The sequence below is a fragment of the Streptococcus infantis genome, from assembly GCF_019929665.1.
Taxonomy (GTDB): Bacteria; Bacillota; Bacilli; order Lactobacillales; family Streptococcaceae; genus Streptococcus; species Streptococcus infantis_H.
In genome coordinates this window covers 1-115,343 of sequence record NZ_JAHZPZ010000004.1, presented here as the reverse complement: position 1 = coordinate 115,343, position 115,343 = coordinate 1, and the positions used below count along the sequence as shown (strand labels likewise).

General features: G+C 38.5%; 121 protein-coding genes, 3 tRNA genes and 1 pseudogene (1 of these 125 running past the window's edge). 32 read left to right on the top strand and 93 right to left on the bottom strand.

Going from position 1 to position 115,343, the window contains the following annotated elements; genetic code table 11:
- The 40 genes from K1I61_RS07615 to mnmA form a co-directional block, all read right to left on the bottom strand.
- Window positions 1-1,303, bottom strand: partial view of a PFL family protein gene (locus K1I61_RS07615; protein ID WP_036756204.1) — the 5' portion only. The gene continues 35 nt to the left of window position 1, outside the view; 1,303 of the gene's 1,338 nt are visible here — the first part of the coding sequence; it begins with the start codon at window positions 1,301-1,303; its stop codon lies off the left edge, out of view.
- Between the two features lie 9 nt (window positions 1,304-1,312).
- A complete protein-coding gene (locus K1I61_RS07610) occupies window positions 1,313-1,579 on the bottom strand; it encodes an ACT domain-containing protein (protein WP_006149010.1) in 267 nt (88 codons plus the stop codon).
- A gap of 263 nt (window positions 1,580-1,842) precedes the next feature.
- Window positions 1,843-2,229, bottom strand: coding sequence for a 50S ribosomal protein L17 (rplQ, locus tag K1I61_RS07605; RefSeq protein WP_004251124.1), 387 nt, complete (start codon window positions 2,227-2,229; stop codon window positions 1,843-1,845).
- 11 nt (window positions 2,230-2,240) lie between these two features.
- Window positions 2,241-3,176: a DNA-directed RNA polymerase subunit alpha gene (locus K1I61_RS07600; protein ID WP_004251121.1), complete on the bottom strand. Its 936-nt coding sequence runs from the start codon at window positions 3,174-3,176 to the stop codon at window positions 2,241-2,243.
- Window positions 3,177-3,219: 43 nt separating this feature from the next.
- Window positions 3,220-3,603, bottom strand: a complete 384-nt coding sequence (gene rpsK / locus K1I61_RS07595; protein ID WP_001118385.1) for a 30S ribosomal protein S11 — start codon at window positions 3,601-3,603, stop codon at window positions 3,220-3,222.
- 17 nt (window positions 3,604-3,620) lie between these two features.
- Window positions 3,621-3,986: a 30S ribosomal protein S13 gene (rpsM, locus tag K1I61_RS07590; protein ID WP_004251117.1), complete on the bottom strand. Its 366-nt coding sequence runs from the start codon at window positions 3,984-3,986 to the stop codon at window positions 3,621-3,623.
- A gap of 17 nt (window positions 3,987-4,003) precedes the next feature.
- On the bottom strand, window positions 4,004-4,120 hold the full coding sequence (gene rpmJ, locus K1I61_RS07585) for a 50S ribosomal protein L36 (RefSeq protein ID WP_001808836.1): 117 nt from the start codon (window positions 4,118-4,120) through the stop codon (window positions 4,004-4,006).
- A gap of 24 nt (window positions 4,121-4,144) precedes the next feature.
- Window positions 4,145-4,363 (bottom strand): translation initiation factor IF-1, encoded by a 219-nt coding sequence (infA, locus tag K1I61_RS07580; RefSeq protein WP_001029883.1) that lies wholly within the window; start codon window positions 4,361-4,363, stop codon window positions 4,145-4,147.
- A 117-nt stretch (window positions 4,364-4,480) separates the two neighbouring features.
- Window positions 4,481-5,119, bottom strand: a complete 639-nt coding sequence (locus tag K1I61_RS07575) for an adenylate kinase (RefSeq protein WP_223334478.1) — start codon at window positions 5,117-5,119, stop codon at window positions 4,481-4,483.
- A 155-nt stretch (window positions 5,120-5,274) separates the two neighbouring features.
- The gene (gene secY, locus K1I61_RS07570; protein WP_223334476.1) at window positions 5,275-6,585 is read right to left on the bottom strand and encodes a preprotein translocase subunit SecY; all 1,311 of its coding nucleotides are present in this window, start codon (window positions 6,583-6,585) and stop codon (window positions 5,275-5,277) included.
- A 12-nt stretch (window positions 6,586-6,597) separates the two neighbouring features.
- Complete coding sequence (gene rplO / locus K1I61_RS07565) at window positions 6,598-7,038, bottom strand: 50S ribosomal protein L15 (RefSeq protein ID WP_004251104.1); 441 nt, start codon at window positions 7,036-7,038, stop codon at window positions 6,598-6,600.
- Between the two features lie 145 nt (window positions 7,039-7,183).
- Window positions 7,184-7,366: a 50S ribosomal protein L30 gene (rpmD, locus tag K1I61_RS07560; RefSeq protein WP_000057241.1), complete on the bottom strand. Its 183-nt coding sequence runs from the start codon at window positions 7,364-7,366 to the stop codon at window positions 7,184-7,186.
- Between the two features lie 13 nt (window positions 7,367-7,379).
- Entirely contained in the window at window positions 7,380-7,874 is a 495-nt protein-coding gene (rpsE, locus tag K1I61_RS07555; protein ID WP_004251100.1) for a 30S ribosomal protein S5, read from the bottom strand.
- Window positions 7,875-7,891: 17 nt separating this feature from the next.
- Window positions 7,892-8,248 carry a 50S ribosomal protein L18 gene (rplR, locus tag K1I61_RS07550; protein ID WP_004251098.1) on the bottom strand — a complete coding sequence of 119 codons (357 nt, stop codon included), beginning with the start codon at window positions 8,246-8,248 and terminating at the stop codon, window positions 7,892-7,894.
- A gap of 83 nt (window positions 8,249-8,331) precedes the next feature.
- Window positions 8,332-8,868: a 50S ribosomal protein L6 gene (rplF, locus tag K1I61_RS07545; RefSeq protein ID WP_016466460.1), complete on the bottom strand. Its 537-nt coding sequence runs from the start codon at window positions 8,866-8,868 to the stop codon at window positions 8,332-8,334.
- A gap of 225 nt (window positions 8,869-9,093) precedes the next feature.
- Entirely contained in the window at window positions 9,094-9,492 is a 399-nt protein-coding gene (gene rpsH / locus K1I61_RS07540; protein ID WP_004251095.1) for a 30S ribosomal protein S8, read from the bottom strand.
- Window positions 9,493-9,704: 212 nt separating this feature from the next.
- A complete protein-coding gene (locus K1I61_RS07535; protein ID WP_001085699.1) occupies window positions 9,705-9,890 on the bottom strand; it encodes a type Z 30S ribosomal protein S14 in 186 nt (61 codons plus the stop codon).
- Between the two features lie 17 nt (window positions 9,891-9,907).
- Entirely contained in the window at window positions 9,908-10,450 is a 543-nt protein-coding gene (gene rplE, locus K1I61_RS07530) for a 50S ribosomal protein L5 (protein ID WP_000013542.1), read from the bottom strand.
- A 23-nt stretch (window positions 10,451-10,473) separates the two neighbouring features.
- Window positions 10,474-10,779 (bottom strand): 50S ribosomal protein L24, encoded by a 306-nt coding sequence (rplX, locus tag K1I61_RS07525; RefSeq protein WP_000497691.1) that lies wholly within the window; start codon window positions 10,777-10,779, stop codon window positions 10,474-10,476.
- 72 nt (window positions 10,780-10,851) lie between these two features.
- The gene (gene rplN / locus K1I61_RS07520) at window positions 10,852-11,220 is read right to left on the bottom strand and encodes a 50S ribosomal protein L14 (protein WP_002928796.1); all 369 of its coding nucleotides are present in this window, start codon (window positions 11,218-11,220) and stop codon (window positions 10,852-10,854) included.
- Between the two features lie 25 nt (window positions 11,221-11,245).
- Window positions 11,246-11,506, bottom strand: coding sequence for a 30S ribosomal protein S17 (rpsQ, locus tag K1I61_RS07515; protein WP_000440801.1), 261 nt, complete (start codon window positions 11,504-11,506; stop codon window positions 11,246-11,248).
- Window positions 11,507-11,530: 24 nt separating this feature from the next.
- Entirely contained in the window at window positions 11,531-11,737 is a 207-nt protein-coding gene (gene rpmC / locus K1I61_RS07510) for a 50S ribosomal protein L29 (RefSeq protein ID WP_000772918.1), read from the bottom strand.
- A 9-nt stretch (window positions 11,738-11,746) separates the two neighbouring features.
- Window positions 11,747-12,160 (bottom strand): 50S ribosomal protein L16, encoded by a 414-nt coding sequence (gene rplP / locus K1I61_RS07505; RefSeq protein WP_002928793.1) that lies wholly within the window; start codon window positions 12,158-12,160, stop codon window positions 11,747-11,749.
- 3 nt (window positions 12,161-12,163) lie between these two features.
- Window positions 12,164-12,817 (bottom strand): 30S ribosomal protein S3, encoded by a 654-nt coding sequence (gene rpsC / locus K1I61_RS07500; protein WP_000529936.1) that lies wholly within the window; start codon window positions 12,815-12,817, stop codon window positions 12,164-12,166.
- A 12-nt stretch (window positions 12,818-12,829) separates the two neighbouring features.
- Window positions 12,830-13,174 carry a 50S ribosomal protein L22 gene (gene rplV, locus K1I61_RS07495; protein WP_000818137.1) on the bottom strand — a complete coding sequence of 115 codons (345 nt, stop codon included), beginning with the start codon at window positions 13,172-13,174 and terminating at the stop codon, window positions 12,830-12,832.
- An 11-nt stretch (window positions 13,175-13,185) separates the two neighbouring features.
- Window positions 13,186-13,467, bottom strand: a complete 282-nt coding sequence (rpsS, locus tag K1I61_RS07490; protein WP_000533766.1) for a 30S ribosomal protein S19 — start codon at window positions 13,465-13,467, stop codon at window positions 13,186-13,188.
- 102 nt (window positions 13,468-13,569) lie between these two features.
- On the bottom strand, window positions 13,570-14,403 hold the full coding sequence (gene rplB, locus K1I61_RS07485) for a 50S ribosomal protein L2 (RefSeq protein ID WP_000512910.1): 834 nt from the start codon (window positions 14,401-14,403) through the stop codon (window positions 13,570-13,572).
- A 17-nt stretch (window positions 14,404-14,420) separates the two neighbouring features.
- Complete coding sequence (locus K1I61_RS07480; RefSeq protein WP_001055347.1) at window positions 14,421-14,717, bottom strand: 50S ribosomal protein L23; 297 nt, start codon at window positions 14,715-14,717, stop codon at window positions 14,421-14,423.
- The gene (rplD, locus tag K1I61_RS07475; RefSeq protein ID WP_000024549.1) at window positions 14,717-15,340 is read right to left on the bottom strand and encodes a 50S ribosomal protein L4; all 624 of its coding nucleotides are present in this window, start codon (window positions 15,338-15,340) and stop codon (window positions 14,717-14,719) included. The genes K1I61_RS07480 and rplD overlap by 1 nt, the downstream gene beginning before the upstream one ends.
- Before the next feature lie 24 nt (window positions 15,341-15,364).
- A complete protein-coding gene (rplC, locus tag K1I61_RS07470) occupies window positions 15,365-15,991 on the bottom strand; it encodes a 50S ribosomal protein L3 (RefSeq protein ID WP_004251088.1) in 627 nt (208 codons plus the stop codon).
- 82 nt (window positions 15,992-16,073) lie between these two features.
- Entirely contained in the window at window positions 16,074-16,382 is a 309-nt protein-coding gene (rpsJ, locus tag K1I61_RS07465) for a 30S ribosomal protein S10 (RefSeq protein ID WP_001284511.1), read from the bottom strand.
- A gap of 302 nt (window positions 16,383-16,684) precedes the next feature.
- Window positions 16,685-17,278 (bottom strand): anaerobic ribonucleoside-triphosphate reductase activating protein, encoded by a 594-nt coding sequence (nrdG, locus tag K1I61_RS07460; protein WP_006153407.1) that lies wholly within the window; start codon window positions 17,276-17,278, stop codon window positions 16,685-16,687.
- A gap of 5 nt (window positions 17,279-17,283) precedes the next feature.
- The gene (locus tag K1I61_RS07455; RefSeq protein ID WP_223334474.1) at window positions 17,284-17,784 is read right to left on the bottom strand and encodes a GNAT family N-acetyltransferase; all 501 of its coding nucleotides are present in this window, start codon (window positions 17,782-17,784) and stop codon (window positions 17,284-17,286) included.
- 38 nt (window positions 17,785-17,822) lie between these two features.
- Complete coding sequence (locus K1I61_RS07450) at window positions 17,823-17,963, bottom strand: hypothetical protein (protein WP_101770863.1); 141 nt, start codon at window positions 17,961-17,963, stop codon at window positions 17,823-17,825.
- A gap of 11 nt (window positions 17,964-17,974) precedes the next feature.
- A complete protein-coding gene (gene nrdD / locus K1I61_RS07445; protein ID WP_223334500.1) occupies window positions 17,975-20,182 on the bottom strand; it encodes an anaerobic ribonucleoside-triphosphate reductase in 2,208 nt (735 codons plus the stop codon).
- A gap of 125 nt (window positions 20,183-20,307) precedes the next feature.
- On the bottom strand, window positions 20,308-21,861 hold the full coding sequence (locus K1I61_RS07440; RefSeq protein ID WP_223334472.1) for a damage-inducible protein CinA: 1,554 nt from the start codon (window positions 21,859-21,861) through the stop codon (window positions 20,308-20,310).
- Between the two features lie 44 nt (window positions 21,862-21,905).
- The gene (locus tag K1I61_RS08995) at window positions 21,906-22,040 is read right to left on the bottom strand and encodes a hypothetical protein (RefSeq protein ID WP_024054483.1); all 135 of its coding nucleotides are present in this window, start codon (window positions 22,038-22,040) and stop codon (window positions 21,906-21,908) included.
- Between the two features lie 86 nt (window positions 22,041-22,126).
- Window positions 22,127-24,043, bottom strand: a complete 1,917-nt coding sequence (gene mnmG, locus K1I61_RS07435; RefSeq protein ID WP_223334470.1) for a tRNA uridine-5-carboxymethylaminomethyl(34) synthesis enzyme MnmG — start codon at window positions 24,041-24,043, stop codon at window positions 22,127-22,129.
- A gap of 8 nt (window positions 24,044-24,051) precedes the next feature.
- Complete coding sequence (locus tag K1I61_RS07430; protein ID WP_223334468.1) at window positions 24,052-24,507, bottom strand: NUDIX hydrolase; 456 nt, start codon at window positions 24,505-24,507, stop codon at window positions 24,052-24,054.
- Window positions 24,508-24,647: 140 nt separating this feature from the next.
- On the bottom strand, window positions 24,648-25,769 hold the full coding sequence (gene mnmA, locus K1I61_RS07425) for a tRNA 2-thiouridine(34) synthase MnmA (RefSeq protein ID WP_223334466.1): 1,122 nt from the start codon (window positions 25,767-25,769) through the stop codon (window positions 24,648-24,650).
- A 303-nt stretch (window positions 25,770-26,072) separates the two neighbouring features.
- Between mnmA and K1I61_RS07420 the strand changes: the two genes are divergently transcribed.
- Complete coding sequence (locus tag K1I61_RS07420) at window positions 26,073-26,876, top strand: hypothetical protein (protein ID WP_006149033.1); 804 nt, start codon at window positions 26,073-26,075, stop codon at window positions 26,874-26,876.
- A gap of 177 nt (window positions 26,877-27,053) precedes the next feature.
- On the opposite strand, the pseudogene K1I61_RS09050 reads toward K1I61_RS07420, so the two are convergent.
- Together K1I61_RS09050 and apf are read right to left on the bottom strand one after the other, a co-directional pair.
- Window positions 27,054-27,238: pseudogene (locus K1I61_RS09050) on the bottom strand (hypothetical protein).
- A 276-nt stretch (window positions 27,239-27,514) separates the two neighbouring features.
- Window positions 27,515-28,153: an aggregation-promoting factor gene (gene apf, locus K1I61_RS07415; protein ID WP_223334464.1), complete on the bottom strand. Its 639-nt coding sequence runs from the start codon at window positions 28,151-28,153 to the stop codon at window positions 27,515-27,517.
- 240 nt (window positions 28,154-28,393) lie between these two features.
- On the opposite strand from apf, the gene sdaAB reads away from it, so the two are divergent.
- Genes sdaAB through K1I61_RS07400 form a run of 3 tightly spaced genes read left to right on the top strand, consistent with a single transcriptional unit; the run spans window position 28,394 to window position 30,599 of the window.
- Window positions 28,394-29,065, top strand: a complete 672-nt coding sequence (gene sdaAB / locus K1I61_RS07410) for an L-serine ammonia-lyase, iron-sulfur-dependent subunit beta (protein ID WP_004251057.1) — start codon at window positions 28,394-28,396, stop codon at window positions 29,063-29,065.
- 8 nt (window positions 29,066-29,073) lie between these two features.
- Window positions 29,074-29,946, top strand: a complete 873-nt coding sequence (gene sdaAA / locus K1I61_RS07405) for an L-serine ammonia-lyase, iron-sulfur-dependent, subunit alpha (protein ID WP_223334462.1) — start codon at window positions 29,074-29,076, stop codon at window positions 29,944-29,946.
- Between the two features lie 23 nt (window positions 29,947-29,969).
- Window positions 29,970-30,599 carry an HAD hydrolase-like protein gene (locus K1I61_RS07400; RefSeq protein WP_223334460.1) on the top strand — a complete coding sequence of 210 codons (630 nt, stop codon included), beginning with the start codon at window positions 29,970-29,972 and terminating at the stop codon, window positions 30,597-30,599.
- 76 nt (window positions 30,600-30,675) lie between these two features.
- Here K1I61_RS07400 and K1I61_RS07395 read toward each other — a convergent pair whose 3' ends face one another.
- The 5 genes from K1I61_RS07395 to K1I61_RS07375 form a co-directional block, all read right to left on the bottom strand.
- Window positions 30,676-31,035: a DUF805 domain-containing protein gene (locus tag K1I61_RS07395; protein ID WP_223334458.1), complete on the bottom strand. Its 360-nt coding sequence runs from the start codon at window positions 31,033-31,035 to the stop codon at window positions 30,676-30,678.
- A gap of 73 nt (window positions 31,036-31,108) precedes the next feature.
- Window positions 31,109-31,573, bottom strand: a complete 465-nt coding sequence (locus K1I61_RS07390) for a DUF805 domain-containing protein (RefSeq protein WP_223334456.1) — start codon at window positions 31,571-31,573, stop codon at window positions 31,109-31,111.
- A 151-nt stretch (window positions 31,574-31,724) separates the two neighbouring features.
- Window positions 31,725-32,084, bottom strand: a complete 360-nt coding sequence (locus K1I61_RS07385) for a DUF805 domain-containing protein (RefSeq protein WP_223334454.1) — start codon at window positions 32,082-32,084, stop codon at window positions 31,725-31,727.
- 157 nt (window positions 32,085-32,241) lie between these two features.
- Window positions 32,242-34,092, bottom strand: a complete 1,851-nt coding sequence (locus K1I61_RS07380; protein ID WP_223334452.1) for a polysaccharide biosynthesis protein — start codon at window positions 34,090-34,092, stop codon at window positions 32,242-32,244.
- 57 nt (window positions 34,093-34,149) lie between these two features.
- A complete protein-coding gene (locus K1I61_RS07375; RefSeq protein ID WP_223334450.1) occupies window positions 34,150-35,184 on the bottom strand; it encodes a glycosyltransferase family 2 protein in 1,035 nt (344 codons plus the stop codon).
- A 214-nt stretch (window positions 35,185-35,398) separates the two neighbouring features.
- Here K1I61_RS07375 and K1I61_RS07370 point away from each other — a divergent pair, with 214 nt between their 5' ends.
- From K1I61_RS07370 to K1I61_RS07350, 5 genes are all read left to right on the top strand, one after another.
- Complete coding sequence (locus K1I61_RS07370) at window positions 35,399-36,565, top strand: CynX/NimT family MFS transporter (protein WP_223334448.1); 1,167 nt, start codon at window positions 35,399-35,401, stop codon at window positions 36,563-36,565.
- Window positions 36,566-36,703: 138 nt separating this feature from the next.
- Entirely contained in the window at window positions 36,704-37,030 is a 327-nt protein-coding gene (locus tag K1I61_RS07365) for a PadR family transcriptional regulator (RefSeq protein ID WP_006149048.1), read from the top strand.
- On the top strand, window positions 37,017-37,610 hold the full coding sequence (locus K1I61_RS07360) for a DUF1700 domain-containing protein (RefSeq protein WP_223334446.1): 594 nt from the start codon (window positions 37,017-37,019) through the stop codon (window positions 37,608-37,610). The genes K1I61_RS07365 and K1I61_RS07360 overlap by 14 nt, the downstream gene beginning before the upstream one ends.
- Window positions 37,603-38,553 carry a DUF4097 family beta strand repeat-containing protein gene (locus tag K1I61_RS07355; RefSeq protein WP_223334445.1) on the top strand — a complete coding sequence of 317 codons (951 nt, stop codon included), beginning with the start codon at window positions 37,603-37,605 and terminating at the stop codon, window positions 38,551-38,553. The genes K1I61_RS07360 and K1I61_RS07355 overlap by 8 nt, the downstream gene beginning before the upstream one ends.
- Window positions 38,554-38,605: 52 nt before the next feature.
- The gene (locus K1I61_RS07350) at window positions 38,606-39,619 is read left to right on the top strand and encodes a DUF6574 domain-containing protein (protein WP_223334443.1); all 1,014 of its coding nucleotides are present in this window, start codon (window positions 38,606-38,608) and stop codon (window positions 39,617-39,619) included.
- Window positions 39,620-39,789: 170 nt separating this feature from the next.
- Here the strand turns inward: K1I61_RS07350 and K1I61_RS07345 are convergent, their stop codons facing one another.
- The 15 genes from K1I61_RS07345 to K1I61_RS07270 all read right to left on the bottom strand — a co-directional run bounded on the left by K1I61_RS07345 (window position 39,790) and on the right by K1I61_RS07270 (window position 57,772).
- A complete protein-coding gene (locus tag K1I61_RS07345; RefSeq protein ID WP_223334442.1) occupies window positions 39,790-40,368 on the bottom strand; it encodes a hypothetical protein in 579 nt (192 codons plus the stop codon).
- Between the two features lie 11 nt (window positions 40,369-40,379).
- The gene (locus K1I61_RS07340; RefSeq protein WP_223334440.1) at window positions 40,380-41,072 is read right to left on the bottom strand and encodes an ABC transporter permease; all 693 of its coding nucleotides are present in this window, start codon (window positions 41,070-41,072) and stop codon (window positions 40,380-40,382) included.
- 23 nt (window positions 41,073-41,095) lie between these two features.
- Window positions 41,096-41,959, bottom strand: coding sequence for an ATP-binding cassette domain-containing protein (locus K1I61_RS07335; protein ID WP_223334438.1), 864 nt, complete (start codon window positions 41,957-41,959; stop codon window positions 41,096-41,098).
- A 30-nt stretch (window positions 41,960-41,989) separates the two neighbouring features.
- Window positions 41,990-42,211 carry a hypothetical protein gene (locus K1I61_RS07330; RefSeq protein ID WP_038804710.1) on the bottom strand — a complete coding sequence of 74 codons (222 nt, stop codon included), beginning with the start codon at window positions 42,209-42,211 and terminating at the stop codon, window positions 41,990-41,992.
- A gap of 93 nt (window positions 42,212-42,304) precedes the next feature.
- Window positions 42,305-43,228: a helix-turn-helix domain-containing protein gene (locus tag K1I61_RS07325; RefSeq protein ID WP_223334436.1), complete on the bottom strand. Its 924-nt coding sequence runs from the start codon at window positions 43,226-43,228 to the stop codon at window positions 42,305-42,307.
- Between the two features lie 184 nt (window positions 43,229-43,412).
- Complete coding sequence (locus tag K1I61_RS07320) at window positions 43,413-44,276, bottom strand: DUF4299 family protein (RefSeq protein WP_223334434.1); 864 nt, start codon at window positions 44,274-44,276, stop codon at window positions 43,413-43,415.
- Window positions 44,277-44,399: 123 nt separating this feature from the next.
- Window positions 44,400-45,386 carry an oxygen-dependent tRNA uridine(34) hydroxylase TrhO gene (gene trhO / locus K1I61_RS07315; protein WP_223334432.1) on the bottom strand — a complete coding sequence of 329 codons (987 nt, stop codon included), beginning with the start codon at window positions 45,384-45,386 and terminating at the stop codon, window positions 44,400-44,402.
- A 443-nt stretch (window positions 45,387-45,829) separates the two neighbouring features.
- Window positions 45,830-47,314 carry an ABC transporter substrate-binding protein gene (locus K1I61_RS07305; protein WP_223334430.1) on the bottom strand — a complete coding sequence of 495 codons (1,485 nt, stop codon included), beginning with the start codon at window positions 47,312-47,314 and terminating at the stop codon, window positions 45,830-45,832.
- 107 nt (window positions 47,315-47,421) lie between these two features.
- Window positions 47,422-48,342 (bottom strand): carbohydrate ABC transporter permease, encoded by a 921-nt coding sequence (locus K1I61_RS07300; RefSeq protein ID WP_223334429.1) that lies wholly within the window; start codon window positions 48,340-48,342, stop codon window positions 47,422-47,424.
- A gap of 13 nt (window positions 48,343-48,355) precedes the next feature.
- Window positions 48,356-49,285: an ABC transporter permease gene (locus K1I61_RS07295; protein WP_223334427.1), complete on the bottom strand. Its 930-nt coding sequence runs from the start codon at window positions 49,283-49,285 to the stop codon at window positions 48,356-48,358.
- Between the two features lie 212 nt (window positions 49,286-49,497).
- Entirely contained in the window at window positions 49,498-50,613 is a 1,116-nt protein-coding gene (locus K1I61_RS07290; RefSeq protein ID WP_223334425.1) for a DUF4767 domain-containing protein, read from the bottom strand.
- A gap of 218 nt (window positions 50,614-50,831) precedes the next feature.
- Window positions 50,832-52,712: a beta-N-acetylhexosaminidase gene (locus K1I61_RS07285; protein WP_223334423.1), complete on the bottom strand. Its 1,881-nt coding sequence runs from the start codon at window positions 52,710-52,712 to the stop codon at window positions 50,832-50,834.
- Entirely contained in the window at window positions 52,706-53,575 is an 870-nt protein-coding gene (locus K1I61_RS07280; RefSeq protein ID WP_223334421.1) for an ROK family protein, read from the bottom strand. The genes K1I61_RS07285 and K1I61_RS07280 overlap by 7 nt, the downstream gene beginning before the upstream one ends.
- A gap of 84 nt (window positions 53,576-53,659) precedes the next feature.
- Entirely contained in the window at window positions 53,660-56,305 is a 2,646-nt protein-coding gene (locus tag K1I61_RS07275) for an alpha-mannosidase (RefSeq protein WP_223334419.1), read from the bottom strand.
- 186 nt (window positions 56,306-56,491) lie between these two features.
- On the bottom strand, window positions 56,492-57,772 hold the full coding sequence (locus K1I61_RS07270) for a glycoside hydrolase family 125 protein (RefSeq protein WP_223334417.1): 1,281 nt from the start codon (window positions 57,770-57,772) through the stop codon (window positions 56,492-56,494).
- Window positions 57,773-57,944: 172 nt separating this feature from the next.
- Here K1I61_RS07270 and K1I61_RS07265 point away from each other — a divergent pair, with 172 nt between their 5' ends.
- Together K1I61_RS07265 and K1I61_RS07260 are read left to right on the top strand one after the other, a co-directional pair.
- Window positions 57,945-60,029: a GH92 family glycosyl hydrolase gene (locus tag K1I61_RS07265; protein WP_223334416.1), complete on the top strand. Its 2,085-nt coding sequence runs from the start codon at window positions 57,945-57,947 to the stop codon at window positions 60,027-60,029.
- A gap of 429 nt (window positions 60,030-60,458) precedes the next feature.
- A complete protein-coding gene (locus K1I61_RS07260) occupies window positions 60,459-61,907 on the top strand; it encodes an APC family permease (RefSeq protein WP_223334414.1) in 1,449 nt (482 codons plus the stop codon).
- A gap of 104 nt (window positions 61,908-62,011) precedes the next feature.
- On the opposite strand, the gene polA is transcribed toward K1I61_RS07260, so the two are convergent.
- From polA to K1I61_RS07215, 9 genes are all read right to left on the bottom strand, one after another.
- Window positions 62,012-64,645: a DNA polymerase I gene (polA, locus tag K1I61_RS07255; RefSeq protein ID WP_223334411.1), complete on the bottom strand. Its 2,634-nt coding sequence runs from the start codon at window positions 64,643-64,645 to the stop codon at window positions 62,012-62,014.
- A gap of 64 nt (window positions 64,646-64,709) precedes the next feature.
- Window positions 64,710-65,831 (bottom strand): SH3 domain-containing protein, encoded by a 1,122-nt coding sequence (locus K1I61_RS07250; RefSeq protein ID WP_223334409.1) that lies wholly within the window; start codon window positions 65,829-65,831, stop codon window positions 64,710-64,712.
- 94 nt (window positions 65,832-65,925) lie between these two features.
- Window positions 65,926-66,192, bottom strand: a complete 267-nt coding sequence (locus K1I61_RS07245) for a Veg family protein (protein ID WP_223334407.1) — start codon at window positions 66,190-66,192, stop codon at window positions 65,926-65,928.
- The gene (gene dnaB, locus K1I61_RS07240; protein WP_223334405.1) at window positions 66,189-67,547 is read right to left on the bottom strand and encodes a replicative DNA helicase; all 1,359 of its coding nucleotides are present in this window, start codon (window positions 67,545-67,547) and stop codon (window positions 66,189-66,191) included. The genes K1I61_RS07245 and dnaB overlap by 4 nt, the downstream gene beginning before the upstream one ends.
- Before the next feature lie 42 nt (window positions 67,548-67,589).
- Window positions 67,590-68,042 carry a 50S ribosomal protein L9 gene (gene rplI / locus K1I61_RS07235; RefSeq protein WP_004250991.1) on the bottom strand — a complete coding sequence of 151 codons (453 nt, stop codon included), beginning with the start codon at window positions 68,040-68,042 and terminating at the stop codon, window positions 67,590-67,592.
- Window positions 68,039-70,012: a GGDEF domain-containing protein gene (locus K1I61_RS07230; RefSeq protein WP_223334403.1), complete on the bottom strand. Its 1,974-nt coding sequence runs from the start codon at window positions 70,010-70,012 to the stop codon at window positions 68,039-68,041. Before K1I61_RS07230 ends, rplI begins: the two co-directional genes overlap by 4 nt.
- A 152-nt stretch (window positions 70,013-70,164) precedes the next feature.
- Window positions 70,165-70,713: a ribosome hibernation-promoting factor, HPF/YfiA family gene (gene hpf / locus K1I61_RS07225; protein ID WP_004250989.1), complete on the bottom strand. Its 549-nt coding sequence runs from the start codon at window positions 70,711-70,713 to the stop codon at window positions 70,165-70,167.
- A gap of 79 nt (window positions 70,714-70,792) precedes the next feature.
- Window positions 70,793-71,455 (bottom strand): ComF family protein, encoded by a 663-nt coding sequence (locus tag K1I61_RS07220; protein ID WP_223334401.1) that lies wholly within the window; start codon window positions 71,453-71,455, stop codon window positions 70,793-70,795.
- On the bottom strand, window positions 71,452-72,750 hold the full coding sequence (locus K1I61_RS07215) for an ATP-dependent helicase ComFA (RefSeq protein WP_223334399.1): 1,299 nt from the start codon (window positions 72,748-72,750) through the stop codon (window positions 71,452-71,454). The genes K1I61_RS07220 and K1I61_RS07215 overlap by 4 nt, the downstream gene beginning before the upstream one ends.
- A 55-nt stretch (window positions 72,751-72,805) precedes the next feature.
- On the opposite strand from K1I61_RS07215, the gene K1I61_RS07210 reads away from it, so the two are divergent.
- Together K1I61_RS07210 and cysK are read left to right on the top strand one after the other, a co-directional pair.
- The gene (locus K1I61_RS07210; RefSeq protein WP_223334397.1) at window positions 72,806-73,441 is read left to right on the top strand and encodes a YigZ family protein; all 636 of its coding nucleotides are present in this window, start codon (window positions 72,806-72,808) and stop codon (window positions 73,439-73,441) included.
- Window positions 73,442-73,596: 155 nt separating this feature from the next.
- Window positions 73,597-74,523, top strand: a complete 927-nt coding sequence (gene cysK, locus K1I61_RS07205; RefSeq protein WP_006149073.1) for a cysteine synthase A — start codon at window positions 73,597-73,599, stop codon at window positions 74,521-74,523.
- A gap of 88 nt (window positions 74,524-74,611) precedes the next feature.
- Here cysK and tsf read toward each other — a convergent pair whose 3' ends face one another.
- The 12 genes from tsf to yfmF form a co-directional block, all read right to left on the bottom strand.
- Complete coding sequence (gene tsf, locus K1I61_RS07200; protein ID WP_223334395.1) at window positions 74,612-75,652, bottom strand: translation elongation factor Ts; 1,041 nt, start codon at window positions 75,650-75,652, stop codon at window positions 74,612-74,614.
- Between the two features lie 77 nt (window positions 75,653-75,729).
- The gene (gene rpsB, locus K1I61_RS07195; protein WP_045613298.1) at window positions 75,730-76,512 is read right to left on the bottom strand and encodes a 30S ribosomal protein S2; all 783 of its coding nucleotides are present in this window, start codon (window positions 76,510-76,512) and stop codon (window positions 75,730-75,732) included.
- A gap of 224 nt (window positions 76,513-76,736) precedes the next feature.
- The gene (pcsB, locus tag K1I61_RS07190) at window positions 76,737-77,945 is read right to left on the bottom strand and encodes a peptidoglycan hydrolase PcsB (RefSeq protein WP_223334394.1); all 1,209 of its coding nucleotides are present in this window, start codon (window positions 77,943-77,945) and stop codon (window positions 76,737-76,739) included.
- Between the two features lie 93 nt (window positions 77,946-78,038).
- Window positions 78,039-78,533: a rod shape-determining protein MreD gene (mreD, locus tag K1I61_RS07185; RefSeq protein WP_223334392.1), complete on the bottom strand. Its 495-nt coding sequence runs from the start codon at window positions 78,531-78,533 to the stop codon at window positions 78,039-78,041.
- Window positions 78,530-79,351 carry a rod shape-determining protein MreC gene (mreC, locus tag K1I61_RS07180; RefSeq protein WP_223334390.1) on the bottom strand — a complete coding sequence of 274 codons (822 nt, stop codon included), beginning with the start codon at window positions 79,349-79,351 and terminating at the stop codon, window positions 78,530-78,532. Before mreC ends, mreD begins: the two co-directional genes overlap by 4 nt.
- A 31-nt stretch (window positions 79,352-79,382) precedes the next feature.
- Entirely contained in the window at window positions 79,383-80,177 is a 795-nt protein-coding gene (locus K1I61_RS07175; RefSeq protein WP_006149079.1) for an energy-coupling factor transporter transmembrane component T family protein, read from the bottom strand.
- Window positions 80,170-81,009: an energy-coupling factor transporter ATPase gene (locus K1I61_RS07170; RefSeq protein WP_223334388.1), complete on the bottom strand. Its 840-nt coding sequence runs from the start codon at window positions 81,007-81,009 to the stop codon at window positions 80,170-80,172. The genes K1I61_RS07175 and K1I61_RS07170 overlap by 8 nt, the downstream gene beginning before the upstream one ends.
- The gene (locus tag K1I61_RS07165) at window positions 80,994-81,821 is read right to left on the bottom strand and encodes an energy-coupling factor ABC transporter ATP-binding protein (RefSeq protein ID WP_223334386.1); all 828 of its coding nucleotides are present in this window, start codon (window positions 81,819-81,821) and stop codon (window positions 80,994-80,996) included. The genes K1I61_RS07170 and K1I61_RS07165 overlap by 16 nt, the downstream gene beginning before the upstream one ends.
- Window positions 81,822-81,823: 2 nt before the next feature.
- A complete protein-coding gene (gene pgsA, locus K1I61_RS07160; protein WP_004250966.1) occupies window positions 81,824-82,363 on the bottom strand; it encodes a CDP-diacylglycerol--glycerol-3-phosphate 3-phosphatidyltransferase in 540 nt (179 codons plus the stop codon).
- Between the two features lie 11 nt (window positions 82,364-82,374).
- Window positions 82,375-83,199 carry a cytoskeleton protein RodZ gene (gene rodZ, locus K1I61_RS07155; RefSeq protein ID WP_223334383.1) on the bottom strand — a complete coding sequence of 275 codons (825 nt, stop codon included), beginning with the start codon at window positions 83,197-83,199 and terminating at the stop codon, window positions 82,375-82,377.
- Between the two features lie 42 nt (window positions 83,200-83,241).
- A complete protein-coding gene (gene yfmH, locus K1I61_RS07150) occupies window positions 83,242-84,522 on the bottom strand; it encodes an EF-P 5-aminopentanol modification-associated protein YfmH (protein ID WP_223334381.1) in 1,281 nt (426 codons plus the stop codon).
- The gene (gene yfmF / locus K1I61_RS07145; protein WP_223334380.1) at window positions 84,519-85,769 is read right to left on the bottom strand and encodes an EF-P 5-aminopentanol modification-associated protein YfmF; all 1,251 of its coding nucleotides are present in this window, start codon (window positions 85,767-85,769) and stop codon (window positions 84,519-84,521) included. The genes yfmH and yfmF overlap by 4 nt, the downstream gene beginning before the upstream one ends.
- Before the next feature lie 159 nt (window positions 85,770-85,928).
- Between yfmF and yaaA the strand changes: the two genes are divergently transcribed.
- Both yaaA and recF read left to right on the top strand, forming a co-directional pair.
- Entirely contained in the window at window positions 85,929-86,297 is a 369-nt protein-coding gene (yaaA, locus tag K1I61_RS07140) for a S4 domain-containing protein YaaA (protein ID WP_223334377.1), read from the top strand.
- Window positions 86,298-86,299: 2 nt separating this feature from the next.
- A complete protein-coding gene (gene recF / locus K1I61_RS07135) occupies window positions 86,300-87,391 on the top strand; it encodes a DNA replication/repair protein RecF (RefSeq protein ID WP_223334375.1) in 1,092 nt (363 codons plus the stop codon).
- A 54-nt stretch (window positions 87,392-87,445) separates the two neighbouring features.
- Here recF and guaB read toward each other — a convergent pair whose 3' ends face one another.
- Entirely contained in the window at window positions 87,446-88,924 is a 1,479-nt protein-coding gene (gene guaB, locus K1I61_RS07130; protein WP_223334373.1) for an IMP dehydrogenase, read from the bottom strand.
- 162 nt (window positions 88,925-89,086) lie between these two features.
- Window positions 89,087-90,112, bottom strand: coding sequence for a tryptophan--tRNA ligase (gene trpS / locus K1I61_RS07125; protein ID WP_004250956.1), 1,026 nt, complete (start codon window positions 90,110-90,112; stop codon window positions 89,087-89,089).
- A gap of 207 nt (window positions 90,113-90,319) precedes the next feature.
- On the opposite strand from trpS, the gene K1I61_RS07120 reads away from it, so the two are divergent.
- Window positions 90,320-91,942 carry an ATP-binding cassette domain-containing protein gene (locus K1I61_RS07120; RefSeq protein ID WP_006152836.1) on the top strand — a complete coding sequence of 541 codons (1,623 nt, stop codon included), beginning with the start codon at window positions 90,320-90,322 and terminating at the stop codon, window positions 91,940-91,942.
- A gap of 149 nt (window positions 91,943-92,091) precedes the next feature.
- On the opposite strand, the gene K1I61_RS07115 is transcribed toward K1I61_RS07120, so the two are convergent.
- Window positions 92,092-94,746, bottom strand: a complete 2,655-nt coding sequence (locus K1I61_RS07115; protein ID WP_223334371.1) for a YhgE/Pip domain-containing protein — start codon at window positions 94,744-94,746, stop codon at window positions 92,092-92,094.
- Between the two features lie 128 nt (window positions 94,747-94,874).
- Here K1I61_RS07115 and K1I61_RS07110 point away from each other — a divergent pair, with 128 nt between their 5' ends.
- Entirely contained in the window at window positions 94,875-95,417 is a 543-nt protein-coding gene (locus K1I61_RS07110; protein ID WP_223334369.1) for a TetR/AcrR family transcriptional regulator, read from the top strand.
- 39 nt (window positions 95,418-95,456) lie between these two features.
- On the opposite strand, the gene K1I61_RS07105 is transcribed toward K1I61_RS07110, so the two are convergent.
- From K1I61_RS07105 to rlmH, 7 genes are all read right to left on the bottom strand, one after another.
- A tRNA-Asn gene (locus tag K1I61_RS07105) sits at window positions 95,457-95,530 on the bottom strand.
- Between the two features lie 5 nt (window positions 95,531-95,535).
- Window positions 95,536-95,607: transfer RNA gene (locus K1I61_RS07100), tRNA-Glu, on the bottom strand.
- A 51-nt stretch (window positions 95,608-95,658) separates the two neighbouring features.
- Window positions 95,659-96,411, bottom strand: a complete 753-nt coding sequence (comE, locus tag K1I61_RS07095; protein WP_075565225.1) for a competence system response regulator transcription factor ComE — start codon at window positions 96,409-96,411, stop codon at window positions 95,659-95,661.
- Window positions 96,408-97,727, bottom strand: coding sequence for a GHKL domain-containing protein (locus K1I61_RS07090; RefSeq protein WP_223334367.1), 1,320 nt, complete (start codon window positions 97,725-97,727; stop codon window positions 96,408-96,410). Before K1I61_RS07090 ends, comE begins: the two co-directional genes overlap by 4 nt.
- Window positions 97,728-97,744: 17 nt before the next feature.
- Complete coding sequence (gene comC / locus K1I61_RS07085) at window positions 97,745-97,870, bottom strand: competence-stimulating peptide ComC (RefSeq protein WP_223334365.1); 126 nt, start codon at window positions 97,868-97,870, stop codon at window positions 97,745-97,747.
- A gap of 164 nt (window positions 97,871-98,034) precedes the next feature.
- Window positions 98,035-98,108 (bottom strand) — tRNA-Arg (locus K1I61_RS07080).
- Between the two features lie 41 nt (window positions 98,109-98,149).
- Window positions 98,150-98,629: a 23S rRNA (pseudouridine(1915)-N(3))-methyltransferase RlmH gene (rlmH, locus tag K1I61_RS07075; RefSeq protein WP_223334363.1), complete on the bottom strand. Its 480-nt coding sequence runs from the start codon at window positions 98,627-98,629 to the stop codon at window positions 98,150-98,152.
- Window positions 98,630-98,813: 184 nt separating this feature from the next.
- On the opposite strand from rlmH, the gene htrA reads away from it, so the two are divergent.
- From htrA to ftsH, 15 genes are all read left to right on the top strand, one after another.
- The gene (htrA, locus tag K1I61_RS07070; protein WP_223334361.1) at window positions 98,814-99,998 is read left to right on the top strand and encodes a serine protease HtrA; all 1,185 of its coding nucleotides are present in this window, start codon (window positions 98,814-98,816) and stop codon (window positions 99,996-99,998) included.
- A 56-nt stretch (window positions 99,999-100,054) separates the two neighbouring features.
- A complete protein-coding gene (locus tag K1I61_RS07065; protein WP_223334359.1) occupies window positions 100,055-100,816 on the top strand; it encodes a ParB/RepB/Spo0J family partition protein in 762 nt (253 codons plus the stop codon).
- A 212-nt stretch (window positions 100,817-101,028) separates the two neighbouring features.
- Window positions 101,029-102,387 carry a chromosomal replication initiator protein DnaA gene (gene dnaA, locus K1I61_RS07060; RefSeq protein WP_223334358.1) on the top strand — a complete coding sequence of 453 codons (1,359 nt, stop codon included), beginning with the start codon at window positions 101,029-101,031 and terminating at the stop codon, window positions 102,385-102,387.
- 158 nt (window positions 102,388-102,545) lie between these two features.
- Complete coding sequence (gene dnaN, locus K1I61_RS07055; RefSeq protein WP_223334356.1) at window positions 102,546-103,682, top strand: DNA polymerase III subunit beta; 1,137 nt, start codon at window positions 102,546-102,548, stop codon at window positions 103,680-103,682.
- 66 nt (window positions 103,683-103,748) lie between these two features.
- Window positions 103,749-103,943 carry a DUF951 domain-containing protein gene (locus K1I61_RS07050; protein WP_004250933.1) on the top strand — a complete coding sequence of 65 codons (195 nt, stop codon included), beginning with the start codon at window positions 103,749-103,751 and terminating at the stop codon, window positions 103,941-103,943.
- An 84-nt stretch (window positions 103,944-104,027) separates the two neighbouring features.
- Window positions 104,028-105,143, top strand: a complete 1,116-nt coding sequence (ychF, locus tag K1I61_RS07045; protein WP_223334354.1) for a redox-regulated ATPase YchF — start codon at window positions 104,028-104,030, stop codon at window positions 105,141-105,143.
- Window positions 105,144-105,215: 72 nt separating this feature from the next.
- On the top strand, window positions 105,216-105,785 hold the full coding sequence (gene pth / locus K1I61_RS07040) for an aminoacyl-tRNA hydrolase (protein WP_223334352.1): 570 nt from the start codon (window positions 105,216-105,218) through the stop codon (window positions 105,783-105,785).
- On the top strand, window positions 105,778-109,281 hold the full coding sequence (gene mfd, locus K1I61_RS07035; protein WP_223334498.1) for a transcription-repair coupling factor: 3,504 nt from the start codon (window positions 105,778-105,780) through the stop codon (window positions 109,279-109,281). The genes pth and mfd overlap by 8 nt, the downstream gene beginning before the upstream one ends.
- Before the next feature lie 65 nt (window positions 109,282-109,346).
- The gene (locus K1I61_RS07030; protein WP_223334350.1) at window positions 109,347-109,613 is read left to right on the top strand and encodes an RNA-binding S4 domain-containing protein; all 267 of its coding nucleotides are present in this window, start codon (window positions 109,347-109,349) and stop codon (window positions 109,611-109,613) included.
- Window positions 109,606-109,974, top strand: a complete 369-nt coding sequence (locus tag K1I61_RS07025; RefSeq protein WP_004250925.1) for a septum formation initiator family protein — start codon at window positions 109,606-109,608, stop codon at window positions 109,972-109,974. The genes K1I61_RS07030 and K1I61_RS07025 overlap by 8 nt, the downstream gene beginning before the upstream one ends.
- Window positions 109,975-109,980: 6 nt before the next feature.
- The gene (locus tag K1I61_RS08990; RefSeq protein WP_004250924.1) at window positions 109,981-110,103 is read left to right on the top strand and encodes an SP_0009 family protein; all 123 of its coding nucleotides are present in this window, start codon (window positions 109,981-109,983) and stop codon (window positions 110,101-110,103) included.
- Window positions 110,096-111,364 carry a serine hydrolase gene (locus tag K1I61_RS07020; protein ID WP_223334348.1) on the top strand — a complete coding sequence of 423 codons (1,269 nt, stop codon included), beginning with the start codon at window positions 110,096-110,098 and terminating at the stop codon, window positions 111,362-111,364. Before K1I61_RS08990 ends, K1I61_RS07020 begins: the two co-directional genes overlap by 8 nt.
- Entirely contained in the window at window positions 111,361-112,638 is a 1,278-nt protein-coding gene (gene tilS / locus K1I61_RS07015) for a tRNA lysidine(34) synthetase TilS (RefSeq protein ID WP_223334346.1), read from the top strand. Before K1I61_RS07020 ends, tilS begins: the two co-directional genes overlap by 4 nt.
- 4 nt (window positions 112,639-112,642) lie before the next feature.
- Window positions 112,643-113,185 carry a hypoxanthine phosphoribosyltransferase gene (hpt, locus tag K1I61_RS07010; protein ID WP_006149113.1) on the top strand — a complete coding sequence of 181 codons (543 nt, stop codon included), beginning with the start codon at window positions 112,643-112,645 and terminating at the stop codon, window positions 113,183-113,185.
- A 16-nt stretch (window positions 113,186-113,201) separates the two neighbouring features.
- Window positions 113,202-115,160: an ATP-dependent zinc metalloprotease FtsH gene (ftsH, locus tag K1I61_RS07005; protein ID WP_178894387.1), complete on the top strand. Its 1,959-nt coding sequence runs from the start codon at window positions 113,202-113,204 to the stop codon at window positions 115,158-115,160.
- Window positions 115,161-115,343 lie beyond the last annotated feature (183 nt).

The window sequence follows — 115,343 nt, the reverse complement described above, 5'->3', positions numbered from 1 at the left end:
GTCCTCCACGAGCAATGAAATCAGCCGAAGAAGCTCCATTGACTTTCATAACTGGGGCAGTTCCTAGCAAGCCACCAAACTCAATCATATCGCCTTCTTTACCCTTTGGAATGATACGAACAGCTGTGGTTTTCATATTGATAACACCAATTGCTGCCTCATCCGCAATCATAGCCGCAATCGTTTCTGCCGGAGTATCTTCAGGGATAGCAATCATATCCAATCCAACTGAACAGATAGCAGTCATGGCTTCTAATTTCTCAAGATTTAGGGAACCATTTTGCACTGCTGCTATCATACCCTCATCTTCTGAAACTGGGATGAAAGCACCTGACAGACCACCGACTTGGTTGCAAGCCATTACTCCGCCTTTTTTTACTTGGTCATTTAAAAGAGCTAAAGCGGCAGTCGTCCCATGAGTCCCAACTGTTTCCAGTCCCATTTCTTCCAGAACCCGAGCTACAGAATCCCCCACTGCAGGAGTAGGTGCTAAACTCAAATCAACAATCCCAAAATCAACACCTAGTCTTTCACTAGCCATCTGGCCAACTAATTGACCAATCCGAGTAATCTTGAAGGCTGTCTTTTTAACAGTTTCAGCAACTACATCAAAGCTTTGCCCACGAACTTTTTCTAAAGCACGTTTGACAACACCAGGCCCTGACACACCGACATTTATAATAACATCAGCTTCACCAACACCATGAAAGGCTCCGGCCATAAAAGGATTGTCCTCAACTGCATTGGCAAAAACGACAAGTTTTGCAGCCCCCATATCTGAAAGCTCAGCTGTCTCCTTGATAATTCGACCCATATCAGCTACAGCAGTCATGTTGATTCCTGATTTTGTTGAACCAATATTTACTGAAGAGCAAACTTTATCAGTTTCAGCTAAAGCACGTGGAATCGAGTTGATGAGTATTTCATCTCCTTTTTGGTAGCCTTTTTGAACTAAAGCAGAAAAGCCACCAATAAAATCGACGCCAATTTCTTTTGCTGCTCTATCTAAAGCTTTGGCTAACGGTACATAGTCCCTTGCATTTGTAGCAGCACCAATTAGAGAAATCGGTGTTACTGATACACGTTTATTGACAATAGGTATACCTAACTCAGCGGCGATTTCATCACCGACAGCCACTAAATTCGCCGCCTTAGTTGTAACTTTTTCATATATTTTATCTGCAGCCTTATCAATATCTGGATCAATACAATCAAGAAGAGAAATTCCCATGGTAATGGTACGAATATCAAAATTCTGCTCTTCAATCATTGCAATAGTTTCGGTAACTTGTCTAATATCCATAAGTACCTCCTAGATATTGTACATAGCATCGAAAATAGCCGCACTTTGAATATTGATTTTGACATTCAAGGTCTGGCCAAAGGCTTCAAACTCATTTCTTAGTTGAGTAAAATCATGTTTTTCATCACTGGATACTACAGCCATCATGGTGAAGAACTCATCCAAGACAGTTTGTGAAATATCATCAATATTTAATCCTAATTCAGCAATCTTAGTCGCAACACCTGCAACAATACCACCCTTATCTTTTCCAACAACAGTTATAATAGCTTTCATATTGGTCCTCCATCTTTGAAATCATAGAAAAATAACCATATCTATATTTTTCTTTTTTCTCAGTATAGCACATTTACTTCAAAAAAACTAAAAAACGCCTGCTTACGAAATTGTTCTTAAAAGAAAAACAATTTCGTAAACAAGCGTCTACCCTACCATCTTATGATGAGTGTTCCCGCTAGGACAAAAGTCCTAGCGGTAGACCAGAGCTAGACTAAGAGCACAGGGCTCCATCATCATAACACTCAACAAAATTGATGATTCTATACTAATTCGATGATCGCCATTGGCGCTGCATCACCACGACGTGGTTCAGTTTTAAGGATACGAGTGTATCCACCGTTACGGTCTGCATAACGAGGTGCGATTTCTGAGAACAATTTTTGAAGTGCTGTAGTAGAAGTGTACTTATCAGTTGCTTCATCATAGTTTTCAGATGCGATTTCATTACGTACGAAAGCAGCAGCTTGACGACGTGCATGCAAATCACCACGTTTACCTAGAGTAATCATTTTTTCAACAGTTTTACGGATTTCTTTAGCACGAGCTTCAGTTGTCACGATTGATTCGTTGATCAAAAGGTCAGTTGTCAAATCGCGAAGCATTGCTTTACGTTGTGAGCTAGTGCGTCCTAGTTTACGGTAAGCCATGTATTCCTCCTTTATTTATCTTTTAATCCAAGACCCAAATCAATGAGTTTGAGTTTCACTTCTTCCAAACTCTTGCGTCCAAGATTTCTTACTTTCATCATCTCTGCTTCAGATTTTTCTGTCAAATCATGCACAGTATTGATACCAGCACGTTTCAAACAGTTATATGAGCGTACAGACAAGTCAAGTTCCTCAATCGTACGTTCCAAAATACGGTCGTCCGATTCAGTATCAGCTTCTTTCATCACTTCTGCAGATTTAGCAATCTCTGTAAGATTTGTAAACAAATCAAGATGTTCTGTCAAAATACGTGCTGAAAGCCCTAAAGCATCTTCTGGAATAATAGTTCCATTTGTCAAGATTTCAAGGGTTAATTTGTCGAAACCATCATTGCTTCCTACACGAGCAGGTTCAACTTGATAGTTAACTTTTGTAACTGGTGTATAAATAGAATCTACAGCAAGTGTTCCAACTGGGGCATTATCTTTTTTATTTTCATCTGCAGGTACATAACCACGACCAGTGTTTACAGTCATAGTTGCTTTAAATGAAGCACCTTCTCCGATTGTGAAAAGATAATGATCTGGATTTACGATTTCAATATCACTATCAGTTAAAATATCTCCGGCTGTCACTTCAGCAGGACCTTCAACATCAAGTTCAATAGTCTTTTCGTCTTTTACATATGATTTAACTGCAATACCTTTAATGTTCAGAATGATTTGCATCACGTCTTCGCGAACACCAGGAATTGTATCAAATTCATGTAATACTCCATCGATATCGATAGATGTAACAGCTGCTCCTGGAAGAGAAGCAAGAAGTACACGACGAAGAGAGTTACCAAGAGTTGTACCGTATCCACGTTCTAGTGGTTCGATTACAAACTTGCCATAATCTTTATTTTCATCAATTTTTGTTATATTTGGTTTTTCAAACTCGATCATTTAGTTACTCCCTCTTAAACGAAAAGCAGTGTAAAGGTAATGATTATACACGGCGACGTTTTGGAGGACGAGCACCATTGTGTGGCACTGGAGTCACATCACGAATTGCTGTTACTTCAAGACCAGCGGCAGCAAGAGCACGAATAGCTGACTCACGACCAGAACCTGGACCTTTTACAGTAACTTCAACTGATTTAAGACCGTGTTCTTGTGCAGATTTAGCAGCAGCTTCTGAAGCCATTTGAGCAGCAAATGGTGTAGATTTACGAGAACCTTTGAAACCAAGAGCACCAGCTGATGACCAAGCGATTGCATTACCATGCACATCAGTAATCATAACAATAGTGTTATTAAATGTAGCGTGAATATGAGCAATACCAGATTCGATATTCTTTTTCACACGACGTTTACGTGTTGGTTTAGCCAAGACTTTTACCTCCTATATTATTTTTTCTTACCAGCAATCGCAACAGCTTTACCTTTACGAGTGCGAGCGTTGTTTTTAGTGTTTTGTCCACGGACAGGAAGTCCACGACGGTGACGGATACCACGGTATGAACCGATTTCCATCAAACGTTTGATGTTCAAGTTCACTTCACGACGAAGGTCACCTTCAACTTTAATTGCATCCACTTCACGACGGATAGCATCTTCTTGATCTGATGTAAGGTCACGAACACGAATATCTTCTGAAACTCCAGCAGCTGCCAAAATCTTTTGAGATGTTGCAAGTCCGATACCATAGACATAAGTCAATGAGATAACTACGCGTTTGTCATTTGGAATATCAACTCCAGCAATACGAGCCATGTTTTCTCCTTTCTATCTTATCCTTGACGTTGTTTGTGTTTTGGATTTGCTGGGCAAATTACCATAACACGACCATTACGACGAATTACTTTACAGTATTCGCAAATTGGTTTGACCGATGGTCTTACTTTCATTTCTTATCCCTCCAAGTTTTTCGATTATTTAAAGCGGTAAGTGATACGTCCACGTGTCAAGTCATATGGACTCATTTCAACAGTAACACGATCTCCCGCTAAAATACGAATATAGTTTTTACGAATTTTACCAGAAACTGTTGCTAAAATCTGATGTCCATTTTCAAGTTCAACCGTAAACATTGCATTCGGCATCGTATCGACTACTTTGCCTTCAACTTCAATCACATCGTCTTTTGCCACGCAAAAGTACCTCCCTAAATTTCGATTTGATGCCTCTAGACACAGAGACAACAATTATAAGTCAGACTAACTCAGTATAACATTTGTCAAGACATTTTGCAAGCCTGAAAAACGCTTTTATTTCAAATTTGTCAATACCTTTTCGATATCTTTAAAGACATCATTGATATCTTGGTTCCCTTCGATATCATGTACTAGACCTTTAGCACGATAGTGAGCGATGATTGGTTCACCTTGAGCAATATTGACATCCAAACGACGTTTTACTGTCTCAGGTTTATCATCTTCACGTTGGTAGTAATCTTCCTCTTTGTAATCAACTGGTGGGTTGAATACTTTATGGAAAGTTTCGCCAGTTTCACGGTGAATGATACGACCACTCAAACGTTCAAGTAGGCAAGATGGATCTACTTCGATGTTGATAACACCTTCAAGTTTAATTCCAAGTTCAGCCAATGTTTTATCTAAGGCATGAGCTTGCTCAATTGTACGTGGGTATCCATCCAACAAGAAACCAGTTTCTTTAATATCATTTTGAGAAAGACGTTCTTTAACAATTCCATTTGTAACTTCATCTGGAACCAATTCGCCTTTATCGATATAAGACTTAGCTAATACACCCATTTCAGTTTGGTTAGCCATTGCTGAACGGAACATGTCACCTGTTGAGATGTGGGCAACGTGAAACTGTTCAACAATTTTCGCTGCTTGTGTCCCTTTACCTGCACCAGGTAAACCCATAATCAAAAGATTCATGATTCAAACTCCTTTTTTGTATTTAAATAGAAGCAAAAATTCATTTCAACTCCTATTTAAAAACAAAATAGAAGAGAGGAGATAAAAATCTGACAATGTCTTTGATTTTTACACTCCACTCTCTGAGCAATAGTGAATTTTATTTTCTATTACAATTATTCTGTTGTATCTAAGAAACCAACATACTTACGTTTCAATAGATAACCTTCCAATTGTTTAATTCCTTCGATACCTGTAGAGATAATGATTAGCAAACTTGTTCCCCCAAAAGCGACAACTTCTGAAAGACCAAATAAATCTTTAGCTACAATAGGTAGAATAGAAATCACACCTAGGAAGATTGATCCGACTGTTGCGAGACGACGAAGAAGTTTTGACATATATTCTTCTGTCCCTTTACCAGGACGGACACCATGGATATAAGCTCCACTCTTTTGTAAATTTTCTGCTGCTTTCTCTGGATTGATCTGTACAAATGTATAGAAGAATGTAAAGAGAATAATCAACAGAGCATACAAAGCAACACCTGTTGGGGTTGAAGTAGATACCAACTCTTGAGCTGTTTTTACCCATTCCCAATTAAGGCCAGACGCACTTACAAATTGTAAAATTGCTGCCGGTGCTGCTGTAATAGAGCTAGCAAAGATAACTGGGATAACCCCAGCAGGGTTAATCTTCAATGGAAGATAGGAGCTTGACGGCGCACCTTGAGCTACCTTTGTATACTGAATTGGAATCTTGTATTTAGCTTGTTCAACATAAGTTGTAAAGTATACAATTAACAAAACAGCAATGATTAAGATGGCAACGAAAATGAGAGACGATGTCAATCGACTACTTGGTACATTGACAAAGTAGTCCACGTAGATCCCCTTAACCATATCAGGAATTGAAGCAACAATCCCTGCAAAGATAATCATTGAAACACCATTACCATATCCCTTATCTGTGATTTGCTCTCCCAGCCAGGTTACAATCATGCTACCTGCTGTTAAGATTCCTCCAATCACAAGGAAAACTTGTGGTGTAAGTGGTACAGTCAAAAGTTTAGCTCCAGACAGAGCGTTAAAACCAGCAGTAATACCGACTGATTGAACAAATGCTAGCACTAGTGCAATGTATCGAGTCGCTTGGTTTAACTTTCTACGACCAACTTCCCCTTGTTTGCCCCACTCCACAAACTTTGGTAATAAATCCATTTGCAAGAGTTGGACGACGATTGATGCTGTAATGTAAGGGCTAACTCCAAGAGCAAAAACTGAAAAGTTTTTCATAGCATTCCCTGACACCAAGCTCAACATATTCAAGAAGGATAGACCACTCAAAGCGTCCAAGCTGTTTGCATTTACCCACGGAACAGGGATACTAGTACCAATACGAAAAACAAACACGATAAAAATTGTAAATAAGATTTTTGATCGAACTTGCTTAACTTTGAGTGCTTCTCTCAATAATTTAAAAAACATAGGTCACCTCACTTAGATGACTTCAACTGAACCACCTTTAGCAGTGATAGCTTCTTCAGCTGATTTAGAGAACTTAGCAGCTTTAACAGTCAACTTCTTAGTCAACTCACCGTTACCAAGAATCTTGATACCTGATTTTTCAGATTTAACAATTCCTGATTCTACAAGTACCACTGGAGTTACTTCAGCACCGTCATCAAAGGCGTTCAATTGGTCAAGGTTAACAATCGCATACTCTTTAGCGTTGATGTTAGTAAATCCACGTTTTGGAAGACGACGGAACAATGGAGTTTGTCCACCTTCAAAACCAAGGCGTACTCCGCCACCGCTACGAGCTTTTTGACCTTTTTGACCACGACCAGATGTTTTACCGTTACCTGATGAAGTACCACGACCAACACGGTTACGAGTTTTACGAGAACCTTCTGCAGGTTTCAATTCATGAAGTTTCATTATATATTTTCTCCTCTTTTGTAAAATGCTAGCGCCGATAAGAGAGAAAAGGTTGTCTCTCCTATCAACTCGCCTATACTGAGTCATCTAAGATGACTATATCTAGTTTTAGGGGATGGTCTTATGCACATCCCCTAAAACTTTATTAGTTTACTTCTTCAACTGTTACCAAGTGAGATACTGCAGTGATCATACCACGGATAGCAGCGTTATCTTCTTTAATAACAGAGCTGTTCAATTTGCCAAGTCCAAGTGCTACAACAGTTTTACGTTGTGATGGAATGCGTCCGATTGGAGACTTAGTCAAAGTAATTTTAATTTGAGCCATTTTATCCCCTTTCTTATGCCAAATCAGAAACTGAAATACCACGAAGGGCAGCAACTTCTTCAGCGCGTTTCAATTGTTTCAAACCTTCAACAGTTGCACGAACAATGTTGATTGGAGTGTTAGAGCCAAGTGATTTAGATGTAATATCTGCCACACCTGCCAATTCCACAACGGCACGAACTGCACCACCTGCGGCAACTCCAGAACCTTCTACAGCTGGTTTCAACAATACTTTAGCTCCACCGAATTCTGAAAGAACTTCATGTGGGATTGTTGTTCCAACCATAGGAACTTCGATCAAGTTTTTCTTAGCATCTTCTACTGCTTTGCGGATTGCTTCTGGAACTTCTTGAGCTTTACCAGTACCAAATCCTACACGACCATTGCGGTCACCAACAACTACAAGAGCTGCGAAACGAAGACGACGTCCACCTTTAACAACTTTTGTAACACGGTTAACAGCAACTACGCGTTCTTCAAGTTCTACTGCATTGTCTTTAAATGCCATTTTCTAGTGTCCTCCTATTAGAATTTCAATCCGTTTTCACGAGCTGCATCAGCCAAAGCTTTCACACGTCCGTGATATAGATATCCACCGCGGTCGAACACCACTTCTGAAATACCTTTAGCACTTGCACGTTCTGCAACGAGTTTACCGACAGCAACGGCTTGTTCAGTTTTAGTTCCTTTTGAAACTTCTTTGTCAAGAGTTGAAGCACTTGCGAGCGTTACACCCGCTACGTCATCAATCACTTGAGCGTAGATGCCTGTATTAGAACGGAATACGTTCAAACGTGGGCGATCAGCAGTTCCAGAGAGTTTTCCGCGAACGCGACGGTGGCGTTTTTGGCGGAGTTTGTTTTTATCTGGTTTAGAAATCACAGTTTTCACCTCTTTAATTTTAAATCGTGTGCTATGCACAAAGTTGGCAATGAGGTTGGTGGTTGAAAATCAACCACTCAACATTATTTACCAGTTTTACCTTCTTTAAGACGAACATATTCGCCAACGTAACGGATACCTTTACCTTTGTATGGTTCTGGTGAACGAAGGCTACGTACGTAAGCAGCTGTTTGACCAACTTTTTCTTTTGAAATTCCGCTGATAACGATAGTCGTTGGGTTTGGAAGTTCAAAAGTAATTCCTTCTGGAGCTTCAACTTCGTCTGGATGTGATTTACCAACAGCCAAAACAAGTTTGTTTCCTTGAAGTTGTGCACGGTAACCAACCCCACGCATTTCAAGTTCTTTCTTGAATCCTTCTGAAACACCAATAACCATGTTGTTCAAAAGTGCACGAGTAGTTCCGTGGATAGTTTTCATTTCTTTTGAATCGTTTGGACGGTGAAGAGTTACTTCAGTACCTTCCACACGGATTTCAATATCTTTTGAGAACTCACGAGTAAGTTCTCCTTTAGGTCCTTTTACAGTTACAACGTTGTCATTGTTAGTGAGTTCAACACCAGCAGGCAACACGATAACTTTATTACCAATACGTGACATGTTTTTATTCTCCTGTTAAATTGTCAGGCCATAAAGGCCAGTTTTCACGGGGTTTAAGATACTTGTTTAGTTCAAGAGCTGAACTGAACACGCTCTAAGAACTGTGTATCTTGATTTGAGTTCGAGCTAAGAATTTGGTGAAAAAGATAAGTTTGTCTTGGAGCATCGCTCCTGCTACAAACTTCCTATTTTCACTGCATTCTTTTAACGCTCTCACATCATCAATTACCAAACGTAAGCGATAACCTCACCACCAACATTCTTTTGGCGAGCTTCTTTATCAGTAAGCAAACCTTCAGAAGTTGAAAGGATAGCAATTCCAAGTCCGTTAAGAACTTTTGGAAGATCTTCACGTTTTTTGTAGACACGAAGTCCTGGTTTAGAAACGCGTTTCAAGTTAGTGATAACTCGTTCACCGTTTGCTCCGTATTTAAGGAATACACGGATGATGCCTTGTTTGTCATCTTCGATGATTTCTACGTTCTTAACAAAACCTTCGCGTTTAAGGATTTCAGCAATCCCTTTTTTGATGTTTGATGCAGGTACTTCAAGTACTTCGTGTTTTGCTTGGTTAGCGTTACGAATACGAGTTAGGAAGTCTGCGATTGGGTCAGTCATAACCATTTTATTTTTCTCCTCTTACTAGTAGTTTGCAAGTTGCACTTGCTAGTTAATGATTGAGCTGGGCTCAGATAGTATTGACACATTCAAACAAGATAATCTCTTTTGAACACGAGCTACAACCTGGGCAAAAAAGATAGATTTGTCTTGGAGCACCGCTCCTGCACCAAATCTCCTATTTTTGCTGCAGTTGTTACGCTCTTTGTATCATGATATTACCAAGATGCTTTTGTTACACCAGGGATTTGACCTTTATATGCCAATTCACGGAAGCAAACACGGCAAAGTTTAAACTTGCGGTAAACTGAGTGTGGACGTCCACAACGTTCACAGCGAGTGTATGCTTGAGTAGAGAACTTCGCTGGGCGTTTGTTCTTAGCAATCATAGATTTTTTAGCCATTAGTTATACCTCCTATATTATTTTGCAAAAGGCATTCCAAGGCCTGTAAGCAATGCACGTGACTCTTCGTCAGTGTTAGCAGTGGTAACGATAACGATGTCAAGACCACGAGTTTTGTCAACGTCATCAAAGTTGATTTCTGGGAAAATCAATTGCTCTTTCACACCAAGTGTGTAGTTTCCGCGTCCGTCAAATGATTTTGTTGGAACACCGTGGAAGTCACGTACACGTGGCAGTGATACTGAAACCAATTTATCCAAGAATTCGTACATACGTTCACCACGAAGGGTAACTTTTGCACCGATCGCAACACCTTCACGAAGACGGAAGCCGGCGATAGATTTTTTAGCTTTAGTGATAAGTGGTTTTTGACCTGAGATAAGCGCCAATTCTTCAGCAGCTTTTTCAAGGCTTTTAGCGTTTGATACTGCTTCACCAACACCCATGTTCAAAACGATCTTATCCACTTTAGGAACAGCCATCACTGATGAGTAGTTAAATTGTTCTGTCAAAGCAGGAACTACTTCATTAAGATATTTTTCTTTTAAACGATTTGCCATTATACTTCTCCTTTCCTTCGTGATTAATCAAGCACTTCGCCTGATTTTTTGTTGTAGCGAACTTTTTTACCGTCTACAAATTTGTAACCAACACGACCAGCTACACCATTTTTGTCCAAAACTTGAACGTTTGATACGTGGATAGCTGCTTCCTTCTCGATGATACCACCTTGAGGAAGTTCGTTAGTTGGACGTTGGTGTTTCTTAACGATGTTAACACCTTCAACGATAACTTTGTTTACTTTTGGAAGGGCAGTAAGGACAACAGCTTCTGTTCCCTTATCTTTACCAGCGATTACGCGAACTTTGTCGCCTTTTTTTACAAACATTTTTTTCTCCTTTTATTCTTACGCCCAATGGGCACCCTGGCTAAGCCAGGGGACTGTGTTTGTTTTTATTGATTAAAGTACTTCTGGAGCAAGTGACACGATCTTCATGAAGCCACCTTCACGCAATTCACGTGCAACTGGGCCAAAGATACGTGTTCCGCGAGGAGTTTTGTCGTCACGGATGATAACTGCTGCGTTTTCGTCAAATTTGATGTATGAACCATCAGCACGACGAGCACCTGATTTAGTACGAACGATAACTGCTTTAACAACGTCACCTTTTTTAACCGCACCACCAGGAGTAGCTTGTTTTACAGATGCCACAATAACATCACCGATGTTTGCAAATTTACGTCCTGAACCACCAAGAACTTTGATAGTCAAGATTTCGCGAGCACCGCTGTTGTCTGCGACTTTCAAACGAGTTTCTGTTTGAATCATTTCAGTTTTCTCCTTTCAGGTTTGATTAGATGATGACCGCTTCTTCAACAACTTCTACAAGACGGAAACGTTTTGTAGCTGAAAGCGGGCGAGTTTCCATGATACGTACGATATCGCCTTCTTTGGCAACATTGTTTTCATCATGTGCTTTGTATTTTTTAGAGTAGTTAATACGTTTACCATAGACTGGGTGGTTACGTTTTGTTTCAACTACAACTGTGATTGTCTTGTCCATTTTGTCAGATACAACACGTCCAACAAGAACTTTACGATTATTGCGTTCCATTGAAATTTCTCCTTCCCTAGTCTATTATTTCGCTTCAGATTGAACTGTTTTGATACGAGCGATTTGTTTTTTAACTTCTTTCAAGCGAGCTGTTTGTTCTAATTGACCAGTAGCAGCTTGGAAACGAAGTTCGAACAATTCTTTTTTCAATTCGTTTTCGCGCTTCGCGAGTTCTTCTTGAGAAAGACCACGAAGTTCTTTAACAAATTCTTTTACTTCATTAAGTTTCATGCCTTCTCCTTATTCTGCTTCACGTTTTACGAATTTACATTTAACTGGCAATTTGTGGCTTGCAAGACGAAGTGCTTCGCGAGCAACTTCTTCAGATACACCAGCAACTTCAAACATTACTTTACCACGTTTAACTGGTGCTACCCAACCTTCAGGCGCCCCTTTACCAGATCCCATACGAACCCCGATAGCTTTAGCTGTGTAAGATTTGTGTGGGAAGATTTTAATCCAAACTTTACCACCACGTTTCATGTAACGAGTCATGGCGATACGAGCAGCTTCGATTTGGCGGTTAGTGATCCAGTGGCTAGTTGTAGCTTGAAGACCGTATTCACCGAATGCCACTTCTTTTCCACCTTTAGCTTCACCGCGCATTTTACCACGGAATTCACGACGGTGTTTAACACGTTTAGGTACTAACATTGGTTATTTACCTCCTTTAGTGTTTTTACGAGCTGGAAGAACTTCACCACGGTAGATCCATACTTTAACACCAAGTTTACCGTATGTAGTATCTGCTTCTTCCCAAGCATAATCGATATCTGCGCGAAGTGTGTGAAGTGGAACTGTTCCTTCAGAGTATCCTTCAGCACGGGCGATATCTGCACCGTTCAAACGACCTGATACTTGAGTTTTGATTCCTTTAGCTCCAGCACGCATTGCACGTTGGATTGCTTGTTTTTGTGCACGACGGAAAGCAACACGTTGCTCCAATTGACGAGCAATTCCTTCACCAACAAGGTGAGCATCCAAATCAGGTTGTTTGATTTCGATGATGTTGATGTGTACTTGTTTTCCAGTCAATTTGTTAAGTTTTGCACGGAGTGCATCAACGTTAGCACCACCTTTACCGATAACCATACCTGGTTTAGCAGTGTGAAGCGAAACGTTAACTTTGTTTACTGCGCGTTCGATTTCAATAGTTGAAACTGCTGCGTCAGCAAGTTCTTTTTGAACGAATTTACGGATTGCAAGATCTTCATGAAGGTAATCCGCGTATTCTTTTTCAGCATACCATTTGGCATCCCAATCACGGATGATGCCGACACGCATACCAATTGGATGTACTTTTTGACCCACGATTTTACCTCCTTATTTTTCTGCAACAGCTACAGTGATGTGAGCTGTACGTTTGTTGATTGGTGAAGCTGAACCTTTCGCACGTGGACGGAAACGTTTCATAGTTGGTCCTTCGTTTGCGAATGCTTCAGATACTACCAAGTTAGCTTTATCCAAACCAAAGTTGTTTTCAGCGTTAGCTACAGCTGAGTTCAAAACTTTCAAGATGATTTCAGCAGCTTTGTTTGGAGTGAATGTCAAAATTGCGATTGCATCGGCTACGCTTTTACCACGGATGTTGTCAAGAACAAGACGTGATTTACGAGGTGAAACACGTACTGTGCGAGCCATTGCTTTAGCTGAAGTAATTTCTGCCATTTATGTTCTCCTTATTTTCTACGTGTTTTCTTGTCGTCTGCGGCGTGACCTTTGTAAGTACGAGTTGGCGCAAATTCACCAAGCTTGTGACCTACCATGTCTTCTTGGATGTAAACAGGTACGTGTTTACGTCCATCATAAACTGCGATAGTGTAACCAATGAAACTTGGGAAGATCGTTGAACGACGTGACCAAGTTTTGATAACTTTTTTCTTTTCGTCGTTAGCTTGAGCTTCAACTTTTTTCATCAAATGCTCATCGACGAAAGGTCCTTTTTTAAGACTGCGTCCCATTTTATTATTTTCTCCTTTAAATATAGTACCACAGCGGCTTGCGCTCTCAAGGAACGCTACCGAGCTGGCGGATTATCTAGCGCTTAAGCGACTAATTTTAAATTATTTCTCGTTGCGACGACGAACGATAAGTTTGTCAGATTTCGCTTTCTTGTTACGAGTTTTAAGACCAAGAGCAGGTTTGCCCCATGGAGTTGATGGTGCTTTACGACCAACTGGTGCTTTACCTTCACCACCACCGTGTGGGTGATCGTTAGGGTTCATTACAGAACCACGAACTGTTGGGCGGATACCTTTCCAACGGCTACGTCCTGCTTTACCAAGGTTTACAAGTCCATGTTGTTCGTTTCCGACAACACCAACTGTAGCACGACAAGTTCCAAGGATCATACGAACTTCACCAGATTGAAGACGAACAAGAACGTATTTACCTTCTTGACCCAATACTTGAGCAGAAGCTCCAGCAGCACGTACCAATTCTCCACCACGACCTGGTTTCAATTCGATGTTGTGGATCAAAGTACCAACTGGGATGTTAGCAAGTGGAAGAGCGTTTCCGACTTTGATATCTGCTTCTGGACCTGAAACGATACGTTGACCTACTTCAAGACCTTTTGGAGCGATGATGTATGCTTTCACTCCGTCAGTGTAGTGTACAAGAGCGATGTTTGCAGAACGGTTTGGATCGTACTCGATAGTTTTAACAACTGCTTCAACATTGTCTTTGTTACGTTTGAAGTCAACCAAACGGTAGAAACGTTTGTGTCCACCACCTTGGTGACGAACTGTGATACGACCGTTGTTGTTACGACCAGCCTTGCTCTTCAATGCAACAAGCAATGATTTTTCAGGAGTGCTTGTTGTGATTTCAGCGAAATCCAAAGAAGTCATATTACGGCGACCGTTTGTTGTTGGTTTATAAACACGAATTCCCACGATATTTCCTCCTTAGATTATTCAGCTTCAGCTGCAAACAACTCGATTGCTTTTGAATCAGCTGTAAGAGTGATGATAGCTTTTTTAGTTTTGTTAGTAAAACCAGTGTAACGTCCAACACGTTTAGCTTTAGGTTTTACGTTGATTGTGTTAACATTTGCAACTTTAACACCTTCGAAAGCAGCTTCAACAGCTTGCTTGATCAAAAGTTTGTGTGCACGAGTGTCAACTTCAAATACATATTTCCCTGCTTCAAGTTGAGCCATTGAGCTTTCAGTGATAACAGGTTTTTTGATAACATCATACAAATTCATTATGCAAGAACCTCCTCGATTTTAGAGATAGCTGCTTGAGTAACAAGAAGTTTGTCACTATTTGCGATGTCAAGAACACTTGCAGTTGTAGCAGTCGCAACTTTCACGTTTGGAAGGTTACGAGCTGAGAGAGCTGCGAATTCGTTTCCTTCTTCAAGAATAACAAGGACTTTAGAATCGATGCTCAAAGCTGCAAGAACTTTTGCAAATTCAGCAGTTTTTGGAGCTGTAAATTCAAGAGAATCAACGGCTACAAATTTGTTTTCAGCAACTTTTTCTGAGTAAACAGATTTAAGCGCAAGGCGACGAACTTTTTGAGGAAGTTTGTACGCATAGCTACGTGGAGTTGGTCCGAAGACGATTCCACCACCACGCCATTGTGGAGAGCGGATAGAACCTTGACGAGCACGTCCAGTTCCTTTTTGACGCCATGGTTTGCGTCCACCACCTGAAACAGCTGAGCGGTTTTTAACTGCGTGAGTTCCTTGACGAAGGCTAGCACGTTGGCTGATGATCACATCAAACACAACAGATTGGTTTGGTTCGATACCAAAGATTGCATCGTTAAGAACAACTTCGCCCGCTTGTTTACCAGTTTGGTCGAATAATGTTACATTTGCCATTTTGACTGTATTCCCCTTTCCTTATTATTTACCAGCTTTAACTGCTGACTTGATAGTGATAAGAGATTTCTTAGCACCTGGTACGTTACCTTTGATAAGGATAACGTTCTTTTCTGGAACAACTTGTACAACTTCAAGGTTTTGAATTGTTACACGGTCGCCACCCATACGTCCTGCAAGGTTTTTACCTTTGAATACGCGGTTAGGTGCAACAGGTCCCATAGAACCTGGACGACGGTGGTAACGAGAACCGTGAGCCATAGGTCCACGTGATTGTCCGTGGCGTTTGATAACACCTTGGAAACCTTTACCTTTAGATGTACCAGTTACATCAACAATGTCTCCAGCTGCGAAAGTTTCAACTGTGATTTCAGCACCAACTTCCAAGCCTTCAACGTTTTTGAATTCACGAATGAAGCGCTTAGGAGCCGTGTTAGCTTTTGCTACATGTCCTTTAGCAGGTTTGTTGCTCAATACTTCGCGTTTGTCATCGAAACCAACTTGGATAGCGTTGTAACCATCTGTTTCAACAGTTTTAACTTGAAGAACAACGTTTGGAGTTGCTTCGATAACTGTTACAGGGATCAATTCGCCAGCTTCAGTGAAGATTTGAGTCATTCCCACTTTTTTCCCTAAGATTCCTTTTGTCATGAGAAAATAGTTCCTTTTCTATATTTTTTATTCAAAAAGTTTTTAACGAGCGTTTTTTATGCTCAAGGTTTCAAACTTTAGATTAAAGTTTGATTTCTACGTTTACACCACTTGGAAGATCCAATTTCATCAAAGCGTCAACTGTTTTTTGAGTTGGGTTGATGATATCGATCAAACGTTTGTGTGTACGCATTTCGAATTGTTCGCGAGAGTCTTTATATTTGTGAGTCGCACGAATAATTGTGTAGAGGCTACGTTCAGTTGGAAGTGGGATTGGACCTGCAACTTCTGCACCTGTGCGAGTAGCTGATTCTACGATTTTAGCAGCCGCTGTGTCAAGCGTACGGTGTTCGTAAGCTTTCAAACGGATACGGATTTTTTTGTTTGCCATCTTTTTCTCCTTTTCGTCTATTTAAGATAATAGGCTAGCTCCACAAGAAAACCGACGCGCGTTGCGTGGCAATGCAACCGAGCGTGTCGCAACCTCTCGCATCAAAGCTAAGGCTGTAATTTACAGCACCATAATAGAATAACACAAAGCCCCTGCGATTGCAAGGGATTTGACAGGATTTTTTTAATTTTTCGAATGAAACTGTTTTCTTATCGCTCCTTAGCTCAAAAAAGCATAAATGAAGAGCAAATTTTTATTTTTTCTTCTATATAATAGATACAGTTTCTGCAATTGTTTTTTTATTATCTCTTCACCTGTTCATAGCTTTCTTTTCCGTCATTAAGCTTGTCCCAAATCATCACTTGCCCACTTTTGAAGGATTTTTGCACATCGATAATTCGTTGATTGGAAGAGCCACGGAATTGAAGCATGAGATTACGCTTGCTTTTATCGTACCTTCCATCAACCAAGATATCAATCAGTGACAAGAGCTCCAGTTTATCAGGTGTCTCCAACATCATCTCTTCCCATGTGTATCCTGTCCAAGACCAAATATCTTTTTCTGGCAATTCTTTACGTATACGTTTCACGAGAGGCAAGAGGATTCCTGTATTTAGGAAGGGTTCTCCTCCTAATAAAGTCAAGCCTTGAACATAGGGTTGGGCTAGGTCTGCCATGATTTGCTCTTCCAACTCTGAGGTATAAGGTATGCCTGCGTTAAAGGACCAGGTCGCTACGTTGTAACAGCCCTCACAGTGAAACATGCAGCCGGCCACATAAAGGGAGTTGCGCACTCCCTCTCCATCGACAAAGTTAAAAGCCTTATAGTCAATGATGCGCCCCTGACTGAGTTCTTCACTCTTCCAATCGCCTGGTTTTGGTGTATTCCATGTCATGCTTTTTACTCCAAGTCTATCCAATAGCGCTCCGTTCCGTTTCGAACATCCTCCAACTCCCCACCATTAGCTAAGATAACAGCTCGACTTGCTGGGTTTTCTGTGCTACAAGTCACCAAAGCTCGTTTAATATTCTTTCCCTTAGCAACTTGTAGACCTTGTCGGAGGGATTCTTTGGCGTAGCCCTTGCCTCTTTCAGATGGACGAATGGAGTAGCCAATGTGGCCACCTACCTCCAGCAAATAGTCACTAAGACGCAATCTCAGATTGAGGAACCCTACGGCTTGTCCATCTTTTGCAAAAGCGACTAATTGAATAGCAGGCACCCACCCTTCAGGCAGATCAATCCCCATTTCCTGATCCTGATTACTTTCTAACCACTCTTCATAAACAAAATTCTCAGCATCCCAGAATCCGCCATCGTGGGCTGATTGGCTCTTTTCAAACTCTGCCATCATCTCTAAAACTGTTTCTTTATCTGCCAATGTCGGTCTGCGTAGTTCCATATTCCCCTCCCCGCTAAGAGAAAAGCGAGAGGGAACTCTCACTTTTTCTTATTCTTATTTAAAAATTGTTCTCTAAGGCTAGCTACTCGGTCTTTTTTATTGACTCCACCCTTTGAATGTTTCTCGTGGAATCGTTGAACCTGGGCCTTGCCCTTATCGTCTAATTGGTATTTTCCCATGCTATCTCTTTCTAATTTCTTACTTCATGTCCTGCTATTTTGATAGTAGAACCGTTCATATGTTTGACACGCGCAGCAATTTCCTTGTGGCGTCCATTAACCATCGGACGTGCTTGAGGATTCCCTAAATAACCACAAGTTCGTTTAACAACATCTACTGTTTTAGGATCATTATTTCCACAGTTAGGACAAGCAAAGCCTCTCTCAGTAGGTTCAAAATCTCCTTCAAAATCACACTTGTAGCAACGGTCGATCGGAGTATTGGTTCCTAGATAACCTACACGGTCGTAAGCATAATCCCAAACAGCTTCCAAAGCCTTTGGATTTTGTTGGAGAACTGGGTACTCGCAGTAGTGGATAAAGCCACCAGATGCACCCGCTTCTGGGTAGACTTTCTCAAAGTCCAATTTTTCAAAAGGTGTTGGATTTTTGCGGACATCATAATGGAAGGAATTTGTGTAGTATTCTTTATCTGTAATATCTGGAATAGAGCCAAATTTCTCCGTATCCAAGCGACAGAAGCGGTCTGTCAAACTTTCAGACGGCGTTGAATAGATAGAGAAATGGTAACCATATTGGTCAGACCATTCTTCTACTCGACGTTTCATATCGCGAATAATATCAAGGGTGAACTCTTTGGCTTCTGGATTATTTTCCCAATGATTACCAAAGAAGACTGTCGCTACTTCGTACAAGCCAATATAGCCTAGAGAGATAGTCGCACGACGATTCTTAAAGAGTTGATCAACACTTTCTTCTTTTCCAAGACGTCGACCGAAGGCACCGTATTGATAAAGAATTGGTGCATTAGCTGGAGTGGCTTCCTTGGTTCTTTCCACACGGTAAACCAAGGCATCTTCCGCGATATTCATACGCTCATTGAAGATTTCCCAGAACTTGTTCATGTCGCCTTCGGATTCAAGAGCGATACGAGGAAGGTTGACTGTCACGACCCCTAGGTTCATACGGCCCGAATTGACTTCTACTCCATTTTCATCCTTCCATCCTTGAAGGAATGAACGGCATCCCATCGGAACCTTGAAAGAACCAGTCAACTCGACAATCTTATCATAAGACAAGACATCCGGGTACATACGCTTAGTTGCACACTCAAGAGCCAACTGCTTAATATCGTAGTTAGGCGAACCTTCCTCCAAGTTAAGTCCTCTTTTAAGAGTAAAGATGAGCTTAGGGAAGATTGCTGTACGATGTTCTGAACCCAGCCCCTTGATACGAATGTTCAGAATTGCCTTTTGAATTTCACGTTCAAAACGACTGGTTCCTAGACCGAAACCAAGAGAGGTAAATGGCGTTTGCCCATTTGATGTAAAGAGGGTATTAATCTCGTACTCTAGAGATTGCATGGCATCGTAGATGTCTTTTTGGGTTTTCTTCCAGGCATATTCTTGGCGCTTGTCAGGCAGAACCCATTCCTCCGCATCCTTGAGGTGCTTTTGGTAATTTTTCTCTGCATAAGGAGCCAATACTTCATCGATACGGTCAGCTGAACAGCCCCCGTACTGGCTAGAAGCAACGTTGGCGATGATTTGTGAAATCTGTGCTGTCGCAGTTTGGATAGACTTGGGACTCTCTACCTCAGCATTCCCAATCTTAAAACCATTTTCCAGCATTCCCTTGAAATCAATCAAACAGCAGTTGGTCATAGGGGTATAGGGACTGTAGTCCAAATCATGATAGTGGATATCCCCTTTTTGATGGGCATTAGCCACATGTTTAGGCAGCATTTGAAGTCCGATGGATTTCCCAACAATCCCTGCCGTCAAATCACGCTGGGTATTAAAAACATCACTATCCTTATTGGCATTTTCATTGACAACTGCCTGATCTTTATTGAGAAGTTTATGAATACTAAAGTTGATATCTGTCGCTTTTGAGCGCTCAAAATCCCTTTGAGTCCGATAGGTGATATACTCCTCGGCCAAGGCGTATTCTTTAGCTTCCAACAATTCGTGTTCTACGATATTTTGGATTTCATAGATTTTTACACCTTGTGGGAAACGGCTATGAATTTCTTCAACGATACGTTCAACTAGGGTACTAAGTCGTTTTTCGACTAAAGGGGTTACATCCATAACCTTTTCAGCAGCCTTATGAAGCGCTTTGTCAATCTTGTCTACATCAAAAATTACACGTCTGCCGTCACGTTTTTCGACGAATAAAGTCGGATCAGGGACAGCCTTCTCTTCCAATACAATCATATCCATACCCTTTTCTTAAATATAATATTGATTCTAAAAAGTATTATATCACTAAAAAAATAAAAATCAATATCTTGTGTTAAAAAATAAATTTTTTTTAAAATTACACAAGATATTGATAGTTTTTATTTTAATTTATAGAGTTTAAAATCTTTGAATTCACTTTGAACCGCTTGATAATTTTCAGCTAAGAGCTGCTCAACTTCTGTCCATAGACTTGTTTTTGTATTCACTACAATCATCTTTGGTTGATTATCTCTCAGATCATTAACAAGTTTGGTACGATTTGCATCAAGTCCTGTATGCAATCTAGGTGAAAGCAACTGACTCGCAGCTAAACGTTCACTAGCCTTATAACTACTTGTCAGATTATCCCAAACATAGATACGATCTGTAGCTTGAGTTTCCCCTTTGACCTTAGTTTCGATGGCTGTACGTTCTTGATATAGTTCTGCATGAAGTAAATATCGTGATACTACAGGTGCTAAGAATAGGTAAGCAAGAGCTAAGATTGGTAGATAGACATTTCCTTTTACAAAAGCTCCCCATACCGAAGTTTCTTCTCTAGATCGTCTACGGCGATTCTCTCCTTCTGGCTTCTCTGTAGGAATTCGTGTCAGCAAAAGAAGCGATAAGAAAGGAAGGAACTCAATCATACGACTACCATTGATAAGATCTGTAGAAAAAATCTCTAAAATTAATACCAAAATGACAGCTATTGAAGCAGAGATTGATAAGACTGACTGTTTCAATGGTTTAGATTGGAAGAGACCTGTAAATGCTAGCGTCAATGCTCCAAGAGCAATTGCCAACAATCCATAGAAAAGAAGATTGTCTAACAAACTTGGATTAGATGCAAAACTCAAACTATCTACTGGGTAGAGGATTTGACTAATGGCATTTCCAAAGCTGCCTTTATAAGCTGTGTAGTATCCAATTGGATAAAAGAAGATTGAAAAACCAAGGCCCGCTGCAAAAAATTGATAGAGACCATGATTCAAGTTATTGCGACCAACATTAAAAGCTGTTAGAGCAAAAAACAAAACAAATCCATACAAAACTGTGACCAAGGGCGCAAAGAAAAATGCTAGAGCCAAGCTAGTTCCAATCCGGATAAATCCTTTGTCATGACTTGGTTCTGCCAAATAAGCTGTTACTAAACTCAAGGCATAGAACAAGAATGGGAGGGCTAGAATAGTTGCATATCCTCCACCAAAACTAAGAGCACTAGCCAGGACATAAAAGACCGTCAACACTTGTTGCGATTGCTTGTTTTGTTCCGTCAGATTGTAAGCCGAACGGAAAAGAAAGAATCCCGCGCCTACTAAGGCCAACCAATTAAAAACAGCAAACAAAATACTGCCCTGGGTTAAATACTGTAAAAAGTAATAGAGGAGACCACTAGTTCCAAAATAATCTGTGTAGATATCTCCGTTCTGATGCATAGCCCATCCAATATAAAAATCCTGAGACTGCTCCGGACTTATTAACCCTAAGAAGAAGGGTAAAATTACGGACACAAGGACTACTAGAGTACTCAAAAAGAGGATATTCAAAAATGGTAAGCGGGCAGGCTGACGAGTTTCAACCTCGAGTTGCTCCTCATTTTCTACTGGAGCATCCTGACTTCCCATCCAAGTTGGAGTTGGTTCGTCTTCTAATCTGCCATATACGTTCATTCGCTCTCTCCTATATTTTAATTTGTTCTAGTATATCAAAAAGTCTAGTTCTTGTCAGCCTTTGGCGGACGTTCGCTCAACTTTTCAGACAAGGTAACAAAGCGCTCAATCTCATAAAAACGATGATATGAAACTCTTTTATAGCGGTCTAAAAAATTTTTTTCTTCCACTGTTAGCATAGTCATTTCTCCTTTTCTCTTAATTCGAAAAATGAAGAAAAAACTAAAAAGCTGAATTCTCAAAATGAGAATTTAGCTTTTTATTTTTAGTCAGCTTTCTTTTCTAAGTTTTTAGAAATGCTTCGATTTTTACCTTCTAAATACACCATAAGAATGGAAATATCTGCTGGGTTTACACCTGAAATACGGCTAGCTTGGCCGATGGTTTCTGGATTGATGAGCTTGAACTTCTGACGAGCTTCAGTCGCGATAGAGTCAATATCATCCCAGTCAATATTCGCTGGAATTCGTTTTTCTTCCATGCGTTTCATCTTGGCAACCTGATCCATGGCTTTTGAGATATAGCCTTCGTACTTGATTTCTGTTTCAATCAATTCGATAATCTTGTCATCTAACTCTTCAGCAGCAGGTCCGATGAAAGCCACCACATCTTGGTAAGAGACTTCTGGACGACGAAGAAATTCCTTGGCTGTCACCGCATCTGTCAAGGGCTTGAAGCCCATCTCCTCAACCTTAGCATTTGTTTCCTTGACTGGCTTGAGTTTGATGCTGTCTAAACGCTTCATTTCATTTTCAAATTGATTTTTCTTGATTTCAAAACGAGCCCAACGTTCATCGTCAACAAGCCCAATCTCGCGCCCCATCTCAGTCAAACGCATATCGGCATTGTCATGACGGAGAATGAGGCGGTATTCTGCACGACTAGTTAACAGACGGTAAGGTTCAATGGTCCCCTTAGTTACCAAGTCATCAATCATCACTCCGATATAACCGTCACTGCGCTTCAAAATTAACTCAGGCTTGCCTTGGATTTTCAGAGCTGCGTTGATACCCGCGATAATCCCTTGGCCTGCTGCCTCTTCGTAACCAGATGTACCATTTGTCTGACCAGCTGTGAAAAGTCCTGAGATTTTCTTGGTTTCAAGCGTTGCACGCAACTGATGAGGCAAGACCATGTCGTACTCGATAGCATAACCTGTACGCATCATCTCTGCATTTTCCAAACCTTTGATAGAATGAACCAAGTCACGTTGGACATCCTCAGGAAGACTGGTTGAGAGACCTTGCACATAAACTTCTTCTGTGTTTCGTCCTTCTGGCTCAAGGAAAAGCTGGTGGCGTTCCTTGTCTGCAAAACGCACAATCTTGTCCTCAATCGACGGACAGTAACGAGGTCCCACTCCCTTAACCACACCTGTAAACATAGGCGCACGATGGAGGTTGTTTTGGATAATCTCATGGCTGGTACCATTGGTATATGTCAACCAGCACGGCACTTGATCTTTGACATAATCTTCATCACGTGAAGTGTAAGAGAAGTGATTTGGTGCTTCATCTCCTGGCTGAATCTCTGTCACATCGTAGTTGATAGAGGAAGCCTTGACACGTGGAGGCGTTCCTGTCTTGAAACGACCGATTTCAAGTCCAAGTTCCTTGAGATTATCAGCTAGGTTAATAGAAGCTAGGCTGTGGTTTGGCCCTGATGAGTACTTGAGATCTCCGATGATGATTTCCCCACGAAGGGCTGTCCCTGTGGTTACGATAACAGCCTTGGCAGCATACTCTTGATGGGTAGCTGTACGAACACCGACAACCTTGCCATCTTCCACCAAAATCTCATCAATCATGGTTTGACGAAGGGTGAGGTTGTCTTGGTTTTCAACCGTCTTGCGCATTTCCTTAGAGTAAAGTTCCTTATCAGCTTGTGCACGAAGGGCACGGACAGCTGGCCCCTTCCCAGTGTTGAGCATCTTCATCTGGATGTAGCTCTTGTCAATGGTTTTCGCCATTTCACCACCAAGGGCATCTACCTCACGCACGACAATCCCTTTAGCGGAACCACCAATAGACGGATTACATGGCATGAAAGCCAACATTTCAATGTTGATGGTCGCAAGCAAGACCTTACAACCCATACGGCTGGCTGCTAGTGAAGCTTCGACCCCCGCATGTCCCGCACCGATTACAATAATATCGTATTCTTCCGTAAAATTATAAGTCATTTTCTCTCCTATTCCTCAAAATGAATGTGTCTTAGTTGGCCCTCCCAAGCTGGTAGAGCTGTTTTTAAAAAGGCTGGAACTAGTTGGAAATCCTCAAGCTTGTCCAAGTCAATCCACTCACAAGGTTGCCTTTTCTCATCTTCCTGCATGGTCAATGGGGCATCCTCAAGTAAATCCACCAGATAATGAAACTCGATGTTGTGAAAATAGACACCATCTTCTTCAAAACGATTTTCAACCACGAAAGCTAGCTGCCCAGCTTGAGCTTTGACACCCAATTCTTCCCTCACTTCACGGACTAGGGCGTCTTCCGTGCTTTCATTTACTTGGATCGCACCGCCGATAGTGTAATACTTGCCCTTATCTTTGGTGACTAGGAGCTTGCGGTTTTGAAGAATCAAAGCTGTCGCTCGAACGCCAAAAACCGTATTCCCCACTTTTGTCCGAAAGTCTTGCTGAGTCATTCTTGTCCTTTCCCTTAAACGACACAAAAACAGTCAAAACTCGTAAGAAGTGCAGGACAAAAAAGCCTGCAACATCCATGAGCTTTGACCATCATTTCTATTGCTGTTATTATTGTAGCAAATTGAGAACATTTGTCAATCTAAATGTACTGACAAACCTTGCCATCACGGTAAGCATTATCAATCAAACCACCACCGAGACATTCTTCACCGTCGTAAAAGACAACTGCCTGTCCTGGTGTAATGGCGCGCTGTGGCTCCGCAAAGATGACCTCTGCCTTATCCCCTTTGACATGTACAGTCACTTTAGAGTCAGGCTGACGATAGCGGAATTTAGCCGTGCATTCTAGCGTAAATTCCTCTGGCATATTACGAGTAAAGTGGACCTGACTGGCTTCTAAGCTAGTTGACATAAGCGAGTCATGGTAGAATCCTTGGCCTACATAGAGAATATTCTGACTCAGGTCTTTCCCAACAACAAACCAAGGGGCATTATCACCGCCGTGTTGCCCACCGATACCGAGTCCACCACGCTGACCGATCGTATAGTACATTAGACCAGCATGCTCGCCCATATCGCGTCCATCCACAGTCATCATACGCCCAGGTTGAGCTGGTAAGTAGTTGCTGAGAAATTCTTTAAAGTTCTTTTCTCCGATAAAGCAAATTCCTGTTGAATCTTTCTTCTTAGCAGTCGCAAGGCCTGCTTCTTCTGCTAGTCTTCGAACTTCAGGCTTTTCCAAATGTCCCAATGGGAACATAGTCTTTTGTAATTGTTCTTGTGAAAGTTGGCTGAGGAAATAGGTCTGGTCTTTGCCATTGTCCACGCCACGAAGCATGTGAACGATACCATCCTCATCACGCGACACACGGGCATAGTGCCCAGTCGCTACATAGTCTGCTCCCAAGGTCATAGCATAGTCCAAAAAGGCCTTAAACTTGATTTCCTTGTTACACATAACGTCTGGATTTGGCGTGCGTCCTGCACGGTATTCCGCTAGAAAGTACTCAAAAACGCGGTCCCAGTACTCTTTTTCAAAGTTGACAGAGTAGTAAGGGATGCCAAGTTGGTCTGCTACCGCAGCCACATCCTTGTAATCTTCGGTCGCCGTACAGACGCCGTTTTCATCTGTGTCGTCCCAGTTCTTCATGAAGATGCCAATTACATCGTAGCCCTGCTCCTTGAGCAAAAGAGCCGTCACCGACGAATCAACACCACCACTCATCCCCACGACAACACGTGTTTTAGAGTTATCACTCATGGTAGTTCTCCCATCTATTCGTTTATTCACGATTGAAGGTCGTGTTTGCTATCACGATTGAAGGTCGTTTGAGCAGTTTTCATTATAACATGCTTAGATAGAGAAGACAAGAAAGATGCTGACAAACTATCAACCTCTTCTGTCAATACATGAAGATAGGATACAAAAAATTCAATCCATTCCTAAATCTCTATTCTCTTTAAAAACTTATTTTTAAAATCAACTAAAAATGATATACTTTAATAAGGAGGAATGCGCACATGATTCCATATATACACCATCATCCATGTGCGTAGAACTAATGTGAACAACTACAAAGATATTCTAAAATCAAAAAATACTATTTTTATTATTACACTTATTGCAGGTATTGGACTTTTGACAGGCTTAGTCCTCCATCAAGAAAAAATCCAAGCAGAGAGAGGGAATGTTGCTCTCATCAAACAACAAAAAAATCAACAAGATGTCGAACAAGTAAAAAACGCCATTAAAGACTTCAATATTGATTCTGAAACCATTATAGAAGATTGGAAAAAAATTCAAGAATTAAAACCAACTACTGATGAAGGCAAAAAGACATTAGCAGACTTTCTCGCTTCTACTGCCGATAAAGTCACAAATCATTATAGTGAAAAAGCTTTGAAATTAGATATAAAGGATTCTGATAGCCAGTTTCAAGATAAACAAACACTTGAGACAGCCATCACTTCCTTGCAAAAAATAATAGACATCATTAAAAACATTAATTCTGCCAGCGACCAAGTTGCTCTTGAAGAAAAGATAAAACCAATTCAAGAACTAATCTCTAAATTCCAAAAACAAGTTGAAGTCTTGACCAAAAAAGAAGAAGAAAAAACTACCCAAACAGAAACGACTACTAGAGATGCCGGAATAGAAGCCAGCCGTTCAGAAGATAGTAGCTATATTCAAAGCTATCCAGAAACAAATGGAAGCATATCTAATTCCCAAGCACCTGCAGCTGAGCAGTCTTCATCTGGTAGTACAAGTAGTGGAGGAGATAATAGCGCTAATACAGGAGGTCAAACTGCTGATTCTTCAGGTTCTCAATCAGAGTCTAATAGCGTTACAACCAGTTCGTCTAACTAATAATCTAGATGGCGAAATCCCATAAACTTGTAAGCCCTCAACACCAATGTTTATAATGATCTCTCATCAAATGCAAACACACAAAAAGAGCCTAAACGGCTCTTTTTTAGGGCTCTATGATATTGGTAGCAGGTAAATTCCCTATAGATATTATGGAGCCAATTATTGATAAAAACTTTAGTCATCTTCGTCTCTATAAAGATATTTTCTATACATATCAAAATTAATGCCCATATCGTACTAAGAGCTATAATAATAGAATTTATTGGATTTATTTCATGTCCAATCACTAGTCCAATTATTGGACTAGTAGACATGCTTAGATATAATAAAAATGACAAAAAATGATGTTGCTGTTGAATCTCTCAACTCTTTATCTTTACAATGGTGATAAGTTACTTTGCAAACAGCTTTGCTACACTCTCTTGTAGGAAGCAAAAATAAGCAAACAGTATGACACACTTGCGTTTTCCTATATTCGTATAGGCATTTGTACTAATGATGTTCAGTTGATACAAAATGGACTCTCCTTAGCTAAGCTAGTAGAAGATGAACACTTACTAACAGAACTAGAGCGAGAAGTTGATATCTTTGTAAACAAAAAAGAAAGTCATTGAGACTTTCTTTTCTATATCTTCTTAGTACCAACCGTTGTTAAGCCAGAAGTTCTTAGCAGCTGTCCATGAACCATAACGTCCTGCAACATAAGCGTCTGCTACACGTTCTTGATTTTCAGCTGAGTAGTCGCCGTTCAAGTAAGAATCTGTCAATTGGTAACGTCCGATGTAACGTCCGTTTGTCGCTGTGTAGCTACCGCCTGATTCTTTTTGAGCGATCCATTCTTTCGCTTCTGCTTCAGATCCGCTTACAGTTGCAGCTGGAGCTGGAGCTGGAGCTGAGTAGCTTTCTGCTGCTGCAGGTGCTGAAGCTGGAGCTTCGTAAGTTTCTTCATATGTAGTTTCTTCTACAACAGTTTCAGCAACTGCTGGAGTTTCTTCAACTTCTGCTACAGGAGCTTCTGTTGTTGTAGTTTCAGCAACTGGAGCTGCCCCATCAATAACCAATACTTGGTCAATAAAGATAAGGTCAACATTTTTAATGTTGTTCAATTTAGCTAATTTTTCAACTGTTGTATTGTAGGTCTCAGCAATTTCTGAAAGAGTATCTCCAGGTTTAACTGTATAAGTTTTTGTTTCTTGTGCAAAAGTAAGTGATGGTGCAAGGAAAGCAAGTACAACTGCAAATCCTGCAAGTTTAGTCTTAATGTTTAATTTCATTTAAAAAAGTTCTCCTTCTTTCTTATACTACCATGATACCTTTCTAATGTTACTATTTGTTAACGAATTTGTGTAGAAATATTACAAAACTGTGATTTATTTACTTAAAAAAGCCACTTTTTGTTACAAAACCCTTGTTATAAAAGCTTTTTAATCTTTTTATATATTTCAGAAAGTAATTAAGCACTTACATCTAATCTTTGCTATAATAGAAGTAAGAATCTTTTTAAGGGGAAACAGATGCAATCACTTCGTTTTCAATCTGTCTTTGATATCATTGGACCAGTCATGATTGGGCCATCTAGTAGTCACACGGCAGGAGCTGTTCGTATCGGTAAAATCGTTTCATCTATCTTTGATGATACTCCTACCGAGGTTGAATTCCAGCTTTTTAACTCTTTTGCAAAAACCTATCGTGGACACGGGACAGACCTTGCCCTTGTAGCTGGTATTTTGGGAATGGATACGGATGATCCTGAAATTCCAAATAGTTTAGAAATTGCCCACAAGCGTGGCATTAAAATCGTGTGGACCATCCAAAAGGACAGTAATGCTCCCCACCCAAATACTACGAAAATCACTGTTAAGAACGATCGTAAGACTATCAGCGTAACAGGAATTTCAATCGGCGGTGGAAATATCCAGGTGACAGAATTAAATGGTTTTGCCGTATCTCTCAACATGAACACCCCTACCATCATCATCGTTCATCAAGATGTTCCAGGTATGATTGCTCATGTGACAGAAGCACTTTCTCGCTTTGGCATCAACATCGCCCAAATGAATGTAACTCGAGAAAAAGCTGGCGAGAAAGCCATCATGATTATCGAAGTTGATAGTCGTAACTGCGAAGAATCTATCGAAGAGATTCGGAAAATTCCTCATTTGCACAATGTCAACTTCTTTCAATAGGAGAAAATATGTTTTACTCTATCAAAGAATTAGTCGAACAAGCCGAACTTGACTTCCAAGGAAATGTTGCTGAGCTCATGATTAGGACTGAGTATGAGCTAACTGGTCGTGAGCGTGAGGAAGTTCTCCTCCTCATGGAGCGTAACCTTGAAGTCATGAAAGCTTCCGTCGAGCTTGGTCTCAGCGAAAAGAAATCTCGTAGTGGTCTAACAGGTGGTGATGCAGCTAAACTCGACCACTACATCAAAAAAGGAAAGACCTTATCAGACTTCACTGTCTTGTCTGCCGCTCGTAACGCCATTGCCGTTAATGAGCACAATGCCAAGATGGGCCTTGTCTGTGCAACACCGACTGCAGGTAGTGCAGGTTGTCTTCCTGCAGTTCTCACATCTGCTATTCAAAAGTTAAATTTAACGCATGAACAACAACTAGATTTTCTCTTTGCTGCTGGTGCTTTTGGGCTCGTCCTTGCTAATAACGCTTCTATCTCGGGAGCTGAAGGAGGCTGTCAAGCCGAAGTTGGATCTGCCTCTGCCATGAGCGCTGCTGCCCTAACTCTAGCTGCAGGTGGAACTCCTTATCAAGCGAGTCAGGCTATTGCCTTCGTTATTAAAAATATGCTGGGTCTTATCTGCGATCCCGTTGCAGGTTTGGTTGAAGTCCCATGTGTTAAGCGTAATGCCATGGGAGCAAGCTTCGCCTTCATCGCAGCTGATATGGCTTTAGCTGGTATTGAATCAAAAATCCCAGTTGACGAAGTCATTGATGCCATGTACCAAGTAGGCTCTAGCCTCCCAACTGCCTTTCGTGAAACTGCCGAAGGTGGTCTTGCAGCCACACCGACAGGCCGTCGCCTGCAAAAAGAAATCTTCGGCGAATAATTTCAAGATTACTAGGAGAATCAATGTCATCCCTATCAGCCATCTTTTTCGACTTAGATGGAACCCTTGTGGACAGCTCGATCGGTATTCACAATGGCTTCACCTATACTTTTGAACAACTGGGAGTCCCTAGTCCAGATGCAAAAACCATCCGTGGTTTTATGGGACCTCCTTTGGAAACTAGTTTCGCTAGTTGCTTACCAACTGAGCAGATTGAGCTAGCTATCCAGCTTTATCGTTCTTACTATAAGGAAAAAGGAGTTTACGAAGCCCAACTATTTCCACGAATCAAGGAACTACTCACTGAACTAGCCCAACAGTATCCTCTCTATATCACGACAACAAAAAATACTCCGACAGCAGTCCATATGACAGCTAATTTTGAAATCGATCACTTCTTTGACGGCATCTATGGTTCAAGTCCTCAAGCGGTGCATAAGGCAGATGTCATTCGTCAAGCTTTGGCAACTCATAAATTGGACCCAGAAAAAGTGGTCCTTATCGGAGATACTAAGTTTGATATGATTAGTGCCCAAGAAACTGGCATTAAAAAACTAGCGGTTACTTGGGGATTTGGTGACGAGAAGGACCTCATGACCTATCAACCTGACTGGGTCGCACATCAACCAGCAGACATTTTACGTCAACTATAATTGAAACCCTAAACAAAAAACACTCCAATTTAATTGGGGTGTTTTTTAATTTGTTCTTGCTTTGATCTGTCATTTATTAGCTAGTTACTTCCTTAGTTGGCATTGCAAGCAGGACTAAAAGAATAAATCCTCCCATTGGAGCGAAAGCGAGAAAAATGAAGGCCCAGTGAAAGCCTGCATCACGTAAACGTCGAACTCTTAGAGCGATACTCGGTATGAATATCACTAGATAAAAAATGATATAAAAACTCAGAATTCCCACACTTGCGATAGGGTCTGCTACTTCTTCTTCAGTGAAGACAGTCTGAAAATAGGTAATATAAAGAGGAATGGACAAAATAGTGTTCATTATCCAAACCCACCAAAAATCCGGACGCGTTGAACGTCCTGAAAAGTCTGCAAACCCTCTAAAGAAATTTTTATAGGCTTCAATCATAAGATACTCCTAATTATATGTTAAACAGGCATGAGAACTACCAGACAAGGTTCAACCGTAAAGCAAGAATCTCTTAGTTCTTATCTGATTCTTCGAACGGTGTATCTTCGATGCCTTCTTCATTTTTGACTGCTTGCGATTCACTATAGTTTACCACTTCAGTTTCTTTTGTCGGCATAGCGAAAAGAATCAAAAGAGCTATCCCTCCCATTGGAACAAAGCGAAGGAAGATAAAGGCCCAGTGAAAACTAGCATCACGCAAACGGCGAACTGATAAAGCTAAAGTCGGTACTAAGATTGCTAGGTAGAAAATTGCATAAATAATGACAACTAAACCAAAAATCATGAAAGTAGCTTCGCTGGCTGAATCGCTCACTGAATCCATCACGGTACTAAGAAATACAGTGTAGAAATAGATAATCCAGAAAGGAATAGAAAGGATGAGGTTTCCTAACCAAACCCACCAGTAATCTGGACGCGTCGAACGCCCAGTGAACTCTGCAAAATTCTTAAAAAAATTCTTATACGCGTTAATCATATGATACTCCCAACTTTTATTTTATCAGTAGATACTAAACTGTACAGTTATAGAACACTCCCAAATCTAGTAAAAGACCTGGGAGTGTTAGCAAATTATTCGACAAGACTGAAACTTCTTCGTCCTTGTAGCATTCTTCAAATAGTTAATCTTATAGTGTTTCCTTTGTCGGCATAGCTAGAAGTACCAAAAGAGCGATACCTCCAACCATTGGAATAAAGGCAACGAAGATGAGTGCCCAATGGAAACCAGCGTCACGTAGACGACGAACTGTCAATGCAAGTCCAGGCAATAAAACCGCTAGCCCAAAAATGAGATAAATAAATACGAAAAGACCCAAAGTCATAATAGCAGCTTCGCTATCCGGATTTGCCATTGCAGCACCGTATACCATGTAGAAAGGAATAGAAAGGATGAGGTTTGCCAACCAAATCCACCAGTAATCTGCGCGTGTTGAACGTCCTGAAAAATCCACATAACCTTTAAAGAAATTTTTAATTGCGTTAATCATAAGTTACTCCCTAATTTTTTATTTACTATAGTTTACCATATCTGTTCAATAATAACAAGTTTGTTCAAAAAACTCTGAAAGTCTCTCGAAATCTAGAAAAAAGATACTATCCGCTCTTTCTCATAAACAGAAGTTGCAGATAATATCTCATCTATTTTTAGTCAGCATGTGTTGTTTCATTAGCAAAAGCTATGATTGCTCTCTTCAATTCAGAACCTTGCAAGGTACGGAACTCTTCAATCTTCTGATTGATCATCTCAAGAGGCATTACATTTACTTTACCAACAAAGATTTTGTCCATTACTTGATTGTCAACTAGCTCAGTTGATACAAGCAACTCTTCGTATAGTTTTTCACCTGGGCGAATACCTACTTCTACGATTGGAATTTCATTTTCAGTATGGCCACTGAGTAGAACCATTTTCTTAGCCAAATCGTAAATGCGTACTGGTTTGCCCATATCAAGGATAAAGACTTCTCCATCCTTTGCATAAGCACCCGCATGGATCACCAAGCGACTAGCTTCTGGAATGGTCATAAAGTAACGAGTCATTCGGAAGTCTGTCACCGTTACAGGCCCACCTTCAGCGATCTGACGTTCAAAAACAGGAATTACACTACCACGGCTACCGAGTACGTTACCGAAACGAACCGCACAGTAGGTAGATTGGCTACGTTGATTAAATCCAGTGACAATCAACTCAGCCACACGTTTAGTTGCTCCCATTACGTTTGGTGGATTAACGGCCTTATCTGTCGAAATCATGACCATTTTTGGAACTCGTGCGGTGTCAACTGCCTTAGCAACATTATAAGTCCCAAGGATATTATTCTTAAAGGCTTCTTTTGGATTGCGCTCCATCATCGGAACATGTTTATGGGCTGCAGCATGGTAAACAATCGCTGGTTCGTACTGTTCAAAAACTTGAAGCAAACGATCGTAATCTTGAATATCAGCAATGACAGGAACAAAGTCAATTTCCTGGAACTTGCGAATCAATTCATGGTAAATCAGATAAATAGAGTTTTCTCCATGACCGAGCAAAATGACACGTTCGGGATTGAATCGACTAACTTGACGGCAGATTTCTGAACCAATCGAACCTCCGGCTCCAGTCACCAAGATTGTTTTGCCAGTGATTTCAGAACCCAGACGTGATTCATTGAGCTGAATCTCTTTACGTCCTAACAGGTCCGTGATATCAATTTTCTGGAAACCGCCTGCTTGAGGCTGGATACCTTGCACAACTGACTCAATCATCGGCATTTTGAAGCATTTGACACCGATACCGTTACACATTTGCAGGATTCGTTCATATTCAGATGGATCTAGAGACGGAATCGCAACGATAACTTTTTCAACTCTGTAGCGTTTAGCCAATTCTGGTAGATCATCATAAGACCCCAAAACTGGGATTTTCCCAAGTTTTTGTCCTTTTTTCTTTTCATCATTATCCAAAATCCCAACTAGTTCAAGGTCGCTAGTAGGATGTTGGTAGCTGTTCATAAAGAGCGCGCCACCGTCACCAGCACCAATCAAGAAGGTACGACGGTGTTCTCCATCTCCGTTTCCCTTTTTACGTCTTGAGTAAATCAACTGCCAAGTGATACGAGGAAGTAGAATCAAGAAAGTTGTTAATAGGATAAAGAGTACGATAAAGCGGATAGAAAAGAGCGGCAAGAAAGCATAGCAGATCACATAAGATAAGATACTACTGATAGTTACTCCGAAGAAAATCTTCATGAAATCTGTTATTTTGCTATATCGACTAATACTAGCATTGAGCCCCCAGAATCCAATTATCAGTTGGTAGAAAAGGAAGGTTAGACCTGTGTAAATGACATAGTCTACCGGGGCTGGATTAATCAAGCCATAAAATAGAATATAGGAAACAATAATTGATAAGACCATACTGGCAATATCAAAAAATCCCCAAAATATTTGTTTCTGTTGTTTATTTAATACTTCAACCAGATCAATTACGTAATCTGTTATTTTTTTATTCATGTGAATGGTATCCTCCTATACAGAGAAAATGTTTAATTGAGCATGAGATAAGGAGTCTTAATTTAAATACTGAATTTCAGATTTATAACTTTTTCTCCATTTAAAACCTTTAATCAACCCAACTATTGTACCTATGCCGTAGGCAAAATGGATTGAAAATAGCATAAATGGCATTAAGAGCAATGCTACATTCTTATGTTTCAATAAGGTAAGTATAGTCAATGAAATTACAAATAGGCTATAAACTACTACTAGAAACATTAAAAACAATGGAGAAAAAGGTATTAGCATAGTACTTACAAAAATGCTTAACACAAACGCAAAGGGAACATAATGAAAAATAGATAGACATTTTGGTTTAACATGAGTTGTCAATCCAATCCATAGCCCGTTTGAATACTTTTGGTGGAGCATCTTTTTAAATGTTGGTCGAATATATTGATAAGATAAAACATTGGGACTAAATCTTATTTTATATCCGTGATTTCTGATACGATAATGAAGTTCATTGTCTTCTGTTCTTCCAAGTTGTTCATCGACTAAACCAGCTTTCTCAAAAACTTCTCGACGGTACATACCATGAAAAATTGAAGAAACATATCTGTCTTGAGAACTATTTCGATAATCTGCGATGCTACTTCCAAACATATTCTCTTCAACGATATGTAAAGCTTCTGACCACTTCCCTTCGCCTTCAACAATCGTCGGTCTAGGGCCACCACAGATATATTCTCCCTGATTGATTAGCTCAACATTATTCCTCACAAAATTCTCTGTGACTTTGGAGTGCGCATCAATCTTCAAAATAAGGTCTCCATTAGAATTCTTAATCCCTAAATTAAAGCCACTTGCTTGATTCTTTTTAGGGTTATCATACAATCTAATTGACCTAAATTCAGTATCCTCAGAGATAAATCGCTGAATAATATCGGTTGTCTTATCTGTGGACATTGCATTAATAAATAGAATTTCAATATCTTCTTTATTATATGTCTGTCTTTTTAAATCTTCAATTAAGCCCGGTAAATATTTTTCTTCATTATAAGCACTAATCACAATAGAGACGATTAAATTATCGATTTGTTGAATCACTTACAGTCTCCTAATTATTTTCTTTCACTATTTTATCACAATTTTTCAGACTTTCCTATTTTTATTTGAATCCCAGAAAAAAACTAGTAAATATATTGTCCTTCTTTACTATGATTTCTATCGGCTACGTAGCGAATCACATCAGGTCAACTTGACATCTATAGGAAAAAAACTTAAAATAAGCTGTTATCAAAATCAGCTTATTGAGGTTCACATGAAAAAACAATCTCTAGTTTTTGTCCTTGGAATTATCCTAGTTGGAGCGGTCTTAAGAGCTCCTTTTACAGCTTTACCGACTATTTTAGGTGACATTGCTCAAGGTTTGGGAGTAGAAGTCAGTTCCCTTGGGGTTTTGACTAGCCTTCCTCTCTTGATGTTTGCCATCTTCTCCTCTTTTGCGACTCGTTTGGCTCAAAAAATTGGACTCGAGCATCTTTTTACATATAGCCTGATACTCTTGACTCTCGGGTCAGTCATTCGTATCTTTAATCTTCCTCTACTCTATCTAGGGACTTTACTTATCGGAGCAAGTATTGCGATCTTTAACGTGCTCCTTCCTAGCGCCATTCAGGCCAATCACCCACAAAAGATTGGCTTTCTGACAACCATCTATGTGACCTCTATGGGGATTACAACGGCTCTTGCTTCCTATCTCTCTGTACCCATTACTCAGGCGACATCTTGGAAAGGCTTGATCCTCTGTTTATCCTTGGCCTGCCTACTAACTTTAGTTGTCTGGTTCCCCAATCACCGTCACAATCATTTTCTAAAAGGAAGTGAGAAAAAACAAAAGAAAGAGAATATCTTAAAAAACAAGGAAGTTTGGGCTATTATTGTATTCGGTGGACTTCAGTCCTTGCTCTTCTATACCAGTATGACCTGGTTACCTACCATGGCAATCAGTGCTGGCTTATCTCACACAGATGCCGGTCTTTTAGCTTCTATCTTTTCTCTGACTAGTATCCCCTTCTCGATGACTATTCCAAGTTTAACGACTCGTTTGTCCAATCATCACCGTCAAATCATGCTGACAGTCATCTCTATCGCTGGATTGCTTGGAATTGCCATGCTCTTATACCCGAGCAAGAGTTTCCTCTACTGGTTAGTAGCGCATCTCTTGATTGGTACTGCCTGTAGCGCTCTTTTCCCTTATCTCATGGTTTGCTTCTCCATCAAAACTAGCTCCCCTGAAAAGACAGCCCAATTGTCTGGGCTTGCCCAGACCGGCGGCTACATTTTGGCAGCTGTCGGCCCAGCCCTCTTTGGTTACAGCTTTGACATGTTCCATTCCTGGGTCCCAGCTGTTATTACCCTCCTAGTCATTGATATCATCATGACGATCTCACTCTTTATGGTGGATAGATCGGATAAAATTCTCTAATCTTCTAGTTTTTGCTAGAAGATTTTTTATATGTAAAATTTTTATACATATTTCTTGACAGCGTTTCCATTTAGATGTATGATGTATGTGTAGAATAATTATATATAAAATTTTTATATACTAAAAAGGAGGTGCCCCATGTATTTTCCGACATCAGCGGCTTTGATTGAATTTCTCATCTTGGCCATTCTAGAACAAGGGGATTCCTATGGTTATGAAATTAGTCAAACCATTAAACTCATTGCCAAAATCAAGGAATCTACCCTCTACCCCATCTTGAAAAAACTGGATACCAACCGCTACCTGACTACATACTCTCGCGAATACCAAGGTCGGATGCGGAAATACTACTCCCTAACAGAGATTGGGGAGGAGCAACTATTTGTACTCAGAGAAGAGTGGACACTCTATACTGACACTATCAACGGCATCATAGAAGGGAGCATTCGCCATGACAAGAACTGAATATTTGAATCAGCTTGAAGCCTATCTGATGAAGCTTCCTCAATCTGATCGTATCGAAGCTATGGACTACTTCAAAGAACTCTTTGATGATGCTGGTCCAGAAGGTGAGGAAGAACTCATAGCTAGCCTCGGTAGTCCAAAAGAGGCTGCCCATGACATCCTGACTACACTTCTTGATAAAAAAATCAACGAAGAAAATTCCAATAAGAACAACCGTCAGGTTTTACAAATCGCAATCCTCGCACTTCTGGCTGCACCTATTGGGATTCCAGTCGGGATTGCTCTTCTCATGGCTATCATCGGGATTTTTATCGCAGCGATCAGTGTACTGTTGGCCTTCTTTGCTGTATCAGCAGCTGGAATGGTGCTCGGAGCTGTCCTCCTATTTGAAAGCTTCTACGTTCTGGCTGAATCTACATCTGCCTTTATGCTGATTTTTGGTGGAGGTTTACTGGCAATCGGAGCTTCGTCCCTAGTTTTGCTAGCAACTTCCTATGTGACCCGTTTCTTTGGAATACTAATCCTTCGACTCATTCAGTGGATTCTTAATAGAGGAAAGAGAGGTGAAAGTCATGCGTAAATTAACAAAAGGATTTCTTATCTTTGGTGTTGTTACTAGTATCATCGGTTTTACCATGATGATCATCGGCATCCAAACCAATGGTGTCAGAAGCCTCCTTGCAATGTCTCAAAATCCAGTCTTTGAGAGCCGAATGGAAGAGCTCACATTTGATCAAGATATCGAAAATCTTAACATCTCACTAACACAACATTCTCTAGTTATTACGGAGTCAAACGATGATAAGATCCACATCCAGTATCATCCAACTGTCTCTGAAAAAGAGAATCTTCAACATTCTAGCAAAGAAAAAACTCTTGAGATTTCCGACACCAAGCCAACTACACGTCGTTCTGTAGGTTCTAGTATTGAGGGAATCCTATTTATCGCAAGCGGAGTCTCTAGACGTAATGATGAAGTCGTTCTATCACTACCGAAAGGAAGAGAGTTAAAAAATCTAACAGCCCAGGTCGACCATGGTGTCCTTTCGATTGCTAAAGCAAAACTCAGCAATGCCAAAATCCAGTCAAATGGCTATCTTCTTCGGATCACTAATAGCGAAATAAAAAATAGCCAACTGACCACAACTGGAATTGTCAATGTATTTGGAACAAGTCTAACAGATAGCCGTATCCAAGCAGAACATGAACATATCTCTGCTGACGACATCCAAGTGCACGGTAAGGTAGAATTCGAGGCAGAAAATGACATCATACTCATGTTGTCCCGAAAAGAGCTTGAACGAATCAATCTCAATCTCTCATCAGAATACGGGGCTATCTATCATCGAACTCGAGAAGGAGTGAATCCTGTCCGGGGAAATGATGTAAATAGGGACGAAGAATTCTCCAATCCTTACAAAGTAGAGAAAAAAGATACGCAAGATCTCCTCGTCGCAAAGGCAGGTCAAGATATCAACATTCCAGACGAACCGGATCGCTCACCCAATTCGAGAGATCATTAATAATAGTTAATCATTACTACTCAAAAATTAATCAAAAAAAGGAGGTCTCATTATGACTCAAGAATGGTTTGAAAGTGCTGATTTCGAAAAAACAGCCAATAATGAGAAAAAAGAACATCCATCTGACCTAGTCATTCCCCAAGAAGAGTTAAAAGAAAAAGAAGAGTTGCCAGTGGTTGAAGAAAATCTTCAAGTCATTCCTGAAGAACAAGAAGCTGACCTAGAGAAAGTAGAGAGTGACGAACACGAAGAAATCGTGGAAAATACAGAAAAGATAGACAAGTCAGAAGAACCTGTAGAGACTGAAGAACAAGAAGAACTGGCAACAAAGACAGACCAAGCAGAAGAACCAGTTAAGGAAGCATCTCAGCCTAGCAAATCTTTGGAAAGTCCATTTGTCCCAGATCCTGTCCCTACAAAAACTGCAATCTTCAAAGAAGAATTGGCTGATTTTTGGGTCTGGTTACAAGGTGCTCTCAAAGAGCCAACAGCAAGCATTGATACAGATAAAAAACATAGTTATAATGCCTTTGCGCTCCTAACTATCTTTTCTGCCACGAGTTTCCTCTTTACAGTTTATCACGCCAAGCAAGCCTACTACGGCCATATGGCAGCCATCGACTCTAAAGCTCTCCAGCATTTCCCTTCACTAAATCTCTTTTCTATCTTCTCCATCTTGGTAGCGACAAGTCTCTTCTTCTTTTCAATCCTCATGGGTGGATTTGTAGTCAAACGCTTTGTCGACCAAGACCGTAACTGGACACTGGAAAAAGCCTTGCAAGAGTATAGCAGACTCTTCGCCCTTCCTATCCTGCTCACGGGTATTGCGAGTTTCTTTGCCTTCTTTAATAGTCTACGTTTTGCAGTATTGCTTTGCTTGATTAGCATTGGGCTGGTACTTCTTGCCAACCTCTATACTATCTCGAAGCCGAGTAAGGAAAGTCAAACAGACTTCTTCTATCGCCTTCTCTTGGCCTTTCTAGTTAACGGAAGCATCCTATTTCTCTTTTTCCTAGCAGAAATGGCACTGGTTTTCGATTATCTTCGAATCCTAGCCTTTATATAAGAAAAAATCCTGTCAAAATGACAGGATTTTTCTAATTTTGAAAATACTAGTTTCGCTACAAAAACTGAATGTTTTAAATTATCTACATGATTCGCTTTGGGAAATAGTAAGAAATGATTGTCTTTACACAAGCCTTTACACAATCCAGCACAGTTGCTTGTTTATAGTGACTAACCATTATTTTCTCCTTTTTCAACACTTATCTTACTATAGCCATCAACTTCAATGATGCTATTCGAAGTTTGATTTGTGGTAGGGACCCTTAAAATTTCTCCTGTATTGTTTGTATGCAAAGTATAGATTCCATCAAAGTCTTCAGGAACTGTAATAGATACATCACCAACAAGAGTATCTACAAAAATTTTTTCGAACGTTGCATTTTTTCCTAAGGAAATGGTTACATCTAACTTGTCTTTCCCTTGTGAACTCAGTGCCAAATTAAATCCATGTTGCGAAAACGGGATATATAGACTATCTGAACTCATTTTAACATTTTTAGATATGTTATTCACTGATTCTTCGGAAACTTTTCCTTCTATTTGAACAGTTGTTTCATCGGAGTCACTCTTAACAACTTTAAGATCAATTGCTTGCTTTGAGCCATAAAACTCTAACGTTTTAATACTTTTAGAAGAAAGAGTCCATGATTGTTTTACACTGACTGTCGTCTCTCCTCGTTTTAAGGTTAACAAAATTCCAGCTACTACAAATAATAACAGTAACCCTATTACAATTCCTATTTTTTTCATCACTAGTCCTCCTATTTAAATTCTTTTTTGCTAAATACAGCCAAGGCAAGGACAATTACTGCTAGACTTACCACTATAGGATAGCATACGTTTATAAGGGTAAAATGACTGATATCTGCTGATGCTTTCAAATTTAAAGTCATGAACAAATAGTCCTTCACACTCTCACCGTAATTTGGGAGAACATAAACCAATAGGTTATCAAACAGTAAAATGTAGAGTGTGTAAATCATACATGATTCATAAACCTTATCAAATATTTGAAAAATCAATAAGGAGATACTGATAATAACCAAATAGTAAGGTAGCTGATGTAAAAAGGTCGAAACAATCAACACCAAGTCTCCCTCCAAATAGACGAGAGCTGTTAAGCTATAAAAAATAGTCACATACAGGAAAGATAAACAAATGGTTCCCAAAGTTTTATATAAAAATAACTTCCAACGTTGTTTTTCTTTTGTGAGCAGAATATTGATCGTACGGAAACTATAATCTTCCCCCCAGAAAAATAAATTAGCTGAGATGAAAAGCAAAGGAATAAAACCACTCACATTTGAAATCAACACTCGAAATACTGGGTCATTTTCATTTGATGACTTAAAAAATAGGTAGAATAACAAAACTAATAACCCTATCAACAAACTAGGAAGCACTCCTCTTTTTTCCCAGTAAAATTTATACATATCTGCCTTAAGAGAATTCATGACTCTCCTCCTTTCTTAAATCATCAGATAATATTACGCAAATAGTAGTCCTCAAAGCGTTCCTTCTTAACATAAATATCCTGTATCACTAGATTTGAAGCAACACTATATTGCAAAATAGTCATTAATTTTTCCTTTTCTGGCACAACCAGATAGTCATCCTGCTCAAAATGAGCAACGCCCTCTTTTTCTAAAAACATTTTTAGAATCTGATTATCACTTGTCTTTAGGAAAATTTTTTCAGATAAATCATTCGCTAGCTCTTTTGAACTCATCACATTTAGAATCTTTCCTTGTTTCATGATGATATATTTATCTGTTATAAACTCCAACTCTGATAAGATATGGCTTGAAATTAAAAAGGTAACTCCCAACTGATCCCTTAAATTCAGAATCATTTTTCTTAAATCTGAAATCCCTTGAGGATCTAAACCATTCACGGGTTCATCTAGGATAATGAGCTCTGGATTATCCAAAAGCGCAATCGCTATTGATAACCTCTGCTTCATACCAAGAGAATAGTTTTTAACTTTTCGATCCCATGACGGTTCAGGCAAGTGAACCAATTCCAACATTTTTACGATATCTGTCTTTAAACCAAATCTTGTCTTGTAATATTGTAAGTGTTGACGTCCAGTCAAGTTTGGATAGAGGGCAGGTGATTCGATAATACTGCCAATCTTATGCTGAGAGACACTCTCGATTTCTCCCTTATCAGCTCGAATTAGTCCTAGGAGAATTCTCATTAATGTTGTCTTGCCAGCACCATTTTCACCAATAAGACCACATATTTCTCCTTGCTCAATATCAAAGGAAACATTATGAAGAACCTGTTCTTTCCCATATGTTTTAGCGATATTTTTAAGACTTAAAATCACACGATTCATAGTTTCTCTCCTTTATTATATCTTTTGGTTTCATGAATTATCCTCCACCTCTGAAATCCCAAAATTCCTAACATCTGTAACTTCTTCAGGCAGAATTAAAACTCGCTCTTCGCCTGCATCTAAAATAGCTAGGCGAAAGACTTCGTTATTTATCGCTATCTCTACCAACTTTTGCTCAGTCGTGTTATTTCGAAACACCAAACTGTGGCGAGTCTGTGTAAAAGTCTCTAGCGAGATACTAAGATTCTCCATCTCTTCCTCCTACTCTAAATAACTCAATTAACCCTTCATTACATCTCTAGTTTACCGCTTTCAAAAACAAAAAAACATGACAAAAATGTCATGTTAGCTCTTCATTTCCTCAAAAGTTTTTAAATCTCTTTCTTTCTCTCCAGAGATGCGCGCTTCTAATACTTGGTCTCCAAATGCTTGAGCGCAGATAATGGCTCTGTCATATAATTGGATAGCTTTTTCCTTATCCCGTTTATGAAATAAGGTACACATAGCTTCTAGCATATCTACGATTGGTTTCTTTTGAAAGTCCTGGGATAAAATCATCAATCTATTCATTGCCTTAACATAAGGCTCAAAAGTAGAGTAGGACTTTTCCATCCATTGAACAGCTAAAGAATCAAGCACCGTTTTCTTTAACATATAAGCTGTCTCTAAATCGGATGAATTCGTTTCTCTCAGAAGTTTTTTAGAAAGTTCCCAAAATAGTTCATGATTATACTCAGTCGGTCTTGCTATACATGAAACAAAGTACAATTTTATGAGAAGCAAATCATTCACCGAATAGTTTTTCCTTATCCTTACTTGCTCAAAATGCTCATCAAGCAAAGCATCGCCAAACCCTGCATCTTCACTTACAAAAACATCAAAACTAGCTTGTAGGGCACTAACTGCAATCTGCTCATCCTCAGGTAAGCTGTCATAATAGTGTTCGTAAACTCTGTCAAACAACTCTTCTTTAATATGAATTCTGTCATCATCTCCATAAGTTTGAAACTTAATGAGTTTATCCTTTAAGATCAAGTAATCTGAAGGTAAGATTATATAATCCATGTCTACTATATGTGAAATTGGACAACCTAGTTTATAAGCTATATACTCTACCTTGGGTAAACTTGGAGAAGATTGACCTGATTCAATCCGTGCTAATTGACGTACTGTTATCTCGCTTTCATCATCACAAATAGCTTCACGAGTGAGATGTTTCATCTCACGTAACATTCGGATTCTTTTACCTACTTCCTTCTTGATATCCATATGATCAATCTCCTGATAGTCCTTTGACAAACAATAGCATCTATATCTTGTTATATTATACTGTTTTTTGTTAAGATAAGCAATGTTTAAAATCTCGTATTACGAAATATCACTAAGCTACTCTATCAATAAAATGAGGTCTCATTCTAAGATATTCTGTGAAAACTTAGACTATGGCTTTTACCTATTTTTTCGCATGTGCTAAAGCTTCAAAATCCTCGCCTGAAACAGGGCCTACTTCTACTTGGTTAGCATCTAAGTCCTGATAAAGTTCTTTTGGCAAAGCTCCTAAAAACGCTTGATAATCCAGTCTAGCTACTGCTTCATAGTCTTCTGGTTTTGAACCATCTCCAGAGATTTTTACCAAATCAATCTCCCAAACAAGTTCCTTGCCTACCAATTGCTCAACGTAAGGAGCTGGAATCACCGGTTCTTTTGGCAAAATGGTTTTTACACCCTGAGCTAGGTGGTAGACCCCATGAACCTTACCTTCACCATCTGGATAGAATTTAGCACTGGAAGGATAGGCATCAGATCCTTGAACTTTCTTGACCAACTCTTCAAAACGTGCCAAGCCATCTTCTTCTAGGAAACTTTCCAAATCCTTCTTATCAAAGTAAATAGTTGATAGAATACCCTGACAGAAACCTAAACGAGCAGCTTTATCAGCCAGATAGTTCTTAACCGTTTCTTGGAAATAGTTTTCCAAATCAAAGTCTGCCAAGCCCTCAACTGCTTCACCAACCTTGCTAGACAAAGCCCGCAAGAGCCCTTCTACAATCTCCCAGTCAGCTCTTGTAATCAAGTCAGGAATGATTACTTGATAGCCTTTTTGAGCATCTAGATATCGAACTTTAAAGAGAAATTGAGACTTACCTACGATTCCACACTCGATATACTCAAGGCGATTAAGAGGTTGACGGAGGTAAACAGCATCATAACTATGCGACTCTAGGCCTTCTACTAAGCCTAAAATTGATTTAGCTGTAAGAATCTCCTGTTGTCCTAAAATACTTTGTTTATTTGGAATAAAAAATGTCTTCACCATAATGGGCTCCTTTGAAATCGTTTACATATAGTATACACCATTTTCCTGAAAGATGCAGAAACAAATTTAAGATTTTTTAGTCAAAAGCATAGAAAAACAGCCCTTTAGGACTGTTAATATTTATTATACAACTTCAGAATGGTCTAGGCTCTCACCAATTGCTGCTAGACGCTCGATGACTTGATCTTGTGTCAATTCATGTTCTAAAACATAACGATTACGTGGGTGAACACGACACTCGTGTGAGCAACCACGAAGATATTTGTCTTCGTTGTCTTCTGATGCCAAGATGCGGCGGTTACAGAATGGATTTCCACAGTTGACATAACGTTCACATGGCGTTCCATCAAACCAGTCTTTCCCTACGATAGTTGGATTGACATGGTTGACATCGACTGCAATACGTTCGTCAAAGACATACATTTTCCCATCCCAAAATTCCCCTTGAACTTCTGGATCTTTCCCGTAAGTTGCGATTCCTCCGTGTAATTGACCGACATCTTTGTAGCCTTCACGGACCATCCAGCCAGAGAATTTCTCACAGCGGACTCCACCTGTACAGTAAACAACGACACGTTTATCCATGAATTTTTCCTTGTTATCACGAACCCATTGTGGTAATTCACGGAAGTTACGGATGTCAGGACGGATAGCCCCACGGAAGTGCCCAAGGTCGTACTCATAGTCATTACGGGTATCAAGGACAACTGTATCTTCATCCAGGAGGGCTTCTTTAAATTCTTTTGGTGACAAGTAAGCACCTGTTGTTTCAAGAGGATTGATGTCGTTATCAAAGTTATCATCCTCTAAACCAAGGTGAACAATTTCCTTTTTGTAGCGAACAAACATCTTCTTGAAGGCTTGCTCACTTTCTTCGTCAATCTTGAACCAGAGGTCTTCCATACCTGGAAGGCTGTGAACGTAGTCCATGTATTTTTGCGTTGTTTCGTAGTCACCAGAAACGGTTCCGTTGATCCCTTCGTCAGCTACTAGAATACGGCCCTTGAGTCCAATAGACTTACAGAAAGCCAAGTGGTCTGCAGCAAATTGTTCCGCGTTTTCGATGGGAACATATTTATAGTAAAGTAAAACTCGAATATCTTTTGACATGTGCTTCTCTTTTCTAAGATTAAATTATCAGAATTTTTCATTCAACTATACCAGTATACTCTCCCAAGAAAGCGAATGCAATTTATTTGACCGAAAAATAAAAAACAAGACCCATTTTCAGATCTTGTTTTAATTAAATATTCGATGAAGAAAAGTTAACAAAAAGATATCCATGGCCTGTCTTGAATAAATTACTAATCATGATGCCAATAAAGACAAGACTGATAAGATTTCGAAACCAGAAAAAATTGCACTGATTTCTAGGAGTAGATGGTATTTTTTCATATACCTATTACCAACGCTACTTGTAAGGCAAATGCCTGGTTTTGAAATGCAGATAATTATATGCAAATATTCAAAAAAGAATCACCACCCCGTCTGGAAAACTCCAGACAAGGCAGTGATCGCATCTTTTAGGAATGAATACACGAAATCAATCTATCTTAAGATTTTTTGCTTTTCAAGAATTCGTCGTATTGTTTTTGCATTTCATCCAATACTTTTTGGTAAGCACCTTCAGATTTAAGTTTTTCCATCAATTCTGGAATAGCTTTTTCTGGGTCTACAGTACCAGTGTTGATAGCTGTATCGAATTGTTGCATAGTGTTAGTGATAGCTGAGATTTCAGATTTCACGTTGTCAGTGTTGAAGATGAATCCAAGCGCTGGAGATTCTTTTGCAGTTTCCAAGTCTTTCTTAGATTGTGCAATTTGTTCATCTGTAACGTTTTCGTTGATGTAAAGGATCCAGTTGTTACCAGTGTTCCATCCTGACATGTGAGTGTTTCCTTTGTATCCATCAAGAACTTTAACACGGTTTTCTTTACCTGGAACTTTTTCCCAGTTCTTGCCTTCTGGTCCATAAACAAGTCCGTTCAAGAGTTCTGGGTTAGTGTTCAAGAGGTTCAACACTTCCATTGCTTTTTCTTTGTTCTTAGAGTTGTTTGAGATTACAAAGTTTGCAACTTGAGTTGTTTGGTTTTTCTTGATGAAGTTAGTAAATGGTTTGATTTGGATGTCTCTGTTAGCAACACGAGAAAGCAAGCTGCTACCGTAGTCAGCTGGTCCCACTGTTTCTTCACGAACAAGCCAAGTATCTTGAGTAAGGTCATATGAAGTATCACTAGTTGCTACGTCTTTTGGAATGTATCCTGCTTCATAGTATTTGTGCATAGTCTTCAAGTGTTCTACGAAACGAGGAACTTCGTAACGGTTTACGATCTTAGTAGTGTCGCCTTCAAGGTCGATGACGAATGGAAGACCATTTGCAACTGGGTAGTCAAAGTTTTCTGATGGAATAAAGTTTTTACCAACAGCGAATGGCATTACATCTGGAGCTTTTTCTTTAATTTGTTTCAAGACTGGTTCAAGTGTTTCGTATGAAGTTACACCTGAGATATCGATACCATATTTTTCAAGAAGTGGGCCGTTGAAAGCAAAGTTTTGTGAAGATGCAACGTTGGCTGCAACTGGAACTGCATAGATTTTACCATTTACAGTGTTACCTTTGATGTAAGCTGGGTCAAGTGCTTTGTAAAGGTCAGCTCCTTCTTTCTTGTACAATTCTGTCAAGTCAGCATAAGCACCTTTTTGAGCGTTTACAACGTAGTTATCTGCAAATGCGATATCATAGTTTTCACCTGATGAAGTGATAACTGACATTTTCTTACCGTAGTCACCCCATCCAAGGTATTGGATATCTAATTTAGCACCAACTTTTTCTCCGATGATTTTGTTTGCATTCTCTAGCAACTCATCCAAGTTATCTGGTTTGTCACCGATTTGGTACATTTTGATAACAGTTTTGTCACCTGAAGCTGAGTCAGCAGCTTTTTGGTTGTTACCTTTAAGGTTTCCACAAGCAGCGAGGCTAGCAGCTAAAGCTACAAGGCTAGCAGATGCAAAAGCATATTTTTTCCAGTTTTTCATGATAAAAACTCCTTTTTTTATTTTTAAATTTAAAACAATTTTAGTGATCTACTTTTCAACAAAGAAAAGTTAGATAGGGGTAGAGAAAGCTTGTTTCTCAGTGTCTCTTATTCTTTAACACCACCGATAGTTAAACCTTTTACAAAGTAGCGTTGGAAGAATGGATAGAGAATCGCAATTGGAACAGTCGCAACTACGACCATGGCCATACGACCTGTTTCTTTTGGTAGGGCAACTGCAAGTTGTCCTGACATCCCAACTGACTTAGCAATGTAATCCATGTTGTTTTGAATTTGCATGAGCAAATATTGCAATGGATACAAGTTGTCACTCTTGATGTAAAGAAGGGCATTGAACCAGTCGTTCCAGAATCCAAGTGCTGTCAAAAGTGTGATAGTTGCAATCCCTGGAAGAGAGAGTGGTAAACAGATTTGGAAGAAGATCCGCGCCTCGCTAGCACCATCGATACGAGCTGATTCGAGGATTGCTTCTGGAATGGTTTTCTTGAAGAAAGACCGCATCAACATGATGTTGAATGGTGATAGAAGCATCGGAACAATCAAGGCCCAAATAGTATCACCCAAGTGAAGTAACTGAGTTACCACGATATAGCCTGGTACCAAACCAGCATTGAACAACATACTAAGAAGAGCAAAGATTGTAAAGAATTTGCGATACTTAAATGTTGAACGTGAAATGGCATAAGCGTATGTTGTTGTGATGAATACGTTTGTCAATGTACCGACAACTGTCACAAAGGCTGAGATAAAGAGCGCTTGTAAAATTTTGTCTTTAAACTGAGCCAAAAACTCAAAACCATCTAATCCAAACTGTGATGGGAAAAAGCTATATCCATATTGAACAATACTCTTCTCATTTGTAACTGAAATAATGATTACGAAGATGAAAGGCAAGATACAAGAGAAGGCCAGCAAACCAGATATGATACTAAAGAAGATATCTGCCTTTTTGCTGAAGGAGTGTATGCCAACATTATCAATTTTTTCTTTTTGAATTTTTTTTGCCATATGCTCCTCCTTTCTAGAATAGTGCTGAGTTAGGATCAACACGTCTTGCAAGTAAGTTTGATAGGATAACGAGAATCAAACCGACGACTGACTGATAGAGACCGGCTGCTGAAGCCATACCGATATCTGCTGTCTGAGTCAATCCGTTAAAGACATAGACGTCCAATACGTTTGTTACACTATAGAGCTGACCAGCGTTGTGAGGGATTTGGTAGAAGAGACCGAAGTCTGCACGGAAGATGTTTCCGACTGCAAGGATGGTCAATACTGTCACAAGTGGTGTCAACTGAGGGATGGTTACGTTACGGATACGTTGCCATTTGCTAGCACCGTCCACTGTCGCTGCTTCGTAGTAAGTTGGGTCAATTCCCATGATAGTTGCGTAGTACATCACACTACTATATCCAAAGCCTTTCCAGATACCTAGGAAAAGGAGAAGGTAAGGCCAGATACTGACATCAGCGTAGAAGTTAATACCCTTCATTCCAAGGGCTTCTAAGGTGTGGTTGATAAGCCCTTTATCGATGTTTAGGAAAGCATCTGTAAAGAAACTGATGATAACCCAAGATAGGAAGTAAGGAAACAACATAGAGGTTTGGTAGATTTTAACCATTCTCTTAGATCGAAGTTCACTAAGGATAATGGCAATACCAACTGATACAATCAAACCGATAAAGATAAATCCAAGGTTGTAAAGTACAGTGTTTCGAGTGATGATAAAGGCATCTTTCGAACTAAACAAGAATTTAAAGTTATCTAGTCCGACCCATTTACTATTTATAATACTGTGGACAAATCCTTCACCAGTCATATGGTAGTCTTTGAAGGCAACCACATTCCCAAAAACTGGAATGTAGAAGAATAAAATCAACCAAATTGTTCCTGGTAGAACCATTAAGAGAAAAATCCAATTATCTCTTAAAGTTTTTGAAAACTTATTCATAATTTCCTCCCTTTTTATTTTTTTAAAACTTCATAATCTCACATTTTTGCATTTGATAACGTTTACAAAAATAGTATACTCTTATTTTTAGGACAGTTTAAACTACAAATTATAGAAAAAACTCCACAAATTATTTTATGTGGAGAACTTTTTTATATAAGAATAGGTTTCACGGGAAACACTCTGCCTGCAAGAGGTGTTCCCCATCTCTACTAATTGAAAACTCCTTCCAATATCGGTTGGTGAAAATCAACAAAATGAACCTGGGCATTTATAATGGTACCTGCTTCGTTTTTCTCAATCTCCGGTTGCCCCTCAGTATGTAAAATAGTAGGGCGACCATCCTTGTAGCCAAAGAGAATCACCTCTGTCCCTGCTTCATTCACATAGCAGGCTAAGATTTCAAACCGTTTTTCACCAACACCAGCAATATGGTCGAACCATTTAAAAGTATAGTTCTCTCCATCCACTTGTCCAAATTGCATCATCTGATCTGGGACTGCAAGTCCATAATAACGACCATATGTTGCTAGGTTAGTCGACTTAAATCTTTCACCTTTACTATCTGAATAGGATTCCATGGCTGTTTTTATCTTGTCTGTTAGAGCACTATAGTCTGTATCTGGCTCATTCTCTGTAGCTACGCTTGTTTTTAATAGATATTCCTTAAAACCTTGCGCTAAATCTGTGTTTTCAGTCTCTTCAAAATTCGCATCACTGATAGTTTCTAGTGTCTTATCGGCATACAAGACCTGTGCTTGCCCATCCTTGAGTGTAAATAGGTAGAAATGTCTGGCTTGGTAGTCATAGTAGGCATCCAAAACCAAGTAATCATATGCATTATCACTGGACACCCCGAAAATATTCCATCGGACTCTTTTCTTAGAAACAGTTGTTGTTTCTATTTTTTTGATGAGTTCATTTTTTTCGTCAAAGTTTCTATGCTCCAGTCTATGATAGGACTGTCCCATAGAAGAAGCCCAGCTTACAAACTCTTCCTGCCACTTTTCGGTATTGTATTGGATTAGCTTCTGAAAATCCGAGTAGTTCTTCATAATCAAAGCTTGGTCAGTCGGATTAGATAACTGGAGTTCTTCCATAACTACAACGGTGGCAGACATGGGGGATTGAACACTTGTATCCTTGGCTTCTTTTCCGTGTGCAAGAGCCTTTTGATAGGAATCCGCTAGGTAGTGAAAATAGTTGGTTACTTCCTTGGTTTGTTGCTCCCTTGATGTTGACTGACTAGTTACGCTATCTTCTGTCGCCTTGTGGCAAGCAGATAAAACTAGCATACTCGCACCTAGGACTAGTAGTAGCTTTTTCATGGTCAGACCTCCAAACTATCCTTATACTCAATGAAAATCAAAGAGCAAACTAGGAAGCGAGCCGCAGGCTGTACTTGAGTACGGCAAGGCGAAGCTGACGTGGTTTGAATTTGATTTTAGAAGAGTATTATACCTTCATTATACTCCTTCCCAACCTCCAAATCAAAAAACATCTCCATGTATTTAAAAGGAGATGTTTGGCTATCTGTGATAAATTTCTAGGTCGTATAAATAGTCGATGCTGTCGCAATAGTATGCCATTGGTTGGCTGTCGTTGCTGCGAAGTCCTTATCTGCGTAGAAGTCAGTAAATGGAAGAATTTCGACTTCTAATTCTTCGATGCGGTCAATTTGACCAGCCAAATAAGCCTCGATACGGCTTTCTGCTCGCTTAATTCGTTGCAAGAGCCCACCCATACGGATATCTACTGTATCCAAGCCAAAGACCTTGTTTTCTTTCAACCATTGCTGGCTAAAGAGCTTGTGGAAGGTTTCAATCTGGCTTCTTAATTTTGGTAATTCTTCCCTAGCAATTTGTTGCAAGCTTTCTTTATCATCTGCTTGATAGGCTTGACGAATGCGTCGGCCTACATCAACCTTGCCACTTAAAATAGCATTCAACTGGGCCTGAGTTTCGAAAAGATAAGCATAGGCACCAGCTTTTTCTTTAATAGCAGCAAGAGTCTCAGCTGCCTGGGCAAAGTGTGGTTTGTCCTGTTCAGGAGTCATGTGCTTATCAAGGATTGGACAGAGAACATCCTGATAAAAGACATAGCGGTTGGGATTAATCCCACTGAGATTGTCTGGTAGATCTGGCAAGAGGTTGGCAAGATCAAGTTGCTTGAAGTCCTCAACGGATAGACCTGTATTGGTCTTGAAATGGGCAGATAGACGCTCTAAATCATTACGATAGCTGAGTTCCGCCCAGATTTGCAAGCTAGGCAGAATAGAGAACTGGGCTGTTTCTCCACCATTATCTGCCCAGCCAGTCACAATAACTTCCTTAATCTGATTGGCACGGCAAGCTTTATTGGCTTCAATAGCTACTAAGCGGCTAAATTGGTTGTGTGGTGTAAAACCAATCCATTTCCAAGCACCACCTGCAAAGGCGATATCCTGGCTAATCTTGTGGTGATTATTAAAGTTACGGTTGTATTTTTCCTCGCTATCTTGGTAATAATCCCAGTAAACCAAGGTCACACGGTCTTTGAGACGGTCAAGGTAAACACGAGTTTCTTCTGGAATTTCCACCTCACGGTCGTACTGGCCATCTGCTGACATGAGCTTGAAGAACATATCGCTCCACATCTGGCAGTGGAAACCATACTTGTCTGCAATATCCAACACACGCTCCAAGTGTTGGCACATGAGGAGGCTACGATCAACCACACCGTTTAGGATAAGGTAACGTCCCAAACCAACCAAGTGAGCTTCGTCCATCCCGATATTGACCTTGCGAGTTTGTAGTTTAGACAAAGTAGCAAACATACCGTCAATCAGATCGTAGACTTTTTCTTCACCGATGAGGAGAATATCCTCTACATCGCGGAGTTCTTGCACTTCTTTGACGCCCCATTTGACAAAGGCTGATAAGTGGGCCAAGGTCTGGATACAAGGAACAAAAGTCATATCAAACTGCTGGGCATAGGCTTCGATTTCCTGTAATTCCTCAGCTGAATAAGCCCCGCGGAAATAACCAAAATAAGGTTGCCCTTCAATCTGATAGGTATCTTCCATGTAGAGCTCAAAGGTTGAATAACCCATCAGAGCTAAGACTTCAATCATCTGCTTGGCAGATGCAACATTTAGAACCGCATTACGGGAACAATCCGCCATGTAGGCTAAATCTTCATAAGCCGCTTGTTCCTCAATCTCCACCTTATCACCTTCTACTAAAGCTGTTGCGAGAACAGACAAGGCGCGATAGAGTTGGTGAGGTTTGCGATAAGTCAATTGATATTCTCCGCCCTCACCCTTGATAGAGATAGAAGCTTGGTCAGACTGAGCGACTGCCACTTCTACATCTGGTAGAGAAATGTGCTTTTGAAGTAAGTCTATAGCTTGCTGTTGTTTACTGCTAATTCCGGTAAAATTTACCATTGGTTTTCCTCCTGTAACCAGTTGACAAGGGCACCGTAGAGATTGGCATCTGCCTGATAAGTGCATGCTTGGATCACTGGCGCAATTGTATACTCTTCATATTTTTTCACAAAGACGTCTACCGCTTTTTGCACCCCTTTGATAAAATCTGGGTTCTGACTGATAGAGCCACCTAGGCTAATGACATCTGGGTCGATCAGGTACTGAATATTGAGTAGTCCTTGAGCTAGATTACGATTCATACGCTCAATGGCTTCTTGGCAAAGGGCATTGCCTGCTGCAGCCTCTTGATAAACCTTACGGCCATCCCAGTCTGACTGACCTGATTTTTCAATCACATAACGAACCATGTTTCCTGTAGAAGCTAGTTGTGACCAGTTATTGAGTTTTTCTGCTGGTTCGATAATTGTCATGTAACCAAACTCTCCACCCAAGCCATGGCGACCACGGTGAATTTTGCCATTGATAATCATAGCTCCACCGATCCCTGTACCAATAACGACACAGGCTGCATTTTCAATCTCAGGATGAGCCAGCAGTTCACTAAGTCCAACACAGTTGGCATCATTTTCTAGATGGACAGGGAGTTGGTGATGAGCAAGGGTCTCATACCATGAAAAACCATGGATATAAGGAATGGCACTAATCCCCTCGATCACACCTGTTTCTTGATTGACCGCTCCTGGAACACTCATAGCAATCCCACGATAGTCCTGTTCTGACAAGCGTTGGTCCAACCAAGCCAATAAATCTTCTAGAGTTTCTGGAGTTGGGGTGCTGGTCTTATCTAAAATCTTTCCATCAGGAGTTAGACTAGCAAACTTAATGCCAGTCCCTCCGATATCAATTGTTGCAATGGTCATTGCTTTCACCTGCAAAAAGGAGCGAATCAGCAGTTGGTTCTTACTTTTTCGCTCCTCCTTTCTTTTTATGTTTACTTTTTGAAATTAAATTTCTTCTTTTTGAATGAGTTCTGTACGAATTTCCTGTGGTGCCAATAGTCCTGAATGGACTGGGTATGGGCGTTCCAACAAGTCAAGAATAGTTTGTTGTTTTTCAGACACACGGATATTTTCTTGACTCATGTTGTAGTAACGAAGGACATAACCTTCTTCATTCTCAGCCACCTTAAAGGCTGTTGGGCAGACTTGTGGCAAGTTCAGTGCCGGATGGTTAAAGAGGCTACCCGTTGCTGCAACGCTACCCTCTTGTTTTGCAACTTGAAGAGCTGTAAATGGCACCTGGAAGGCTTTGGCACGACGGAAAGCTGAGAAGCGTTCCCCTGCTTGGTGGCATTCTACTGCAAATTCAACTTCGATATCACGCAAGCACTGAGCTTCCGGCGTTGGGAAGTAACCCCAGTCACCGAGTTCGCCTGAAGCACGAAGAAGGGTTACAGCCATGGTGTCATCTCCAAGAATTTCATACTCGTGCAATCCTTTATTGGATACTGTCACTCCTTTAACATCATCATACAAGCTGACAAAAGCTTGTTGGTGTTGTGGATTTTCAGGATTTTCCCAAGAAGCTGCTGGTTTATTTGGTCTTGTCACAACTTCATAGATGCTTTCAGAAGCATTGCTTGGACGAGTGTTATGAGTTTTCACCAAGAGACGGATGCGGTGATCCTTGGCTGTGTTGGTAAAGCGAGTCTTGAAGCGAATCTGTGGATTGTCCACAAAGACGGTCATCTCAGTTTCAAGAGGAATAGTTGTCAACTCTTCTGAACGACCTGCGTCTCGTTTCATAAACTCAATAATGCCTCTTTGCTCCGCATCCAATTTTTCATCTGCGCTAACTGGAATAGTCAAGTCATGTTTGAGCAATACCTTAGCATAGCGAGCATTGTTTTCTAGGACATCGTATCCCTTCAATTGAGCATAGATTGGATCAGTTCCTTTTGGTTGGAAGTAAATGTACTCGTTACCAATATCTCCACGGTCCTCGAATTGGATGAAATCTTCGTAAGCTTCGTTTGTAGTCTTGTCATAGACTGTGATTCCTTCATCTACACTGACAGTTACGAATGGTGTATCAATGACTCCATTTTGATAAATACCATCTCGGTAATCTACTTGACCTTCAACCAATTGGAAACTTGCCCAAGAAAGAGGAGCAAGGTGGACTGGGATTGTCACGCGCACTTGGCGTGCAATATATGGTTGGCGGAATTTATCCTTAGGCAAAGTATAGCCAAAACTTGCTCCCAAGTCTTCAATCTTGGCTTCAAGGACATGGCCATCCAAATCTTCAACATGGTAATCTGGCAAGGTCACGGCTGCCATTTTCTTGTAACCTTCAGTCGGATGCAATTCTTTAAAATCACAAGTCACAACATCCACTACAACACTGACTGTATCAACCTTGTCATGTAAAGCTGTGTTGACAACGGTAAAGAGGTGGTCGCTTTGCGCATTTTGAGTAGCTAATTTACCCTTCCATTCGTTAAGAAGATTAGTCTTAACAAAATTCCCGACTTGATTAACCTTTGCAAAACGAGTTTCCATTTCACGGTGAACTTCGTCAATACTACAGCCACAGATACTATCGTGCGGTGCATTTTGCAGAAGTACTTTCCAAGCATAGGTCAATTGATCCTTGTGGTTGTGTCCACCAGTGATAATGGTTAATGGTTCTACTACTTGCTCCAACAAATTGCTATTTTCTTGGAAGGCTTGTTTGAGGTAAACACGTGAAGAAGAGGTATTGGCAAGGGTGTACCAGCCATCCGTTTCCTGGCTAGTCAACTCACCTGTGACCGTTGTTAATTGTTCAGGAAGGGCACTTTCCAGTGCTTGAACATATTCGTCAAATGAGCTATGAATAAAGGTCACGTCAGGGAAGAGTTCGTTGGCCACACGAATGGCTTCGCTAATATTTCTCTGTACAGGCTGGTGGTCACAGCCGTTCATCATCAACCATTGGTTGGTCGATGCATAGTCACGGACATCTGCTAATTTTTTCTTCCAGAAAACCAAGGCTTCGTCTTTATCCACTGGAATTTCATTCCCGTTACTGTACCAGTTAGCAAAAAGAATGCCTAGTACACGGCTACCATCAGCCCCTTGCCAGTACATCTCAGAAAATTGAGAGGTAAACTGTTCATCTTCAAGGACTTGGTTATCAAATCCGATTGGCTTGACACCGCGACCAAAGGCTGCGACGTGAATACCTGATTTTTGAAGGATTTGAGGAGCCTGCCCCATATTTCCAAAGGTGTCTGGGAAGTAACCAATTTGAGTAGATTTGCCCCATTTAGCACATTCCGCTTGTCCAATCAAGGTATTGCGGACGTTAGCTTCACTGGAAATTAAGTAATCATCCTGCAAGATATAGAAGGGACCAATCTTGAGTTTGCCTTCGTCGATATAACGCTGCACCTTGTCACGGTTTTCAGGGCGAATTTCTAAATAGTCGTCAAGGACAATGGTTTGTCCATCCAAGTGGAAGCTCTTGAACTCGGGATCATTTTCAAAAAGATCAAACAGATTGTCAAAAAGTTCCACCAATTGCATACGGTGACTTTCAAAAGGTAGATACCACTCACGATCCCAGTGACTGTGAGAGATGATATGTACAACAACATTTTCCATGAGTAAAACCTCATTCTAACTTAAATTTAAAAATATATTTGTGATTCTTTCCTAGAATCAGTTGAGCGAAAACGTGCTCCTTATACTCAATGAAAATCAAAGAGCAAACTAGGAAGCTAGCCGCAGGCTGTACTTGAGTACGGCAAGGTGAAGCTGACGTGGTTTGAATTTGATTTTCGAAGAGTATTAGCGAATATCTAGGTAATCCAAGACCAATTCGCAGAACATCATGTTGGCCCATGAGAACCATTCACGAGAGTAGAGAGTCGGATCATCTACGTGGAAGCTTTCGTGCATAACACCTGTTCCGCCATCGCAGGCAACTAGTTGGTCTAGCAAGTATTTTTTCTCAGCTTTATCTGTAGCTGTTAAGCCTTGAATTGATAGGGCAATCGGCCAGATATAACGATAGAAGGTATGAGAGCTTCCGAGACCGCTAGCGTATTCTCCTTGGTAGAAGTATGGATTTTCAGGGCTGAGAATGGTGCGACGAGTTGCTTGATAGACCTCATCGTTCACATCACAGTAACCAAGATATGGAGCAGCTAACAAACTTGGTACGTTAGGGTCATCCATGATGCTAGCATTTCCTAAACCGTCCACTTCAAAGGCATAGATCTTCTCGTCCTTGCTGTTAGTCGTGTAGGCGTAATTTTCGATTCCTTCTTGAATCTCAGTATGCAGGCGTTTAGCATCAGCAATGATGCTTTCACTATCAGCTAGATTCAATTCTGCAAAGATTTCCTGGACATAACCTAAGACAACCACTGCAAACATATTAGATGGAATCAAGTAGCTATACTGACAGCAGTCATCGCTTGGACGAAAGGCTGACCAGGTCATTCCTGTCACGGCAAAGTCAGGACCAAAGCCATCATTAACCAAAGTGTCTTCCTTACGATCGGTATCACGGACGAAACGGTAAGGTGAGTTATTGTGATCTTGCTCCACCGTCCAAAGATTAAGAATCTCCTTGGTCGCTGTAACAAAAGTTTCATCAAACTGGCTAGTCTCACCAGTTTCCTTCCAAAGAAGGTAAGCCAATTGCAAGGGATAGCAAAGCGAATCTACTTCATACTTGCGTTCCCAAATCCAGCCATTGAGGTCTGTATGGTCTGTCTCGTGATGACCCTTCCAGTTCTCCTCAATATTGAAAGAGTTAGCATAGGGATCCTTGAGAATCAAAGTCATCTGGCGTTTAACCAAACCAGCAATAGTCTGGCGCAAACGAGGGTCTCTTTTTGCCACATGAAGGTATGGTCTAAGCTGAGCAGTCGAGTCCCGAAGCCACATAGCTGGGATATCCCCAGTCAGCACAAAGGTCGAGCCGTCTTCTAAAATTTCAACTGTATTGTCTAAAGTGTCTGTATAGCAACGCTCAAAAACATCCACCCATTCAGGATGTCCCTTGGCTCTCTCCGCTACCTCATCTAGCCACTCTCTGACAATTTCTTTAGAATAAACCATAAACTATTTTGCCTCTTTCAAACAAATTTTCATTTTCAGTATATAGCTTTTAGCCCAGAAAATATATACACAAATGTTAGTCATTATTCTACAAAATTGTTATATTTTGAAGTCATTTTCTAAAAGTATCCTTTTTCTGATATAATGTAGAAAACTACAGAAGGAAATCGCTATGAAACCTATACTTGAAACCATAGATACGCGTTTTGGGACAGCCAGTAAACATGCATTTTCACGAGGAAACACCCTACCATACACTGGAGTGCCTTTTGGGATGAGTTACTTTGTTCCACAAACGAGTGACCAGGAAGGGTCTTGGTTTTTTGATCCCCATCTTCCCATATTTCAGGGTATTCGACTAACCCACCAGCCTAGTCCTTGGATTGGCGATTATTCTTGGTTGCTACTGACTCCTATTACAGGAGAAATCAGTGGCGACACCCTCTTCCATCGTCAGTCTTCTTATAACCTTGATCGTGCTATTTTCAATCCCCATTATCTCAGAATTTTTTCTGAGCGTTATCAGATTGAAACCCAACTCACACCCACTTGCTATGGGGCTTCTATTCAACTAAGACAGATACAAGGCAAGAAACTCTCACTCTATCTGCATGCAGCAGATGATTTATCATTAGAGCAAGTAGATGAGCGTACTGTCAGCCTTGGTCAAAGCGGATTAACCGAAACCAACAAAAGTCCCCTCGTCATGTTTACTGCTCTCGCATTCTCTACGGATATTCTATCTATCTATCAAGTGGGGCAAGACTGGCGTATCGACTTGGCTGGAGCAGAAGCTCTAGTTCAACTAGCTACTTCTTTTATTTCTAAAGAACAGGCCCTCTTTAATCTGCCTAGAAAAGACTTTGAAGAAACGAAATCAGAGGCTAAAGCAAGTTGGGAAGACCTTCTAGGCCGTTTTGATGTCGTGGAAACCGGCCCTGTAGACCGAACATTTTTTGATCATTGTCTATACAGACTCTTTCTTTTTCCACAAACCTTCTATGAGGTAAATGAGCAAGGCGAGACTATTCATATAGACCTTGCTTCAGGGACTATCAAACCAGGGCTATTCTTTACCAACAATGGTTTTTGGGATACCTTCCGCACTTCATTCCCACTCTTTGCCTTGATTATTCCAGAGCACTATCGTCAGTTTCTTGAAGGTTTCCTCAATAGCTATAGAGATACCGGGTATCTCCCTAAGTGGCTGGCTCCTGACGAAAGAGGAATGATGCCTGGAACTTTGATTGATGGCCTCCTTGCAGATAGTGCCTGCAGGGATATGGCACCTGAGTTTGAAGAAGAATTTCTCAAAGCCATGATTGAAACTGCTACTAAGGCAGATCTAAAAGCTATCAACGGGCGACACGGCCTAAGCCAATACCAAAAACTGGGCTATTTATCCACAGACCTCCACGAAAGTGTCAGTCATACGCTAGATTATGCCTATAGCGATTTTTGTATCTCTACTTGTGCAGAAAAATTAGGTCAAGAAGAGCTAGCTCAAACCTATGCTCAATATTCTAAAAACTATCAAAACCTCTTTGATCCTGAGACAGGCTATATGAGGGCGCGTGATGTAGATGGCAACTTCCGTCCTGACTTTTCTCCCTATAGTTGGGGTCGTGACTACGCTGAGTGTTCAGCTATTCAAGCCAGTCTCGGTGTCTTACACGATATTTCTGGACTTAGCCAACTAATGGGTGGAAAAGAAGCCTTTAGCAACTATCTTTTGAAAGCTTGTCAAAGTCTCCCACTCTTTGAAACGACAGGCTATGGTTATGAAATACATGAGATGAGCGAGATGGCAACAGCACCATTTGGTCAACTAGCCATTTCCAACCAACCAAGTTTCCACATCCCCTATCTGTTCCGCTACAGTAATTATCCCCAATATACTAGTCTCTTAATCAAGACCCTCCGTCAAAAAGCCTTCCGAGCTAGCTGGGATGCTTATCCAGGCGATGAGGATAATGGTAGTCTATCGGCTTGGTATGTCTGGTCTGCTCTCGGACTTTACCCAACCTGCCCAGGGAAAGCAAGCTATGACCTTGGAATTCCGCTCTTTAATCACCTTCGTGTCTATCTGGCAGAAAAAAATCAGTGGTTGGATATTCGTACTCAACAAAATTATGAACACTTCCACTTTGTCCAAGACTGTCAACTGGACGGAAAAGAGAAACAAAGCATCAACCATCAGGAATTGCTCAATGCTAAGACACTTGACTTTACCCTCAGCTGGTTGCCAAAGCATTAATAGATCAAATCCCTTTGTCATGCACAAAGGGGTCTTCTTATCCATATAAATTTATCCACAAACTGTGAATAACCTTCAACCTTTTTTTGGAAAAGATTTTCAAGTTTTTCCAAAATATATTTCCAACCTAAGTTCATAGGATATACAAGAGAAGAAAGTCTATAAACCTTGTCCTAACAAGGTTTATAGACGATTGATTTATTTCCTATTCTATAAATTTAGTCTCTCTTTTTCCTATTAAAATTATAAAGAGACAGTTGTTGTTGATACCTTGAGTTATCCACAAGTTGTGGATAACCCTTTTCTAAACCAACAAGCCCTACTCCCTATTTGTTAGCTGTCCTCTACTTTTTTTATAGTAAATTTCAAATTTTGTTAGGCGCTTTCAAAAAAACATGATATACTAAAATTATCAGAAAAGGAGACATTATGAAAAAAGATCAACACCAACTTAATTGGCTGATGGTTTCTCTGATTGCTTTCAACATGGTTTGGGGGCTAGGAAACGTCGTCAACAACTATTCTCAACAGGGTATTTCAGTAGTCGTATCTTGGGTTTTAATCCTCGCACTCTACTTTATCCCATATTCACTCATCGTCGGACAACTAGGCTCTACCTTTAAGGAAAGCGGAAGCGGTGTTAGTGAATGGGTTGAAAAAACATCAACCAAACGTCTAGCCTACTTCGCTGCTTGGACCTACTGGGTTGTTCACATTCCTTACCTCGCACAAAAACCTCAAGGAATCCTGATTCCGCTTGGATGGGCTTTGCAGGGTAATGGACAATTTCTAAAACAGATTGACTTCCACTGGATTGTTATTCTCTGCTTGCTAATCTTTGGACTTTTCCTCTACCTTTCTACAAAAGGATTGACAACACTGAAAGTCATCGGTAGCTTGGCAGGAAGTGCCATGTTGATTATGTCTTTACTCTTTGTGCTTTTGGCTGTCGGTCTGCCTTTCATTAAGCCAGACATCCAGTTTGCGACACCGCACATGGATCAACTGAGCACCTACATTCCAAACTTTGATTTTTCTTATTTCACAACGATCTCATTACTGGTATTTGCAGTTGGTGGTTGTGAAAAAATTTCCCCTTATGTGAATCAAACTCGTAATCCTGCAAAAGAATTTCCAAAAGGTATGATTGTCATGGCCATCATGGTAGGACTCTCTGCTATCCTTGGTTCAGTTGCCATGGGAATGCTATTTGATGGTAATAACATCCCTGAAGACCTCATGCGTAATGGTGCTTATCAAGCCTTCCAAATGTTAGGAAATTCTTGGGGAGTTGGAAATCTTTTCGTTGTGATTTACGCTCTTACAAATATGGTCGGACAAATCGCGGCACTTGCCTTCTCTATTGACGCACCATTACAAATCCTACTCAATAACGCTGACGAAAACTACATCCCAAGCTGGCTTCGTAAACGTACTGAAAAAGGTGTCCTCATTAACGGCTACCTCCTTACAGGCGTCCTCGTTAGCCTTATCATCATCCTTCCAATTTTTGGTATCCAAGAAATTGACGGACTTGTAAAATGGATGACCAACCTCAATTCTATCGTAATGCCAATGCGCTATCTCTGGGTATTCCTTGCCTATATGATGCTCAACCGTGCTTGGAAAACATACAAAAATGCGGAATACAAGTTTGTTAACAATCCTAAGCTTGGCTTCGTGATCGGTACTTGGTGCTTCCTCTTCACTGCCTTTGCTTGTATCCTAGGTATGGTTCCAAAAATTAGCTATGCTGAGAATCCAACTGCTTGGCAATTCTCTCTTCTTACAAACATCTTGACCCCAATTATTCTGATTGGTTTAGGTGTTATTCTACCAATCCTTGCAAAAAAAGAACAAAAGAAACAAATCAAATAAATCCTACTATTAGCTAGATAGTTTCACTTTTGTCTTTTCCTGAAAGAAAAATCCCTTTGAACCATAATGTTCAAGGGGATTCTTTTTGTCTAATAGTCTATTTTTTATTTGGCCTCATACCAAGTCACGCCTTCATTTTCATCAGCAATCAGTGGTACACTGAGTTGAATGGCTTCTTCCATGGTTTGTTTGACGAGTTTTTTAATAGCTACCAATTCTGACTTAGGCACTTCAAGAACAATTTCATCGTGTACTTGTAACAGCATCTTAGTTTGATAACCACCTGCAACCAAGGCCTTATCTAGCTGAATCATGGCGATTTTGAGAATATCTGCAGCCGATCCTTGAATAGGTGAGTTGATAGCTGTACGCTCTGCAAAACCACGAACGTTAAAGTTACGCGAATTGATATCTGGCAACTCACGACGACGTTTGAAGAGAGTCTCCACATAACCCTTATCACGCGCCTCACGAACGACTTCATCCATGTAATTTTTAATACCTGGGAAGCGTTCAAAGTAAGTGTCGATGTATGCTTTAGCCTCTTTACGGCTGATACCTAGGTTATTGGATAAACCGAAGTCTGAAATTCCGTAAACCACTCCAAAGTTGACAGCCTTGGCATTACGACGGTCGTTTGGAGTCACATCCTCGGGACGCTCAATTCCAAAGACACGCATGGCTGTCGAGGTATGGATATCAGCTCCCTCTTGGAAAGCCTTGATTAAGTGCTCATCTTTAGAGATATGCGCCAAAACTCGCAATTCAATCTGTGAGTAGTCAGAGCTAAGAAGGACACTATCCTCCCACTCTGGCACGAAAGCCTTACGAATGAGGCGGCCTTGTTCCAAACGAACAGGAATATTTTGCAAGTTTGGATCCACACTAGACAGACGCCCTGTCTGAGTCAAATCCTGCACATAGCGCGTGTGAATCTTGCCATCCACTAAAATCCAGTCCTGTAAACCAATCACATAAGTCGATTGAATTTTAGCAATCTGACGATAATCTAAAATTTTCTTGACGATTGGGGCAATAGGAGCTAAGCGCTCTAACACATCCACTGCTGTTGAGTAACCTGTCTTGGTTTTCTTGGTATATTCTATAGGGAGACCTAGCTTTTCAAAAAGTAGTTCGCCCAACTGCTTAGGCGAGTTGATGTTAAACTCCTCACCAGCCAATTCATAAATCTCTTGAGTCAGCTTTTCAACGACAACTTCATTTTCAGCCTGCATCTCAAGTAGGGTTTCTTTTTTAACCTTGATTCCAGCGATTTCCATCTTAGCAAGAACAAGGGCCAGAGGTTGCTCCATATCATAGAGGAGTTCTAATTGTCCGTTTTCACTTAACTTTTCAAGCAATACAGGCTCAATCTCAACCAGCACAGCAACCTTGCGAGCTAAGTGCTCCAAGAAGGTTTCTCTCTCAGGGATAGCTTTCTTGACCCCCTTACCGTAGAAGGTCTCATCATCAACCAAATAAGTTTGGCCGTAGAGACTAGCAATGGTTGAAATTTCATTATTCTCTACTGTAGAGAGAAGGTATTTGGCCAAGCGACTGTCAAAAGCAGGAGCCTGCAAGTCCAAGCCAAAACGATTTAAGAGAACTTTAGCTTTCTTAAAGTCATATACTTTCAGAGATGTTTTTTCTAGAAAATCCTTAAGAATCGGATCCTGCAGAAGTTCCAGCTTATCTGTAGCATAGAGCTTGTCTCCACAAGACCAAGCAAAACCAACCAAATCATCTGTATGGTAGTTTTCACCAAAAAGTTCAAAGTGAAAGATAGAGTCGGCACTCAGCATATCTTCAGTCACTTTGTCCACCATGGTGAAATTCAAAGCCTCAGATTGATTCGCCTGAGAAGCATTCAAGGCTTGTTTGAGCTGTTTAAAGCCCATCTCATCGTAGAATTTCCCAAGGTTTTCAATATCTGGACCGCTATAAACCAAATCATCTAGACTGATTTCAATTGGCGCTTTCGTATCAATGGTCGCTAGTGTTTTAGACAGAAAGGCTTGTTCCTTGTCATTGACAAGATTTTCCTTCATCTTGGAAGCCTTCATGCTGTCAATATTTTCATAAATACCTTCCAGCGATCCGTGTTCTAACAAGAGCTTGATCCCAGTCTTTTCACCAATCTTGGTTACACCAGGGATATTATCTGACTTATCCCCCATGAGTGCCTTAAGATCAATAAACTGAGCTGGTGTGATTCCCATCTTTTCCATGAGATATTCTGGTGTAAAGGCCTCAAACTCAGCCACACCTTTCTTAGAAATCTCAACTACTGTATGTTCATCCGTCAGCTGAATCAAGTCCTTGTCTCCACTAACGATCGTCACATCAAAAGAATCCTTTTCAGCCAAGCGACCAAGAGTTCCAATGATATCATCTGCCTCATACTGGGCTAATTCATAGTGGCGAATCCCAAGATGGTCTAGCATCTCACGAATGAAGGGGAATTGCTCACGAAACTCATCTGGAGTTTTAGCGCGACCACCCTTGTAGTCTGCATACATCTCTGTACGGAAAGTCGTTTTCCCCGCATCAAAAGCAACCAAAATGTGGCTTGGCTGGACACGTTCCAGTAGGTGATTTAGCATCAGATGAAATCCGTAGATTGCATTGGTATGTAGTCCATTGTCATTTTTAAAACGATCCAGTTGCTGGTAAAGTGCAAAAAATGCTCGAAAAGCAACTGAAGATCCATCAATCAATAATAATTTTTTCTTGTCCATACACCCATTATAAAGGAAAGCAGGGAAAAATACCATTGCTAAGAGTTAGATTCTTGGTGAAGGCTTATTGGGGTGATTCTTCCACTCGCGCACCATTGCTGTCAACTTGGAATCCATCGATAGTCGTATCTACTGCCAATTCTCCAGATGCGTTCACGTAATAATATTTCCCTGAAACTTGGAACCACTGACTAGCCTTCATAGCACCCGAGCTTTCGAGATAATACCAGATGCCCTTATCCTTTAACCATCCTGTCTGCATTTCTCCAGACGATTTCAGGTAATACCACTTGGAACCGTCTTTTAGCCAACCGGTTCTCATGGCACCACTTGTTTGGAAATAGTACCAACTACCGTTTATCTTTTTCCAACCAAGAGCCACTTTATCATTTTCATAGTAGTACCAGATTGTCCCCTGTTTTTCCCATCCATTCTTAGCAGTTGCTGTTTTAGCTATCTGGACATATCTGCGATTCCCAGTTCGGGATAGATAACTAATCCATTTATAGCCATCTTTTTCAAGAGTCTGATCGTAATGAACACTTTCTCCAGGATAGTAATAGTCAATAATCTCAGCCGCTTGTGATGGCTGGTTCATAATAGCAGCTTTTTCTGTAAAAACATGGGTTCCACTAGATACTAAAGTTGCCTGATGATTTCCTGTACTAGCCTGTCCGACATCTTTAAAATGAATGAAGCCAGTCATAGAGCTTGCCTTCACAATTCTACGATTGTACTTCTCTCTAATACCATAATTGTACTCCTCGATTTCAATCATGTCACCAAGGACATTGGATACCCAGGCTACGTGGCCATACTGTCCGCTTGCATCCCAAGCTATAGAGCCAATTGCTGGATGCTGATCGACACGATAGCCTTCTCTTTTAGCCCTATATCCCCATTGATTTGCATTTCCATACGCAGCTGGTAACTCAAAACCATTTACACTGCTAAGACGAAAGGCAGCAAATGAAGTACACTGTCTTGAGTACATTCGCCACTTATCAATTTCTTGACTTCCATTTTTATAATAATAGGGATAATCATCTCCTTGTGCCAGTGAGCCATTGTTTGCCTGATTGGCATGAACAGCTCCTCCACCAAACAAAAAAGCACCTGCTAACAGTAGGGAAGCTGTCCCTACTGTCGTTCTCTTAAGAAAAGTTCCCTTTTTACTATATGTCATTCATTCTCCTTCGAATAGATAAATTTTTGAGGTTGACCTCATTTATATCATTCGAAAGAAAAATAAAAAAGTGAGAAAACTCCCACTTTCAACCTTAATCCAAATAGTGAATCAAATTCTTTTCCGTTAAGATATCAGAATACGTGAAGGATTCAACGTAGACGTTGACCTGTTTGTCCCCTTCAACATCCCCAAATTCAACGATAAAGAGTGATGGATAGACTTCAATAAGTCTTCCTAAGCGATTCTTTTGGCGTTTACGACCATTTTCCAAGGTCATTTCCACGACTTGTCCTTCATGCGCCTTGATTTCTTCTTTGATTTTTTTCATCTTGGCTACATCTGTAAATGCATCTGTCATCTTTGTTCCTCTCTCTTCGAAATACTTGAAAACTTGTTATACTCTTTTTGAAAAATCAATTCTACCGTTCCACGTGCCCCGCTACGGTTCTTCTCAATAATAACTTCTACCTTGTTATTTGGAAGACCTTCCTCTTCTTCGCCACCACGTTCATAATAGTCATCTCGATAGAGAAAGGCTACGATATCCGCATCCTGCTCGATAGATCCAGACTCACGAATATCTGATAGCACCGGTCTTTTATCTTGACGTTGTTCAACACTACGTGACAGCTGACTTAGCGCGATAACAGGCACCTTCAGTTCCTTGGCTAGAATTTTCAACTGACGTGAAATCTCTGACACCTCTTGCTGACGGTTCTCACGACCAGTCCCTGTAATTAACTGCAGGTAGTCAATCAAGATCAATCCAAGATTGCCTGTTTCCTGAGACAATTTTCTCGCACGAGAACGAATCTCTGTGATTCGAATCCCTGGTGTATCATCGATATAGATACTTGCTTTTGCAAGATTACCTTGAGCAATCGTATATTTGCGCCACTCTTCCTCAGTCAATTGCCCTGTACGGATAGAGTGAGACTCTACTAGTCCTTCGGCAGCTAACATACGATCGACCAGACTCTCAGCACCCATCTCAAGTGAGAAAATTGCAACGGTCTTGTCTAGCTTGGTTCCGATATTTTGAGCAATATTCAAGGCAAAAGCAGTCTTACCGACCGCAGGACGAGCAGCAAGAATGATTAACTCCTCCTCGTGCAAACCAGTTGTCATATGATCCAGGTCCTGATAACCAGTTGCAATCCCTGTAATATCAGAAGTTTGTTGTGAACGCGCTTCTAAATTTCCAAAGTTAAGATTTAGGATGTCTCGAATATTTCTAAAACCACTACGGTTCGCATTCTCACTGACATCAATCAAACCTTTTTCTGCTCGTGCAATGATTTCATCTACAGGACTAGAAGCCTCATATGCTTGATTGACAGACTCTGTCAACTTGGCAATCAAGCGACGAAGCATGGCCTTTTCTGCTACAATCTTTGCATAATATTCAGCGTTTGCAGAGGTTGGTACAGAGTTGATAATCTCAACAAGGTAGGACAAGCCACCAATATTTTGCAAATCACCTTGATTATCTAATATCGTACGAACAGTCGTTGCATCAATGGCTTCGCCTCGATCTGACAAATCAACCATGGCCTGAAAAATCAAACGGTGAGCATACTTAAAGAAGTCTCGAGAGTCAATATATTCTCGAACAAATACGAGTTTACTCTCATCGATAAATATAGCTCCCAATACAGATTGTTCTGCCAAAATATCCTGGGGCTGAACTCGTAGTTCCTCTACTTCTGCCATCAGACTTTCCTTCCTTTTACAAAATCATTACTCAAATCTAGCTTATCCTTCTTTTACACGAAGATTGATGACGCTAGTTACATCCTGATAAATTTTTACCGGAACATCAATCAAGCCAACTGCTCGAATTGGAGATTGAACTTGAATATGACGTTTATCAATTTTAATTCCAAATTGTTTTTGGAGCTCTTCCGCAATTTTCTTGCTAGTAATTGAACCAAAAGTTCTTCCATCTGGACCAACTTTTTCAACAAACTCAACAATTGTTTCTTCTGCTTCAAGTTTCGCCTTGATTTCTTGTGCTTCTGCAAGAAGTTGAGCATGTGCTTTTTCTTCAGATTTTTGCTTCCCGCGCAACTCACCAATTGCTTGTGAAGTCGCTTCTTTAGCAAGGTTTTTCTTAATCAAAAAGTTTTGCGCATAACCTGTTGGCACTTCCTTGATTTCGCCTTTTTTTCCTTTGCCTTTTACATCTGCTAAAAAGATTACTTTCATTCTTCTGTCTCCTTTTCTCTAATTTCATTAGAAATAATGGTTTTTAGTTTATCACCTGCTTCTTGCAGAGTCATATCTGTCAGTCGGGCAGCTGCCAAGTTGAAGTGGCCTCCACCTCCCAATTCTTCCATAATCCGTTGCACATTGATCTTACTTCGACTTCGTGCAGAAATGGAAATATCCCCTTGGCTGTTTTTAGCAATGACAAAGCTAGCTTCAATACCTGACATAGCTAACATAGTATCAGCTGCTTTACTAATCACTACAATATCATACTCCTTATCATCCTTGGCCTGAGCTACAAGAATAGAAGGTTGTACGGCCTGTCCTTGCAAGATTAGCTCATTAACCAATCGATACTCTTCAAAGTCAGTCGCCGCAAGTTCTTGAATTACAATACTATCACTACCACGTGTTCTTAGATAACTTGCCACGTCAAAGGTTCGGCTAGTTACACGAGAGGTGAAATTCTTAGTATCCAGCATCATACCGCCCATAAGAACACTAGCTTGGATACGACTTAAGCGTGCTTTCTTAGAGTTTTGGAATTGAATTAACTCTGTTACAAGCTCGCTCGCGCTACTTGCTCCACTCTCGATATAGGTGATAACAGCATTTTCCGGGAAATCCTGATCTCGTCTATGGTGGTCAATAATGATGGTTTGTGTAAACAAATCATAAAACTCTTTTGACAAGGTTAAAGCTGTCTTAGAGTGGTCGACCATCACTAGCAAGGAACGATTAGTGACCATTCCCATAGCTTGAGTTAGAGGGATGAGTTTTGTTACTCCCTCATTCTCTAAAAATTGAATGGCACGATGAATGTCCGGAGACATTTGTTCTGCATCATAGACCACATAACTTTCATCCAAGACGTTACTCGAGAACAATTGCATACCAACAGCAGAGCCTAAAGCATCCATGTCTAAGTTTTTATGACCAACCACGAAGACATGGTCAACGCTTCTCAACTTTTCAGAGATTGCCGTCATCATTGCTCTTGTACGTGTTCTTGTTCGCTTAATAGAAGCTGCAGAACCACCACCAAAATAAATTGGATTTTTCGTCTCATCATTTTCTTTTACAACGACCTGGTCTCCACCTCGAACTTCTGCAAGGTTGAGATTTGATAAAGCAACTTTACCAATACCCTCATGATCGCCATCACCGTATGACAAGCCCATACTCATGGTTAAGGCTAAATCTCTCTGCTTAGCTTCTTCACGGAAGGTATCAATTACAGAAAATTTATCCTGCATCAATTGCTCTAATACCGTATAGTCGGTAAATAAGTAAAAACGATCCATGGTCACTCTACGAGAAAACATCTGATATTTTCCAGTAAATTCTGATACAAAATTTGCGACAAAACTATTAATATGACTGATGTCTGATTCAGATGTTTCGTTCTCTAAATCATCATAATTATCTACCGAAATAATACCAATAACAGGACGACTTGTAACCAATTCTACTGTGGCTTCGTACTCTCCAGAAACGTCAAAAAAGTAGAGCACGCCAGAATTTCTATCTAGATGTACCGCATAACGTTTTTCCCCCACATTTGCATAAATTCCAGGAGAAGATATGGATGTTTTTATAATTTCTTGAACTTGAGGAAGGTCAATTTCTCCATCTTCCGTTGTCAACATTAACTCTGCGTAGGGGTTGAACCACTCAATCTCACTACTTTCCATGTTTAGCTTGACAACTCCAACCGGCATCTGTTCTAAGAGTGAACTTAAACTATCTTCCGCCTGATGGTTTACGTATTGGATTTGTTCAATTTCTGTTTTTTGATAAAATTTCTTCTGAAAATAAAATAGCAAAAGAAATGCTACCATCAAGAAAAATAAGCATGCTATTGTGACTAGGTTATTTTGAAGAAAAATAACCAATACAGTCATGATTATAAAGGCAATCCCAACAAATAAGTATATAAAAAAGGGATTCATTTCATTTTTTTTCATTACAAACCTCTTGCGCAATATTATACCATATTTGCACTGAAAAAGCGACCTTTAAAGAAGGAATAGCACTTGTGCTCAAATGTAGTATTTATGAACACAAAAGGTGGTTTACACTAGTGTAAACCACCTTTTTAATCTAAGCATATTAAGGATTATGATTCTTTCACTTCAAGAAGACCAATATCTCCATCTTCGCGTCGATAAATGACATTTGTTGTTTCATCTTCAACATCGATATAAATGAAGAAATCATGGCCCAATAAGTCCATCTGAAGAAGTGCTTCTTCAAGGTCCATTGGTTTTAAATCAATTTGTTTTGAACGAACAACTTTAGGTTGAGCAGCATCTGTCTCTTCTACCAAGGTATCTGTAAATAGTTGGCTAGTAGAAACTTTATTTCTGTTCTTACGTTCAATTTTAGTTTTATTTTTACGGATTTGACGTTCAATCTTATCTGTCACCAAATCAATAGATCCATACATATCTTGAGAAACGTCTTCTGCACGAAGAGTAATAGATCCAAGTGGAATTGTTACTTCTACCTTAGCAGTCTTTTCACGATACACTTTCAAATTGACACGCGCATCTAATTCTTGATCTGCTTGGAAGTATTTTTCGATCTTTTCGAGTTTAGAAACTACATAATCACGAATTGCTTCAGTTACTTCTAGGTTTTCACCACGGATACTATATTTAATCATATAAGTACCTTCTTTCTAAACATATTTGTTTTTCTACATTTATTATAACGCTTTCATAATCTTTTTGCAATCTTTTTCCTCATCTTACGAGGGAAAATGTTTTAACCTCTTTTGCTCCTGCATTCTCTAGCATACTCTTGACACGGTTAACAGTCGCTCCTGTCGTATAAATATCATCAATCAATAGAATCTTCTTTGGAATCCTACTGCCTTCTTTAATAAAAAACGGAAGTTCCGTGGCCAAACGCTCCAAACGATTTTTAGAAGAACTGGCTTTTTCTTCTCTTTTTCCTAATATATCCAGATGGGAAAGCCCTGCCGCTTCTATTAGGCCTGCAACCTGATTAAAACCTCTTTTTGCATACCTCTCAGGGCTTAACGGTATTAAAATAAAATGATAATCCTTGTATTTTTTTAAATTCTCATTTAAAATCATTGCAAAAACTTTTCGGAGAATATAATCGCCATCAAATTTGTAACGATTAAAGAAGTCTTTCATAGCTTGATTATAACTAAAAATCGCTTTATGGCTTACTTCAATCCCTTCTTTACACCAAAGTTGACAATCTTGACATGAAGTTGACACTCCCTTTTTATAACAATTTGGGCAATGTTCTTCCCCAATCATTTCAAAACTTGAGTAACAAGCTAAACAAAGTGAGCCCTCCTCCTTTTTCAAAAAAAGAAGCTCTCCAAAGGTTAGATTTTTCTTCAAATGTTGGGCACATAGTAAACAAATCATAGGCCTGCCTCCTTGTTCATCAGTTTAATTTCCTTTATAGCATTCTTAATCGAACGATTTAATCCATTATGAAAGAAAATTAGATCTCCTGTAGGTCTATCCATGCTGCGACCTACACGTCCTCCAATTTGAATGAGACTTGATTTTGTAAAGAGACGATGGTTTGCTTCTACGACACAGACATCAACACAAGGGAAGGTAACTCCGCGCTCCAATATTGTTGTGCTTATCAATATGGTCAATTCCCTATCCCTAAAAGCTTGAACTTGCTCTAATCTATTTTCAGTAACTGAGGATACGAAACCAATTCTCTCATTTGGAAATTTCTCTTGTAAGATTTCCTTCAACTTCTCTCCCTTTGTAATTTCTGATGCAAATATTAGTAAGGGGCAGCCAGTTCTTCTCTGGTTTTCCACATATCTTTTTAGCTTTGGTGGTAGGCGAAACTTATCCAAACATTTATCCAGATCAGATAGCCAAACGGGTTTTGGAATAATTAAAGGATTTCCATGGAACCGTCTTGGCAGGCTTAGACGTTTTAGCTCCCCTAAGCGAACCTTCTTATCCAACTCATCTGTAGAAGTTGCAGTGAGAAAAATTCTGAGTCCATTTTCCTTTACACAATTCTTTACAGCTTTGTAAAGTATCTTGTTGTCAACATAAGGGAATGCATCTACTTCATCTACTATTAGTAAATCAAAAGCGTGGTAAAACTTTAATAATTGATGAGTTGTTGCAACAACTAGTGGTGTTCGAAAGTATGGTTCAGACTCGCCATGCAGTAAAGCTATTTCGCAAGCAAAGTCATTCTTCAATCGCTTATACAATTCCAAACAAACATCTATTCGTGGACTGGCTAGACAAACTGCACCACCATCATTAATAACTTTCGCAACAACTTTATAAATCATCTCTGTCTTCCCAGCGCCAGTCACTGCATGAACTAAAGTCGGTTCCTGATTCTCTGCTGCTTGAAGTAAGCCATCTGATACTTTCTCTTGAAATGGAGTCAATTGTCCCTTCCATTTAAGAACATCTTGTTTAGGAAAATCTTCTTGAGGGAAATAATATAAGGCCTGATCACTCCTAACTCGCTTCATCAATAAACATTCTCGGCAGTAATGAGCATTAATAGGTAGAGACCATTCATCTTGAATCATACTATCACATCGTTGACAGAAGAGTTTCCCCTTCTCTTTTCTCATGCTTGGCAGCTTCTCCGCCTGTTGTCGTTCTTCAGAGCTTAATTCTTGTTCTGTAAAAAGTCGACCAAGATAATTTGGATTTATTTTCATACTTCTTTATTCGTAAAATATAGAACTTTAGACTATTTTTTAGTACAATAAAAATATGGAATTTAGAACGATAAAAGAGGACGGACAAGTCCAAGAAGAAATCAAAAAATCACGATTTATTTGCCATGCAAAACGTGTCTATAGTGAAGAAGAAGCTCGTGACTTTATCACTGCTATCAAAAAAGAACACTATAAGGCTACCCACAACTGCTCTGCTTTTATTGTCGGTGAGCGCAGTGAAATCAAGCGAACCAGTGATGATGGGGAGCCAAGTGGAACTGCTGGTGTACCTATGCTAGGAGTTCTAGAAAACCACAATCTTACTAATGTCTGTGTAGTTGTTACCCGATATTTTGGTGGTATTAAGCTGGGTGCCGGAGGCCTCATTCGCGCTTATGCAGGTAGTGTTGCCTTAGCTGTCAAAGAAATTGGAATTGTTGAAATTAAAGAACAAGCAGGGATTCAAATTCAAATGAGCTATGCTCAATATCAAGAGTATGGGAATTTTCTTAAAGAACATAATCTTATGGAACTCGAAACCAACTTTACAGATCAAGTTGACACAATTATCTTTGTCGATAAAGAGGATAAAGAGGATACCAAAGCTGCCCTCATAGAATTTTTTAATGGGAAGGTTATCCTAACAGATCAAGGCTTACGAGAAGTTGAAGTCCCTGTAAACCTTGTGTAAAGCAATTTAAAATACCTTCCCTCAATTTTTAGATTTACACTGACTATTTTTCTGATTGTTATAAAAAAATCCTATCGCTTCGATAGGATTTCTATATTTTACAAAAGTCAAAGTTAGCGTTATACTAGAAGCATCTTATATAAAGAGGTGCTAACATGGCTATTTATAACAATATCACAGAACTTATCGGAAAAACACCGATTGTTAAATTGAATAACATTGTACCAGAAGGTGCAGCAGACGTTTACGTAAAACTAGAAGCTTTTAACCCAGGTTCATCCGTTAAGGACCGCATTGCTCTCAGCATGATTGAAAAAGCAGAGCAAGAGGGTAAACTGAAACCAGGATCTACTATTGTAGAAGCAACAAGCGGGAACACTGGTATCGGTCTTTCATGGGTTGGTGCTGCTAAAGGTTATAAAGTTGTCATCGTTATGCCTGAAACAATGAGTGTTGAACGCCGTAAGATTATCCAAGCTTATGGTGCTGAACTAGTCCTCACTCCTGGTAGTGAAGGTATGAAAGGTGCGATTGCAAAAGCGCAAGAAATTGCTGCTGAACGCGATGGTTTCCTACCATTACAGTTTAATAACCAAGCTAACCCAGAAGTTCACGAAAGAACAACAGGAGCTGAAATTCTAGCTGATTTCGGAGCTGATGGTTTAGATGCCTTTGTTGCTGGTGTAGGTACTGGAGGAACTATTTCAGGTGTTTCTCATGCTCTTAAAACTGCTAACTCAAACATTCAAGTTTTTGCAGTTGAGGCAGACGAGTCAGCTATCTTGTCAGGTGAAAAACCAGGACCTCACAAAATTCAAGGTATCTCTGCAGGATTCATCCCAGAAACACTTGATACAGAAGCTTATGATGGTATCGTTCGCGTGACATCAGACAATGCTCTTGCACTTGGTCGCGAAATTGGTGGAAAAGAAGGCTTCTTGGTAGGTATTTCTTCTGCCGCAGCTATCTATGCAGCAATCGAAGTTGCTAAAAAACTTGGGGCAGGTAAAAAAGTCCTTGCGCTTGCACCAGATAACGGAGAACGTTACCTATCTACAGCACTCTATGAATTCGAAGTGTAGTCTCCTAAATACACAAAGCCCTTGTTATAGGGCTTTTTAAATTTTTAATAAAAGAAAAAGGAAGCAAACTTGCTTCCTCTTTTTATTATTAGTTATTCAAAGCTGCTGCCATTGTAGCTGCAACTTCAGCTTCAAAGTCATTTGCAGCTTTTTCGATACCTTCACCAACTTCAAAGCGAGCGAACTCAACTACTGAAGCGTTAACTGATTCAAGGTATGCTTCAATTGTCTTGCTGTCATCCATGATGTAGACTTGTGCAAGAAGTGTGTATGCTTGGTCAACTTTAGTGTTGTCAAGCATGAAGCGATCGATTTTACCTGGAATGATTTTATCCCAGATTTTTTCTGGTTTACCTTCTGCAGCCAACTCTGCTTTAATGTCAGCTTCAGCTTGAGCGATAACTTCATCAGTCAATTGTGCTTTTGATCCATACTTCAAGTGTGGAAGAGCTGGTTTGTTAACCATTGCACGGCTTTCGTTATCTTGGTCGATTACGTGGTTCAATTGAGCCAACTCATCTTTAACAAATTGCTCATCCAATTCTTTGTATGAAAGAACTGTTGGTTTCATCGCAGCAATATGCATTGAGATTTGTTTAGCAAGTGCTTCGTCTCCACCTTCGATTACAGAGATAACACCGATACGTCCGCCGTTGTGTTGGTAAGCACCGAAGTGTTGTGCATCTGTTTTTTCAATCAAAGCAAAGCGACGGAATGAGATTTTTTCTCCGATAGTTGCTGTTGCAGACACATAAGCTGCTTCAAGAGTTTCACCTGAAGGCATTGTTAAAGCAAGAGCTTCTTCGTTGTTAGCTGGTTTTCCTTCAGCGATTACTTTTGCAGTTGCATTTACCAATTCAACGAATTGAGCATTTTTCGCAACGAAGTCAGTTTCAGCATTTACTTCAACTACTGCTGCAACGTTACCGTTCACATAAACACCAGTCAAACCTTCAGCAGCAACACGGTCAGCTTTCTTAGCTGCCTTAGCCATACCTTTTTCACGGAGCAATTCGATTGCTTTTTCGATGTCACCGTCAGTTTCTACAAGTGCTTTTTTAGCGTCCATAACACCAGCACCAGATTTTTCACGCAACTCTTTAACAAGTTTAGCTGTAATTTCTGCCATTTTGATTCTCCTATATTTTTAAAAATAGGAGAGCCGGGCTAAGCCCCGCCCTCCTAGGTAATTACTATTTATACGAATTAAGCGTTGTCGCCTTCTACAACTTCAACGATTTCTTCGATTGAGTCTGCTTGAGCTTCTGAAGCTGCAAATTCTGCTTCAACTGCTGCTACAGCATCTTCACCTTGGCGACCTTCGATGATAGCGTCTGCCAATTTAGCTGTGATCAACTTAACTGCGCGGATAGCGTCATCGTTAGCTGGGATGATTACATCGATATCATCTGGATCAGTGTTTGTGTCAACCATCGCTACAACTGGGATACCCAATTTTTTAGCTTCTTTAACAGCGATTTGCTCTTTATGTGGGTCAACTACGTACATTACATCTGGGATGCGAGGCATGTCTTCGATACCACCCAAGAATTTTTCAAGACGAGCGCGTTGTTTGTTAAGAAGTGCAACTTCTTTCTTAGGAAGAACGTCGAAGATTCCTTCTTCTTCCATGCGTTTGATTTCTTTCAAACGAGCGATACGTTTTTGGATTGTTCCCCAGTTAGTAAGGGTACCACCCAACCAACGGTGGTTGATGAAGTATTGACCTGAACGTTCTGCTTCTTCTTTAACAGCGTCAGCAGCTTGTTTCTTAGTACCAACAAACAATACAACTGCATCGTTAGCTGCTGCATCACGCATAAAGTCGTATGCTTGGTCAGCGTATTTTACAGTTTGTTGCAAGTCGATAACATGGATTCCGTTACGCTCAGTGAAGATGTACTTAGCCATCTTAGGGTTCCAGCGACGAGTTTGGTGACCAAAGTGTACACCAGCCTCAAGAAGTTGTTTCATTGAAATTACTGCCATGAGTATTTCTCCTTTTTTGTTTTTTCCTCTTCTCGATTTCAGCTTGCAAAACAACCCAAAGGCAACAGTTTCACAATTCATCAAGAATGAGTATTATCGTTCACACGACAAGTTTCATTCTACCACAATTTCTCAATATTATCAAGCTATTTTGATAGTTTTTTAGCAGAACTTCGCAATTTAAAGACAAGAAAAGAGACTCGGAAAGAGTCTCAATTTTTTCATTAGTTTGGATAGATGTAAGTAACATAACCTTCAGAAGTTGTAGTTGGGTTGAACCATCCACGTTTGTTACCGATCGTACGGTTTCCACCGTAGTTAGATTCTGATACTTGGATACTTGTTGTAGATGAAACAGCTGTAACAACCGCTACGTGTCCATAGCCACCATCATTCCAACATGCAATCGCACCAACTTGTGGTTGAGAACCAGTACGGAAACCTGCTGCAGCTGCACTTGTTGCCCACTGCGCTCCGTTACCCCAGTAATCTCCAGCCCAAGGTGCTAATGTTTTAGCTCCCCATGTACATTCACCTGTTGGATAACTTGAAGCATTTGTACTATATGTAGGACGATGGCTTACAGGAGTTGCTGCAGGTGTGTAACTTGAGTCATCATCTGATGAAGATGAAGAACTTGAAGCTGCTTGTACTTGTGCTGCAAATGTTGTGTTTGCTGAAGCTGCAACTGTTTGTTGTTGACTTGTTTGTTGAGCTTTGTAAGCCGCTTCTGCTTCTGCCGCTGCTTTCGCTTCTGCCTCAGCCGCCGCCTTTTGCTCTAGCAAGGTAGCTTTTTCACCTTCTGCAGTAGCTTTTTCTGCTGCAAGATTCAACTCAGCCACTTTCAATTCAGCTTGTTTTGTTGTCAAAGCTTGGGCGTCATCTGCAAGTGTTTGTTGGTTGGCAATAACTGTGTTGATTGCTTCATTGTTAGCAACTTGTTTCTCAGCAATAGCTTTTTTATCTTCTTTTTGTTGTTGCAACATTTTGTTGTTAGCTGATACAATTTCACTCATAGCTGCTACACGAGAAATAGCTTCTGTGATTGAGTTAGAGTTAATAATTGTATTAATGTAGCTTGTAGCAGTTCCGTTAGTTTGTGCACTACGAGCTTGGTTTTCAAGCGATTCATTACGAGCTACGATATTTTTTGAAAGCTCTGTGATTTCGCCTTCAAGTTTTTTAGATTCTTCTTGAAGAGTTTCATTCTCAGTTTGCAACTTTTCTTGTTCTGTTTGAATAGCTGTAACTTGAGTTTGAATCTCATCAACTTGTTTTTGAGCTTCCTTTTGTTGCGTTGTCAACTCACTAATTTTACTATCTTGAGCTGCAATTTTTTCATCTGTTGTATTAGCTTTAACACTTGAAAGAACAGCTCCTTGTGAAACCAATACTGTACTTAACAAAAGTGATGCTAGAATTTTTTTCTTCATAAATGTAAATACTCCTTCTTTAAAAAGACAATACTAGTATATCAAAAAAAGGCCTAATAAATATTACGCCTTTATTACAGTTTTGTTTCTTTCTTATAGATATATTTTTTCAAAAATATATTGGAAAACTATCATCCATATAAAATTCAATATCATAGTAGGGCCCAGACTATAAACTATAAAAACAGGTAGATTTTCTGCAGTCAATCCTACCACGTGTGCTAGGATAAAGCTACCAAATTCAAATGTAAAAACCATCATTAAAATAGCTAATAATCTTGTCCATCTATTTAACAAAATAACAGAGTTGCTTTTATATACGATTGCTCCAATAATCACAAAAAGAAGACTGGCTATCCCTATCAGATGGAAGAAATAGATGTCGTATATAAGTCCTAGAACCAAGCAATAGGCCAAAAACAGATATTCTGATACTTCGATTGTCTCGAATAATAAGAAGATGAAGATGAAGTGGCTTACAATTTGAAAATGTGGGAAAAAGCTATTTACAAATTGTCCTAAGTGGCTATCTATTAAAATGATTACGGGCAAGAGCAAAAACATCCCTATTTGCTTAAAAAGTCTCATGATGGATTCCCCACTAACTCTACGACTTTAAGATTCATTGAATCAGCATGCATTTTGACCATAACTTCTCTTGTCAGATAATCATTAGTAGGGGTCACAGATACGACTTCTCCTACAGGAATGTCTGTAGTATTGAAGTTCCCCAAACCTCCAGTTACCACTTTATCACCTTGACTAATATCTCCACTATTATTTAGCTGACTAATTTTCAACAGTTCCTTTTCCTTGTCATAGCCAACGATAATACCATAAATACTATTAGACCCATGCTGGATTTTAACAGAAATCTTCTCTGTATTTTCAGCATTCGTTAATAAATTGACCACAGTTGAGTTGTCTTCTACGTTTTCAACGCTTCCAACCAATCCTCCACCAGAAACAACAAGCATACTAGTTGTTACACCTTGTTGCGAACCAACATTAACTGTTAATTCTTGTTTCCAAGTCGCCGGAGTTCTCATGATAACATCCGCAGCAATTAGCTTAGTCGCATTCAATTTTGACTTCATATCTAGCAATTGGCGCAGTTGTTCATTTTCTTCTTTTAAGCGATCTGCTTCATTCTTTTCCTTTTCCATTTGATAGAATTCTTTTTTAAGAGCTTCATTCTCATTATAAGCTCTCGTCAAATTTCCTAAATCTGACTTTGTAGATTCTAACCATTGAAATGGTTTTTGCACAATTCTATCTATCAGAGAAATGCCATCTCCAGCTTTTGTCACAACTGTACTTGATTTCGTCATTACTAAAAGAGCAGAAACTACTAACACAATGACAAATAGAACAATGATATATTTTGATTTTTTAAAACGGTTCATACCTCTACCCTATCTCATTCTATACTTCACTTTAGGATTTCAACAAAAATAGAATCAAACCCAACACACATACCAGGAGTAAGGCCACACTATCTTTATTCATCCAATTCAACTGCCGGTACTGACTGCGTCCGTTACCACCTTGATATCCTCTAGCCTCCATGGCTGTAGCAAGAGAATCCGCTCGTTTTAAACTCGTAGCGAATAAAGGAATCAAAATAGGAATCATAGCCTTAACTTTTTGGATTATATTTCCTTCTCCAAAATCAACACCACGCGCCTTTTGAGCGTTCATAATTCGAATCGTATCATCCATTAAGGTTGGTACAAAACGTAAACTCATAGACAACATGAGTCCGATTTCATGAACAGGAACCTTAAATCTTTTCAAGGGTCCAAGCAAGGACTCAACTGCTGTAGCCAAGCTTAATGGCATGGTCGTCAAGGTAAGTAAGGTTGAGAAAAAGATAATCAACACAAAGCGGCAAAAAATGATTCCCGCCTGCTCAATGCCATGACTCGTTATTTTAATAAACCCCATCTCGAACAAGACATCTCCACCAGAGATAAAGAAAAGTTGAAAAAGGGTTGTAAAAGCAATCAGAAAGAACATAGACCGCAAACCTTTTATGAAAAAGGATAAGGGGACCTCAGATAAGGCTACAAATATACCTGTTACAACGAAAAGGATCACATTAGTTATTGGATTATTGGCCCAAAAAACGATCATAATCAATAAAATCATTGCCACTAACTTACTACGAGGATCCAAACGATGAACAATCGAATTTCCTGGTATGTAACGACCTAAAATCATGTTATCCATTGATGAACTCCTTAAACTCCTCTATCGTTATCGGCAATTGTTTAAAAGAAACCCCTCGTTCAGCTAGCCTTTGAGCAAATCTTGTGATTTTTGGAACACCTAATTGGATTTTTTCCATAAATTCGACATTTTGAAAAACAAGACTTGGCTTCCCACTCTTGACCAACTTTCCTTTTTCCATCACATAAACTTGGTCAGCAAATTCGGCCACGTCATCCATCAGATGGGTCACTAAAACAATCGTGATACCATCCTGATGAAGTTTTTTAAACAAGGCCATTAACTCTTTTCGACCAATTGGATCCAAACCAGCTGTTGGCTCATCTAAGACCAAAATGCTAGGCTCCATCGCCAAAATACCAGCAATCGCAACCCTTCTCATTTGTCCGCCTGAAAGCTCAAAGGGACTACGTCCAAAGAGTGACTCATCAATTCCTACTAAAGCTAGTTTTTCACGCGCAATAGTTTCTGCCTCTTCTACAGAAACTCCAAAATTTTGAGGTCCAAAAGCCACATCTTTTAAGACAGTCTCCTCAAAGATTTGATTTTCTGCAAACTGAAAGACTAAGCCCACTTGTTTGCGAATTTGACGAATTTGCTTATTGACGGATGTTGATGTAATTAATGTATCAAAGACACGAACACTCCCCTTTGTGGGAACCAACAAACCATTCAGAAGTTGTAGAATTGTAGATTTCCCGCTTCCTGTATGCCCAATAATTGCTGTATAAGACCCATCCTCTATTGACAAATTAACATCGGACAAGGCAGCTGAGGCAAAGGGGGTTCCTTCCTGATACGTATAACTCACATTGTCTAGAATAATTCCCATAAAGCCTCCTCGAGCTCCTCTTCGGTCAGGTAGTGCTCTGGTAATTTCAAGCCACTAGTACGTAGCGATTCTTTTAATTGGTTGACAAAGGGTTGATCTAAACCAATTTGATCTAAATCTGACCTAGAAAATAGTTCTCTAGGAGTACTAGTTGATTCGATTTTTCCTTTTTTCATTACCAAAATACGGTCACTCATGGCCACCTCATCTAAGTCATGTGTAATGGATATGACTGTCATATGGTGGTCTTGACGAATCTTTTGGACAATCTTAATCAACTCTAGACGCCCCTCTGGATCCAACATGCTTGTAGCTTCATCCAAAATTAAAATGTCTGGTCGCAGAGCAACAACTCCTGCGATAGCCACTCTCTGTTTTTGGCCACCTGACAAGCGAACTGGTTCTTTTTTAGTAAATTCAGCCATCCCAACTAATGACAGAGCTTCAGAAACTCGTTTCTTCATCTCTTCAAGTGGAATCCCTTGATTTTCTAGTCCAAAAGCAACATCATCTTCTACGGTTGCCCCCACGAATTGGTTATCAGGATTTTGAAATACCATACCAATCTTACGTCTTTTTCCCCAGACGTTTTCCGGAGTTAGGCAATCACCGTCTATCCAAATTTCTCCAGATTCCGATTCTAGCAAACCGTCAATCAAGCGAACAGTTGTTGATTTTCCACTACCATTATGACCAACAATAGACAACCATTCTCCACGTTTCACGTGAAACGAAATGTTATGAACATCATAGTGTTCTTGATCTGCCTGGTATCGAAATGACAGATTCTTAATTTCAATAATCGATTCCATATCTAGCGAAAGGTTCCTTTAAACAAATACGCGCTTCCCTTGAAGTAATCATAACCCGAATAAACTGTAAAGAACAAAGCGATATAAAGAGTTATCTGACCAAGTAAATTCCAATGGAATAACAAGAAGATAATCGCAAACATCTGGCTAAATGTTTTGATTTTTCCTGGCATTGCTGCAGCTAAAACAGTCCCTCCGGTTTCAACTAAAAGCAAGCGCAACCCAGTAACTGCAAGTTCACGACAAATGATAACAGCTACCACCCAAGCAGGAGCCATATTTAAACCTACTAGCATGATAAAGGCTGACATAACCAACAACTTATCAGCCATCGGATCCGCGAATTTCCCAAAATTGCTAACTACTTGCCATTTTCTAGCTAAATAGCCATCTAGATAGTCAGTGATACTGGCAATGGCAAAAATAATTGCTGCTATTTTATGTAACACAGGAGATTGTCCAAATGATAGAAGGAGAACAAAAATCGGAATAAATAAAATTCTACCAAGCGTCAGTATGTTAGGAATATTCTCTTTTTTCATGTTATCCTTCCTTAATTTGAACCTAATTTCAGTGTAATCCAGCCAGTTTGACCAGTTAATTTCGAAGTATCAATTTCCTGATTATCGATCTTGATTTTCACGCCTTTGACAACGCCTAATGTGATAGTTACTGGAGATCCTTTAGAAACTGTTGTTTTGGCTGTTTTATTATTTGGCTCAAGAGTAGTCCCTCCAGCCAAGTCAGTATCTGAAACACTAATCCAGCTTGTTGCATCCGTCACAGATAGTTGAAGTTCGGCAGTATCTTTAGCAGTTTTATATTCTACCGATATAACATCTCCCTGGCCTGAAACAGTCACAGTTGATGCGTCACTCGAACTTGATGGGCTAGTGGTTTGATTGCTAGTTGTTGTTTCACTAGTTGTTGCATTTGTAGTAGTTACAACATTATAGTTAGCTGAAGTTGTTTCTGTCGGTTGTGTTTGAATGTAATTCCAAACATAATAAGAAACAAAAATTATAATAGACAAGGAGAAGAGAATGAAGTAAAACAGCGGAAGCAAAGAACGTTTCTTACGATTGGAACGTCTACGACCTGATAGTTCTATCTCATCAACATCAACTTCCTCATAGGTAATCATACTCCCTGAATCATATGCGTCTAAAACAAGGTTTTCATCCAACTCAACTGCCCAAGCATACTTCCTCAAAAAAGAACGTGTATAAAAAGGGCTTGGCAATTGGTCGAAATCATCTGATTCTAAAGCCTCAAGCAGATTCAGTTGAATGTCTGTCTTGCGCTGCAATTCCTCTAAACTCAAACCTTGATTGATTCTTGCTAAACGTAACACTTCACCAATTGTTTTTTTTCTCATACTTACCATGCCTTCTTTCTAGTCTATTTTATATTTCAATGGCTATAGTGGAAAAATTGTAAATTCAACTATTTCACTATTGTCGATAAAATGATGTCCTACCTCAAGAACATCATCCAAGGTCATTTCCTGTATAATCTTTGGCAAATCAAACAGGGTTGTTTCGTCAGAATGTGACTGATATTGGGTCGCAATAAATTCTAAAGAGTTCATATTATGGATAAATTCTCCATAAATTTCACTTTTGATTAAATCAAGATGTTCCTCTGATACATCCGAATCGGTAGCAAAGTTCTGAATTGCCTTTCGGAATTGATGCGAAATAGCAACAGGTTCCTTTGTATCCATTGTCAGCATCAAAAAGTTAAAACGTTGATTGATCTCAACTTCTAAAGATAATGAAGAATCTAATTTCCCAGTTTCATACAAACTCTGAAATCTTTTAGAAGTCCAACCAAACATCATCGTAAATAAAGCTCTTAGTAAGACGCTATATCGATAACAATCCTGGTGACTCATATCAGAATTCGTTCGAACACCAATTGCTAATTTAGGTGATGCAACATCCATACGAATGATCTCAACCTTCTTTACAGGGTGTAAAGCGATTGCTTCTTTTGGATTTTGAACTATACGAACTCCAACACCCTTTTGCGAGAAATAATTCTGTATCAACTCTAAATCAAAATTTCCAACGAGGAAAATATGGCTATTGACAGGAGTGTAAAATTCATCAAAATTATCTCGTAGATCCTCTAAACTAATATCTTCTATCGAATCTTCAGTCCCAACAATATCTGAAGCAAGTGGAGTTTTCGGATATAGATTTGCAAGTGTTTTAAAGAACAAGCAAGAATCAGGATCATCCTGATACATTTCGCGTTCTTGTTGAATGATATCCTTTTCTCGTTCAACGGATTCTTCAGTAATGTTAAAGCTAGTAACAAGTTCGTCAAGTAAGTCTAAACACTCAGTAACATAGTCAGAAGTTGAAAAAAGATAGCTTGTGTTTGTAAAGCTTGTAAAGGCATTGCTTTCTGCTCCTAGTTCAGTAAAAGCAGTCATAATGTCTTCAGCATTTTCTCTTTCAAAAAGTTTGTGTTCTAAAAAATGAGCAATCCCCTTAGGATATGTTTTCTTTTTACTATCTCTATCTGTAAACTCAGTGTCAACTGAACCAACATAGACAGTTACTACACCATAAACTTCGTTAAAATCATTTTTAGGAAGTAAAGAAACTGTCAATCCGTTTTCTAATTTTGCTTGATAAAGAGTTTCCTTTACAGCAGGATAATATTTCTCTTGAAAAGTAACTCTAGTCATTCTGCTCCTTCCATAAAATAGATAGCCTGCAATTTCAAACTAGATGCCGCCCTACAGATTTCATCCTTGTCAACTTGCTCTAGTCTCTCTATCAAAGTATCCAGTTCTAAAGCCGATTTACCAAAAAAGAGGCTTAAGTATTCTCTGTCTATAATCGAATCTTGATTATCCTGACTCAACAACATCGTCCTACGAATCATTTCCTTAGTTTGATTAACTTCAGCATCTGTAAATCTACCATTTTTGATAGCTAACAATTGACCATTCATCAATTTTCTTACCTTGTTTCGGTTTTGACGATTTATCCCAGCAAACAATCTTAAAAATCCACTAAAGAGATCTAAGTGACTAGAAACAGTGTAGGCCAACCCTTCCTTTTCTCTAACTTGGGTAAATAATTTAGAGTGCGGGAAAGCTCCAAGTAAACCATTCACGAGAAGCAAGGCCATCTTTTGGTCTTCTCCATAACCAATTGTGCTATGATAACCCATTTCTAGAATAGACTGACCTAGGTTTTTTCTAGCAACTCCTTCTCTAAGAACATTTGAATAACCTTGCTGATATTGAATGTTTACAGTTTTTTTACGACCTGTCAAGTTAAATTTCTTCAAGTTTTCTAAGACTTCAATTTCATTAAAATCACCTAAAAAGAATAAATCAATCCTATCTTCTTTCAGCATTTTTTGAAAACTTGAATAGCAAGATTTAGAAGTCTCTTCGGAAATTCTGGCAATTAAATCTCTAGGAACTAACTGCATTGATTCCTCTTGGAAAAACAACTGATCCAATTCTTTATGGGCAAAGAAGAAAGGATCCTCTAATTCTGATTCTAATCTCGCCAACAATTGTTTTTTTTCAATTTCAAAGGCATTGTTCTCAAATTCATCTTCATTTGACAATGGATTAAATATGACTTGATACAATAATTCTAAAATCTGAGCAGTTAATACGTTTTTCTTACTTAAAAATTCATCTCGAACATAAGTTAAACTCACGTCTACTAAGTGACTTTGTCCCCTTCTATAAGCATGAGTTGACAAATCTGCTCCATACAATGATGCCAGATGTTTTCTAAGAACCTGAGCAGTTGGATAGACTTTATTAGCAGTTTCAAGCATACTGGCACTTAACATGCGACCAGAGATTAAATCCAGAGATAATGGAGCTGTGAAACGCATGGTTATTTTATTTGTCTTAAACTTTTTAGATTGGATAAAATGCACTGCAATTCCAGGGAATAACTCCATATTTTACCTCCTTTTACATAGAGTTCTATTATACCATGAAAACGAAAATTTTTCCTGTTCTCTTTGACTCTTTTGAAATTAAAATCGTTTTCATTCAACGGGTTTCTTCTCCACTATTTTAAGCAAAATATGGTATAATACCAAAGATTGAGGTGAACTATGGAATACAAATTATTTGAAGAATTTATTACTCTCCAAGCTCTTTTGAAAGATCTTGGAATCATCCAAAGTGGAGGTGCTATTAAATCTTTTTTAGCGGACCATCTTGTATATCTTAATGGAGAATTAGAAAATCGTCGAGGCAAAAAAATTAGGATTGGGGACACTATTGAAATCCCTGATTTAAAAACTCAAATTGTTCTAGTTCAACCAACATCAGAAGAACTAGAGGAGTTTCGTCTAGAAAAACTTGAGAAAGAACGTGTAGCTAAACTTGTCAAGGAAATGAATAAAAAGGTACAAAAAAAGCCAGCGAAAAAGAACCAGTCAACAAAAGCAAAACCTGCACCACGTTTCCCAGGTAGATAAATATGTGGCTGAAAAATCTATCCATTAAACAATTTCGTAACTATCGAGATGTTGAAGTTAATTTTAATCCAAAATTAAATGTATTTGTTGGCCGAAACGCTCAAGGAAAAACCAATCTTCTTGAAAGTATTTATTTTTTAGCCTTAACGAGAAGTCATCGTACAAAGACCGATAAAAATTTAATTCAATTTGAAGAAGAACAACTGCAAGTTTCTGGAATCTTGCAAAAGAAAACAGCAAGCATTCCACTCGAAATTGACCTAACACAAAAAGGGCGAATTACTAAAGTAAATCACTTAAAGCAAGCTCGCCTATCAGACTATATTGGTCATATGAATGTTGTCTTATTTGCTCCAGAAGATTTACAACTTGTCAAAGGTGCTCCGGCCATTCGTCGTAAGTTCATTGACATAGAATTAGGACAAATCAAACCGATTTACTTGTCAGACCTGTCAAGTTATAACCACATCCTTAAACAGAGAAATACCTATCTCAAATCTACACAAAACATAGACGAGACTTTCCTATCTGTTCTTGATGACCAACTGGTAGAATATGGATGCCGTGTAATGATTCATCGAACTAACTTTATCCAGAAAATGGAACTCTTTGGCAAGAAAAAACATTTTGACATCTCAGATCAGTTAGAAGAACTGTCAATCATCTATCAACCTTCTGTAAATTTTGTTGACAAGGAACATTTGGCTGAATCTTTCTATGCAGCTCTTCAAAAAAGTAGGTCCAGAGATTTATTTAAAAAGAATACTGGAGTTGGTCCTCATCGGGATGATATGATTTTCATGATTAATGGAATGGAAGCAAGTTTCGGAAGTCAAGGGCAACATCGTAGCTTGGTACTTTCTATAAAACTTGCTGAAATCGAATTGATGGAGAGCATTACCAAAGAATCTCCCATTCTTTTGCTTGACGATGTCATGAGTGAACTTGACAATACTCGTCAACTTAAATTATTGGAAACTATTTCTCATAACATTCAAACGTTTATTACAACTACTAGTTTAGACCATCTTCAAAACTTGCCTGATAACTTGAGCGTCTTTACAGTAGATAATGGTCAATTAACTGTAAATTAAAATTTACATCTATGTAAAATAAAAAAATCTCCCGTTTAACAGGAGATTTTTTTATTACATTGAATAGTTAGGTGCTTCATTAGTGATTTGCACATCGTGTGGATGGCTTTCTTTTAGACCAGCACCTGACATTTCGATAAACTGAGCATTGTCATGTAATTCTTTTAAGTTAGCAGCACCACAGTAACCCATACCAGATCGAATACCACCAATCATTTGGAAAACAATATCAGCTGCTGCACCTTTATAAGCAACACGACCTTCGATTCCTTCTGGAACGAGTTTGTTTGCTTCATTGACAGAACCTTGGAAGTAACGGTCGCTTGAACCCTTCTTCATAGCAGCGATTGAACCCATACCGCGGTATGTCTTGAACTTACGCCCTTGGAAGATCTCAGTTTCACCTGGAGCTTCATCTGTTCCTGCAAACATTGATCCGAGCATCACTGCGTTTCCTCCAGCAGCAAGGGCTTTTACAATATCTCCTGAATATTTGATTCCACCATCAGCGATAATTGTTTTACCATATTCACGAGCAACTGCTGCTGCATCGTAAATTGCTGTTACCTGGGGAACTCCTACACCAGCAATAACACGAGTTGTACAGATTGACCCTGGACCAATACCGACTTTAACAACGTCAACACCTGCATCATAAAGAGCACGCGCACCTTCAGCAGTAGCGATGTTCCCAGCAATCAGTGTACGGTCTGGGAAATGAGCACGAATTTCAGCGATTTTACGAAGTACACCCGCTGAGTGACCATGGGCAGTATCGATAACAATAGCATCAGCTCCTGCTTCAAAGAGGGCTTCTGCACGTTCAAATGTATCAGAAGTAACACCTACTGCACCAGCAACTAGAAGACGACCGAATTCATCTTTTGCCGCATTTGGGAACTCAATCACTTTTTCAATATCTTTAATGGTGATTAAACCAGAAAGACGACCCTCTTCGTCAACTAGAGGTAGTTTTTCAATACGGTGTTCTTGAAGAATACTCTCAGCAGTTTTTAAATCTGTACCAACCGGAGCAGTAACTAGGTTTTCACTAGTCATGTGTTTTGAAATTGGTTGGTTGTAATCAGAAATGAAACGCAAATCTCGGTTGGTCAAAATACCAACTAACTTACGGTTTTCTAGAGTTTCAACCACTGGGATACCACTGATACGGTAACGGCCCATGAGTTCATCTGCTTCAGCGATTGTATGTTCAGGAGTCAAGAAGAATGGATCAATGATAACACCATTTTCAGAACGTTTTACCTTTCGAACTTCGTCAGCTTGTTGCTCAATAGACATATTTTTATGGATAACTCCAAGTCCACCTGCACGCGCGATTGCAATGGCCATTTGGCTTTCTGTTACAGTGTCCATTGCAGCTGTAATAATTGGGATATTTAAAGTCAAATTATCTGCCAATTTTGTTGTTAAATCCGTATCATTAGGCAACACATGACTCTCTGCTGGAATTAGCAATACATCATCAAAGGTAAAACCTTTTTTCAAAAATTTAGTGTCCCAATTAGACATTGAAGTTTCCTCTTTTCTTTCTTTATTGAGCTAAACGCTTTTTGTATTGTATCTATCATACCATTCTATGAAAATTTGTCAATTAAATTTATAAGAGAATAAATAAAAAACTATCCCTCTTATTTTAAAGAAGAAATAGTTTTATAGTTCATATTTTATCCATTAGTGAAAGTAATTTAGACCCATTGCAGCTTTTACTTCTGATAGTGTTTGCCCAGCAACTTCTCGAGCTTTTTCACTACCTTTTTGGAGCATATTATAAACCTCACCCATATCTTTAGCATATTCTAGGCGACGTTCACGGATTGGACCAAGTTCACGTTCTAGGATTTCAAGTAGGTAACGTTTGGTCTTAACATCACCAAGGCCTCCACGTTGATAATGTTCCTTCATTTCAGCAATTTCTTGAGCATCCTCAGGTCGACCGAATACGTCCAAGTAATGGAAAACCATATTTCCTTCAATCTTACCTGGATCCTCAACACGAATATGGTCTGGATCTGTATACATACTCATTACTTTTTTACGCAAAGTATCTGCATCATCAGCTAGGTAAATTCCATTATTAAGTGATTTCGACATTTTGGCATTACCATCAAGACCTGGTAAACGTCCCGCACCTTCGTGCTCAGGGTAAATTCCTTCTGGTTCTACTAAAACATCACAGTTATAGGCATGGTTGAAAGAACGCACAATTTCACGTGTTTGTTCAATCATCGGCTTTTGATCATTCCCTACTGGAACCAAGTTAGCCTTAAATGCTGTAATATCTGCTGCTTGCGCAACTGGATAAACTAAAAATCCAGTTGGAATACTTTCACCAAAGCCTTTTTGAGCAATTTCAGTCTTTACGGTTGGATTTCGTTCCAAGCGAGCTAATGAAACTAGGTTCATATAATACATAGAGAGCTCTGCCAATTCTGGAATCTGACTTTGAATGAAAATCGTTGCTTTATTAGGATCTAATCCCACTGCAAGATAGTCCAAAGCAACATTCCCAATAGACTCTACAATAGTTTGTGGATCTTTTGCATGGTCTGTTAGTGCTTGCTGGTCAGCTAAAAAAACAAACATGTCATATTTATTTTCTTCTTGTAGTAAGACACGATTTTTCAAACTACCAACGTAGTGCCCAATATGTAATTTCCCCGTTGGACGATCTCCTGTTAAAATAATGGGTTTACTCATCTTATTCTCCTTTGATATGGTCCTTTCAATTATAGCATTTTTTTAATAAAAAGACAGATAATTTTTTTATTGAAACAATAGAGATGTTACCCCTTTCAATCGTAAAGGGGTTGTCAACTTTGTTTACAAAAAATTGACAAATAAAAATTTGAATAATTGGTGATTTTCTAGTAGAATTAGAGTATTACATATAATAGGAGAAAAACTTTGCTAACAGTATCTGATGTTTCACTACGTTTTAGTGATCGTAAACTTTTTGATGATGTAAACATCAAATTTACAGAAGGAAATACCTATGGTTTGATTGGTGCCAACGGTGCTGGAAAATCAACCTTTTTAAAAATCTTAGCTGGAGATATTGAACCGACAACTGGGCATATCTCTCTTGGACCAGACGAACGTCTTTCAGTACTTCGTCAAAATCACTTTGACTACGAAGATGAGCGTGTTATTGATGTTGTTATCATGGGTAATGAAAAACTATACAACATCATGAAAGAAAAAGACGCCATTTATATGAAAGAAGATTTTTCAGAAGAAGATGGTGTTCGCGCAGCTGAACTTGAAGGAGAATTCGCTGAACTAGGTGGTTGGGAAGCTGAGAGTGAAGCTTCACAACTCTTACAAAATTTGAATATTCCAGAAGAACTTCATTACCAAAATATGAGTGAACTAGCAAATGGCGACAAAGTAAAGGTTCTCCTTGCTAAAGCCCTCTTCGGTAAACCAGATGTCCTTCTTTTGGACGAGCCAACTAATGGTCTGGATATTCAATCCATCACTTGGCTAGAGGATTTCCTAATCGACTTTGATAATACTGTCATTGTCGTATCCCACGACCGTCACTTCTTGAATAAAGTATGTACTCACATGGCTGACCTGGACTTTGGAAAAATCAAACTCTATGTCGGAAACTACGACTTCTGGAAGGAATCTTCTGAGCTTGCTGCTAAATTGCTAGCAGACCGTAATGCTAAAGCAGAAGAAAAAATCAAACAACTTCAAGAATTCGTTGCTCGTTTCTCTGCTAATGCTTCTAAATCAAGACAAGCAACTTCACGTAAAAAAATGCTTGACAAGATTGAGCTAGAGGAAATTGTTCCTTCTAGTCGTAAATATCCATTTATCAGCTTTAAAGCTGAACGTGAAATTGGGAACGACCTCTTGACAGTAGAAAATCTATCTGTAAAGATTGACGGTGAAACTATTCTTGACAACATCAGCTTCATCTTGCGTCCGGGTGACAAGACAGCCCTTATCGGACAAAACGACATCCAAACAACTGCCTTGATTCGTGCTATTATGGGTGAAATTGACTATGAAGGGACTGTCAAGTGGGGAGTTACAACTAGTCGCTCTTACTTACCAAAAGACAATTCAGCTGATTTTGCTGGCAGTGAATCTATTCTTGACTGGCTCCGTCAATTCGCAAGTAAAGAAGAAGATGACAACACTTTCTTGCGTGGTTTCCTAGGTCGTATGCTCTTCTCTGGAGACGAAGTTAACAAACCTGTAAACGTCTTGTCAGGGGGAGAAAAGGTGCGCGTGATGCTCTCAAAACTCATGCTTTTAAAATCAAACGTTCTTGTACTTGACGATCCTACAAATCACTTAGACTTGGAATCTATCTCAAGCTTGAACGATGGATTGAAAAACTTTAAAGAGTCCATCATCTTTGCCAGTCACGACCATGAGTTTATTCAAACTTTGGCTAACCACATTATTGTCTTATCTAAAAACGGCGTCATCGATCGTATTGATGAAACCTATGATGAATTCTTAGAAAATGCTGAAGTTCAAGCAAAAGTCAAAGAACTTTGGAAAGATTAGGTAGAACTTAAAAATTTTTAGTTGATAGTTCTGTCAATCTGATTCTATTCAACCTATTCATTGTTTCACGTGAAACATTCTATTATTAGATTTATAAATTCTTGACAAGATTCATGCACATAAAAAATCGACCAAATTGGTCGATTTTTTTAATCTTCTTCCAGTTTTTTAGGTTGATAAGCAAGCATACCTATTCCTATGAATAGAACTAAAGTTACGAGAAGGAAAATTACCTGATAATGAACATTCCCTGTCATAGAAATTGTTTGTCTCAATCCTGAAACTGAATAACTCATTGGTAACCAAGGATTGACAGCCTTAAAGAAATCATTAGTCAAAGCAAGCGGATAAGTTCCTGCACTTGATGCTAATTGTAATAATAGTAAAATAAGAGAGAAGAAAGCACCTAAGCGACTATTCCATGTCGTTAACGCGGTTACCATAGACATAAAGGTCAAACTTGCGATGATGATTAAGAGCAAGGTTCTCATTTCATGATTTGCTGTTAGACCAATAAGATGAACTCCTCCATAGACTAAGACAGCTGCTAAAACAGCTATAACTCCATTTATTTCGAAACGAGATTTAACCCAAGCCCAACGAGTTTCAGGATGACGACCTGAAGGTAACTTAGCAAAAATCATATTTGTTGATAGCGCAGCAACAAAGAGGGCGACTGATATCATATAAGGAGCCATGGCAATTCCATTTACAGGAACTTGATCATTATCTGTTTTTGAAAGACTCAAAGGCTCAGATAATACTTCTGCATTATTAGACTCTGTTGATGCTGATTTTAATTGATTGCTAGCGCTGTTCAATCCATGTTCTAGTCCAGTAGCTCCTACTTGTAAACTTTCAATACCAGCAGTTAAAGTTGTTCCACCATCTGCTAATTTTCCAGTACCATCAGCAATTTTCACTGCTCCACTTCCTAACTGAGAGCTAGCTGAAAGCAATTGACTTGATTTTTCTGTTAATTGACTAGAACCTAGCTGTATTTTATCAAGTCCTGCAATTAATTCTGAACTCTTACTATTTAATTGGCTAGAACCAGATGAGAGTTTTTCGATACCTGTTACTAATTCTGGAGTTTTCCCAGCTAACGATTTCAAACCAGCTGTCAAGGTTGAAGAGTTTTCTGTCAACTTACTTGATCCAGAAACCAATTGATCCAAACTTGTTGTTAAAGTTGTATTCTTTTCACTTAGTTGATTTACACCTAAAGAAATAGTATCCAATCCTTTAGTATACGCATTAACTCCATTTTCAATTGATTGACTTCCAGGAACTAACTGATTGTCTACAGCATTTTGCAACTGTGTAAATCCACTTGACATAGATGTCAAGGAACTAGACGCAACAGGTAATATTTGATTTGCTTTAGTCTGTAAAGTAGAAAGATTAGAGACTGGTTGGTTTACACTTCCCAAATTTTCTTTTAAATCTCCTACCGTTGTCAAAATTGCTTTTGCTGATTCTATCGTAGAATTAGAATTATTTGAAACAGCTTCAGTCAGTTCTTTTTTCTGAGTATCAGTAAGAGATTGATAAGTTGCTGTTGCTTGAAGATTGGTAAGAGTTTTCTCTTGCTCTGTTTGACTATTAGTCACAATAGTTTGGGCAAGAGTAGATATATTCGCTAAATCATTAGATATTGTGCTTTTAAGTTCCGTATTATCTGAGATTGTTACTGCTTGAAGTGCTTTATTCAATTCATCTAAACTAGTTGCTAATTGAGTGATTTCCTCTTTTTGTTGAGATGAAGTATTCAATTGAGTCGAAATTTCTTTAATACCTTTATTTAATTCGGTAATACCGTCTCTCAATGTATCTGATTGACTTGATAGCTGGTTTGTACCAACAGATAGTTTGTCAACACCGCTTGTATAGGCATTAACACCAACCGAAAATTGATTGAGACCTGTATTCAGTTGCGAAACTCCTCCAGCATATGTCTTCATTCCAGTATTGAGCTGATTGACACCTGTTACTAATTCTGGAGTCTTGGAAGATAATTGATTAAGTCCAGTGTCAACCTGTGAAACCGCACTTGTATAGCTCTGTAAACCATCATTAAATGTTCCTAAGCCACTATTCAGTTGCTTTACACCTGTGACATATGTTGTCAACCCTTTTGTAAATTGATTCGTTCCATCAGAAAAGGTTAAACTTGAACTAGCTAAAGTATCAAGATTGGAAGACAATGTCTGACTTCCTACAGCTAACTTACTAGCCCCATTTGCCAATTGTTCACTTCCATCGGCTGCCTTCGTTAAACCGGATTTTAAATCACCCATCTTTTGAAATAAAGCTTTCGTATAGGATTCGGTTACATTAGCAGAAACATTCTGTTTTAACTGTGTCATGGCAGAATCACTCATCTTACTTGCAATGAAGCTATGCCCGCTAGAAGTTTGATAGTTAATGGTCATTTGTTCTGGGTGATCTGACAGAATAGAAGCAGCCTTTTCAGATAAGTCGCTTGGCAAAGTGACTACCATAAAGTAGTCACCGTCTTCTAGACCCTTCTTACCTTCTTCTTCATTGACAAAATGAAAATCTAATGATTTATTTTGCTCTAAATTGGACACCATGTCCTTTCCAATGCTCATTGTATTTCCATTGTAAGACGCTTCTTTATCATTATTAACGACCGCTACAGGCAACTCAGATAATTGTCCATATGGATCCCACATAGATGATAAAAATATAATGTTGTATAAGGCAGGAATAAGAGAAATCCCTATCATTACAATGATAAAGGTTGGTTTTTTAAAAATTGCTTTCCATTCTTTAAACATATTGTCTCCTTTTTTACACATAATGTCTAAAATTTTGATATAATAGATTATACATTAAAAAATCTTATTTACAAGTCAAAAATATCATATTTAGACACTACGTCTATTTTTGTTCACAAGGAGGAACTATGAAAGAGAGCAACAAACGCTTAAAAACCAAACGTACTATTGAGAACGCCATGGTTCAATTATTAACGGAACAACCATTTGATCAAATTTCTACTGTTAAACTGGCAGAAAAAGCCGGAATTAGTCGTTCTAGTTTTTATACTCATTACAAAGATAAGTATGATATGATTGAACATTACCAAAGTAAGCTTTTTCATACCTTTGAGTATATTTTCCAAAAACACGCAAATCATAAAAGAGATGCTATTCTAGAAGTGTTTGAATACTTAGAGTCTGAACCTTTACTAGCTGCTCTTCTATCTGAAAATGGTACAAAAGAGATACAAAACTTCCTGAGAAATAAACTTCACATTATGCTTAGCACTGACCTCCAAAAACGCTTTATGCAATTAAATTTAAACAATACTGAGTTAGAGTATAGTAGCATTTATCTAACAAATGCACTATTTGGTGTATGCCAAACCTGGATTGCTCATGGAAAAAAAGAAAGTCCACAAGAAATGACAAACTTTCTTATGAAAATGTTGGGAGATGCAAATTAGAGACAAAAAAAGAACACCAATGGTGTTCTTTTTGTTTAACTCCGCCAGTAGGACTCGAACCTACGACATCATGATTAACAGTCATGCGCTACTACCAACTGAGCTATGGCGGATAATATAGTCCGTACGGGATTCGAACCCGTGTTACCGCCGTGAAAAGGCGGTGTCTTAACCCCTTGACCAACGGACCATTTATCTTTAACAGATATAACCATTATATCAATAAATGAAAAATTGTCAATTATTTTTTAGTCTTTTCAGTTAAAATCTGTTTGAGTTTTTTCGTTTTTAAACGTGAAATAGGACAACGATGTTCTTCGTAAAAAACAACTTCCATAGTCTTACGATCTATATCTTTAATATTTCCAACATTCACTAAAAATGATTTATGAGCTAAATAGAAACGTTGAGATTCCTTATCTTTTTCTTGAATATCTGTTATTGTTCCATAAAACTCTTTTGAAAAATTCTTACCAATAATCCTTAATTTATGGGAAGTCCCGGTTGTTTCGATATATAAAATATCATGGTAAGGAAGACAAATGTCATTTCCTTTAAAACTATATTCAAAATAATCAACTACGGATTGATTCTCTAATAGTGTACTTTTAGTATACACAATACACTCCGCAACTCGTTCTTTAAATAAACGATCATTGATGTCCTTATCAATAAAATCTAAAGCAGATACTTTGTATTTGTAAGTTAGTGTTGCAAATTCAGAGCGACTCGTTATAAAAACGATAATCGCATAAGGGTTACGATGACGAATAAACTGGGCTACTTCAAATCCTTTTTTCTCAATTCCATTAATATCGATATCTAAAAAATACAGCTGATTCACTTCTTCGTTTTCAACATATTCCATAAATTCTCTAACTTTTCCTGTTGTTTTATATGATATAGGAATATTCATTTCTTTGGAAATCTCATTCAAAGTTTTTTCCAATCTTACCTGATGTTCTATAATGTCTTCTAAAATTAATACTTTCATATTATATTCCTCTTAAATCTAATAATTTGTTTAAATCGTTCATCATCAATTTCTGTTTCTAAAATAACATCGTCATATTTTTCTAGTATTTCCTTAACATTATTAAGACCTATTCCTCTATTTATACCTTTTGTAGAATATCCAATGTTAAATATTTCTTCCGGCTTGATTGATCTATTTTTGCGAGAATTTTGGATAACAATCAATATTTCAGAGTCTAATTTAATGACAGCTACTTCCATTTGTTTTCTATAGCTTTCTAGTGCACCTTCAACAGCATTATTAAGTAAAATACTCATGACACGAACTAAATCTAATAATTCCATTGCTAGTGGTGAAATGATATCTTTTACCTCCAGAGTATACTCTATATCATGAACTCTTGCATTGGCAATAGACTGAGCAATTACACTTCTAAGAGCAGAATCTTCAAGATTATTTAGATCAAAATAAGTATACTTATCTGATCTAAGTTTATGGTTGGCTTTAACAAATACTTCGTTGTAAATCCTGTCAATTTCTTGTAAATCTTTACTGTCAATTGCAGTTTGCATACTAACCATCATTCCTGCATAGTCATGTCTAAACCCTCGAATCTCATTGTAAAGTGAAACAATTTCATCAGTATAATTCTGTAAATATTCCTGTTCAAATTTTTTCTGATTTAGAGCAATTTCCCTCTCAACTTGAACCTTATTGGCATTCATTGCAAAGAAAATTATTAATAAACAAATAAAGACAATTGTTGCTAGAATACTACTAAAACTATTAAAATGTTCATGAATATTCACCATATCTGAAATGAATAGTAGAATATGTAAAGCAAAGAAAGCAAAGATGACCTTTTTAAAAAATGAATAGAGGTAATCTTTATCAAAATAATTGAGCTCCAAGTGGAAATAAATAATAATTTTTTTTACTACAAAATAAGTCAGTAATAAAACTACTACAAAAAAGAAATCTTCATATTTGGTTACGAAAGAAACACCTGTTATAGAGGATATGATTACTGCTATAAAAGTATGAGTGCTTTGATATAGTAAAGACAGTAGTAGGCCGATAAAAATAGCCTTGTACTTATGATATTTCTTTAATTCTATCTGGTAAATGGAAATAAGTAATGGAAATAAAAATTTAGATATACCAAAGCCACCTAAGTTTAATAGACTAATAAATTCCTCAAGTAATAACACTGAAATAAGTGTATAACATAGAAAAATAAATTGTTCTTTTCTAGTTACTTTACATATCCATCTATAACTTTTGCTAATTATAAAAAAATAGAAAATAGCTATAAATAATCCAAATAAATCCATTACTCTTTACCTTTTATTTATTTTTTCTTTGGAAATATAAGTTCACGTATTGAGCCTAAAAATCTCCAATCCCCACCTTGAATTTCCTGTAACTCTTCTTCTGTAAGTTTTTTGAACTGCTCTAATTTAACTGTTTTTTCCATATTAAATTCTCCTTTATTGTTTTTTTCTTGTAAATTAACTTACAAGCCTATTATACAAAACGGAGTCTGTTTTAAAACATTTCATTCTCAACTGCACATTTTTGTACCTGAACTGTCAATTTTTACAAAAAACGCTGGGTTTCCCCAGCGTTAAATCTAGTATATGATCCCAGCAGGATTCGAACCTGCGACCGTTCGCTTAGAAGGCGAATGCTCTATCCAGCTGAGCTATGAGACCTAACTAGTTTATCTTATCAAAATAATTGAGAATAGTCAATCCTATTTATGATAGGGAGAACCTTGTTGGATGGTAAAGGCTCGGTATATCTGTTCTACAAGAACTAGACGCATTAATTGATGTGGAAGAGTTAAACGGCCAAAACTTACTGATAGGTTAGCTCTTTTTTTCACTTCATTGGATAATCCTAAACTTCCACCGATAACAAAGGTTAAGGTTGAAAAACCATTAATAGATGCTTGTTCTAACTGTTTACTGAATTCTTCAGAAGAGAGGGTTTTCCCTTCAATGGCTAAAACAACAACAAATTCTCTATCCCCAATTTTGGAAAGAATTCGATTTCCCTCTAAATCTAAGATTTTTTCATTTTCTGAATCGCTGGCACGATCTGGTGTCTTTTCATCAGCTAATTCAATCATTTCTACGGCAGCAAATCGTGATATTCTTTTAGAATATTCTGCAATTCCATCTTTGAGATACTTTTCTTTTAGTTTTCCAACTGTTACAATTTTTATTTTCATGCTTCTATTTTATCATAATCGCATTCTATTCACATCTTATTCACAAATGAAAAAGCCGAAAATTGTAATAAATTCACAAGTTTTAATCAGTTATCCACAGATTGTTAAAAACTTAAACTTTTTTAAGCTAGGATTAAGTTAATAATTTTATACTTTCACTAATAAATCAATTATGGAGGATTTTATGAAAAACTTAAACAAGTTTTCAAAAACGATTGGACAACTTTTACTAGTTATACTTATTAGTTTTTTTAGTGGTCTATTAGGAAGTTTGACTGTTCTTCAGTTCAACCAAATGCAGGGAAGTAGAGAACAAAATAGTGCAGCAGTCACTCAGACTGCTTCGAAAAATGAAAATTCTACTACACAGGCTGTTGATAAAGTTAAAGATGCAGTTGTCTCTATTATCACTTATTCAGGAAACTCTCAAAGTAGTTTTGTTGGATCTGATGATACTGATACAGATTCGAATACTGAACAAGTTAATAGTGAAGGTTCTGGGGTTATCTATAAAAAAGATGATAATAATGCCTACCTCGTGACCAATACTCACGTTATTAATGGAGCTAAAAAACTTGACATTCGTTTAGCTGACGGAACAAAAGTACCAGGTGAAATTGTTGGTTCTGATACCTATTCTGATATTGCAGTAGTAAAAATATCTTCAGAAAAGGTCTCTACAGTAGCTGAGTTTGGTGACTCAAGTCAATTATCTGTTGGGGAAACAGCTATCGCAATCGGTAGTCCTTTAGGTTCAGAATACGCAAATACAGTTACACAAGGGATTGTATCAAGCTTGAACAGACACGTTTCTTTGAAATCTGAAGATGGTCAAGCTATTTCAACAAATGCCATCCAAACAGACACAGCTATTAACCCTGGTAACTCTGGAGGTCCTTTGATTAATATCCAGGGACAAGTTATCGGTATTACATCAAGTAAAATCGCCTCTAATGGTGGAACATCCGTAGAAGGTCTTGGTTTTGCTATTCCTGCAAATGATGTTAAGAATATTATCAAACAGTTGGAAAAAGATGGAAAAGTAACTCGACCAGCTCTCGGTATCCACATGGTTAATTTAACAAACCTTAGCACTGCCGATCTACAAAAATTAAAACTTCCTGACAATGTTACTTCTGGTGTAGCTGTTCGTTCTGTTCAAAAGAATATGCCTGCAAATGGACATTTACAACAGTATGATGTCATCACAAAAGTAGATGATACCAAGATTTCATCTACTACTGAATTGCAAAATGCTCTGTATAGCCACTCTATTGGAGATGAAATAACTGTAACTTATTACCGTAATGGTAAAGAAGAAAAAACTACAATCAAACTAGATAAGAGTACAAGTGATTTAAATCAATAGTTTACAGATTTGTAAACCTACTTTACAGAATATCAAAGATGTGATACTGTAGAAATATGGAAGAATTCAAATTAATTCGTATCAGTGATATTCAAAAAAATCCCTATCAACCTCGTAAAGAATTTTCAAAAGAAAAAATAGAAGAACTTGCCCAATCTATTAAAGAAAATGGTTTAATTCAACCCATTATCGTTCGTCAATCTCCAGTTATCGGATATGAAATCCTAGCTGGAGAAAGACGGTATCGGGCATCGATAGCAGCTGGGCTATCAGAAGTTCCTGTAATCATTAAAAAATTATCTGATCAGGATATGATAGTTCACTCAATCATTGAAAATTTACAACGAGAAGACTTAAATCCGATTGAGGAAGCAAAAGCTTATCAATCTTTAATTGATAAAGGATATACTCATGCAGAAATTGCTGATAAAATGGGAAAATCACGTCCCTATATTACCAATCTTGTTCGATTGCTAACGCTCCCTGATTTTATTTTAACAGAAGTAGAAACTGGAAAATTGTCTCAAGCACATGCTAGACTACTAATCCAACTACCTGTGAAAGAACAAAAAAATTTACTCCATCGCATTCAGACAGAGGATTTATCAGTTCGGCAGGTGGAACATCTACTTAAAGAAGAAAAAAATAAGAAGAAAAGCAAAGAAAAAGATCACTTTATCAAAGAAGAAGAAGAAAATTTGAAAAAATTGTTGGGATTAGATGTCCAAATCGTCCTTCAAAAAAAAGAGGCAGGAAAAATAACTATCTCTTTTCATAATCAAGAAGAATACCAACGTTTTATTAACAGCCTGAAATAAGGCTGTTATTTTATTTTTCTAAACTCACATACTTATCCACTGGATTAGTATAGAAAAAGTCTATTAAATCAAAATCTAGACCTTTTATCCACAAGTTGTGGATAAATCTTTTAAACATTGTGGATTGTTTTTCACAAGTTGTGGAAAAATTGCTTCCTATGTGATAAAATAGTGTTTAAGATTACACCATTTAGAAAAGGAGGAGTTTGTTGTTGAAAGAAAAACAATTTTGGAATCAGATTTTAGAATTAGCTAAAGAGAGATTGACACGATCAATGTTTGATTTCTACGCAACACCTGCTGAATTAATAAAGGTTGAGGAAAATGTAGCTACCATATTTTTGCCAAGATCTGAAATGGAAATGGTTTGGAGTACAAAACTCAATGATATTATTGTAGCTGTCGGTTTTCAAATCTATGACACTGAAATAAAAGCTCAATATGTATTGACTAAAGAAGATTCTAATACCTCCGATATAGCAAGCAATGTTGAAAACAGTAATCATCAACAGGAAGAAATTAAAAAATCTATACCCTATTCAGAAACAGGATTAAGAGACATCTATACTTTTGATAATTTTATCCAAGGTGATGGAAATATTTGGGCTAAGTCTGCTGCTTTAGCCGTCTCGGAAGATCCTGGACTAACTTATAATCCTCTGTTTATATATGGAGGACCTGGTCTAGGGAAAACTCACTTGCTCAATGCTTTGGGGAATGAAATACTCAAAAAAAATCCTAATGCGCGTGTAAAATATATTCCTGCTGAAAGTTTTATTAATGAATTTTTAGATCATTTAAGACTCAATGATATGGATAATTTTAAAAAAACCTATCGAAGTCTAGATCTCCTTCTTATTGATGATATTCAATCTCTCAGTGGAAATAAAGTACAAACTCAGGATGAATTTTTCAATACATTCAACAAACTTCACAGTAATAATAAACAGATTGTTTTAACGAGTGACCGTAGACCAGAACAACTAGAAAATCTACCTGAACGACTTGTCACGCGCTTCTCATGGGGATTAACAACGGATATTACTCCACCTGATTTCGAAACTCGTATCGCTATCCTAAATAGTAAAACAGAGGATTTAGATTATCATTTTCAACCTGACACAATCGAATATTTGGCTGGACAGTTTGATTCAAATGTACGTGAATTAGAAGGTGCGCTCAAAGATATTAGTCTCATGGCTAAAGTTAAGCAAATCAACACTATAACTGTGGATATTGCATCTGAGGCTATACGTGCTCGAAAACAAAGCGTCAGCACCATGATCGTCATTCCGATTGAAAAAATCCAAGAGGAAGTCGGAAAATTTTATGATGTGAGCGTTAAGGAGATGAAGGGAACTAGACGTGTTCAGAATATTGTTCTAGCTCGCCAAGTTGCTATGTACCTAGCTAGAGAATTAACTGATAACAGTCTTCCAAAAATCGGAAAAGAATTTGGTGGTAAAGATCATACAACCGTCATTCATGCTCATGCAAAAATCAAATCTATGATTGAAACTGATGATAAATTACGTATAGAAATCGAAACCATCAAAAAGAAAATCAAATAACTTGTGGATAAGTATTTAAAATTTTACTGATTTATTAACAAATTTTAAACAAGTATAACTTCTTGATTTTTCTAAACTAAACTTGGTTTTCCACAGATTTCACACAGCCTACTATTACTATTAACCTTCTAATAATAAAAATAAATAAAGGAGATTCCATGATTCATTTTTCTATTAATAAAAATTTATTCCTGCAATCATTAAATATTACAAAACGTGCTATTAGTTCAAAAAATGCTATTCCTGTTTTATCAACTATTAAAATTGATGTGACTAACGAAGGAATTACATTAATTGGATCAAATGGTCAAATTTCAATTGAGAATTTCATTTCTCAAAAAGATGAAAATGCAGGTCTTTTGATTAACTCTTTAGGATCAATTCTTTTAGAAGCTTCTTTCTTTATCAATGTTGTTTCTAGTCTTCCAGATGTGACTCTTGATTTCAAAGAGATTGAACAACATCAAATTGTACTAACAAGTGGAAAATCAGAAATTACTCTGAAAGGAAAAGACAGCGAACAGTATCCACGTATTCAGGAAATTGCAGCAAGTAATCCTCTAGTTCTTGAAACAAAACTTCTTAAGAAAATTATCAATGAAACTGCTTTTGCTGCTAGTGTACAAGAAAGCCGTCCTATTTTGACTGGTGTTCACTTTGTTTTGAGTAATCATCAAGAATTAAAAACAGTAGCAACAGACTCACATCGTCTCAGCCAGAAAAAATTAACTCTTGAAAAAAATAGTGATAATTTTGATGTTGTTATCCCAAGTCGCTCTCTACGCGAATTTTCAGCTGTTTTTACGGACGATATCGAAACAGTAGAGATTTTCTTCGCAAACAACCAAATTCTCTTTAGAAGTGAAAATATTAGCTTCTATACACGTCTCTTAGAAGGTAATTATCCTGATACAGATCGTCTGATTCCAACAGATTTTAATACGACAGTGACTTTTGATGTTGTGAATCTACGTCAATCTATGGAACGTGCACGTCTCTTATCAAGTGCTACTCAAAATGGAACTGTAAAATTAGAAATCAAACAAGGAGTAGTTACAGCTCATGTAAATTCTCCAGAAGTTGGTAAAGTAAACGAAGAAATCGATACAAATGCTGTATCTGGTGAAGATTTAACTATTAGCTTTAACCCAACTTACTTGATTGAAGCACTAAAAGCCTTGAATAGTGAAAAGGTAACAATCAGCTTCATTTCAGCGGTTCGTCCATTTACCTTGGTACCAGCTGATACAGATGAAGATTTCATGCAGCTGATTACACCAGTTCGTACAAATTAAGTTAAAGAGGTTGAGCCTAGCTCACCTCTTTTATGATATAATCAGAAATATGAAAAGGAGAGTAGTATGTATCAAGTTGGAAATTTTGTTGAAATGAAAAAACCACACGCTTGTACAATCAAATCTACAGGCAAAAAAGCGAATCGTTGGGAAATTACACGTCTAGGTGCAGATATCAAAATAAAATGCAGTAATTGTGATCATGTTGTCATGATGAGTCGCTATGATTTTGAAAGAAAAATGAGTAAAATTATCGACTAAATGCAAGGAGTTAGAGGGTTAGCAAGTTTTCCCTTTTTGTGTTATAATATTGAAGATTGAAATGTGAACGGAGAATGAGAAATTATGGCTTTAACAGCAGGTATCGTGGGTTTGCCAAACGTTGGTAAATCAACCCTATTTAATGCAATTACAAAAGCAGGAGCAGAGGCTGCAAACTATCCATTTGCAACTATTGACCCAAACGTTGGGATGGTAGAAGTTCCAGATGAACGCCTACAAAAATTGACTGAAATGATTACTCCTAAGAAGACAGTCCCAACAACCTTTGAATTTACAGATATTGCAGGGATTGTAAAAGGTGCGTCAAAAGGAGAAGGTCTCGGTAATAAATTCTTGGCCAATATCCGTGAAGTTGATGCCATTGTCCATGTAGTTCGTGCCTTTGATGATGAAAATGTCATGCGTGAGCAAGGTCGTGAAGATGCTTTTGTAGATCCATTGGCAGATATTGATACCATTAACCTAGAATTGATTCTTGCTGACTTAGAATCTGTTAATAAACGCTATGCGCGTGTGGAAAAGATGGCACGTACGCAAAAAGATAAGGAATCAGTTGCAGAATTTAACGTTCTCCAAAAGATTAAACCTGTCCTTGAAGACGGTAAATCAGCTCGTACTATTGAATTTACAGATGAAGAGCAAAAGGTTGTCAAAGGTCTTTTCCTCTTGACTACTAAACCAGTTCTGTATGTAGCGAATGTGGATGAGGATGTTGTTGGAGACCCAGATTCTATTGATTATGTGAAGCAAATTCGTGAATTCGCAGCAACAGAAAATGCAGAGGTAGTGGTCATTTCGGCGCGTGCTGAAGAAGAAATTTCTGAATTAGACGATGAAGATAAAAAAGAGTTTCTTGAAGCCATTGGTTTGACAGAATCAGGTGTGGCCAAGTTGACTCGTGCTGCTTACCATCTACTTGGACTTGGAACTTACTTCACAGCTGGTGAAAAAGAGGTTCGTGCTTGGACCTTTAAACGTGGCATGAAAGCTCCTCAAGCAGCTGGAATTATCCACTCTGACTTCGAAAAAGGCTTTATTCGTGCAGTGACTATGTCTTATGATGATTTGATTAAATACGGATCTGAAAAGGCGGTAAAAGAAGCTGGACGCTTACGAGAAGAAGGAAAAGAATATGTCGTTCAAGATGGCGATATCATGGAATTCCGCTTTAACGTATAATCAACATTTTTAATAGTGTCAATTAGGTTGGAAAAAAATTCCAACCCTTTTGGCTTTTGAAAGGAAATTTAAATGACAAAATTACTTGTAGGATTGGGAAATCCAGGGGATAAATATTTTGAGACAAAGCATAATGTTGGTTTTATGTTGATTGACCAACTAGCAAAAAAACAGAATGTATCTTTTACACACGATAAGATATTCCAAGCTGAATCAGCTTCATTTTTCCTTAATGGTGAAAAAATTTATCTAGTGAAACCAACAACTTTTATGAATGAAAGTGGGAAAGCAGTTCATGCTTTATTAACCTACTATGGTTTAGATATCGAAGATTTACTGATTATTTACGATGATCTTGACATGGAAGTAGGAAAAATTCGACTTCGCGCTAAAGGATCAGCTGGCGGTCATAATGGTATCAAGTCAATTATCCAACATATTGGTACACAGGTTTTCAATCGTGTAAAGATTGGTATCGGTAGACCTAAAAAAGGAATGTCTGTTGTTCACCACGTTTTGAGTAAATTTGACAAGGATGACTATATAGGTATTTTACAGTCTATTGACAAGGTTGACGATGCTGTAAATTATTATTTACAAGAGAAAAACTTTGAAAAAACAATGCAGAAATACAATGGGTAAGGGAATGTCATTAATCGAATTCTTTTTAGAGAACAAGCAGATACAATTATGGGATGAGCATTTATCTCTCAAGCAGAGGGAATTACTACTAGGTCTCTCTGGTTCAGCAAAGTCTTTAGCTATTGCAAGTAGTGTTAAAAATCAGAATAAGATTTTAGTAATGACATCTACTTATGGAGAAGCTGAGCGTCTAGTAAATGATTTAATTTCTATCCTGGGTACTGATATGGTTTATCCATTTTTAGTAGATGATTCACCAATGGTAGAATTTTTAGTATCGTCTCAAGAAAAGATTTTTTCAAGAGTTGAAGCCTTGCGTTTTCTAAGAGATAAATCTCAAAAAGGAATATTAGTTTGTAACATGGCAGCTAGCCGTTTATTCTTACCAGATCCTCAAATCTTTGATAACAGTGTGTTAAAACTTGAAGTTGGCGAAGAGTGTGAACAAAGAGAATTAAAAAATCAATTGATTTCACTTGGTTATAAAAAAGTTACTCAAGTTCAAAGTCAAGGTGAATTTAGTCTTCGAGGGGATATTTTAGATATCTTTGAAACTTCACAACTATCTCCTTACCGAATAGAATTTTTTGGTGATGAAATAGATGGGATTAGAGAATTCGACGCAGATACACAATTATCAAAAGATAGTCGGTTAGAAATTTCTATATATCCAGCTAGTGACATTTTATTAACTGTTGAGGATTACAATCGTGGTCAACAATTCTTAGAACATGAGATTGATAAAACTATTTCACCTACATTAAAGTCGTACCTAGAAGAAGTTTTTAGTTGTGCAAAAGAGCAAGTTCTTCATGCTGATATTCGTAAATTTTTGTCTGTTTTTTATAAAAAACAGTGGACCTTAATTGACTACTTGAACCAAGCGCCTATTATCTTTGATGATTTTCAAAAAATCATGAATCAGTATGATATTTTTGATAAGGAAACAGCTAGCTACTTTACAGAGGATTTACACAATAGTAAAGCTGTATCAGGTTTACAATATTTTGCTGATGTAGAAAGTCAGTTTAAAAAATATTTACCAGCCAGCTTCTTTTCTAATTTTCAAAAGGGACTTGGAAATCTAAAATTTGATCATCTTTATCAATTTAATCAATATCCAATGCAAGAATTCTTCAATCAGTTTTCTTTTCTGAAAGAAGAAATTGAACGCTATAAAAAATTAAAGTATACCATTATTCTTCAATCAAGTAGCCAAACAGAACTAAAAAAACTGTTAACGATTCTTGATGAATATAGCATTAAAGTTGACAATAGTAATCAAAATGAAATCTGTAAAGGAACTGTCAATCTTGTTGAAGGAAACCTTCGTCATGGTTTTCATTTTGTGGATGAGAATCTTGTATTCATCACTGAATATGAAATATTCAAAAAGAAGATTAAACGCAAATACAGAAGACAAAATATTAGCAATGCTGAAAGATTAAAGGATTATAGTGAACTCCAAAAAGGAGATTATGTTGTTCATCAAATTCATGGGATTGGTCAATATTTAGGAATCGAAACGATTGAACTCAAAGGGATTCACCGAGATTATGTAAGTATCCAATATCAAAATGGAGATCGTATTTCTATCCCTGTAGAACAAATCCAAACCTTATCTAAGTATGTTTCAAGTGATGGTAAGGCTCCAAAGTTAAACAAATTAAACGATGGACGTTTTAAAAATGCTAAGCAAAAAGTTAAAAATCAAGTTGAAGACATTGCAGATGACTTAATTAAGTTATATGCAGAGAGGAGTCAACTTGAAGGTTTTGCATTTTCAAAAGATGATGAAGATCAGGTTGCTTTTGATGAGGCTTTCCCTTATGTTGAAACTGAGGACCAACTTCGAAGTATAGATGAAATCAAAAAGGATATGCAGGCTTCTCAACCAATGGATAGGCTTTTGGTTGGAGATGTTGGTTTTGGTAAGACTGAGGTGGCCATGCGAGCTGCTTTTAAGGCTGTCAATAATCATAAACAGGTTGTTGTTTTAGTACCAACCACAGTTTTGGCTCAGCAACATTATAGTAATTTCAAGGAAAGATTTGAGCAGTTTGCTGTCAATATAGATGTTTTAAGTCGTTTTAGAAGTAAAAAAGAGCAGACTGAAACACTTGAAAAATTGAAAAAAGGCCATGTTGATATCCTGATAGGAACCCATCGAGTTTTATCTAAAGATGTTGAATTTGCTGATTTAGGCTTAATCATCATCGATGAGGAACAACGTTTTGGTGTCAAACATAAGGAAGCTTTGAAGGAATTAAAAAAGAAGGTTGATGTCTTAACTTTAACAGCTACACCAATTCCTCGAACTCTACATATGTCTATGCTAGGTATTCGAGATTTATCTGTCATCGAAACTCCCCCAACAAATCGATATCCTGTACAAACCTATGTCCTTGAACAGAATGATCGTGTCATTCGAGATGCTGTATTGAGAGAAATTGATCGTGGTGGTCAGGTTTACTATCTTTACAATAAAGTTGACACGATTGAAAAGAAGGTTTCAGAGTTACAAGAACTGATTCCAGAAGCTTCTATTGGTTTTGTTCATGGTCAAATGAGTGAAATTCGTTTGGAGAATACACTACTTGACTTTATCGAAGGTGAATATGATATTTTAGTAACAACAACAATCATTGAAACAGGGGTAGACATTCCAAATGCCAATACCTTGTTTATAGAAAATGCAGACCACATGGGATTGTCAACCTTGTATCAATTAAGAGGTCGGGTTGGTCGTAGTAATCGTATTGCTTATGCCTATCTTATGTATCGACCAGATAAATCATTGACAGAAGTTTCTGAGAAGAGATTGGAGGCAATTAAAGGTTTCACTGAATTGGGTTCTGGTTTCAAAATCGCTATGCGCGATTTATCCATTCGTGGAGCGGGTAATCTTTTGGGAAGTTCGCAGTCAGGTTTTATCGATTCTGTTGGTTTTGAACTCTATTCTCAATTACTGGAAGAAGCAATTGCTAAGAAAAATGGAACTGCTAAGAAACGTGAAAAAGGTAATGCTGAATTAATTCTACAAATTGATGCCTATCTTCCAGATGATTATATTTCGGATGAACGACATAAAATTGAGATTTACAAGAGAATTCGTCAGATTGACAACCGTGTCAACTATGAAGAATTACAAGATGAGTTAATTGACCGTTTTGGAGAGTATCCAGATGTAGTTGCTTACCTCTTAGAAATTGGATTAGCTAAAGCTTATCTAGATAAAGTATTTGTCAATCGTGTTGAAAGAAGAAATAATAAGCTTGTCATTCAATTTGAAAAGATATCCCAACAACTATTTTTAACACAAGATTATTTCCAGGCTCTTTCTCAGACAAATTTGAAGGCTAATATTTCTGAAAATCAAGGTTTAATCGAAGTTGTTTTTGATATTCGAAATAAAAAAGACTATGAGATTTTAGAAGAACTCTTAACCTTTGGAGAATCTTTAGCGAAGATAAAAGACTTAAAAGAGTCACATTAGGGCTTACCTTTTTTCTTCTATAAAAGGGATAAAAATGGTACAATAATAATTTGAGGTATTATAAGATGAGATTAGATAAATATTTAAAAGTATCACGAATTATTAAACGCCGTACGGTAGCTAAGGAAGTTGCAGATAAAGGGCGAATCAAGGTTAATGGTATCCTTGCTAAAAGTTCAACTGATTTAAAAATCAATGATCAGGTTGAAATTCGTTTTGGAAATAAATTGTTGCTTGTAAAGGTGCTCGAAATGAAAGATAGCACAAAAAAAGAAGATGCAGTTGGAATGTATGAAATTATCAGTGAAACAAGGGTAGAAGACGATGTATAAAAAAATAGTCCAAATGAATAATTCATTTATTCAAAATGAACACCAACGACGTAAGTACATGATGGAAGAACGTCAAAAACGTAATCGTTTTATGGGTTGGGTTTTGATTTTGATTATGTTGCTATTCATCTTACCAACTTACAATTTAGCACAAAGTTACCAACAATTACTCACACGTCGCCAGCAACTAGCTGATTTGAAAAAACAATATCAGGACTTGAGCGATGAAAAGGATAAAGAAGCTAGTTTAGCAACTAAGCTAAAAGATGAATCCTATGCGGCTAAATATTCCCGTGCAAAATATTATTATTCAAAAACATGGGAGGAAGTTTATACAATTCCGGACTTACTTCCTAGGTAATGCGAAATGGAAAATTTATTAGATATTATCGAAAAATTTTTAAGTCAGTCAGATGAAAAATTAGATGAGTTAGCTCAAAAAAATCATCTGTTACGACTGCAAGAAGAAGAGGGGAAAAAGAATGCGTAAATTTTTAGTGATATTACTACTTCCTATTTTCCTAAAAAGCGTTCAAGTAGTAAGCACTGAGAATCCAGTTATCATTCCAAAACAAGAAGTTTATTCTTTAACTCATACTCCATATCATTTTTATTATCAAGATATTATAGAATCTCCAAAATTTTATGGTGAGACGCCAGTTTATTCTACAGAAGACCTGATTAATGAATCGGGTAAAGTAAATGCAGAAACAAAATTATCTGTTTTAGAATGGCGATTAAATAAACAAGGACAGCCTGTCTTTAAATTGTCGAATAATCAATTTGTAATGGCTGACAAACGACTTTTATACGATAGTTCCATCGTAAACGATTTTTCTAAGCGAGTATGGCTAGAACCAGGATTTGTCGTTTATAATAGTCCTTATGATCAACAAGAATTAAAGTCTACTTTAGCGCCTTATCAAGAAGTTGAAGCAGATATGTCTATTTTTGCTGAAGGTCGTGAATTCTTACATATCAAGCAAACGGGCTGGATTTCGACGGATTATATTTCCGATGATGATAATCGTATTCAGAAAGTACAAGAGTTGCTATCTGCGAATTATCAAAATGAACAGTTCTCTATTTATATTAAACAATTGAGTACAGGTAAGGAAGCTGGCATTAATGAAAATCAAAAAATGTACGCTGCTAGTGTTATGAAATTACCTTATCTTTATTCTGTTCAGGAAAAAATCAATCAAGGTGATTACCAACTTGACACGAAATTGAAGTATGTTTCCGAAGTTAATGATTTCCCTGGTTCTTATAAACCGGAAGGAAGCGGAAGTCTCCCTAAAACAGCGGACAATAAAGAATACACAATCAAAGATTTAATCACAAAAACTGCAAAAGAATCTGACAATGTAGCTCATAATATTCTTGCTTATTATATTACGAATAAATCAGATGAAGCCTTTAAAAAAGAAATGGCTACTATCGCAGGTGAAGAATGGGATGTGACAGATAAGATGGCTTCAGCTAAAACGGCTGGTCAAGTTATGGAATCTATTTATAATCAGAATGGTTTTGTTTTAGAATCTCTTTCACAAACATCTTTTGATAATCAGCGAATTGCTAAGAATATTTCTGCTAAGGTAGCCCATAAAATTGGGGATGCAGATGAATTTAAACACGATGTAGGAATAGTCTACACAGATTCTCCTTTTATTATTTCAATCTTTACCAAAAATTCTGATTACGATACCATTTCTAAAATTGCTAAGGATGTCTACGAGGTCCTAAAATGAGAGACCGCGATTTTTTAAATCATTTTCTAGAAAAAGGTTACTTTGAAGGACATTCAAGAGTTGTGCTGGCCTTGTCTGGTGGATTGGATTCGATGTTTCTTTTTCAACTTCTTTTGACCTATCAAAAAGAACTTGGTATTGAATTGTTTTTAGCTCATGTAAATCATAAACAACGACCAGAGTCAGATAAGGAAGAAAATGAATTAAGAAAATTAGCTGAACAAGCTGGAGTTCCAATTTATGTAGCTTGTTTTACTGGAGATTTTTCAGAAGCGAATGCTCGTCAATTTCGCTATGAATTTTTTAGAGAAGTGATGGAGAAAACTTCATCTACATCTCTTGTAACAGCTCATCATGCAGATGATCAAGTTGAGACGATCTTTATGCGATTGATTAGAGGTGTTAGACTACAACATTTATCAGCTATTAAAGAAAGACAAATATTTGATAGGGGAGAGTTGATTCGTCCTTTGTTGTCTTTTTATAAGAAAGATTTTCCTGAAATTGAGCATTTTGAAGATTCAACAAATAAAAAAAATCACTATCTTCGCAATCGTATTCGCAACCTCTATCTGCCACAGTTAGAAAAAGAAAATGTTCAGGTAAAAAAAGCAATTTTAGAGTTTGGAAAAGAAGTTTCTGATTATCAAATTGCTCTGGCTGAATTATCTCAAGCGGTTGATGTGGAAGATTTAACTCAGTTTTTATCTTTTTCCGAAGCAACACAAAGAGCTTTACTACAACAATACCTTAGTCGTTTTGCTGATTTAAATGTAACAAGAGAACAATTTCAAGAAATTCATCATATTTTAAAAACTAAGAGTCAATATCGCCATAATATAAAAAATGGTTATGAACTTATAAAAGAATACCAGCACTTTCAAATTGGTAAAATCAGACCAAAGTCTGATGAAAAAAGTAGCGAGTGTGTGTTAAACTATCAAAATCAAGTTCATTATGAAGGTTTTCTATTTTCATTTGGAATTCCTCTAAAAGGTGAAAATGTTCAACAAATAAATGTTTCCCGTGAAACATCATTGATTTTGCGGCATCGACAGCCAGGTGATTATTTGATAATAAATGGTCATCGAAAAAAAGTAAGGCGACTTTTTATTGATTTAAAAATACCTACAGAAAAACGAAAAAATGCGATTATTGTTGAGCAATTTGGACAAATTTATTCAATTTTAGAAATCGAACTCAGTGATTTGAGTATAAAAATGAAAAATGATATAATGAACACTGTACTTTATATAGAAAAAATAGATAGGTAAAATCATGTTAGAACAAGATATCAAGAAGATTTTGATTTCACAAGATGAAATTACAGAAGCAGCTAAGAAGTTAGGTGCTCAATTGACAAAAGATTACGAAGGTAAGAATCCGATTTTAGTTGGAATTTTAAAAGGATCTATTCCTTTTATGGCAGAATTAGTCAAATATATTGACACTCATCTTGAAATGGATTTTATGATGGTTTCTAGTTATCATGGTGGAACTGTAAGTAGTGGTGTCATTAATATCAAACAAGATGTCACTCAAGATGTTAAAGGTAGACACATTGTCTTTGTAGAAGATATTATTGATACTGGACAAACATTAAAAAGTTTGAGAGATATGTTTACTGCTAGAGAAGCAGCGTCTGTTAAGATTGTTACTATGCTGGATAAACCAGAAGGACGTACTGTAGAAATTGAAGCAGATTATACATGTTTTACAATTCCAAATGAATTCGTTGTAGGCTATGGTTTAGACTATAATGAAAATTATCGTAACCTTCCTTATGTAGGCGTATTGAAAGAGGAAGTATACTCAAAATAGAAGGGTAAGTTGTTGAATGCAAAAGCAAAATAATGGTTTTATAAAAAATCCATTTCTTTATTTGTTGATGATTTTCTTGCTAGTAACAGGATTTCAGTACTTTTTCGCTGGAAGGGCTGCTGGGCACAGTCAACAAATTAAATACTCAGAATTGGTGCAGGAAATCACTAACGACAATGTAAAAGAAATAACCTATCAACCAAGTGGTAGTGTTATTGAAGTGTCTGGTGTCTATAAAACTGCTAAAACAGAAAAACCGGAAACAGGTATTCAGTTTTTCACACCTTCTGCAACAAAAGTAGAAAAATTTACAAGTATTATTCTTCCATCGGATACTACTGTAGCAGATTTGCAAAAATTAGCTGGGGAACACCAAACACAAATTGAAGTGAAGCATGAAAGTTCAAGTGGTATGTGGATTAACATCCTAGTTTCAGTAGTACCATTTGCCATTTTATTCTTCTTCCTATTTTCTATGATGGGCAATATGGGAGGAAATAGCGGACGTAATCCGATGAGCTTTGGACGTAATAAAGCTAAGGCTGCTAATAAAGAAGATATCAAAGTACGCTTTTCAGATGTAGCCGGAGCTGAAGAAGAGAAACAAGAGCTTGTTGAAGTTGTTGAATTTTTGAAAGATCCAAAACGCTTTACAAAATTAGGTGCCCGTATCCCGGCTGGTGTTCTCTTAGAAGGACCTCCGGGAACTGGTAAGACATTACTTGCTAAAGCAGTGGCAGGAGAAGCTGGTGTACCATTCTTTAGTATTTCAGGTTCTGACTTCGTAGAAATGTTCGTCGGTGTCGGTGCCAGCCGTGTACGCTCACTTTTTGAGGATGCTAAAAAAGCAGCACCAGCTATTATCTTCATCGATGAAATCGATGCCGTTGGTCGCCAACGTGGTGTTGGTCTTGGTGGTGGTAATGATGAACGTGAACAAACTTTGAACCAACTTTTGATTGAAATGGATGGTTTTGAAGGAAATGAAGGAATCATTGTCATTGCGGCAACGAACCGTTCAGATGTTCTAGATCCAGCCCTTCTTCGTCCAGGTCGTTTTGACAGAAAAGTATTGGTTGGTCGTCCAGATGTTAAAGGACGCGAAGCAATTCTGAAAGTCCATGCTAGAAATAAACCTCTAGCAGAAGATGTGGATTTGAAGTTAGTAGCACAACAAACGCCAGGTTTTGTTGGTGCTGATTTAGAAAATGTATTGAACGAAGCGGCATTAGTTGCTGCCCGTCGCAACAAATCAGTCATTGATGCTTCTGATATTGATGAGGCAGAAGATCGCGTTATTGCAGGGCCTTCTAAGAAAGATAAAACTGTTTCCCAAAAAGAACGTGAAATGGTTGCTTATCACGAAGCCGGGCACACTATCGTTGGGTTAGTCTTATCAAATGCACGTGTCGTTCATAAGGTAACAATTGTTCCACGTGGTCGAGCTGGTGGGTACATGATTGCTCTTCCAAAAGAAGATCAAATGTTGCTATCTAAAGAAGACATGAAAGAACAATTAGCAGGATTAATGGGTGGACGTGTTGCTGAAGAGATTATCTTCAATGTCCAAACAACAGGTGCATCAAACGACTTTGAGCAAGCTACCCAAATGGCACGTGCAATGGTTACAGAGTATGGTATGAGTGAAAAACTTGGACCTGTTCAATACGAAGGAAATCATGCAATGTTTGGTGCTCAAACTCCACAAAAATCTATTTCAGAGCGTACAGCTTATGAAATTGACGAAGAAGTTCGAGCATTGTTGAATGAAGCACGTAATAAAGCAGCTGAAATTATTCAATCAAATCGTGAAACGCATAAATTAATTGCAGAAGCCTTATTGAAATATGAAACATTGGATAGTACACAAATCAAATCTCTTTACGAAACAGGAAAAATGCCTGAATCAGTAGAAGAGGAATCACGTGCCCTATCATATGATGAAGTCAAATCAAAAATGGCTGAAGAAAACTAAAATATTAGTAGACGAGATACAAGAGAGGATACTTTTATATCCTCTCTTTCTTACTTATAAAAACTAATCTATGAAAACCAGTAAAAAAATTTCAGAAAAACAAATCAAACTAGTTGACAAGATTCTAAAAGCGGGTATAATAGAAAGAGTTGAAAAAGCTCAGGTCCGTTGGTCAAGGGGTTA

Bases quoted from the DNA above. Each gene is read 5' to 3' on its own strand.
- K1I61_RS07610 (WP_006149010.1), bottom strand. From the start codon at position 1,579: ATGAAAGCTATTATAACTGTTGTTGGAAAAGATAAGGGTGGTATTGTT.
- rplQ (WP_004251124.1), bottom strand. From the start codon at position 2,229: ATGGCTTACCGTAAACTAGGACGCACTAGCTCACAACGTAAAGCAATG.
- K1I61_RS07600 (WP_004251121.1), bottom strand. From the start codon at position 3,176: ATGATCGAGTTTGAAAAACCAAATATAACAAAAATTGATGAAAATAAA.
- rpsM (WP_004251117.1), bottom strand. From the start codon at position 3,986: ATGGCTCGTATTGCTGGAGTTGATATTCCAAATGACAAACGCGTAGTT.
- rpmJ (WP_001808836.1), bottom strand. From the start codon at position 4,120: ATGAAAGTAAGACCATCGGTCAAACCAATTTGCGAATACTGTAAAGTA.
- K1I61_RS07575 (WP_223334478.1), bottom strand. From the start codon at position 5,119: ATGAATCTTTTGATTATGGGTTTACCTGGTGCAGGTAAAGGGACACAA.
- secY (WP_223334476.1), bottom strand. From the start codon at position 6,585: ATGTTTTTTAAATTATTGAGAGAAGCACTCAAAGTTAAGCAAGTTCGA.
- rplO (WP_004251104.1), bottom strand. From the start codon at position 7,038: ATGAAACTTCATGAATTGAAACCTGCAGAAGGTTCTCGTAAAACTCGT.
- rpmD (WP_000057241.1), bottom strand. From the start codon at position 7,366: ATGGCTCAAATTAAAATTACTTTGACTAAGTCTCCAATCGGACGCATT.
- rpsE (WP_004251100.1), bottom strand. From the start codon at position 7,874: ATGGCATTTAAAGACAATGCAGTAGAACTTGAAGAACGCGTAGTTGCT.
- rplF (WP_016466460.1), bottom strand. From the start codon at position 8,868: ATGTCACGTATTGGTAATAAAGTTATCGTGTTGCCTGCTGGTGTTGAA.
- rpsH (WP_004251095.1), bottom strand. From the start codon at position 9,492: ATGGTTATGACTGACCCAATCGCAGACTTCCTAACTCGTATTCGTAAC.
- K1I61_RS07535 (WP_001085699.1), bottom strand. From the start codon at position 9,890: ATGGCTAAAAAATCTATGATTGCTAAGAACAAACGCCCAGCGAAGTTC.
- rplE (WP_000013542.1), bottom strand. From the start codon at position 10,450: ATGGCAAATCGTTTAAAAGAAAAATATCTTAATGAAGTAGTTCCTGCT.
- rplX (WP_000497691.1), bottom strand. From the start codon at position 10,779: ATGTTTGTAAAAAAAGGCGACAAAGTTCGCGTAATCGCTGGTAAAGAT.
- rplN (WP_002928796.1), bottom strand. From the start codon at position 11,220: ATGATTCAAACAGAAACTCGTTTGAAAGTCGCAGACAACAGCGGTGCT.
- rpsQ (WP_000440801.1), bottom strand. From the start codon at position 11,506: ATGGAACGCAATAATCGTAAAGTTCTTGTTGGACGTGTTGTATCTGAC.
- rpmC (WP_000772918.1), bottom strand. From the start codon at position 11,737: ATGAAACTTAATGAAGTAAAAGAATTTGTTAAAGAACTTCGTGGTCTT.
- rplP (WP_002928793.1), bottom strand. From the start codon at position 12,160: ATGTTAGTACCTAAACGTGTTAAACACCGTCGTGAATTCCGTGGTAAA.
- rplV (WP_000818137.1), bottom strand. From the start codon at position 13,174: ATGGCAGAAATTACTTCAGCTAAAGCAATGGCTCGCACAGTACGTGTT.
- rpsS (WP_000533766.1), bottom strand. From the start codon at position 13,467: ATGGGACGCAGTCTTAAAAAAGGACCTTTCGTCGATGAGCATTTGATG.
- K1I61_RS07480 (WP_001055347.1), bottom strand. From the start codon at position 14,717: ATGAATTTGTATGATGTTATCAAAAAACCTGTTATCACTGAAAGCTCA.
- rplD (WP_000024549.1), bottom strand. From the start codon at position 15,340: ATGGCAAATGTAACATTATTCGACCAAACTGGTAAACAAGCGGGCGAA.
- rplC (WP_004251088.1), bottom strand. From the start codon at position 15,991: ATGACAAAAGGAATCTTAGGGAAAAAAGTGGGAATGACTCAAATCTTC.
- rpsJ (WP_001284511.1), bottom strand. From the start codon at position 16,382: ATGGCAAACAAAAAAATCCGTATCCGTTTGAAAGCTTACGAACACCGT.
- nrdG (WP_006153407.1), bottom strand. From the start codon at position 17,278: ATGACATGGAATACACCAAAACCAGGCGATTGGAAGAGTGAAGAACTC.
- K1I61_RS07455 (WP_223334474.1), bottom strand. From the start codon at position 17,784: ATGGAACTACGCAGACCGACATTGGCAGATAAAGAAACAGTTTTAGAG.
- K1I61_RS07450 (WP_101770863.1), bottom strand. From the start codon at position 17,963: ATGGGAAAATACCAATTAGACGATAAGGGCAAGGCCCAGGTTCAACGA.
- nrdD (WP_223334500.1), bottom strand. From the start codon at position 20,182: ATGATTGTATTGGAAGAGAAGGCTGTCCCTGATCCGACTTTATTCGTC.
- K1I61_RS07440 (WP_223334472.1), bottom strand. From the start codon at position 21,861: ATGAACGTATATGGCAGATTAGAAGACGAACCAACTCCAACTTGGATG.
- K1I61_RS08995 (WP_024054483.1), bottom strand. From the start codon at position 22,040: ATGCTAACAGTGGAAGAAAAAAATTTTTTAGACCGCTATAAAAGAGTT.
- mnmG (WP_223334470.1), bottom strand. From the start codon at position 24,043: ATGACTTATAATTTTACGGAAGAATACGATATTATTGTAATCGGTGCG.
- K1I61_RS07430 (WP_223334468.1), bottom strand. From the start codon at position 24,507: ATGACTCAGCAAGACTTTCGGACAAAAGTGGGGAATACGGTTTTTGGC.
- mnmA (WP_223334466.1), bottom strand. From the start codon at position 25,769: ATGAGTGATAACTCTAAAACACGTGTTGTCGTGGGGATGAGTGGTGGT.
- apf (WP_223334464.1), bottom strand. From the start codon at position 28,153: ATGAAATTAAACATTAAGACTAAACTTGCAGGATTTGCAGTTGTACTT.
- sdaAB (WP_004251057.1), top strand. From the start codon at position 28,394: ATGCAATCACTTCGTTTTCAATCTGTCTTTGATATCATTGGACCAGTC.
- sdaAA (WP_223334462.1), top strand. From the start codon at position 29,074: ATGTTTTACTCTATCAAAGAATTAGTCGAACAAGCCGAACTTGACTTC.
- K1I61_RS07400 (WP_223334460.1), top strand. From the start codon at position 29,970: ATGTCATCCCTATCAGCCATCTTTTTCGACTTAGATGGAACCCTTGTG.
- K1I61_RS07395 (WP_223334458.1), bottom strand. From the start codon at position 31,035: ATGATTGAAGCCTATAAAAATTTCTTTAGAGGGTTTGCAGACTTTTCA.
- K1I61_RS07390 (WP_223334456.1), bottom strand. From the start codon at position 31,573: ATGATTAACGCGTATAAGAATTTTTTTAAGAATTTTGCAGAGTTCACT.
- K1I61_RS07385 (WP_223334454.1), bottom strand. From the start codon at position 32,084: ATGATTAACGCAATTAAAAATTTCTTTAAAGGTTATGTGGATTTTTCA.
- K1I61_RS07380 (WP_223334452.1), bottom strand. From the start codon at position 34,092: ATGAATAAAAAAATAACAGATTACGTAATTGATCTGGTTGAAGTATTA.
- K1I61_RS07370 (WP_223334448.1), top strand. From the start codon at position 35,399: ATGAAAAAACAATCTCTAGTTTTTGTCCTTGGAATTATCCTAGTTGGA.
- K1I61_RS07365 (WP_006149048.1), top strand. From the start codon at position 36,704: ATGTATTTTCCGACATCAGCGGCTTTGATTGAATTTCTCATCTTGGCC.
- K1I61_RS07360 (WP_223334446.1), top strand. From the start codon at position 37,017: ATGACAAGAACTGAATATTTGAATCAGCTTGAAGCCTATCTGATGAAG.
- K1I61_RS07355 (WP_223334445.1), top strand. From the start codon at position 37,603: ATGCGTAAATTAACAAAAGGATTTCTTATCTTTGGTGTTGTTACTAGT.
- K1I61_RS07350 (WP_223334443.1), top strand. From the start codon at position 38,606: ATGACTCAAGAATGGTTTGAAAGTGCTGATTTCGAAAAAACAGCCAAT.
- K1I61_RS07345 (WP_223334442.1), bottom strand. From the start codon at position 40,368: ATGAAAAAAATAGGAATTGTAATAGGGTTACTGTTATTATTTGTAGTA.
- K1I61_RS07340 (WP_223334440.1), bottom strand. From the start codon at position 41,072: ATGAATTCTCTTAAGGCAGATATGTATAAATTTTACTGGGAAAAAAGA.
- K1I61_RS07335 (WP_223334438.1), bottom strand. From the start codon at position 41,959: ATGAATCGTGTGATTTTAAGTCTTAAAAATATCGCTAAAACATATGGG.
- K1I61_RS07330 (WP_038804710.1), bottom strand. From the start codon at position 42,211: ATGGAGAATCTTAGTATCTCGCTAGAGACTTTTACACAGACTCGCCAC.
- K1I61_RS07325 (WP_223334436.1), bottom strand. From the start codon at position 43,228: ATGGATATCAAGAAGGAAGTAGGTAAAAGAATCCGAATGTTACGTGAG.
- K1I61_RS07320 (WP_223334434.1), bottom strand. From the start codon at position 44,276: ATGGTGAAGACATTTTTTATTCCAAATAAACAAAGTATTTTAGGACAA.
- trhO (WP_223334432.1), bottom strand. From the start codon at position 45,386: ATGTCAAAAGATATTCGAGTTTTACTTTACTATAAATATGTTCCCATC.
- K1I61_RS07305 (WP_223334430.1), bottom strand. From the start codon at position 47,314: ATGAAAAACTGGAAAAAATATGCTTTTGCATCTGCTAGCCTTGTAGCT.
- K1I61_RS07300 (WP_223334429.1), bottom strand. From the start codon at position 48,342: ATGGCAAAAAAAATTCAAAAAGAAAAAATTGATAATGTTGGCATACAC.
- K1I61_RS07295 (WP_223334427.1), bottom strand. From the start codon at position 49,285: ATGAATAAGTTTTCAAAAACTTTAAGAGATAATTGGATTTTTCTCTTA.
- K1I61_RS07290 (WP_223334425.1), bottom strand. From the start codon at position 50,613: ATGAAAAAGCTACTACTAGTCCTAGGTGCGAGTATGCTAGTTTTATCT.
- K1I61_RS07285 (WP_223334423.1), bottom strand. From the start codon at position 52,712: ATGGTAAATTTTACCGGAATTAGCAGTAAACAACAGCAAGCTATAGAC.
- K1I61_RS07280 (WP_223334421.1), bottom strand. From the start codon at position 53,575: ATGACCATTGCAACAATTGATATCGGAGGGACTGGCATTAAGTTTGCT.
- K1I61_RS07275 (WP_223334419.1), bottom strand. From the start codon at position 56,305: ATGGAAAATGTTGTTGTACATATCATCTCTCACAGTCACTGGGATCGT.
- K1I61_RS07270 (WP_223334417.1), bottom strand. From the start codon at position 57,772: ATGGTTTATTCTAAAGAAATTGTCAGAGAGTGGCTAGATGAGGTAGCG.
- K1I61_RS07265 (WP_223334416.1), top strand. From the start codon at position 57,945: ATGAAACCTATACTTGAAACCATAGATACGCGTTTTGGGACAGCCAGT.
- K1I61_RS07260 (WP_223334414.1), top strand. From the start codon at position 60,459: ATGAAAAAAGATCAACACCAACTTAATTGGCTGATGGTTTCTCTGATT.
- polA (WP_223334411.1), bottom strand. From the start codon at position 64,645: ATGGACAAGAAAAAATTATTATTGATTGATGGATCTTCAGTTGCTTTT.
- K1I61_RS07250 (WP_223334409.1), bottom strand. From the start codon at position 65,831: ATGACATATAGTAAAAAGGGAACTTTTCTTAAGAGAACGACAGTAGGG.
- K1I61_RS07245 (WP_223334407.1), bottom strand. From the start codon at position 66,192: ATGACAGATGCATTTACAGATGTAGCCAAGATGAAAAAAATCAAAGAA.
- dnaB (WP_223334405.1), bottom strand. From the start codon at position 67,547: ATGGCAGAAGTAGAGGAACTACGAGTTCAGCCCCAGGATATTTTGGCA.
- rplI (WP_004250991.1), bottom strand. From the start codon at position 68,042: ATGAAAGTAATCTTTTTAGCAGATGTAAAAGGCAAAGGAAAAAAAGGC.
- K1I61_RS07230 (WP_223334403.1), bottom strand. From the start codon at position 70,012: ATGAAAAAAAATGAAATGAATCCCTTTTTTATATACTTATTTGTTGGG.
- hpf (WP_004250989.1), bottom strand. From the start codon at position 70,713: ATGATTAAATATAGTATCCGTGGTGAAAACCTAGAAGTAACTGAAGCA.
- K1I61_RS07220 (WP_223334401.1), bottom strand. From the start codon at position 71,455: ATGATTTGTTTACTATGTGCCCAACATTTGAAGAAAAATCTAACCTTT.
- K1I61_RS07215 (WP_223334399.1), bottom strand. From the start codon at position 72,750: ATGAAAATAAATCCAAATTATCTTGGTCGACTTTTTACAGAACAAGAA.
- K1I61_RS07210 (WP_223334397.1), top strand. From the start codon at position 72,806: ATGGAATTTAGAACGATAAAAGAGGACGGACAAGTCCAAGAAGAAATC.
- cysK (WP_006149073.1), top strand. From the start codon at position 73,597: ATGGCTATTTATAACAATATCACAGAACTTATCGGAAAAACACCGATT.
- tsf (WP_223334395.1), bottom strand. From the start codon at position 75,652: ATGGCAGAAATTACAGCTAAACTTGTTAAAGAGTTGCGTGAAAAATCT.
- rpsB (WP_045613298.1), bottom strand. From the start codon at position 76,512: ATGGCAGTAATTTCAATGAAACAACTTCTTGAGGCTGGTGTACACTTT.
- pcsB (WP_223334394.1), bottom strand. From the start codon at position 77,945: ATGAAGAAAAAAATTCTAGCATCACTTTTGTTAAGTACAGTATTGGTT.
- mreD (WP_223334392.1), bottom strand. From the start codon at position 78,533: ATGAGACTTTTTAAGCAAATAGGGATGTTTTTGCTCTTGCCCGTAATC.
- mreC (WP_223334390.1), bottom strand. From the start codon at position 79,351: ATGAACCGTTTTAAAAAATCAAAATATATCATTGTTCTATTTGTCATT.
- K1I61_RS07175 (WP_006149079.1), bottom strand. From the start codon at position 80,177: ATGGATAACATGATTTTAGGTCGTTACATACCAGGAAATTCGATTGTT.
- K1I61_RS07170 (WP_223334388.1), bottom strand. From the start codon at position 81,009: ATGGGAATTATTCTAGACAATGTGAGTTATACGTATCAGGAAGGAACC.
- K1I61_RS07165 (WP_223334386.1), bottom strand. From the start codon at position 81,821: ATGGAATCGATTATTGAAATTAAGAATCTGTCATTTCGATACCAGGCA.
- pgsA (WP_004250966.1), bottom strand. From the start codon at position 82,363: ATGAAAAAAGAGAATATTCCTAACATACTGACGCTTGGTAGAATTTTA.
- rodZ (WP_223334383.1), bottom strand. From the start codon at position 83,199: ATGAGAAAAAAAACAATTGGTGAAGTGTTACGTTTAGCAAGAATCAAT.
- yfmH (WP_223334381.1), bottom strand. From the start codon at position 84,522: ATGACTAGAGTTACTTTTCAAGAGAAATATTATCCTGCTGTAAAGGAA.
- yfmF (WP_223334380.1), bottom strand. From the start codon at position 85,769: ATGGAGTTATTCCCTGGAATTGCAGTGCATTTTATCCAATCTAAAAAG.
- yaaA (WP_223334377.1), top strand. From the start codon at position 85,929: ATGGAATACAAATTATTTGAAGAATTTATTACTCTCCAAGCTCTTTTG.
- recF (WP_223334375.1), top strand. From the start codon at position 86,300: ATGTGGCTGAAAAATCTATCCATTAAACAATTTCGTAACTATCGAGAT.
- guaB (WP_223334373.1), bottom strand. From the start codon at position 88,924: ATGTCTAATTGGGACACTAAATTTTTGAAAAAAGGTTTTACCTTTGAT.
- trpS (WP_004250956.1), bottom strand. From the start codon at position 90,112: ATGAGTAAACCCATTATTTTAACAGGAGATCGTCCAACGGGGAAATTA.
- K1I61_RS07115 (WP_223334371.1), bottom strand. From the start codon at position 94,746: ATGTTTAAAGAATGGAAAGCAATTTTTAAAAAACCAACCTTTATCATT.
- K1I61_RS07110 (WP_223334369.1), top strand. From the start codon at position 94,875: ATGAAAGAGAGCAACAAACGCTTAAAAACCAAACGTACTATTGAGAAC.
- comE (WP_075565225.1), bottom strand. From the start codon at position 96,411: ATGAAAGTATTAATTTTAGAAGACATTATAGAACATCAGGTAAGATTG.
- K1I61_RS07090 (WP_223334367.1), bottom strand. From the start codon at position 97,727: ATGGATTTATTTGGATTATTTATAGCTATTTTCTATTTTTTTATAATT.
- comC (WP_223334365.1), bottom strand. From the start codon at position 97,870: ATGGAAAAAACAGTTAAATTAGAGCAGTTCAAAAAACTTACAGAAGAA.
- rlmH (WP_223334363.1), bottom strand. From the start codon at position 98,629: ATGAAAATAAAAATTGTAACAGTTGGAAAACTAAAAGAAAAGTATCTC.
- htrA (WP_223334361.1), top strand. From the start codon at position 98,814: ATGAAAAACTTAAACAAGTTTTCAAAAACGATTGGACAACTTTTACTA.
- K1I61_RS07065 (WP_223334359.1), top strand. From the start codon at position 100,055: ATGGAAGAATTCAAATTAATTCGTATCAGTGATATTCAAAAAAATCCC.
- dnaN (WP_223334356.1), top strand. From the start codon at position 102,546: ATGATTCATTTTTCTATTAATAAAAATTTATTCCTGCAATCATTAAAT.
- K1I61_RS07050 (WP_004250933.1), top strand. From the start codon at position 103,749: ATGTATCAAGTTGGAAATTTTGTTGAAATGAAAAAACCACACGCTTGT.
- ychF (WP_223334354.1), top strand. From the start codon at position 104,028: ATGGCTTTAACAGCAGGTATCGTGGGTTTGCCAAACGTTGGTAAATCA.
- pth (WP_223334352.1), top strand. From the start codon at position 105,216: ATGACAAAATTACTTGTAGGATTGGGAAATCCAGGGGATAAATATTTT.
- mfd (WP_223334498.1), top strand. From the start codon at position 105,778: ATGGGTAAGGGAATGTCATTAATCGAATTCTTTTTAGAGAACAAGCAG.
- K1I61_RS07030 (WP_223334350.1), top strand. From the start codon at position 109,347: ATGAGATTAGATAAATATTTAAAAGTATCACGAATTATTAAACGCCGT.
- K1I61_RS07025 (WP_004250925.1), top strand. From the start codon at position 109,606: ATGTATAAAAAAATAGTCCAAATGAATAATTCATTTATTCAAAATGAA.
- K1I61_RS08990 (WP_004250924.1), top strand. From the start codon at position 109,981: ATGGAAAATTTATTAGATATTATCGAAAAATTTTTAAGTCAGTCAGAT.
- K1I61_RS07020 (WP_223334348.1), top strand. From the start codon at position 110,096: ATGCGTAAATTTTTAGTGATATTACTACTTCCTATTTTCCTAAAAAGC.
- tilS (WP_223334346.1), top strand. From the start codon at position 111,361: ATGAGAGACCGCGATTTTTTAAATCATTTTCTAGAAAAAGGTTACTTT.
- hpt (WP_006149113.1), top strand. From the start codon at position 112,643: ATGTTAGAACAAGATATCAAGAAGATTTTGATTTCACAAGATGAAATT.
- ftsH (WP_178894387.1), top strand. From the start codon at position 113,202: ATGCAAAAGCAAAATAATGGTTTTATAAAAAATCCATTTCTTTATTTG.